The organism is Lysinibacillus sp. G4S2 (genome assembly GCF_030348505.1).
GTDB lineage: Bacteria > Bacillota > Bacilli > Bacillales_A > Planococcaceae > Lysinibacillus.
Window position 1 is genome coordinate 3,344,704 of record NZ_JAUCFJ010000002.1, and the last position, 115,343, is coordinate 3,460,046.

Here is a 115,343-nt window from a genome sequence, read left to right on the forward strand (position 1 = left end):
TTGACCTTCAAAAACTGCTCAACCATTTTCTCAGCCCCAATGATATTGACACTGTTCTTCAACAGGTATTGCGCTTGGAAGTTCAAAATAGTCTTTGCCAACTGAATAACAATCTTTCTTGGTTCAATGACCTGACCATTATACTTAAATGAATCACGCTGTAGTATCTTGTGTTGACCATCTAAATACTTTTTCTTACTAAACACATCTTGTAAACGCTCTTGGTTGTCATAAGAATTTACTTCCTCTAAAAACCAAGTGGGATTGCCTTTGTGCTTAACCTGTAAATATCTATCTAAATTCATATTGTCATTCCTTTCTTACTTTGAGTCTTGAATCATCATGATTGTTATTTCTTGCAACAATAACTCTTTCTCTTTCAACTCTCTATTGAGTTCTTTGATTTCAAGCTCTAAGATTTTCTTTTTTGTAGCAAATTCTGTATTGGATTGCTCCACATTATTTAATTGTTCCTCTTGCGTTGCTAAAACTCTTTTTCTATAAGATTCAAACATTTACATTGCTCCATTCTTTCGGTTTATACATACCATTTATTTGTTTTCATTCCTTGAATCGCTAATGCTGTTGAAATAACGCTATCGTCATGATGCAAGTCACTATTCCCTCGCTTGTTCCCTAAGCGACCATTTGTTTCAATAAACATTTGCATCTGTTGTAAGGTAGTCTTACACTCGATATTCACAAGCCCTAGCTCAAACTGCTCTTTCATATCGCTTATCATAATCGCCTTTGTTTTCTCAGAAGTGATAAAGCCTATTTGCAACTTCTTCTTTCCTCGTTCATCAAAAGTTTTCATCTTAAACATATTGAGATAGCCACGCTCTTTGCGTAAGCGTTCAATGACAGGTAAACCATATGAGTTGCGTTCCACTGTTAAAAAGGCATAGTTATAAAAAATACCCAAGTCATAAATGACTTGAGCAAATTCATACACTGCTATTTTATTATGGTAGAAGCTCATTATTTGTTGCCCTTCTGAATCAAAGACTGTGATTGTAGAATAGTCATTCCCTGAGCCACTGGCTGTATCGACACCGAAGTAATATTTTTTCGAACGCTCAGGCAATTCGAAAAGGTCTAAGCCCTTACCGATGTATTTTCGAACGCTCTCAGGTACTTCTGACAGCACTTCATTTTTAGATAATGGCTCAATCGCATAAGAAAGCCTAGTTAATACCTTATTTTGATCGAATACACTTTTCCCTGTAGAAATAAAGGATTCTAATGGATTTGAGGGGTACTCTTGCATAAACTGCTGTTCATTCTCCATGTCTTGAATCTTCCACCTGCGCCACATAAGTTGCCTTAAAGTTGCACCTGCATTATGTAGAACTTCTTCATCTTCTTCTAAATCATCAGAAGCAAGTCGCTTGCCACCATTGGTTGCTTTATACCAACGTTCAGCTTCATCATAGTCATGAGCGAATTGTTTTTTATATAGCTTGTGGTAAAAAGGAACGAAGTAAGAAACATACTTCGACTTACCTTTGAGGGCTTGCATATAGAGGCGGTAGAAGTGGTTACTTGTACCATTGGAGGTTGTTTCAATCGTTAATTGGCTTTCAGCTCCTTTTGCTAGGGACTGTTCAACTGACAGCAATTGTGTTTCCTGTGAAGCATAGAAAGCAAACTCAGATAGATGAACATAAGTATATGTAGAACCACGCCCAATATCTTTGTTCCCTGCTGTGACACTTGAAATCCTCGAACCATTAGCAAACAATAGCTCACTCCTGTTATCCCTGCGTACCTTCGGAAACACATGAGGGAATTTGTCTCTTGGAACAGTATCATTCATCTGCTTCAACTTTTCAAATAATGCTTTCGCTGAGTCTCCCTTGTAGGACACAATCAATATATTTTCATTAGGCTTAGTTAATGCTCGCCACAATGCTCTAGCAAGCACAAATGTTGAAATACCTGCTTGCCTTGCTTTACCAATCACCACAAAGCGATTATTTAGCATTAGATTTTCAATCTCTTGCTGTGCTTCATTTATTTCAAACTTAATGACCTGATTCTCGTTGTCTGTAATAAAAATAAAATTCTTGGCGAATAACGGAAATTCACTAAGAACTTTTTCAAGTTTTGTTGATTTAGTTGTCATAGATTACAACTCCAAATCATCATAGGTATTAATTTCTTCTTGAGGGAGCGTTACCTTAGCTTCTTTATTAAATGCTCTAATCTGCTTTTGAAGGTCTAATAAAAGTTTAATAGCCTTTTCATCACCTTCAATGGCTTTCCCTGCTGTGACTTGATAAATTTGTTCCAAGTCATTTGCCATGCGTGATTCAAGATACAAATTAGTCAACATCAGATACTCAGAAGATTTTTCCCACTTCCTCATATGGTTCAATGTTTTAACATCTAATTTTTGACACAACGCTTCTTCTGTGAGTTCTTCTGTGCGATTGACATATAAGTCAAACTTCCATTTGAAGTATTCCCTTTTTTTATAAGGAACTGCTTCAAGCGCCTTGTAAATATCCATCATTTTAGCTCCTGTCTGCTCCATTGAGCATTTAGTTGTTCAAGATATACTCTTTGTACTTTTTTACTTTGTTTGCTTCCATTGCCACTTTATTATTCTCATAGCGTGATAGCAAAGCAATTGAACAACCAATATGTTTAGCAATATCAGAAAGCTTAATTCGCTTTTGTCTACGCATTAAAAATAGCTCTATTTGTGTCATATTCTTACTTCCTTTCCTCTAGTAATAAATTTGCATGAAATAATTTGAAAAAGGCACTCCCATTATCGAGAGTGCCAAAAGGGATTATTAACCCTGTGTTAAAACTGCAACTGCTTTCTTTGAACCAACCTTTAATGTTGCTTCTGCAACCACTTGACCCTTCACTGAATCACCTGTTTTTGCAAGTGGCTCAAAGTGTGGCTCACGCAAGTATGCTAAATCAACATAAGCATCATTGAAAAACACCACTTTATCCGCTGGCACATGTTTAGACAAAACAAATTTAACTGAACCATAGTTAGTATTGATTTCATCTACTAATAAGCCAAATGATGTTGTCACATGGTTGTATGAATAGTTGTCCTTATAGATAGCGTCAATCTTCTCTTTAATATCAGCGTTCACAAAGGCATATACTTGACCTTCTGCTAAGTCCTGATTCCAAAGGTTACGCATAACTTGTTTAATTGCATTTTCATCAATTTGAGCTGTTACCGCATTAGTAGCGTCAGCCATTTCAATTAGACCTGATAATTGACGCTTGAAAGGTGCTTTTGAACCATCTGCTTTAAGACCATTGATGAATTTCTTTTCCATATTTACTTTAAGTTCTAACAGGCGGTCTGCAACCTCTGCTGAGAACTGAGTTGATTGCATTGCTTCTGCTGTTCCACTCACTTGAACACCCTTTTTAAAAATCTCAAGGATATTACTTAATTCTGCCCTAGCAGATTCATAAAATACCGTTGTGTCTGCTCCTTCTACCGCTGAAATATCTTCATCATTTGAAAGTGATTTTTCTCTCCACGTGTAGACTGTGCTTAATGCCTTTTCGATATTTCCTTTAGACATTAATAATGATGTAAATGGTGTAGCTTGAACCCCAATTACTGCAATTTCATTAGCTAATGAAATGCGTTCTAATTCTGTAAATGACTGTGATTTAAACATTAATAAATTCCTACTTCCTGTTAGTTTGTTTTACTTAAATAATTTTGCGAACTTACTAGCAATCATGCCTTTAGCATCACCATTTTGCTTGTGAGCTGTATAATCATCTTGCTTAGCAACTTCTTTGGGCTTAAAGCCCATATCAATTTTTATTTCATTGAGTAGTTGCGTTATTACATCTAATCTTTCATCTGCCGTTTTCGCATATCCGTATTTTTCCATATACTCTTTAGCAAAACTAATTCCATGCTTTTCTAACATTATTTGTAGCCTTTGATTTTCTAACTCAAACTTTTCTTGCTCTAAACGCTCAATTTCTTTTTGTAGCTCTTGCTTTTCTTGTTCCAATGGATTTTCTTGTTGCTCTTGGACAGTTGCTTCAACTTCCTCAACAACCTTAATAGACTCCATTTCAACTGATTCTTCTTTTTGTAAGTTTTCCATTAAATGATTCTCCTTCTGATATGATATTTTTCGTATTTCTACGAACTAAAAAAGCCAATAAGCAATTGCTCACGGCTTAATTTTCCATCAACCTATGTAAGACCTGAGAACGCTCTGTGCGGTGTTCTGATTGAGCCACTCATAAATCATCAAGTGAATCATCAAGATGGGTCACAGGTGCTACTCAAGCTTTTTGGGTGGTGTCCTGAGCGCCCACATCCAATAGAAAGAATGAACTTACTCAGTTAATTATTTGAATAAAACCTAATAAAAAAAGGACTACAATTAAGTAGCCCATTCTCGTATCGTCTAATCAATAGCAAAACAATTACGCTCAATAAAAGTACGCTTAGACAATATATAAATGGAATTACACTCAGGTATTAGTAAAACCTGAGCATAAACATAATTTTAATTTTGGTAAGAGTGATGCTTCGCACTACCCCTACACTACAACATTATATACACCAAAAGTGTTACTCATTTTTTTGAACAAAATATCAATCCTTGTAATCTTGATACTTTACTTGTATTCTTGCTAGTGAGTTTTTAAAATTGCTTTCTTTGATTCCCATTTGATTAGCAAAGTAACGTTTTTTAATACCAATAATATTTCCATCTTCATCAAATATGAAGTTATCACTTTCCCCTTTATCAAACTCTTGTTGAACCAATTCCAAAAGTTTTTTCGCAAACTTCCTTTGGTGCTGATTCAAGTTTAAAAAATCAATTTTCAGCACTTTTGGAGGGATAAACTGTTTAGGTTTCATCTTTAAAGCATCGACAGGAACATAGTAACTCTTTCCATTTCTATTAAATTTCCTAGTGCCGTTTTCACGATTTAGCTCTCTCTGTATACGTTTAGCTAAAGCTGTGTCAATGTATTTTACAATTTCCCTTTCACTTTTCGTCAGGTCTACTTTTGGTAAAATATCATTTAGAACTCTAGTAATAGCATTATTCGCTTGTTCAAATAGTCTTTTTCTTTCTGCTTTTATTGCTGGCAGGACTGAATGAACCACTTTCAAACATTCTTCTAAAATCTCACTATGCCGAGGAAAAATATCTATAGTCACTTTATCAAATTCATATACATCATACGCTTTTCCAATTGCATTTAATTCTGAGTGAATAGTTTCAACCACTCTCATATTTTCATAATCGTTAATATCATAGTTATTCAATTTTGATAGATGCAAAGTATACGCATATTTGGCATAGACTTCCTTTAGTGAACGGACACGGACAGCAATATAATCAATCGGCTTGTTCAATATCGGCTTTCTGATTATTTTAAAATACTTATACGTAAGATAACCGTCATTGAAATCGTATTTTTCAACACGCTCATATGATTTTTCGTATTGTATATTTTCACTGAGCCTGATTACTGATTTAGCAAAATCTCTTTTCCCTTCATTGTGTTGTTTAATGTATGTAGCTAGTTTCACTTAAAAATTCCTTCTTCCTATATTTTAATATCACCAACTCTCTGTAGTTGATTTAACTCTCTACTATCAATTATATATTCCTCCACTACTTTTGACAGGGTTTTTCAGAAAGATTATTAAATTTTTATCATTTATTAAAAATAGGCTTATTTTTCACGTAAAAAAACACCTGCTTAGCTCAACAGGTGCTTCAATCATTTATTCAGCTCTCTTGTGACTCACACTCGCCTTCCAACACGGCTCTCAGAATCAATTCTAACACCTCTAGCAGTCTCGTTACGAGGTTTCAAAACCCGTTCCACCTTTACTCATAGGGATGTGACATTTTCAATGTAAATTTACTTCATAGGATTACTTTTCATTATTTAAAGACCTATCTAACTTCATTTCAGCGTCCTTAATATCTACTTTCCCATCAAAATTCCAATCGTTAGGGTCATAATAATCACGCTCACCGAAGTACCCATAGATAAGACTTATTACCATTAAAACAACACCAATGATTAACCATGTACCACACCCACATCCTAATTTTTGGGGTGAATCGTTATTATTTTCCACTACTTTTTCTTCCATTCGTTTTTCTTTGCTCCGTTCTCTCGTTGAATATTCTCTGTTGTTCTGCCCTGATTTCATCTTTAACACTCATAAATTAACCTCCGAATCAACCATACTAGCACTATGGTCTACCGAACTATTTTACTATATTAGTATATAAACTTCAAACTTATGTAATTGTTTCATTAATATTCCTCATTAAAGACCCCGCATTTTTTATACAATACCAATATTGTATAATTTCCCAATATAAAAAAGCACACCAACTTAATGATGTGCTACCGCAATCTCATCAAATTTGCTTTATAAGCTTATACATTCATCTCGCACTGATATTTGGAAATATGTTACACTAGACAAAACAACTGATTATTCAGTTATTCGACTAACACCGCAGTTTAGTTCAACGGAGGGATGGCTATTAAAAGTTTATTTAAATATTGGATATGTTGGATTTTTGGTGTGCTTATAGCTGTATTTATTAAAAGTTTATGGGAAAACAGAGAGGTAGATTGGGGAAATTTCGTTACTTTGAGTATAGGTGGTCTAGTTGGTCTAGCTATTGGATTAGGAATAAAAAAGCTTAAAAACTGCTGAAAGTGAAAGCCGTAAATGATTTTGTTATCTTATTAAAATAACGGAGGGCTTTAGTTTAATAAGAATAGGACTTGTGTTTATGATTGATTCTCAAATGCAAGTCCTTTTGTTATGCTTTTACAATTGCTCCTGTAGCAACAATCTTACATCATGTATCCTGTATCAATGATTCCTCTGCTTCTCTTCCAACTGTCACAGGCTCGTTAAATGGCTCTAGGAGGTTACAAAGAGAAAGTAGTGTAATGATTCAACAATTGATTACGCACATCTAGGGGTAGCATCAATTTGGGAACGTTTTTTTATTTTAAATTGGATAGTTGTTCGTCTGAACTTTGGTTATTATATCTTGAGTTTTTTAACTTAATAACGAATAGAATTATGACTAAAATTGTCAGAAATAGACCTAGATAGAGTAGCCCTGTTCCTAAGGGATAGTTTATTGCATATTCTTTTTGAAATTCCAATAGCTCCTTATTACTTATAGAATTAATATCTTGTAAAGGGATAAGGATTGTTTGTAATATATATCCACTCACTATTAAACAAAATGATAAAAAACTTATGCTAAAAAGTGTTATCTTATTGAACAAAAATCGCATAATGTCACCTCTATTTTTCACTATTTCTTACATAGACGTTTTAACTCAATAAAGGTTGTTCGATACACAACCAACCAAATTTGTTGTGGCAAGCTCAGTGTTAGGTAGGAATTGTAAGCCACCTACTCTATCCAAACTTCTACACGATTCATGTGCTGTACTCGTAGCTTTGGGTTTGTGATTCAGCATTTCATAAAGAAAAAGTACACCATCGTAAAGTGATGTACTAAGTCATTTAGAACGGGAGTTGGGCTTCAATTTGTGCTTCATCTAAAGCTTCAACATGTATACCTATAGATTGTTTTTCATCTTCCGTTAGCAAGTCTAAATGAAAATGAACTTTACCAAAGCCATTCGAATAACTTTTATAGTATTCAATACACCATTCAGGTAGTATTACTCCAAAGGATTCAATAACTTTAGCAAGAATAAAACTTCTATAACGCTCAAAGAAGCTGTCACTGCGCTCTTTAGGGTTAATATAATGTTGCTTTACACGTTTCAATAGAATCTCAGCGTATACTTGCTTCGCATCTTCTTTGGACACCTTTACATATTTATTATCTAATATCCGTATCACATTTTTCTTATAAACAAGAAGTTCGCAATTCTTCTCCATATACTTCAAAAATGCTCTTTCGTCCTCTTTGAGAAAGCGATTTTCTTTTACTCGGATTTTTTGAAACGCATTTAACGTAAATGAAGTTTCATTTTGATAATTGAAAACCTCAATTTCAGATTCTATAACTGCTTTCATCATAAGATAGCTACTTTCATCTACTTCATTATTCCCTGTTTTGTCCACAACAAAGTAACGATATGAAAGAATAATTCTATTTGATAGCTCCAATTGCTTCAAAGCACTTGTAAAAACATTACGATTAGTATCACGAAGGTAGCTTCGAACATATTCTGTAAGAGTATGCGCATATACTGTGCCTTGCTCTCCAAAGATATTCTCTTGAATTATTTTTAGGATATGCTTATGTTTAAGTGCATTGGGGTTTATTACCTCACACTCTTTGATAAGACCTGTAGTAGTAATTTCAACTGTATCATCACATATCCAATAGTCAGGCTCTAATTTAAGAATGGTCTTTAAAATAAGTTCATCGAGAATCCATCTATTTTCTTCTCTAGAAGCCCCATTAAACTTTCTTTTGTCCAAACGTTCAGCTCTCTCAGTACGCTTTTCGCCTAAGTAAAATCTGCGTTTATTTCCTTTCAATACTTCTCCATCTTCATCAAGTTTTAATTTGCAACTCACATGAATTGTCAGTAGGTCTTTTATCAAAGCTTCTAGAACACTTGAATTATCAATTCTACCTCTGCGCTCATAGCTTTGTAACCTTTTCTCTGCTCCTTCAATACCTTCGTCAATACAGTATTGAATAGCTTCTAGTGTTGTTAATTCCAATTTAAATTGCTCCTTTTAGCTAATAGTCTTTTTGCGAGATGTTCAACTACTAATAGTCTCTCTTTTTATATTAGTAATTGATTTGCTCGCTATTTAACTAGGCACAAGAGATTCATTAGAACAACAGAATTTCATATTCTTTTTGCTGTAAGTGCCTAAACTATCGCTATGGAGAATTTAAAATTTAACAATCAATATGGAATAATCTTTTAGCCTCTGTCTTAAACGATTCCTCTGAAAATTTCATTAAAATCAAGTTTGCTAAATCAATATCAGATAATAATTCAAGTTCTTCTTCATTTTTCCCTCAAATGCTCAAAAAAGTTATTGGGACAATTCTTTTTTAAAAACGCACTAATTCAGCCACAGTAATTGGCTCAGGCTCATTATAGAGCTTCCTTAATTTCTCAACTTCTTCAACATCATAAAACACGAACAAAAACTAGTATAACCTATACTAATTTTCCCATCAGTAACAATAAACACGAACTTAAACCCGTTATATCGGTCTAAAATTCGTGTATTTGAATCATAAGCTATTTTTCTAAGTTTGTAAACTATTTTTCCACATTTCTTTTTTAAGAAAATAAAATTTCAAATTTACTATATTAAAGATACTCCCAAAATTCCTTCGCACAACCTCTTCTATTGGTATTAGCATTTTTATTTGCACCAAGTATCTATTTTGAGTTGACAACTGTTTACGCTCTTCTTATCATGAAGCCCAAGTTGAGGACAACGGCTCGGTGAAAAAGTGCCTGCCTTGTTCTCAAAAAATCTAAATAGACTTTAAGGAACAAGACAGACACCATTCATACATTTTTTCATGAATCCGTCATTTGAGGAATCCGTATCGTATGCCCTGTTTAAGCGTGAACTCTCGTTCGGTATATCTACTATCTACTTCTGCCCCCAATAGGTCTCACAAACTGTACAATCGCCTTTTGCTATGCCACTAATCCTTATCCTACTACATGAGGAACTCAGAAACTTTTGTGATGTGTGATATACCCTGTGTAGCCATAGCCACTCAGACCTTCCACTCCTGACCGATTATGTGCGTCAACCACATTCACACCCAAAGCAAAACAAGGAACGCTTATAGAGGATGCTAGACGTTTGTGTGCGTTGGGAACGTCATAACCTGTCAAGTTTAGATTGAGAACGTGTTACTAGGTTTCCACGTTCGACTACCTTAAAGAAGGCACATTTAAATAAGCCTAGACGTTGAAATTTTTTCGAAAAGGCTGTAGAATAGCATTACATTGGTGTGTATGCTATCGTTTTTACGGTAGTCATATTCAGTTAGAAGCCGATAGTGTTACAGCACTGACGGCTTTTTTCTATGCAATCATTTAATATCGCAACCTCTCACATCGTCACTAGGACAACATGAGAACGCTCTAAGCCTAATGCCTGTTTATACTCGCTTAGTCGAGTTATCTATATCAGTTTTTTGTCCTGTTCTTCATCTACATCAATTTTGACTGCTTCCACAATCCCAAAGCTTTCCACATCATTTAAGCTTAATATCTGACCATCTTTAGTGGTAATTACCATATTTGCAACATTCCCCTGTGCTGTTGCAAACTCGTTGAACCCTTCAAAAGTTTGTGGTGCTGAAAAAATAATTTTGTAGTCTATCATTTTCCTATACTCCATTTGGTTTCATCTTCTTTTCCAACCCTAAATGTCTAAATTATTTAGTGGACTGTGCCGTTGATATTTTTTACCTATCTCTTTATCAGTAAAGTCTAAGTAGGCTTTCATTGTCGTTTCCACACTTGAATGACCTAAAATCCTACTCAACGTTGCAAAATCTCCATTTCCTTCAATGAGATAATATTTTGCAAAGTTATTTCGTAGTAGATGTGGATGAATAGATAAACCAACACTTAGACCCTTCCTTCTCACTGTGGATTCAAAATTATTTACATCTAACCTTGTTCCTCTGCTTGTGGGAAATAAGTATGGTGAATCTGAATATCTGTCTCGATGTTGCATCCAACGTCTTAAATCGACTGCCATTTTTTGTCCAAAAAATACATAACGTTCATGTCCATTCTTTGTGTTTTTGACAAGAATAGATTTCGTTTTGAAATCAATATCATCAGGCATTAAGGAACAACACTCAGTAGCCCTAAGCCCTGTATCCAAAATTAATCTTAATTGAATCCATGTCCTGTACTCATGGAATTTTGTAAGATTGTAAGCCCCTAGCATTAATTTAATTTCCTCAGGGGAAAGCAGTTTTTTCTGCTTACGCTTTGGCTTAACCTGTTCTACTGTTTCCATTGGATTTACCGTTATTTCTCGTTCAGTTTTCAAAAAGTTATAGAATACTTTCATATTCCTTGTATAATTGGCTATTGTTGTATCTGACATAGGCTTTTGATAGTCTTCCCTACGTTCAGGATAGTTATTGTTTAAAACCTTGTCAGAAGAAGAAACAGTGTACTTTCCACGCTCTCTCAAGTATTTGATGTATTGTCGAACATGAGATGATTTCACTTTCCCTGCATCCTCAATTTTGAACTCTTGCACCATGTAATTTCTGAATAGCGTTAATGTCTGTTCATAACTTTTCATGGTTTTTGGTGAAAGATGTTTAGCGTCACAATGCAACATAAAGGAATCCAACTGTAAATCAAACTCTGTGACAGACCTACCTTTTTTACGCAAAAAAAACACACCTCCATCATTTGAATTTTTGTAAACTCAATAAATGAATGTGCGTTAACATTTACCCGCCTATATTTAGTTATTTAAAGGTTCAAAAAGTGATTCATTGGTAAATAAATCTATAAATATATCAACTATAAGTCCTGTAATCCCTTGTGGCTCTAACGTTTAACTAGCCATCATGTCGATGCGAATCTTGTCCGCAATCATGGCGATAAATTCACTATTTGTCGGCTTCGACTTTAAATGATGTACTGTATAACCAAACATCGACGAAATCGATTCATAATTGCCACGATTCCATGCGACCTCAATGGCATGACGAATCGCGCGTTCAACTCGTGATGGAGTTGTATTGAATTTTTTAGCGATTTCTGGATATAAAATTTTCGTCACAGAGCCTAATAACTCGATATCTTCGAAGACCATCTGAATAGCCTCTCTTAGATAAGAGTATCCTTTAATATGTGCAGGAACGCCGATTTCCTTAATAATGGCTGTGATCGTACTATCTAATTGATGTTGATTTAATTTTTGAGGTGCTGCCGGTTGTAAAACACTTGTCTTTTTAGGCAGTGTTGCCTTCTGTCCTGCGCAGTTTAAAATCTTTTGAACCAATTGATCAAATTCAAATGGCTTAAGCATAAAATAGGACGCACCTAAATCTACTGCCTGTTTCATGACGTCTTCTTGACCAAAAGCAGTTAACATTATCACTTGAATGGATGACATTTGCTCATTTTGATACATCGACTCTAAAACAGCTAACCCATCAAGATGCGGCATAATTATATCTAGAAGTAAAATATCTGGCGTAAATTCCTCCAGCATTTGTAAACAAACTTTCCCATTTGAAGCAGTTGCAATTATTTCAATTTCAGGATGCCCTTGAAAATACTGCTCCATCGTTTTTAATAGCTCACGATTATCATCAGCAATCGCTACTTTTACCTTTGTCATTTCAATTCCTCCTTCTGAACTATGCTTTGAATCCCCAAAGCGTTACACTACCCCTTATGCGTTTTTTAGCACACTGTGGAATTTTCGACATTTTTGTTTCAAAAACCTTTTCTATTTCCAAAAATGAGTATGTAGTCCGATACTTTCTTTTTTTATCGACAATTTATGATAAATTACCAGCAGATTATCAAAATGCTTATACTAATTATTTTAGTGAAAAAATTGAGATATAACTACAGTTTTCTTAAAGAATCGCTAATCCCTTCATAAATAAACGAAATACTTGGAGAAAGAGCAAGATAATCTATTTTCTCACCACCTTCAGAGATGGGCTTCTGCTGAGGCTGACGCTCCAAAAACCGTTTGAGGATAAATAGCACTTCCATGAAAGAATGGAGCCACCATAAGGTAGCTCCATTCTTTCATGATGATGATTTTTTTAACATTTCCGCTACTGTTATGGCTGCTCCTTTTTTAGGCTCCTCCACAAACATATGTGTAACTGCACCTACAAAACGACCGTCTTGAATGATAGGACTGCCACTCATTCCCTGCAAAATACCACCTGTTTTTTTAATGAGCTTTTCGTCAGATACTATGAATTCAAGGCGTTCATTTTCGACCTTTGTAATTTCAATCGAAAAAGTTTCCACCTTGCTGCCCTCTATCGCAGTGTAGATTTCAGCTTTTCCTGTTTTTATATCCTTTTCATGCATAATTTCAATTGCTTTAGGTAATCTTTGTTGATAACCCTCTTCCCAACGACCGAAAATTCCATAAACTGTATTTTTATCTATACTCCCTAATCGTTCCTGATGTTTTTCAATGGAGGATATTTTATAGCCCGGTTGGCCAGGTATGCTTTTACGAATTTGTTGAATCGAAGCTAGAAAAATGGAGCCAGCATGGAAAACAGGGGCTTCTTGTAAGGTAGAATCAACGATTTGATGGCCTAATGCACCGTAATTTTTTGTCTCTGGATCAATGTATGTCAATGTTCCTACTCCATCTGTTTCATCTTTTAAAAATGAAATAACATGTTCAGCTTCTTGCTCCTGTAACTCCAGCGTTATTTCTTTTCCTTCACTTTTTATCGTCCATTTCTGTTGTTCCTGCTTAGCAATAGCTTTTTTGGCATCCGCAAGCGTTTTTACAGAAATATCATTTATTTTTTCAATAACAGCGCCTCCTTTCATCCATTGATTGGAAGCTAATAGCACATCATGCGCTACGAAAACATGTGATAACTGAAGTTGAATTCCTATTGCTTCGCCCATCGGAATAAGCTTTTTTGCGGCAAAAGCCTTTACGGGCATAAACAATAAAACGATGAGCATAGGCAAAATGACAAATTGACGCCAACGACGATACATACGACACCTCCTTTTTATTTTTGTCTTTTTACTATGTGTTGTTGTGGCATTCTTATAAGCGGTAAATATTTGTGCAAAAAGAAAAAAACCAAAAACAACGGAGCTGTTTCTGGTTTTCATCGCTATCTCATTTGTTTTTTTCGTTCATTCGCCATTTTTAAGAGCTCTGTAGCATGCTGCAATGTTAAATCTGTAATTTCTGCTCCTGACATCATGCGACTCACTTCTTCAATACGAGCATTTGTATCAATTTCCAGCAATGACGTAAATGTTCGATCATGCTCGACTTCTTTTTTAATAAAATAATGATGATCGGCCATTGCAGCCACTTGTGGTAAATGCGAAATACACAAAACTTGAGAGTTAATGGATATAGCTGCAATTTTTTCTGCGATTGCTTGCGCTACACGACCGCTTACACCTGTATCCACCTCATCAAAAATAATAGATGTTATGCCATTAGAGGAAGAGAAAATTGTCTTTAGTGCAAGCATCATACGCGATAATTCTCCACCAGAGGCAATTTTCGGTAAAGATTTTGGTGGCTCCCCTACATTCGTAGAAATATAGAAAATTACTTGGTCTTTACCATTCGCATCAAAATAAGGCAATTCATCAAAATTAACAATAAATTTTGCTTTTTCCATATGTAATTCACGTAGTTCAGCCATAATAGCCTCACTTAAATTATGTGCAGCAGCTTTTCGTACAGTCGAAAGTTCTGCAGCAAGCTCATTTAGTACAGCTTCCATTTTCAGTACTTTTTGCTCTTTTACTTGCAAAATTTCATCGCGATTTAAGAGCTCATTTAGCTCTGTTTTAATTTTATCGTAATACGCTAATATCTCTTCGATTGTTGAGCCATATTTGCGCTTCAAATTTTGTAATAAGGCTAAACGTTGCTCCACCTCATTTAAACGAGCAGGATCAAATTCTAATTCGTCTAACACATTTTTGATCTGGTAAGCTGCATCCTGTAACGCATAAAATGCAGTGGTGACAGATTCTGAAGCCTCTTTAAATTGCTCGTCAACGGTCGCAGCATCCTCTAAGGCACCCATTGCATTGCCAATCCAGTCAAGGCCTTTTGATTCACCTTGAATAGCTTCATATGCTGCACTGGAACGTTCGAAAATCTTATTAAAATTCATAAGACGGCGACGTTCATCAAGAAGCTCATCTTCCTCGCCAAGCTTTAATTTGGCATCTTCTAGCTCTTTCATTTGGAATTGGTACAAATCAATACGCTGCGCCATTAACTGTTCATCAATCGAAATCGAAGCTAATTCTTTTTTAAGCGAACGATATTCATCATACTGGGAACTGTACAAATCTTGAATTGATGTAAGTTGTTCCTCAGCAAAGTGGTCAAGCAGATGGATATGCTGTTTCTCATCCATAAGTTCTTGATTTTCATGCTGTCCATGAATATCAATGAGGCTTGCCCCAATATCACGAAGTACAGACAATGGCACAAGTTTACCGTTTACTCGACAAATACTTTTTCCAGAATCATTTAAATCACGACGTAAAATAATGGTATCTTCTTCAATTTCAATGCCTGCCTCTTCAAGTTTCTTATGAACAGGATGCCCAGAACTTGAAATTTGAAATAAACCACCTAATTCAGCCTTTTTAGCTCCATGACGAATAAATTCAGAATTCCCTCGGCCGCCAGCAAGTAAATGCACTGCATCAATAATAATTGATTTTCCTGCACCTGTTTCACCTGTTAAAACAGTTAAACCACCTGAAAAGCTAACTGTCAAATCCTCAATGATGGCAAAGTTTCGAATACTAAGCTCTCTTAACACAAAATGTCACCTCTGTATCAAATTACATTGCTATTTTATAGCATTTCTAATAAGCGATTTTTTGTATTTTCACGCTCATTTTCGTCTCGACAAATAATTAAAATTGTATCGTCTCCAGAAATAGTTCCTAATATTTCAGGCCAATCTAAATGGTCAAGCAGTGATGCAATAGCATTGGCATTACCAGGAAGAGCCTTCATTACTAAAAAGTGAGATGCACCATCAATGCTGACAAAAGCATCAGCCAACGCACGATGTAATTTTTGTACAGGATTGAAACGTTGATCTGCCGGTAAACTATATTTATAGCGTCCATCTTGTAATGGCACTTTCACAAGATGAAGTTCTTTTATATCTCGCGATACTGTTGCTTGTGTCACATTATAGCCTGCATCTTTTAAAAAATCGACTAAATCATCTTGTGTTTCAATTTCATGATTGGCAATAATATCCCGAATTCGTATATGTCTTTGTCCTTTATTCATGTTGGTCACCTCTTATAAATAGTTAGTTATTTGTATATTTACACTACCATTTTAAACAGAAAAGCACAAGAAAAAACACGGCTCTGTAGACGAGCACGTGTTATTTTAGTGCACTATGCGCTTCTTCAACGAGTGCATTAAAAGCTGTATATGCAGGAATTTCTTCATGATCAAGAGGATTCACTAAATGGAATAAAAATTCAATATTCCCCTCGCCTCCTGTAATTGGAGAAAACGAAGCATCCTTCACGACAAAGCCAACCCCTGTCGCCATTGCAGCTGTCTTTTCTAAAACTTCTAAATGTACTTTTTTATCGCGAACAATGCCTTTTTTACCGACATTCTCTTTCCCAGCTTCAAACTGAGGCTTCACTAGTGCCATTACATTGCCACCTGGCATTAACAGTGTTTTTAAGACAGGTAAAATAAGCGATAATGAAATAAAGCTGACATCAATTGTTGCAAAGTCTGGTAAGCCCTCTGTTAAATCTGCCGCTACTGTATAACGGAAATTTGTTTTTTCCATGACAGTTACACGATCATCAGAGCGAATTTTCCAAGCTAGTTGGTTGGAGCCAACATCTAATGCATAGCAATGTCTTGCGCCATGCTGTAAGGCGCAGTCTGTAAAACCGCCTGTAGAGGAGCCGATATCAAGCATCAGCTTCCCTTCTACAGACATATCAAAAATTTGTAGTGCTTTTTCTAGCTTTAAGCCACCACGACTAACATATTTTATATCAGAGCCTTTTACTTGCAGTGGTGCATCTATTGCTATTTTCTCCCCCGCCTTATCGATGCGAGTTTCATTAGAAAATACAAGCCCTGCCATAATAGAGCGCTTTGCTTTTTCACGCGTTTCACATAGCCCACGCTCTACAAGTAAAATGTCTACACGTTCTTTTGGATGTTTTGTCATTATTTATTCAAACCTACTTGCTGTTTTTGTTGAAGTAACACATGCATACGTGCCACTGTATCCTCAGCCGTCATATGAATTTCAGCGAGTAGCTGATCTACATTTCCATGCTCGATAAATTGATCTGGGATACCCATACGATCAATCAGTGCACTTAAATAGCCATGATCATGCGCAAACTCTAATACCCCGCTACCAAAGCCACCTTGAAGAACTGCCTCTTCAATCGTCAATATTGGTTTACGGCTTGATAATATACGGTGAAGCATATCCTCATCCATTGGTTTAATGAAACGAGCATTGACTACTTCTATCTCTACGCCTTGCTGTGCTAGAGTGTTAGCTGCTTCCATTGCCATTGGAATCGTTGTACCAAAAGTTAAAATCGTTGCATCCTTACCTTCACGTAACACTTCCCAGCTACCAATCGGTAAAGTTTTTAGCTCAGCATCTAATGGAACGCCTAACCCATTACCTCGTGGATAACGCAACGCAATTGGACCGCCATCATATTCAATAGCTGTTTTTACCATATGCTGACCTTCATTTTCATCCTTTGGCATCATAATTGTCATATTTGGCATATGACGAAGGAAAGCAATATCAAATACACCTTGATGTGTTTCTCCGTCTGCGCCAACTAAGCCGGCACGGTCAATCCCAATAAAAACATTCAGATTTGGACGCGCGATATCATGTAGTACTTGGTCATAAGCACGTTGTAGGAACGTTGAATAAATGGCTAAAAATGGCTTCATTTTTTGTGTTGCTAGACCTGCCGCCATCGTTGCTGCATGTTGTTCAGCAATCCCTACATCAAAGAAACGTTCTGGGAAATCCTTTTGAATTCCTTGTAATTTCGAGCCCACTGGCATTGCAGGAGTTATTGTGACTACTCGTTTATCCTCATGGGCCATTTTGCGGACAGTCTCAGCAATCAAACTACTCCATGCTGGACCTTTCACCTCTGACTTTACAAAGGCACCGTTTTCAATTTTATAAGGGCCAGTCCCATGCCAATTACCAATTGTATCATCTTCAGCAGGTTTGTAACCTTTGCCTTTTTTCGTAATAACATGAACGAGCACTGGTCCTTTTACTTTTTTAGCTTGTAATAATGAAGCCTCAAGAGCATCGAAATCATGTCCGTCAATCGGTCCTAGATATTTAAAGCCTAGCTCCTCAAAGAACACACCTGATACTACTAAATATTTTAAGCTGTCTTTTAAGCGCTCAGCAGTTGAAGCAAGCTTACCGCCTAGCAAAGGAATCTTATTAATAAGGGATTCCAGTTCTTCTTTTGCTTTTGAATATTCCTTGGCTGTACGAAGACGTCCTAGTACACTGTGTAACGCTCCGACGTTTGGAGCGATTGACATTTCATTATCATTTAAAATGACAATCATATTTGTTTTGGCATGGCCAATATGATTTAATGCCTCAAGTGCCATACCGCCAGTTAACGCCCCATCTCCAATAATTGGTATCACGAAATTCTTTTCATTTTTAATATCACGTGCTGCAGCCATACCCATGGCTCCTGACAAAGATGTCGAGCTATGACCTGTTTCCCACTCATCATGTTCACTCTCCACAAGCTTTGGAAAACCACAAAGCCCATTAAACTGACGTAATGTGTCAAATTGACTCGCACGACCTGTCAAAATTTTATGCACGTAAGCTTGGTGGCCAACATCCCATAAAAACTTATCTTTAGGACTGTCAAACATTTTATGAAGCATAATCGTTAGCTCCACAACACCTAGGTTCGGCCCGATATGACCACCTGTGACAGAACATTGTTCGATTAAGAAGGTACGAATGTCTTGTGCAAGTTGCTCAAGCCCCTTCTTATCTAAGTTTTTTAAAAAGGCTGGACTAGATATTTTATTTAAATCCACCTTTCTCACACACCTTTTCAATAAATTATTCACCGTAATTGTGTTTCCACCATTATAACAGTGTTATCAATATGCTAAAAGTACGAACACTTTACTGTTTGCACATCGGCAAACGCCCTCACCTATTCTAGCATATTCTTTACCTTTAACGCCTTGATTTTCTCTTAGTTTCTACGATGAACAATATAGGTAGCAAACTCACGTAATAAGCTGACATCTACTGGCAATTTCTCTAGTGCGTTAATGGCATGCTGATAATGCTCAGCAAGCTTTTCTTTTGCCCCATCTAAAGATAACAGGGCTGGGTATGTACTTTTATCACTTGCTACATCCTTACCTGCCGTTTTACCTAGTTCTTCTGTAGTTCCCTCAATATCTAAAATATCGTCTTGAATTTGGAAGGCAAGACCGATATGATGCGCATATTCCGTTAAAATTGTGCGCTCTTCTTGATTTACATCAGCTAATACAGCTCCAGCTTCAATACTAAATCTTAATAAAGCGCCCGTTTTATTGACATGGACATGCTCAAGCTCAGGCAAGTTTAGCTGACGCTTTTCACCTTCCATATCGAGTACTTGACCACCAACCATACCTTCTGCACCGGCTGCTTCGCTTAAAAGGTTGACAAGCTCAATACGTTTCTCAGCTGACAGATCCATGCGTGCTAAAATGCCAAACGCAAGTGTATTCAATGCATCACCTGCAAGTGTCGCTAATGCTTCGCCATATACTTTATGATTTGTCGGCTTACCTCTACGGAAATCATCATTATCCATGCTTGGTAGATCATCATGGATTAACGAATACGTATGAATCATTTCAATGACTGATCCTACCGTTAACCCTTCCTTCAAATTTTGCTTATATGGCTCAAGTACGGCCAATACGAAAAGAGGACGAATACGTTTTCCTCCAGCTTTTAATGAATACAGCATCGACTCTTTTAAATCAGCTGGTGCATCAATTTTTTCAACAAGTGCAAACATTTCAGCTTCAACTTGTGGTATGTTGCTTTCAATAAAATGTTTTAATTGCTCGTTCATTTCTTAGTTCTCTCCCTTTAGTGGATCAAATGCTGTCGTCTCACCTGTCTCTTGGACAATAGAAATTAACTGCTCCTCAGCATGCTGTAGCTTGCTATGGCAAAATTGTGATAGCTCCATTCCTTTTTTATATAAATCAATCGCATTTTCCAATGGCACATCACCTTGCTCTAACTGGCGGACAATTTCCTCAAGTGCCGTCATGGCTTCTGCGAATGTTTGTTGTTTCTCTGCCACAATTATTCCCCCTCATTATTTGGCAAAATCTTTACCACATCAGCAATAACCTTTCCATCATGGAAGGAAAGTGTTAATTGATCATCCGGCTTTACATCAGCGGATGATTTTAACATTTGATGATCTTTATAAGCTACCGTAAAGCCCCTTGTTAAAATGGCAAGTGGATTCAATGCTTCTAAAGTTCTGACAGTTGCTTCAAATTGTTGTTTTTGTTTCGTCACATAATGTGTTGAAGCACGTGTTAATTGTTGGATGCGTGTTTCTAGCTCCCGTTGATAGAAAGTTAGTGCCTTTTTCGGTGAATGTTGCTCCACCGCACTATGTAATTGTTGGAGCTTTGCGGTTTTCTTCATCAAATCGACCTGCATCGCTTTTTGTAATCCCGACTCAAGCTGTGCTAGCTTTTCCGTAAATGGACGATATAGACGTTCTGGCATCGACAACGGATAAGACTGTTGGAGTTTATTTAGACGCTGCCGTTCTGATATAAGTTGCGCCCTAACTATTTGATGGAGCTGCGATTTTTGTGTCAGTACACGCTGAAATAAATCCTGTTGATCAGGTACAGCCATTTCAGCTGCTGCCGTTGGTGTCGGCGCGCGTAAATCAGCTACATAGTCCGCTATAGTCGTATCGGTTTCATGCCCCACTGCACTAATAATGGGGATGCGACTTCCAAAAATCGCTCGTGCGACCATTTCCTCGTTAAAAGCCCATAAATCTTCTATCGATCCACCGCCTCGTCCAACGATCAGAACATCACAATTAGCATCAATATTTGCTCGTTCAATATTGTGAACGATATTTGGCGCAGCTTGTGCTCCCTGTACAAGTGTTGGATAAATGAATACTTCAGCTAGTGGATATCGACGCTTTAACGTTGTACAAATATCTCGAATGGCTGCTCCTGTTGTTGATGTTAACACGCCAATTTTTTCAGGAAACCTAGGAATCGGTTGTTTCCATTCTGGTTTAAAAAGCCCTTCTTTTTGTAACTGCTCTTTCAGCTGGTTAAAGGCAACGAACAAGCTACCAATTCCATCTGGTTGCATTTCCTGTACATATAACTGATATGTACCATAGCCTTCGTAAACGTTTACATCTCCACGGATAAAAACTTGCATACCTTCCTTCGGTTCAAACGCTAATTTCGTAGCTGCCGTTTTAAACATTGTAGCCGCAATTCGCGCTCCATCATCCTTTAAAGTAAAGTAGATATGCCCTGATTGATGAATCTTGACATTCGAAAGTTCTCCCTTTACGTAGACTTCACGTAAATGCGGATCAGCATCAAATTTTCGTTTAATATATTTCGTTAATGCTTTTACAGTTAAATAAGAAGCAGATGACATTTTTACGGCTCCTTTACTAAAATCAAGTTTTTCACAAAACTACAACTATCATAACATTTTTTATTGCGCCTGACGTGCCAAAATGCAGTTTCGCTAGAAAAAACGACTGTCTTTCATCCTATTGAAAACATTACTATAACATATCTATTGAATCGTGACCCGATTAAAACTTCTTTCAGTGGATATGACTGCTTATGGAAATGTGTTAAATTTACAAATTTTAGTGTTTTGTTGAAATATAGAAAGAATTTAAGGTGTCCTATTAAATAAAGTATGGTTCTTTGACAAAATGAGGGGTTGATTTCCGTTACGACTGGATGCAGCTGAAAGTACCTCCGAAATGATGGATTGACTTCAGGGCGATTGATTGTTCTGTCAAAGTGACGGATTGAAACGACAGAACGACGGATTGTTCTGCATGAGCGACGGATTGGACCTCCAAAATGACGGATTGACTTCAGAGCGATGGATTGTTCTGTCAAAGTGACGGATTGAAACGACAGGACGACGGATTGTTCTGCCTGAGCGACGGATTGTACCGCCGAAATGACGGATTGACTTCAGGACGACGGATAGATCTATCAAAGTGACGGATTGAATCGACAGAACGACGGATGGATCTGCCTGAACGACGGATTGTACCTCCGAAATGACGGATTGACTTCAGGGCGACGGATTCATCTTTCAAAGTGACGGATAGGACCGACAGATCGACGGATTGTTCTGCCTGAACGACGGAATTGTACCTCCAAAATGACGGATTGACGTCAGGGCGACGGATTCATCTTTCAAAGTGACGGATAGGACCGACAGATCGACGGATTGTTCTGCCTGGGCGACGGATTGAACCGTGATCTACCTGAGCAATGGATAAACGTCGAAGCGATCGAAAGAGCAGCAATATGTATTTTCTGTGTGAAAGTGAATGCAACACAATAGAATATCTAAAACGAACAGATATTATTTAGTGGAAATTATGCAAAAAAACCATCTCAATAAAAATTGAGATGGCTTTTAGCAAACTAAAGAGTCTTTCAAATTATAGCTTAACTTTACTCGCAAGCTTTTTTTCTGCTGCTTGAACTGTGTTGAATAGTAACATTGTAATTGTCATTGGTCCCACTCCGCCTGGTACAGGTGTAATATGAGACGCAATTCCATCAACCTCACTAAAGTTTACGTCACCGCAAAGCTTGTTGTTTTCGTCGCGATTCATGCCGACATCTATAACAACTGCGCCTTCTTTAACATGCTCTTTCGTAATTAATTTTGCACGTCCAACGGCTGCAATTAATATATCTGCTTGTTTTGTGAATGATGGTAAATCAGGTGTTTTTGAATGCGTATATGTAACAGTTGCATCCTTTTGTAGTAAAAGTTGTCCCATTGGTTTCCCAACGATATGACTACGTCCCACGATAACCGCATGCTTTCCAGCGATGTCAATTCCTGAATACTCAAGAAGCTTCATTACGCCAAATGGTGTACACGGTAAAAAAGTTTCTTGGCCAAGCATCATTTTCCCAACACTTACTGGTGAGAAGCCATCTACGTCTTTTTCAACGGCGATAGTGGCAATAACAGTATCCTCATTAATATGTTTTGGGAGTGGTAATTGTACTAAAATACCATGAATATCTTCACGATTATTTAATAATTCAATTTGTGTTAATAATTCTTCCTGTGTAGTTTCTTCTGGTAGTTTAATTAGCTCTGAAAACATACCAATTGCTTCACAAGATTTTTGCTTATTTCTCACATATGTAGCTGAGGCTTGGTTGTCTCCTACTAAAACAACCGCTAAGCCCGGTGTTAAGCCCTGCTCTTTTAAGCGAGTTACTCGCTCTGCTACGGAATTACGAATTTCTTGACCAATTTCTTTACCATTAATAATTGCACTTGACATAAACCTTAGTTACTCCTTCCAATTCAACACATTTTATTGTTCTGTAAATTTAGAAAGTACGCCATTAACAAATTTTGACGAACCATCGTCTCCAAATGTTTTGCATAACTCGATTGCTTCATTAAGTACTACTCTTTTTGGTGTTTCTGGCATGTATAAAAGCTCGTATACAGCTAGACGTAAAACCGTTCTTTCAATTTTGGGTAAACGGGCAAGTGACCACTTTTCAAGATGCTGCTCTAAAGTAGCATCGATTTCCTCCAAATGTTCAGCTGTTCCAGTAACAATCTTTTCGTAGAAGACATTTGTCGGTTGACCTTTAATATGCCCCATTGCTTCTTCGATTGTTAGATCGGTATTGTCTAGCTGAAACAAAACTTGCAACGCTTTTTCGCGTGCTTCATGTCGTTTCATGTAAAGCTCTCCTTCTTAAGTGGCATTAAGGTTTATAATAGCATAAATTCGTACGAGAAACACGAATTCAAGCAAGTTTTCAATAATCTGAAACCTTTTTCAAGCAACTTTCTGCTTATTTTAACACCCAACAATCAACTTTATTAGTTTTAATGTTGAAAATGATCATCCACCAATATTTTTTAAATACCAAAAATGTTATAATGAAGGAAAATCCGCCAGAGGATTTAGGCCAACAAAGTTTTTTGTGCGAATGCGTAGTGCAAATGTAGCGATAGCAACAACAACACGATATTGGTGTCACTTAGGCGTTTCCACAGGATGTGAAGTTCTTAGCCTGCGTTCCTTTTTTCAGCGCATGTTAAGATACTCACTGAAAAGTAACTTAAACCCGCATTCATCTTACCACCTATTGAGGTAGGAGAATTCTATAGCTGACGCTTCACTTTCGCTACAAAAACTATTTGCTGAAATAAATTTAATATTATCTTCTGAGGTGTTCATCATGCATTATGAAGTTAAATGTACAAGCTGTAAAAAAGCATTTAAGTTATCTGAAGGCGTGGGGCAATACAAGCAATTGAAAGAGCGTAAATCCCGCTTATTTTATTGCGAGGATTGTAAACATAAAATTCGCTTTGATGCCATACGAAATTTCTTTAGCAATTACTAGTGGAGGCAATTCATGAAAGAACATTATTATACAATTGGTGAGGTCGCCAAGCTATCTAACTTGTCCGTACAGACATTGCGCTACTATGATCAAATTGATTTATTTAAGCCAGCCTATATAGATACCTTTACAAATTATCGTTATTATCAAGATAATCAGATTTTCTACTTAGATATTATTAAATCTCTCAAGTATATTGGTATTTCCCTTGAAGATATTAATAAAGCACTTGAATTAACTTCAGAGGAATTGCTAGTTTTTTTAGAACAACAGGAGCAACGTATAGAGGAAAAAATTTCACGTTTAAACGAAGTAAAATATACGTTGCTAAAAACAAAAAAACAAATACAAGAACAGATTGATATCCCTCTTTTTGGAGAGGTTTATGTTCAAGTTGAAGAAGATATGTCGATTTTAAAAGTGACTACTACTGAACTTACACCTATTTCTAACGCGAATACTTACTATGCTACACTTATAAAAATCATTGAAAACGAAGGAAGTGTCTTAAATAGTCGTTACGGTTGTATTTATCCATTAGCTCCATATTCGAATGTTAATGAAATTATTTATGATGCTATCTTTACACCGCTATTAACTGAGCGTACATTTTCTCAGCTTTCTCCAAATGTTAAGCAAACGATTAAACCAGCAGGCAAATATGTATGTATTGCCTTTATCTATGATCCTGATACATATTTTTCATTTTATGAAAAACTAAGAAAATACGTAGAGGCACAACAAGAAACCTTTGAATCAAAAGTATATGAACTCTACATGCCAGCGACATTAACTTCTGAGCATGAAAAGAAATTTATTGTTGAATTAAAAGTTAGACAAAAAACACTTTAATTTAACCGTGCTCTCGCATAAAATTAAATGTATAACCGTTCATCAATACTTCCACACTTATAAAAACGAAAAAAATTAAAACAAATCTTTTGACCCTATAGTTACTATAGGGTTTATTGTATTACGTGGAAATATTCTAGTAGATTTAGATCTCATGTATCGTGAAAGTTTGAAGGAGAAATGTATGAATAAGAAACAAAATTTAACCTTAGCTATTTTATTATCTAATCTATTCATTGCTTTTTTAGGTATTGGATTAGTGATTCCTGTGTTACCAACTATTATGAATGAGCTAAATATTTCAGGCTCTGTTGTTGGTTATATGGTTGCGGCTTTTGCCATTACTCAACTTATCGTATCTCCAATAGCAGGTAAGCTCGTAGATAAAATCGGCCGCAAAATTATGATTGTTGCTGGTCTTTTTATTTTTGGCCTATCAGAATTGTTATTTGGATTTGGTAACTCAGTTGAAATACTATTTATTTCACGCATGCTAGGTGGTGTGAGTGCTGCCTTTATCATGCCAGCAGTAACTGCATATATTGCTGATATTACTACTTTGTCACAACGTCCAAAAGCGCTAGGCTATATGAGTGCAGCGATTAGTACTGGTTTTATTATCGGACCTGGAATCGGTGGATTTTTAGCAGAATTCGGAACACGCATACCATTTTACTCTGCTGGTATACTTGGATTTTTTGCAGCTATCTTTTCAATTGTATTGTTAAAAGAACCTACACGTGCTTCAGATGATGAAGAGTCTGCACCATCCATGTTAGGCAGTATGAAGCGTATTTTTAGCCCGTTATACCTTATTCCATTCGTGCTTATTTTCGTACTGTCATTTGGTTTAGCTGCATTTGAATCGTTATTTAGTCTATTTGTAGATCATAAATTTGCCTTTACGCCTTCAGATATCGCGATTATTATTACCGGAAGTGGGATTGTCGGGGCACTTGCTCAGCTATTGCTATTCGATGGGCTTATTAAGAAAATGGGCGAGATTAACCTTATCCGTTATTCTCTCGTCCTATCTGCTGTTTTAACCTTTGCTATGACATTTGTTAGCCATTATTTCGCGATTTTATTTGTCACATTCTTTATTTTCGTCGGCTTCGATTTAATACGTCCAGCCGTTACCTCTTATTTATCAAAAATCGCTGGTAATGAACAAGGATTCGTTGGTGGCATGAACTCCATGTTTACCAGTCTTGGTAATATATTTGGACCTATTTTAGGTGGGATATTGTTCGATATTAATTTGAACTATCCATACTATTTTGCGACAATTGTTTTAACACTTGGCGTTATCCTTGCTTTGTTCTGGAGAAAGCCAAAGCATATTGAACTATAAAAAAGTAGCGATACACATCACTGCTGATAAATTTCCGTAAAAAAAGAGGAGTTGCTTGCTATGGTGAATCTATATCACCCTAGCGGCAACCCCTCTTTTTTATTCTTGTACTGCTACCTCATCTTTTTCAAAGTGAATACCTGTAATGTGTACATTCACTTCAGCTGTTTCAAGTGCTGTCATATTAAAAATCGCTTGGCGAATTTGAGTTTGTACTTCCTTCGCCACTTTTGGGATAGCAAAGCCATATTTCACAGAGCAAAATACATCAATGGCAATCTCACCAGTTTCAGTGACACCTGATTTAATGCCTTTATTGTGTACTTTTTTACCAAAGCGTTCTACTACGCCCGTTGCAATATTACCACGAGTTGCAGCAATCCCTTCCACTTCGTTCACTGCGATTCCAGCAACAACTTCAATTACTTCTGCTGCTACTTCAATTTTCCCAAGTTCTTCTTTTCCAGAAGGTGTTGGTTGTACGAAAGATTGTCCTACTTTCTCTGCCATACAAATATCATCCTTTCCCTTACACATCACAAACAAATGCTGTACTTACGCTTATTATACTATAAAAAGGAAAGTTTGGCTCCGTAAAGCCGCTTTAATTTGCTTTAGTAAGGTTTATGTCGATAAATTCAAGAAGTTGGGCGATAAATTTACAAAGTTTAGTGATAAAACTAAAATTTTATTCGATAAATTTACAAAGTTTATCGATAAACTTAAAAAGCGAAGAAAAATTGTAGATAAAATTAGATTATTACCATAACGTGTGGTTGATTTCCGTTCCGGCAGGGTGCTTTCCTTGGGGCGTCCAGTTTCCACTCCAATCAACTTATACACATGGCATACGTTTTAATAAATGTCATCCACAAGTTAGTTAAAAATGTAAATAGTTTCTTTACAGTAGCCTAAATGTTCAATTTGGGAAGTAACTATTATTTTAGTACACTAAAATAATAAAAATAAGCTATAAAGAAAAATCTCTTCACAGCTTATTTTTATATTAATTATTTATTATTGTTCACTAGTTTGTGTGGATGGCTTTAATAACAACCAAACAATTACTAAAGTTGCTAGTGCTAATATAAAAGTACCCATATAAATGAAATGTACACTTGAAGCTAATGCTTCTTGAGATTCGGTTACTACGTTTGCTGTAGTTCCCTCATGTCCGCCAGAAGATACAAGATCAAGGTTTTTAATACCACGTGCATGAATCATCATGTTGAAAATAGCCCCGAAAACTGCAGCTCCTAATGTTTGACTAAACGTATTGATAAATGTGTTTAAGCCAATTGCTGTCCCACGCGTATGATTTGAAACAGCTGCTTGAATTGTTACCATGTAGATAGGTGTAATAAGCCCCATTCCAAAGCCGATTAATCCAACTGCAACATAAATTAGGAATGCTGGTGAATCTATTGACAATGTAAATAATAAAAAGGCCGCAACTGAAAGAATGCTAGCTCCAATTAGAATAATTTGTTTCGTATTTATTCTATCAACTAATTTACCAGAAAAAATAGTACCAAATGTCCACATAACAGGAAGTGGCATTAAAATGAGTCCAGCATCTGTCGCATTTTTCCCTAATACACCTTGGCTCCAGATTGGAAGATACATTGTAATACTAATAAGCATTGCACCAGAAATAAGAGTTAGTATATTTATAATAGATAATGTACGGTTAGAAAAAAGTGCTAGCGGAATTAATGGTTCCGGTGATTTTTTCTCAATGAATAAGAAAATAATGAATGAAACAGCTGCAAAGATGAAGAGGCCTATAATTGTAATGTCCCCCCAGTTGTGCTTACTGCTACCTGTTAATAATGCGTATAATAGAGCGATTGTACTTAATGAGAATACTGTTGCACCAAGATAGTCGATATGATGCTTAGCAGGCTTAATAGATTCTTTATAATAAATGACGATCATTAAGCAAGCAATAATTCCAAATGGAACGTTTAAAAAGAAGATGTAGCGCCAAGAAAGAGAATCCACTAAAAATCCGCCAACTAATGGTCCAATAACACCAGATATACCCCAAACAGCACTAATCCAGCCCTGTGCTTTTGCACGGTCTTTCACTTCGCTATATAAGTCACCAATGATTGTCATTGTTATTGGCATAATAGCGCCAGCACCTAGACCTTGAAGGGCACGAAAGACGATGAGCTGTTCCATCGATGTAACGAAACCACAAAGTGCAGAGCCTACTAAAAATATTGTAGCTCCGATAAGTAAAACCTTTTTACGACCGAATAAATCAGCCAGTTTCCCGTATATCGGCGTCGAAACAGCTGTGGCAAGCATATAAATTGCATATACCCAACTAACAAGTTCGACACCTGACAAATCACTCGTTATACGGGGGATTGCTGTACTAATAATTGTTCCTTCTACAGCAGAAAGAAATGTCATTAACATTAATGATAAAATAACTTTTTTTCTCATATTTTTCCCTTCACTTCAATCTTGTAAAAAAACCAAGAACTATTTTTTTATTATATATCAACTAATAACTATGTATCTTCTAAAACGTCAAATTGAATATCTCTACATTGAAATGGACATCAATTATCGTCAGATCCCATTCCCCCCTCATAACATCACAAAAAGCGATCACTCTAATTGAACAATCACCCTCGTTAATAAAACAAGAAAAGTTATTTATTACCTTCTTGATAATTGCTCATTCTATCATTCACAAGACAATCATCAATTTTAACACAAATATACATAAAAAAACCACCTCAAAGAGAATCTAAAGAGGTGATTGATGTGCAGAGATAAAAAAGTTGTAAATTGAGAAAGTAGCAAAAAGGCGTTATAGCTAATCGCATTAAAAAGAGATTTTTATTTTTATTTTAAAGGCCCAACTTCTCTGCAAATGAATATAGAGAAGTTGGGTTTTTACGTTACATCATTTAGTTATATGAATAGGGCCATCTTAGATTTTCAATAATTAATACAGATCATTTTCCAGACCTAAGCGGAATACGAAGCTCCTCGTTTGGCTTGTCGATTAAATACTTTTCAATGTAAATATCTAGCTCTTTCTTATTGAAATTTTCATACACATCCATTGCTTTATTACTTCCATCTTCAAGTATACCCATCAAGTCAGGTCTCCCAAAGATAGGTCCATTATCGCCGTCCAGATAATAGGTTTGATTGACTCCAGCAAACGCCGAGTCTGAGCTCAAGGATTCCACATAGAGGTTATTGTCCTTCAAATAATAAGTCCATGTGATTGGATACCCCGCAATGCTAGACGTTAAGCTTTGAGGTTTTACTGATATGTCAGTCAAACGGATTGGATTGTCGTCTCCCCTAATCCCATCAACACGGTGCTTCGCGACGAAGGCTACAGGCTGATTAGCCAGAGAAGCCACATCCAGCCCTTTTACTTCAAAGCGCAGCTCTAGTTTGTTAGGGCTACTACCAAAATACTCATGTCCAGTTAGTAGAGTTCCACCTACGTCCAGTTGATACTCCTTAAAAGGAATGGTTTTGTACTCATCTTGAGTAAGAAGCAAACGAACTTGGGTTGGTGTAACCTTCATTTCATGGATTTTCGTGTTAGGAACATTACCCATAGGGATGTCTAGCACTTGCTTATATGACCCATTTTCCATCTGTTTTTTGGAAAGATTTATATTTGTGCTCCAAGTACTTTCTTTTGTTTCTAGTATATGCTCATAAGAGATCTGGAATTTAGTTCCTTCTTTACGTAAGGTTTCAGACTTGAATAGTTGATCGACGTTTGATTTTCCGTCACGGAATGAAAAAGAAGTACCTTGCACTTGTTTAACAGATTCACCCACATCATTGATTGCCTCGAATTCTACACATTTGTACGGCATTTCATTATCCGTAAGCGTAACGTCTGATTTTAGGAGAACTTTACCTTCAGCTTGTTCAAAAGACTGTAAGGTCACGCTACCCACACCATCCTTTTGAATTGGGAACACTTGCGTAGTAGAGTCATTAGGATTGTAGCTGATAGACTGCTTCTTATTGCCGATGAATTGGATATTCTCCATTATAAACTCAACATCGGTCGTCTGCCCTTCGGCAACCCAGTCCGTCTCAAAAAATCCTTGGAATTCACCAAGCTCCTCATTCCACTCGTTCTTATAATTCCCTTCAATAAAGTTACCCTTCGAATCTTTTAGTCCGATAAGTTTAAAATCTATATCCTTTATATCCTTTACATCTTGAGATGTTTCAGGTTTCAAACTATACAGCAATACGGTTCTGTTCTCGTCTATAAACGCCGTATGAACAGTTAACGTAACACCTTCCTTTGTAACGGATTGCTCAATCTTTTGACCTAAGCCCTGCTCTAATGCAGACTGAATACCTTCCCTATGAGAAAGCATGCTGGACCAATCATAATTCAGAGCTGCATAAACGGGTGTAGCCAACAAAGCTACAGATAGCCCTGCCACCAATGCAAAGCGCTTTCGTTTCCGAGAACGGAGCACAACTGGTTCACCTCCAGCAACCTTTAGCTCGTCCTGCTGTATACTGCTCCACATCTGATCAAAGTCAGGGTAATCGACATTGTTTGATTCCTTCATTTGCTTTTTAACCTTGTTTTCAATGCGTTCCAAATTGGTTCTCTCCCTTCAACCATAAGTTGTTTTTGTGTTCAAGTTTTTTGCGCATGATTTTCAATGCCTTATGGAGTCTCGACTTCACAGTACCCACAGGAATCTGGAGGGTTTCAGCGATCTCTGCCATGGATAGCTCACCGATATAGCGGAGGGTAACAACTGCCATCAATTTGTCTGGTAGTTGATTCAGTAGTTCCTCCCATTCCTCCTGTGCTGTTTTTTCTACTACAATCGTGTCTACGGATTTAATTGAAAATGTGGCCTGCTCATGAAGCCATTGAACCTGACCCTGTTTATCTCTCTGAGTCTGATTCCGTTTTAACAAGTTTAAGCAATGGTTCATTGCGATTCGCATGATCCAGGCACGCGTATGCTCAACGCTTTGCCAATCCTGACGAAAAACGGTGATAAATACGTCATGGCAGAGATCTTCCGCATCTTGTGCGTTTCGCAGCATGTAATAACATGTGCGGTATACATCCTTGTTATAAGAATCGAATAATTCACGTTCTGTCAATCCAAGGCACTCCTTTCTTTGCTTTATACTTTATAAACAAACGACTATTGGAAAAGGTTCATCTTTTTAGTAAAATTATTCTTAAATTATATTTAATTCCTTTTTACAACTTTATTATTCTCTACTAAGATATCTAGCTCAATAGAAGAGAGAGCGTTTATCCTAAAGAACCCCCCTTTGTGCGTTCCGCAATCATGAAATAACATGTATGGTATGCATTTTTGTTATAAGAATCGAATAATTCACGCCTATCAATCCAAGGCACTCCTTTCTATGCGTTATACTTTATAAACAAGTGACCATTGGAAAAGGTTCATCTTTTTTTATATACTTTATTATTCAATACTAAGATAGCTACAATAGAAGAGAAAGCTTTTATCCTAAAGAAACCCCGCATTTTGACACAATGTCAAAGCACGGGGTTCAAATTTTATCTATATTTAATTTTAAAATGAAATAATTAGCTGACATGCTAAGCCCATAATTAAATATTTTTAGCTATGGATGTAATAAGTCATTGATAACCTTATAATAAAAGCGGACGGCGAAATAGAAGTCCCTTATAGAGCTTCTAAACCATCTGCTTTTGTTGGGAAGTACCTCCTTATCATTAGAAAGTTGGAGAAAGGGTAGTTCCCTTCCTAAGTCTCCAACTTCTACACTTCTCCTTTTTTACGTGCTGCCATTTCATCTTTCATTTCTTCTTTTAATCCTTCAATTGACTTTTGACGTCGCTTATTTTTTTCTTTAATCATTTCACTTTGCATAGGGTCTGCAAATTCCAAACTAATTTCCGCTTCATGAAGTTTTTCTTCAGTGTTCTTAACGATATCACGAATTCGTTCTACGTTATTGGACCGATCATCTGGTTTCGAATGTCTTGAATTAGCCATGGTAACCTCCTAAAATTTCGACGTTAAAATTAGTTTGTATTTTTTTTATGTTTATATGTACACTAATTTTTACTAAAAAAAGTGCTTTTGCGCCCTTTTAGGCACGACAAACACTGGAGAAAGGCTTACAGTGTGCTTGCCACATGAAGAAACTCTAGAAGCAATCAGCCGCTGAAGCGAATACCTAAACATCATGAAAATTATAACTTTCTTATCTAAAAAGCCCCTAAGGAAATTGTTCCAGTCCCAACTTTGTAAGTTTTGCGAATGTTCGCGATTGAAACACCTTCTTGATTATCCTTAATGATAGCGTTTCGTCTCACTTCTACTTCTGATTGCTGATTAATTTTAGACAAATATAAGTCCTTAATCTCATTTTATATTCCCCTTACATATACTAGATACTTGACTTATCGTCTCGTAAAAATCTCCTAGTTTAACTGCTTGTAATTGAGATTTAACCTTTCATTTATGCTCTTCGAACGATTGTCGGATAAATACTGGAAATCCACTATCCAGCTATTTCACAATCAATTCATTGGCTCACTCTACTTAATAAAAGCAAGGTTAATATTTACTTTACTTTTGTATCATATTCACTATTCACTGTCACAGATGCTCCATTTTATGACGAAAAAGTTATTACACAGTATAATTATTCGCTGTTAGAGCCATCAGGATTACCCTGCCGATCCTTATTCGTGTCATCACAACCATAAAAAATAGTCCCCTTATCAAGCGTGTTGATTAGGAAAAAAATAGGTTTATTATTGAGTGGTAAAAGGATTTTTTTGTTACCACTTCGCCAATATATTTCCATTTTAACTGATTGTAGCGTAGGGCTACTCGACTCCCGCGGGAAAGCGAGACAGACGAGACCCTGCACGGAGCAGAGCGGAGGAAGCGGCTCGACGCTCGCCCGCAGGAAGCCTTGCTCTGCGCGAAAGCGAAGCGTCAGCGGCAAAGCGAGTAGCCCGTAGCGGAAATCAGCCTCTTTGAATGTATAAAAATGGTTAATCAACACGCCTACCCCCTTATCAAATAAATAAGAGGGCTTAATATAATTCATAATCTATCACTTATTTCCAACTGGCTTTAACAAATTCACCGGAAGCCAAAAATATTGTTCGCCATTTCCTTCTAAGCCTTTGTCCACATATAGATAACCATTAACCTCAACACCTAGCGATGTAAAAGTGCTTCCTTTTGCATGCATTGTTAAAGGTTTAGCTCCATTTAATGTCGAAGAGCTTGTTTTTCGATAAAAGCCCAAAAAGTTTCGATAAAATGAGATTTTGTTTCGATAAAAGCTCAAATAGTTTCGATAAAGAGCGATTTTGTTTCGATAAATCTTCAAAGTATTCTTATAAAACGAACGAAAGTAGCTTTGCGATTCTGTTTTGGGGCTCAACACTAAATGCAACAAGAAAAACCCTTTCATCGATCAATAATAAACCTATTTTTTCCTAATCAACACGCCTGATATACTAGTAATCTAATATTCTACCCACGAATGTTAAAAAACCAACAAAAGTAAAGTTGTTTTCCAAAATGTAATTTCACCCATCACGGAGTGGTCTTTTATTATGATTTTTTATCTTCTAACATCGTTTTAATTACTGCACCCACAACACCTAGTGCTACTGTATTTTCTTTAAACTTTTTTCCTCTATTCCCGTTCAGCCTCACTCGCTCTAAGCGTCAATCCACTTTCGATACGCAATATTCGTGCCTCTCTGCCGCTAATACGGCCCCGGGGTCGCTTTATCCAAAAAACTTTCATCTACTATATACTGCACACTAAAACGATAGATTTCGGGACAACTTTTAGGTTTATTCTTCCTTCATTAAATTTCGTTCATCATTAATTCCATTTCGGACACTGCGAAAATAACATTCTGCATCGTTAAGGGGTATCCCATGAATACGTACAAAGCGCCTTGACCTTCACTGTAATACGCGTCAGTTTTTCGCCCTGTCCGCTCGAGTATCTTCCGTTGAATATTTATGATGCTCGCTGCGATATTCATTCCATTCAGTCCTCCTTACGATTACGCTTGTTTTAGTGTTGAAGAGCTTTTGATAATAATTACACCAACTTATGATTTAAAACCGTTTTTAGCCACGGCTATAAAGGCGAAATGAACGTGTTAAATTTGCGTACTTCTCGATAAACGATCGCGTATCCTCCTGGAACGAATAGACTGTGTAAGTGATTGCATCTCCGTTGGTAACCTTCGTCACATTTGTGTCATACATCGATTGTTCTTCGAATAGTTGCTCGAAACGTTGCGCCTTTTCTTCCGCTCGTTGCATTTGCGATATTGCAATTTCTTCACTACGTTTTGCATCGATTGCGCGTTGTTCTGCTTGTTCTGCGCGTGTCTCTTCAGCGGTCACCTGTTGCTCTAGTACGCTGACTATTTTTACGCAAAAAAAGACCCCCTAACGATTCAGTTTCGTTAAAGGGTCTAAAAATCGGATATCCCGTTTAGTTTTATTCCTAATTCTATTCTGCCAACTATTCCGCTGACAAATATCGCACAACTATTTCGCAAGCTTCTCGACCATTAGCCGAGACGGTTAAACCGTTGATACGGCTTACTTACTTGTCCCTAAAACATCATTCTCTTCTAGGAACTTCGTATTGAATTGTGCTGATTTGAAAACGTCATTGTTCATCAATGCTTCGTGGAATGGAATTGTCGTATTGATACCAGGACCAGATACTTCGAATTCGCTAAGCGCACGATTCATTTTCGCAATCGCTTCTTCACGTGTATTGGCATGAACAATTAGTTTTGCAACCATTGAATCATAGTATGGAGGGATTGTATAGCCTGCATAAACAGCAGAGTCAATACGTACACCGTAGCCACCTGGAGTTACATAAGTATCTACAGTACCAGCTGATGGCATGAAGTTTTTATAAGCATTTTCTGCGTTGATACGGCATTCAATTGCCCATCCATTTAATTTAATATCATCTTGAGTGAAAGGAAGTTTTTCACCAGATGCAATTTTTAATTGTTGTTGTACAAGATCTACACCAGAAATCATTTCAGTTACTGGGTGTTCTACTTGGATACGAGTATTCATTTCCATGAAGTAGAATTTATCTTCTTGATAGTCATAAATAAACTCGATTGTTCCAGCACCTTCATAGTTACAAGCTTCTGCAGCTTTAACCGCAGCTGCCCCCATCTCAGCACGACGCTCAGAAGATAGAGCTGGAGATGGAGCTTCCTCTACTAATTTCTGCATACGACGTTGAACTGTACAGTCACGTTCACCTAAATGTACAACGTTATCATAACCATCCGCTAATACTTGGATTTCACAGTGACGGAAGTACTCGATGAATTTTTCTAAATATACGCCAGGGTTACCGAATGCTGCAGCAGCCTCTTTTTGCGTAATTTCAATGCCTTTTACAAGGTCTTCTTCTGTACGAGCTACACGGATACCTTTACCGCCACCACCAGCAGTTGCTTTGATGATCACTGGGTAACCAATTTTAGCAGCCCATTCTTTACCTGTTTCGATATCCGGAACGATACCAGTACCTGGAACAAGAGGAACACCCGCTGCTTCCATAGTAGTACGTGCAACGTCTTTAATACCCATAATTTTAATAGAATCAGATGAAGGTCCAATGAACTTTATGCCTGCATTTTCACAAGCTTCAGCGAAGTCAGCGTTTTCAGATACAAAGCCGTAACCAGGATGGATACCGTCTGCACCAGTTTTTTCTGCTACGCTAAGTAAAGCCGGGAAGCTAAGATATGAATCTTTTGATAGCTTTGGCCCGATACAATATGCTTCGTCTGCTAATTTCACATGTAATGCGTCTGCGTCTGCTTCAGAGAATACGGCAACAGATTGAATGCCTAACTCTTTACAAGCACGAATAATACGCACAGCGATTTCGCCGCGGTTTGCAATTAATACTTTTTTCATGATTTGCACTCCTTACTCAGCTTTTACAAGGAATAATGGTTGACCGTATTCTACTAATTCACCGTCTTTAACAAGTAATTCAACGATTTCCCCTTGAACTTCTGCTTCAATTTCGTTGAATAGTTTCATAGCTTCTACGATACATACAATTGTTTCATTACCAACTTTGTCCCCCACTTTAACGTAAGCTGGTGAATCTGGGTTTGGAGATTGATAAAAAGTACCAACCATCGGCGACACAATTTTATGTAACGAAGGGTCGTTATTTGCTGGTGCTGCAGATGTAGCTGGTGCTTCTTCAACTTTTGCTGGAGCAACAGGAGCTGCTGGTGCAGATTGTTGTACAACAGGTGCTACTACTTCCTTTTTAGGTGCTACAGTTTCAGTAACAACAACACCATTCTTTTTCAACTTAACTTTTGCGCCATCTACTTCATAAACGAACTCGTCAATTGAAGAAGAATCTACCAATTTAATGATTTCACGAATTTCTTGAATTTTGAACATTTCTAACTCTCCTTATGAAATAAAATCTACTACAAACACTATTTTATATTTATTTGAAACAATTTGAAATAGTTTAATGAAAATTAAGTAAATATGAACAAAATAAAAGGCTTTCTTTTACTAAACGAAAGCCTTTTCATTACGCTGATATATAACAATGTTATTAAATAAACAGAATCTTCATCTTTTTCTTTCTCTTTTTAATAGTTATTATTTGCACTGAATTTTACTTGAACGTCATTTGCGCCTTCCATCTCTGTTCTTACCAAATAAATGATTTCATTTGCTTGAGATTTTGATAGCTCCTCCGCCATAACAGTTACGGATACCTTATCGCCATCTGCTTTCACAAATGCATCTGAGTAGCCTAAAGATTTAATAAGCATTTCTAGCATTGCTTCTGCGGATTCTTGTTTAATAAGACCGTCCATCTCATTATATGCCTCATTTTTTTCTTCTGCTGAGTAATCTTGTGAACCGATTTTCTGCTCTAATTGTGAACGAAGCTGGCTTCTTTCATCACTAACTTGCATGCGCATTTCTTCAAATAAATGACTTGGAGAAGATACTTCCTTCGTCTCTCCTTCTTTCGTTGCTTCTTGATCAGTCACACCCGTTACTGCAGTTTGCTGTAATGCATCATCTGTGAAAATAGTTAGTCCATTAAACTGTTTAGCTGGATCAACCAAATAATACACTGAAATAACCGCTACTAGACTTAATAATGTCATAAACCAAACTGTTCTTCTACGTACGCGCATTTACTTTTCCTCCTTATTTTCCATTGGAACGATAATAATTCGATGAATCGGCAATTGCATTACTTGACTAACGACAGCACGAATTTCATTTTTCACAAAGATATCTGATGCTCCTTCTGAAACTATCAACATCCCTGTTACCTCTTTCGTGCCTTGTTCAGTCCCACGAAAATATTGGCTGAATAGCTTATTTTCATCCTTCTCATCAGTCATCTCTCCGTAATAAAAATATACTTTAACCTCCCCAACACCTTGCATAGCCTTAAGTGTCTTCTCAAGTTTTTCTTCATTGGTCATCGGTGAAACTCGATCATTCGTTGTATTCGTTTGATACATTGGTAAAATGATGAAAATTCCCATGGAGGCGGCAATAAGCACTAAGATTATAAATGACGTTGTTTTTTTTTGTTTCTTTTCCACATCACTTGTACATTGCCTCCTTTCATCTTCTCTTTTTCAAGTGTATGTACGCTTGTTTCCTCCTATGAATTGATAAATGGAATCTTTAATAGCAATTGTAAAAATAGTAATGTAATGACAAGCTTTGTGAGTGAAATTATTTCTTTATCTTCTGTTAGAAACACAAATATCTGACAAATAAAGAGCATTGCCAATAAAAGAATCAATTTATCTCCCCCCGGCCATAACTTGTACAAAAACGATGAGGAAAAAACAAGTAAACATAAATGAAAAAGCAATTAGAAACGATACAGCACATAATGTAAATAGAGATTTACTAACATGATCTAGTAGTCTACAAATATCATCAAAGGCCACTGGCTCTAAAATTGCAGCTAACAATTTCAAAGAATACGCACTGACAACAAGCTGAACTGTTGGTATGAATGCCACTGTAATTACCGCTATAAACGCAGAAATACTACCAATAGAGGAAGTAAATTGCGTCATATGCTGGAACATCGAAAAACTATCCACGATAAAGGAACCAACAACCGGAATATTTTCCTCTATTAATTTCTTCACAGGCTCTGAAACAGCTGCGCTGACACTAAATGCCGCAACACCACTCGCCGACATTAAAATAATGTAACAAATAACAGATGAAGAGACGATACTCATAATGGTAAAACGAATTAATTCGGCAATTCTCGTAAACGAAATTTCTTTGACAATAACACTGCAAACATCAAAAACAATGGCAAAAAGCACTCCTGGAATAAGCCACTTACTACTAATAATCGTTAAGACTTGTACAAAGAAAAGTAAAAAAGGCTGCCAAGAAGCAATTGCTGTAATACTGCTTGATAAAAGAAAGCTTGAAGTAAGAATGGGATAAAATGCAGTGAATATGTGGGCAAGTCCCTGTGCTATTTCGTCAATTAATGTAAATGAATTCACAACGACAGGTCCTATTGTTGCGATCACAATAAGAAAAAAAAGTATTCTTGTCCCTTTTTCAAAGTCTGGTAACATCAGATTGACAATCAAAAAAATGATGACGTAGCCACATAAAATAAGTGTCATCTTCAGCAATAGAAAAAATGGATCAATTAAAAACGAAAGTATTTGCTCTAGCAATGTCTTCGCCCCTTAGTTTAGCCGTTGTAAAATGGCCGACACCTCCTGTAAAACAGCCAAAAATTCTTTAAACCAATACACTAAAATGACAATCTTGACCCCATCATAGACAATATTCCCGAGTACTTTATAGTTTTGTTCTACAAGTAACATAGACACCCATTGCCCTATATAAAAAAGGCTAGCACTTACCACAATGGCTTTCGCATAAGGCAAAAAAGCTAGCGTCTCAAGTAATTGCTTGATGAATGGCAATAGGAGTGTCGAGAAGAACATACCAAACAGCAAAAACGAAAACATCACACTAATTAGCGCATGGAGTGGCTGTATGACTTCTTTTATAAGCATTAATAAAAGCAGCATGACAACAGCTACGATGACAATTTCCATTTACACTACCCGGAAGAGGTCAACCATTGAAAGAATGTAAGGATTTCGCTGAAAAATAGACGCAAAAATCGCAGTAATTCCGCTGTCATATATAAATAGGCAATGAAAAAAAGGAAAAAGGAAAATTCTTTTTTTCCTGTTTGATCAAAGAAAACATGAAGAAGCGCAACTACTAGTCCCACTCCAGCGACCCTTAATACGTCTTGTAATTCCATTCATACGCCCCCTCGTGTACAGCAATATATGTCGCTAGCCAAAAAAAAAGACCTCCATACATATGTATAGAGATCTAAGATATTTATGAATTAAAGTAATTTTTCCACAATGCTTTTCACAGAGCCTGTTTGTTTCACTAAATAGCTATTTTCGCCCATCCACATTGATAAATATTCGGCATTTCCTTGTTTTGCACTTTCTTTACGAATATTTGTCGTTAAATCATTTTGCAATGGATATGGTGCTACAACAGCATCCTTCATACGTTCCGTAAAAGCATTCTCTAAGCCTCTTGCTGGTTTACCCGAAAACGCATGAGTAATGGTCGTCTGCTGTGCTTTTGATTGAAGCACGGCATTTTTATAGAGTGGAGTAATTTCACACTCATCAGCCACTAATAAAGCTGTACCAATTTGAACTGCCTGTGCACCCATTGCTAGTGCTTTTTCGACAGCTTCTTTTGTTACAATACCTCCAGCCGCAATAATTGGAATAGAAATTTGTCCTACTACTTGCTGCAGTAAATCGTGCAAATGGATTAATTGCATTGGTTCAGTGAAGGAACCACGATGACCACCAGCCTCACCACCCTGAATCACAACAGCATGCATGCCCGCTTGTTCTACACGTTTCGCTTCCTCTAATGTAGTAGCTGTGCCGATAACATAAACGTCATTGTCCTTTAAGCGATGAATGACATCTGCTGAAGGAATACCAAATGTAAAGGAACAAATAGCTACATTTTCATCAAGAACAGCTTGTACTTGTCCTTCAAATACTTCTTTGGACATAACACTTTGCACAGGTGAAAGTCCTAGTTCGTCGTAAAACGGTTGTAAAGCCATTCGAGCCTTCTGAAGAACGTCGATATCAATACGTGGCTCTTCCTGTACAAATAAGTTAACTGCAAACGGTTTGTTCGTTAGCTGTTTAACTTGCTGAATAAAGCTTTTCGTTTGCTCTCCATCTAAATAGCCCGCTCCAATCGAGCCTAAAATACCTGCCTCTGCGCAGGCAGCAACAAATTTTGGCGATGTTACACCAGCCATTGGCGCTTGAATCATTGGGGTTGGTATTTCAAAAGTTTTTTGTAGCATAGCATTCACTCCTTACTTTTATTGTAAACGTTTCTTCCATATATGACCATAAGATATATGATAAAATCTTCTCTTCATGACTTTGTATCTATCACTCTGGAAGTTCTATCCGTCTGTCCGACGATTCCATCCGTCGCTTTGCCTTCCATCCATCTGCTCGACGTTTCTATCCGTCGCTTTCGCTTTTCTTTCCGTCTAGTCGACGTTTCTATCCGTCGCTTTGCCTTCCATCCGTCTGCCCGACGTTTCTATCCGTCGCTTTCGCTTTTCTTTCCGTCTGGTCGACATTTCTATCCGTCGCTTTCGCTTTTCTATCCGTCTGCTCGACAATTCTATCCGTCGCTTTGCCTTCCATTCGTCTGCCCGACGTTTCTATCCATCACTTCGGCTCTTCTATCCGTCGCTTTGGCTCTTCTTTCCGTCTACCCGACGTTTCCATCCGTCGCTTTGGCTTCTTTCCGTCTGCTCGACGGTTCTATCCGTCGCTTTGGCTTTTCTATCCGTCTGCCCGACGTTTCTATCCGTCGCTTTGACTCTTCTATCCGTCTACTCGACGGTTCTATCCATCGCTTCCGCTCTTCTATCTGTCTGTTGGTCATTAACCTTTATATGTATAAAAAAACCTACCCTTTTGTTAGAAAAGAGTAGGCTCATTGTTTTTATTCATTACGCACGAGAAACGTAAGAAGCTTCTTCTGTATTGATGATTAATTTGTCACCTTGGTTTACGAAGAATGGCACTTGTACAATTAGACCTGTTTCAAGAGTTGCAGGTTTTGTACCACCAGAAGCTGTATCACCTTTAATACCAGGCTCTGTTTCTGTTACTTCTAGCGTAACAGTGTTTGGTAATTCAATACCTAGCATTTCACTTTGGTATGATTGGATATGAACTTCCATGTTTTCTTTTAAGAATTTTAATTCATATTCAATTGCAGCTGAAGCAAGTTCAGTTTGCTCATATGATTCTAAATCCATGAAAACATGCTCGTCACCTTGTGCATAAAGGTATTGCATTTTACGGTTATCGATTTGTGCTTTTTCAACTTTCTCACCTGCACGGAAAGTTTTTTCATTTACTGAACCGTTACGTAAGTTACGCAATTTAGAACGTACGAATGCAGCACCTTTACCTGGTTTAACGTGTTGGAAATCTAACACGCGATATAATTGGCCATCAACAATAATTGTTAGACCTGTACGGAAATCGTTTACTGAAATCATTTGTGTTCCTCCAAAGTTTATAAAATAATGAGTTCTTTTGACGAATGCGTTAGTAGTTCATTACCTGTCTCTGTGATTAAAATATCGTCCTCGATACGTACTCCACCGATTCCTGGTAAATAAACTCCTGGTTCAATCGTTACGGCCATACCTGGCTCTAGTACCGTTTCTGAACGCATCGATAAGCCAGGACCTTCATGTACTTCAAGACCAATTCCGTGTCCTAATGAATGACCAAATGCCTCGCCATAGCCTTTTTCTTTTAAGTAGTCACGTGCAATCGCATCTGCTTGAATCCCTGTTAATCCAGGACCAACTTTTTCAAGTGCTAGAAGCTGGGAAGCAAGTACTGCGTTGTAAATATCCACTAATTTTTCAGAAGGTTCGCCAACTGCCACAGTACGTGTAATATCCGAGATATAGCCATTGTAAAGTGCTCCAAAGTCTAATGTGACAAAGTCGCCTGTTTCAATCACTTTATTCGTAGCAACACCATGTGGTAGCGCTGAGCGAAGACCAGACGCAACAATTGTATCAAATGAGGACTGGGTTGCTCCTTGTTTACGCATGAAAAATTCTAATTCATTCGAAACTTCAAGCTCTGTTTTACCTGGCTTGATGAAGTCTAAAATATGTGTAAATGCGTGATCAGCAATTTCACACGCAACCTTAATAATATTAATCTCTTGTTGCGTCTTAATCAAGCGAATTTTTTCAATTAGCCCAGAAATCGGTACTAAATCAGCTTGAATTTTATTTTTATATAGCTCATATGTGCCATAGCTAACAGTATCTCTCTCAAAACCCAATAATTTGATACCCATGTTATTTACTTGCGTTGCAATTTCTTCAATGATTGTTGCCTCGTGCTTTACAATTCGGAAGTCCTGTACTTGCGCAGCAGCTTGCTCTGTATATCGAAAATCCGTAATAAACACAGCATCATTTTGAGACACGATCGCAACGCCCGCTGTCCCTGTAAAACCAGTCATATAGCGACGATTGTATCCGTTCGTAATTAAAATGCCATCAATGTTTTGTTCTTGAAGTGCCTTACGTAGCTTTTGCAATTTCAACATAATCAATTCTCCCTCTCAATAAATGTGCGTAGTGCCAGTTCATAGCCTTTCGTACCTAGTCCACAGATTTGACCAAGGCATGCCGGAGCGAGATAGGAATGATGACGGAAAGCCTCACGTTTATGGATATTTGAAATATGTACTTCTATAACCGGCACTGAAATTCCTGCAATTGCGTCATGTAACGCTATGCTTGTATGGGTATATGCACCGGGATTAAAGATAATACCATCATATTTTTCGTCTTCTGCTTCATGCACCCAATCAACAAGTACTCCTTCATGATTAGATTGACGAAACTCGACAGTGGCACCTAAAGACGCCGCAAGATTCTGAACATTTTTTTTCACATCTTCTAACGTCTCAGAACCGTAAATATGTGGCTCTCGTTTACCTAGTCGATTTAAGTTAGGTCCATTCAAACATAATAACTTCACGCATATTCGCCTCTTTCTATGTACTTGCCATTTATTTTATCATACAAGGCGCATACAGCAACTAATTTCCTTTTTGTGCTGTATGCTCTCTGTAATGAAAATTCGCCGTTTCAAGCAAGAAACGTAATAGACAAATAACAATGACAATGAAAGGAATCGATAGTTTTTTAAAAGAAGAAGATTGTAAAGGCAAATCAAGAACAATCCATTCTAATGTGATGGACAAAAAAAGACCGAGCAAAAAAGAAGATAGCACAGCTGGGATAATATAGACATATCTCAACGTAATATATAATAAAAATCCAATAAGAAATAAGACGAAGATGAGAAAACTCCATTGAAATAGTTTTGAGCTACCTTCGAATAAATCCCACTTTTTATAAAAACCAATTGGATTCCATTTAATAAGATGAAAATATTGAAGACCCTTTAAACATAATGCTAAAACAAGTGCATTGACGAGTGATGTTATACTAGCTATTTTCAAGCAAAATCCTCCTATCACGAGTTAATTTTCTGACGTTAATCATTTCCTAAATTGTACGATTAGTGTAGCCATATAGAAATTTTACTATGCGTAACTCTAGAGGTTTTTCACTAAATTTAGTACAATGGTACAGTTGAAATAAATAAAGAGAGTGGTGTTAGCCTTGAGCAATTCACCTGTTTACGGGGGACAAGCACAATTAGAGGGTGTAATGTTCGGAGGAAAGGAACATACGATTACAGCCATTCGCCGTAACGATGATTCCATTGATTATTATCATTATAAAAAGGTTCAAAAGCCTATCTTACAAAAGCTAAAAAAAATCCCATTGATTCGAGGCGTTGTCGCACTGATTGAATCAGCTGGTTTAGGCTCTCGTCATATGCAATTTTCAGGAGATCGTTACGACATTACACCTGGAGAGGAAGAGGAGAATACAACAGAAGGTTCGAAACTTCAAATGATGTTAGGAGTTGCAGTTGTAGGTATTCTTTCCTTTTTATTTGGTAAATTTGCCTTTACATTAATTCCAGTATTTATTGCGGATTTTTTCTCTAGTTGGATAGAGAGTAAGACCGGTCAAATTTTACTTGAGAGTGGTATTAAGCTACTTTTATTACTAACCTATTTATATTTTATATCTTTAACACCTATTATTAAACGAGTATTCCAATATCATGGTGCAGAACATAAGGTTATAAATTGCTATGAGGCAGGAATGGAAATAACCGTGAAAAATGTACAAGCACAATCACGCTTACACTATCGATGCGGTAGTAGTTTTATGCTGTTCACTGTCTTTGTCGGCATGTTTTTATATTTCTTCGTGCCAACTGATCCACTATGGTTACGTCTTTTGGACCGTATTTTATTAATCCCAGTTGTTCTTGGTGTATCTTTTGAAGTACTTCAAGCGACAAATGCGTGTCGTAATATCCCTGTGTTACGATTCCTTGGCTATCCAGGTTTATGGCTACAATTACTGACAACACGTGAACCGAAAGATGACCAAGTGGAAGTAGCCATCGCATCTTTCAATATGCTGCTCCAAGTTGAGCAACAACCAGAAATCGCAGCTACTTTGAATCATGATTAACAATTATGCCGCGACCAAAATCGAAAAGAAGTAAAGGGACAAGTCCAACTGATGTATCATCTGTTTGGACCTGTCCCTTTTTAAGTTTAGAAAGAGGATTTTTTAATGGGTGTACAAATATTATTTGCTGTTTCATCACATTTATTCCTCTTTCTTGTGAATATATTTATGATGCCATGCCACATTAAATATGGATATGGCTAATTTCAATACTGGCCTCGCATCTTTCGTTGAAATAAAAAGGTGGCAATAACAAAAATAACAGTCGTATAACCTAAAACGATAGAGAGTGGTATGAAAACATCAGAATAAGCTCCACTTAGTGCTGCACGCGCTGCATGAACAGCATGGACAAACGGCAAAAATTGTGCAATAGATTGAAAAGTACCACCTACCATGTCAGGCTCAAACCACGTACCGCTAAACCATGTTGACAAGTTAACAAATATCGCAAAGATGCCCCCTACCTGCTTATCTGTAAAAATTGTTCCAAATAATAAACCTACCCCTATATACAATAAAGAAATTATAATAAGTACGCCTACCATTATTAGGACAGATATATTGAATGACAAACCTAAAAATAGAGCGGTAAACAAACAAAAAATAATTTGTAATAATGCAATTGGTAGCAACGGTAGGACATAACCTACAATATAATTACCCGCTGACATAGGAGAAGCAAAAATTCGCATTAAAAAGGATGTGCTTTTATCCTTACCTAGTAACATTCCAGAAAAAAGAGTAAGAAACGAAAAACTAAAAACAATAACACCGGGTGTTAGATTACTAATTTCAAATAATGCAAACGGCATATTTTTTTGCATGACTGAAAATAAGCCCATCATTAGAATTGGTAAGCCCATGCCAAAAATTAGTGTTAGTGGATCACGTATTATTTCCTTATGATTTCTTGTCGCAAATACACTTGCCTTCAAAGTGACTCCTCCTCTGTAAGCTCTAAAAACACTTCTTCTAAAGACTGTTTTTTTGTTTCATGCATTAATTGCTGGATTGTACCAAGAGCACGTAATTTCCCTCGATGCATTATAGCTACACGATCTGCAAGCATCTCTACCTCTTCTAAATAGTGAGTTGTTAAAACAATCGTTACCTCACTTTTTAACTGGCTCAGTATTTTCCATAAATCACGACGTGCACGTACATCCATTCCTAATGTTGGTTCATCTAGAAAAAGTATTTTAGGATTAGACATCATAGCCATCGCAACACTTAATCGACGCATATAACCGCCTGATAACGTTTTTGCTTTATTAGACTGTCGAGGAGTCAAGCCAAACAAAATCATCTGTGCATTCGCTCGTTCTTTTGCCTCTGTTTTTGAGCAACCATAAATCTGACCCATAAATAGCAAATTTTCTAATACGGTTAAATTAGGTGCAACAGCCGTTTCCTGCGGAGAAATATTTATTTTCTTTTTAGCAGCGACCTGGTGATGAACAATACTTTCCCCATCCAAAATGGCATCTCCATCTGTTGGTGTTAAAAGTCCACAAAGCATTTTAATCGTGGTCGTCTTGCCAGCTGCATTTTGACCGAGAAGTGCAAAAAACTCCCCCTTTTTTATACTTAAAGATAACTGATCCACTACCACAATTTCCTTATAACGCTTCGTTAAGCCCTTTATTTCAATTGTCATGAAAGTCACCTCTCTCTATTAGCATGGCATTAATCTGCTCAATATCGCGCTTTGAAAGCTTATATTGCAATAACCATGTCACGACATACGTTCCAAAGAAACTTGCGAGTACAGAAATAATATTGGTCATCGTTTTCGGCATCCATAAAATCATGACAATTGGTATCCATATAATGGCCGTTACAAAAAAGTGCACAATATATTGCTTCAACATACCCCATCTAGCAATTTCAAAAAATAGTGCAGCTAAGGCAAATGTGAGCCCGATCAAACCAGTCAACAACACTTGAGTCATAATTGCGATTGATTCACCTGTAAATAACGCTCGAAATTCAGGGACTACCCAAACGTAGCTTTCTTGTGCTATCCCAAGCGAGATAAAAAATTGCACAACTTGTCCAAGTATCGCACCAATGATAAATCCACCTAAAATCCGAATTAATAAGTCTTTTCGCACATCTTTCACCTCATATCCCTAATTGCTTCTTAATTTTTGCTACATAACGCCTTGACGCGTATGTTTTAATCCCACCTTTAAGCTCAACACCGATTGTCCCTGTTCTGCTAATATCCATATGTTTAATCATGTTGCGATTAACAATTTCGGCATTTGAAATACGTACAAACATCTGTGTATTTAGCTTTTCTTCAAGCTCATACAAGCGAAGTCGTACCGTGTAAATACCAACCACCGTTTGAACGAAAACCTTCTTTTGTTCCGTATAAATGCGCACAATGTCCCCACAGTTAATAAACTCGACACCTCTATCTGAGAAAACCGATAATGTATTGAGATCAGAGGAAACGATACTCTGCATGAGATACTCTATTTCATCGGTCATCTTATCTGTGTGAATAATCACTTTTGGCTCTTTGCATGTCGGGTCAATCGACAATTCTACCTTCATATCATCACAGTCCTTTCATTCGACTTCACTATAAAATTTTCAACTAATTATGTAAATGGATTTTGGACGACTGGTCGTTTACATGGGATAAGTGGTTTGGAAATTAAAAAAGTGCCTATCCGTCTTTATGACGAGATAGACACATTTTCATTATTTTATAGGCCACATTTTAACTGCGCAGCACAGTTTGTACATGTATTACAGCCACCAATTTCTTCAACAGTTCCTTTACGGCATACTGGGCAAGTATTACCTACATCTGAACCTATTACTGTTGTCGATTCTAAAGCTTGAATCGTATCTACTAACACAACAGGACGTTTTGTTGGCTCTTCTACTAATTCTTCTTCAAATGATAGTTGATCCATATCATTTTCTTCAGCTTTCAATGTAAGTACTTGTGAATCACGGCTACCATCTACATAAACCGTACCACCTTTAGCGCCACCGTTATATAAGCGCTCGTACACTTTTTCAACTTGTTGTACTGTATAACCTTTTGGTGCATTTACAGTTTTTGAAATGGATGAATCGATCCATTTTTGGATGATACATTGTACATCCGCGTGTGCCTCTGGTTTTAACTCCATCGCTGTAACGAACCATTCAGGAAGGTCATTTTCATTTACTTCCGGATGACGTTCTAAAAATTCTTGAACGATTTCTGCTTTTACTTCAATGAATTTACCTAATCGACCAGAACGGTAATATGTGAATGAGAAATATGGCTCAAGACCAGTTGCTACGCCGACCATCGTACCTGTAGAACCAGTTGGAGCTACTGTCAGTAAATGCGAGTTACGGATACCTGTTGCTAAAATTTGCTCCTTAATGTGAGCAGGCATTTTTTGCATAAAGCCTGTTTCAGTAAATGCTTTACGTAAACGTGCAGTCTCTTCCTCTGTTGCTCCCACTAGGAACGGGAAGCTGCCACGCTCTTTTCCAAGCTCTGTTGAAGCCTCATACGCAGTCTCAGCAATCGTTTTAAAGATTTCATCAACTAACTCATTACCTGCTTCAGAACCATATTCTTTCTCACAATAAATAAGTAAATCTGCTAGACCCATTACGCCTAAGCCAACACGACGCTCACCAAGAGCTTGTACACGGTTTTCTTCTAAGAAGTATGGTGTAGCATCAATAACATTATCTTGCATACGAACACCAACACGAACTGTTTCACGTAGTGCTTCGTAATCAACTGTTTGATTTTCTTTATTTGCAAACTGTGCTAAATTCACAGCTGCTAAGTTACACACAGAATATGGTGCAAGTGGTTGTTCCCCACATGGATTTGTCGCTACAACACTTTGACCATAAGCTTTTGCGTTTGTCATGTCATTAGCGTTGTCGATGAAGAAAATACCTGGCTCTGCAGAGTACGTTGCACAAACGTTGATTAAATTCCATAATTCCTTCGCTTTAATCGTGCGGTATGTGCGTACTTTATAGCCCATTTTCTCCCATTCGCGCACATCGCCAACTTTATGCCACTCACTGTTGTAAATAGTCATTTCTTCTTTTGTATATTCTTCAACAGCTGGGAAACGAAGCTCGAATTCAGCGTCATTTTCAACTGCTTCCATAAATTCTTTTGTTAATGTTACAGAAATATTGGCACCAGTTAAAAACTCTGGATTGTGAACAGTGTAAGTACCACCATCACGTAGTTTGTTTTCCGCTTCACGAATAATTGCCGTATCAAAACCGCCTAAGCCTTCGATACTTTTATAGTTAACAATACCTTGATACATAGCTTCCTCTTGAGATGAAAGAGGCTTAAAGTTTAACTTTTCTTTTGCTAGACGAATAATTGATTCATCTGTTGTATTTTCGATTAGGTATCGCAAAATACGTGGATTTTGCATTTTCGAAATAATAAATTCCACGATATCAGGATGCCAATCTGCCAGCATAATCATTTGTGCCCCACGCTTTTTGTTACAAAAAAAGTATTTTGAAATACTTTTCCGATGTGGTCATTTCTGCCACATTCTTATGCTTTCACATAAGATCAGACTATATCATCAAAGAAGGATTTGATTTTTTCATATTTTCTATTGAGTCGTATGGAACCATGTTCGTATAACTTACTAACAATCTTTAACACATCATCTTTTCGATTAATGCATAAGTCAACGCATCCTTGTTTTGGGTAAACTTTATGGACTGTTAAAGCTAGTTGTTGATTATGCAAAAATCGAAGCAAAGATAAAAGCATTTGGCGATTACCCGTAAAACCTATTCTCCCACGCTTGGAGAAATGACCATCTGCATCAAAAAAACCTCTTAAATAGGTCCATTGCAAATCCTCATTTTTAAAATCAATCCAACTTTCAAAGCCTGTTTTTCGAGGTTTAATTCCCAACCTCATTAAATCATTGCACATTTCTGTTGAATTAATGATTAAAGAGTATTTGTTTTGTTCATTTGGTGCACCGCGTGGACGGAATTTAATCGCTTCTTGCATAGACAATTCTTTTGCGATATCTTCAAGCAATTGCCGGTCCTGCTCAGCAAGTGATAAAACAAGACGTTTCGATTTACCACGGTCATATATAGTACCATCACCTGTAATATAACCTACTAAATACGCCTTATTTGCTGAATCGATATTTTTAAAGTAGTTTTCATCATAATGATACTTCTTATTTTTCAGCTTTCCCGCTTGACCAGGCTCTCTCGCTTTAAAAAGCTCTAGCTCTTTATTCCATCTAAAGATTGTTCCTCTACCTATGTTAAGTGTTTTTGCAATATCAACTTGGCTCATTCCATTTTCATGCAACTCAATAATTCTTTTAATCAATCGTTCTTTGTCTCGCGCCTCGTAAGGACGTCTCTGTACATTACGATTTACTTCTTCCATGCTCCCACCTCCGATGTGGTCCAAAGTTTAGGAAGGTTCAATAGTCGTTGAACGTTCAACTACGTTTCCATAGATGCTTCGCTGCTGATTGCCCAATCTTTTCTTTTTTCAAGCATTCACGCCTAACTTCACAGTTTACGTTGTAGCAAGAAAAGCTCTAAGGGTGTTCCAGCAATTCACGAGATTTTAATCCCGCCGTTTTCGGTTAACGGGATCCACCTTGTTCGACAAGATGAGTCAGCTTCGCAATATCATCTAACCATGATACAGAACCAGATGATTTACCATTCACTCCACGTGCTAAAGTGTTACGTGGACGCAATGTTGAACCATTTGTCCCTACACCACCACCGCGGCTCATAATTTCCATTACTTGCTTACGGTGATCACTTATTCCTTCACGTGAATCTGCTACAAATGGCATTACGTAACAGTTGAAGAAAGTTACATCTGTTTCAGAACCAGCTCCGTAAATAACTCGTCCAGCTGGAATGAATTTCAATGATACTAGCTGCTCATAAAACTTCTCAAACCATTCTTGGCGTTTCTCTGGTGTTTTTTCAACAGCAGCAAGCCCTGTTGCATTTCGTTTTGCAATTTGTTCATAAAAAATTTCAAGAGGCTTTTCTAGCACGTCAATCGAACGCGTAATCACACCCGTTTCTTGCTCTTTCGGATCATCCAAAACACTACGATAATCTTCCTCAATCAAAATATCTGCTGTTTTTGTAGACATGTCAAGCTTTTGGATTGTCCCTAAACCACGCGCAGGGAATTTTGGATCTGCCTTCACTGTTAATACGACGAAATCACCGGCTTTTAACGTTTTCTTCTCCGTATCCTTAAACGAGTAGCGATCGATCATCACCAGTCTTGATACACCTTTATGCGTAATATGCATATCAGGTGTTACAGGATGAACCTGTGAAAATTGTTCAATATCTTTGTTTAACTGTTCAAATTTGTTTACTTCGGGTTGATGATTTGTGAGTACCATCGTTTTGCCTCCCTTTTTTCTGCATTACATAATAAATACACAATATCATGTGTCGCGAAACACTACATATTGTGTAATACTTTCTAAAAAAGATACTATATATAGTTTTTTAATTCAACTCTTGCAATTTCGAATAGAATCCGTAATGCTCGTCCTCACAAGGTTTGAACGATAAAAAAAATATTTTTCTTATACCATTTTTTATTTTTTGAAGTTCCAATCATCACATGCATATTTTTTCTCTTCAAGTGCATGCACATATTCTAATTGCTCCTCAGAAAGTGTAAATGGTTTTAAATCAATTTGCAACGATTTTGCAAAACCATCTCTAAAAGCAGTCACACATTGTTCAATAGTCACTGGTTCTTTAACAAGATTATTGATAGCAACCGCTTTCTCTGGCATCTTTCTACGCATACGTGCCTTCGCCTCTTCACTTGAAAAATTGAAGACAGATAATAATTTTTCTTGATCTAAATCAAGTAAAATAGCTCCGTGCTGTAAAATAACACCTTTTTGACGAGTTTGTGCACTACCCGCTACTTTTTTACCTTCTACGACAAGTTCATACCAGCTTGGCGCATCAAAGCAAACTGCACTTTTAGGTTTCTTTAAGTCCGCTCTTTGTTCTTCTGTATTAGGCACACTAAAATAAGCATCCATACCTAAATTATGAAAACCTTGCAATATCCCTTCACTTAACACTCTATACGCCTCTGTCACTGATTCAGGCATATCTGGATAGCTTTCTGAAACAATGACACTATATGTCAATTCATGTTCATGTAAAACGGCTCTACCACCTGTTGGACGACGCACAAAGCCTAGCCCTTGTTCTCGCACCGCTTCTAGATTGATGTCTCTTTTTGCTTGTTGAAAATAGCCAATCGAAAGAGTTGCTGGCTCCCACTCATAAAAACGAATAACCGGTGGAATTAAACCTTCACTGTGCCAATCAAGTAATGCTTCATCTAATGCCATATTAAAAGAAGGACTACATTTCCCTGAATTTAGAAAATACCAAGTTGTCATATATTCATCTCCTACAAATAATCAATTATGCATCGGGTCCGGATTCAGCTTTGTGCTTGCACAAAGAACTCCTTTCCGAATTCGTGATATCCACCAGAGGCTTTAACTTGTTTTAGCGGATTTTGGACACCCGCTGAAATAAGTTAAATATAACTTTTGTGAAAGTGTACAAATATCAAAATTTTAACACTTTACGTTTAGTTTTATCCTTTAATGAAGTAATCATCCACTCCAAAAATGTAGTGGAATGATTTTGTGACCTTTCACTAATAACATCCAATAGATTAATTCTAGCCACAATCTAATTAATTTTATCAAACTCATTGGACTATCGCTAGCGCATCTTTTATAATAATAAAGAAGATAGAAAGGGGTAAGAAAATTTTGGACATACTTATCACACTCGGTATAATGTTAGTAGTCGTAATTGCATATATCGGCATTAATTCTATGCGACTCAAAAAAGCCGTAACTAACCTAACACAAGAACAATTTATTGAAGGCTATCGTAAAGCACAACTTATCGACGTACGTGAGCAAAAAGAATTTGAAGCTGGTCACATTCTTGGTGCACGTAATGTTCCTTCAACTGCACTACGTCAACGTTACAAAGAAATTCGCCCAGATTTACCAGTATATTTATACTGTCAAAATACAGGCCGTAGCTCACGAGCTGCTTTATATCTTAAAAAGCGTGGCTACAACCAAATTTACCAACTTCAAGGCGGCTTCCGTACTTGGACAGGTAAAATAAAGTCCAAAAAACAATAATGAAACAAAATAGATAAGACATTAGCGACTTATATAAATAAATTCACTCTTTGAAACTAAGTAAATTTATATATATTTACCTATATCGCTTTGTTTTACACAAAAAAGAACCATCTCAAATGACTATGAGATGGTTTCTTTTTTCGCAAAAAATTCTGAGTTTCTACTATATTATATTTATTGTGCAACGTCTAACAAGTTTTTTCATGCTAAATCGTGCATTGGACAAAATAAGGAAAAGCCACGCGAGGCAATATTCTGCTCGTTTTCATTGGGGATTCTTTAGTCTATGAAGCGGCTGGACAAAGTGAGGAAAACATTCAGCCAGAACGAAAATCAACCTTACGTCATGGTGACAGCCTCACTTTATACTAAATATTAAACATAATCCACAGATTACTTTGAGGATTTATCGAAACAAAATCGCTCTTTATCGAAACTATTTGAACTTTTATCGAAACAAAATCTCATTTTATCGAAACTTTTTGGGCTTTTATCGAAAAACAAGCTCTTTCTATCAAAGAAATCAACCACACGTTATGGTGAAGGGCCCATATTAACATATGTCTAAAAATACTATTTTTCGTTAACTATTTAGCTAGACAAACCTTAATCTTCTTTTTTTCAGAAAATAGCTAAAATTTAACCTTGAATAATTATGTAAGCACTGATAGGATGTATAATATCTTAAAATAATGTCATCAAGACAATACAATACAAGCTATGAATGCTATGGATCACACTATAGCAGGAGCAGTTCTGGAGAGAACGCATTTTGCGTCGCCGAAGGGTTCACTATCTCAGGCAAAAGGACAGAGGAGTAATATCAACTTTCATCATGAAAGCTATACCACATGAATGTTTATTTTTTCACATCCAACATTCGCAATTGGTATTTGTTATTCTGACGTTTACGAGACTAGTGTCAATACTAGTCTCTTTTTATTTTCCAGTCATAATTTTTATGCATCTTTGAGGAGGATTAACGTGGAACAACATCAATTAAAACGTGAATTAAAAAATCGTCATGTGCAGCTCATTGCTATTGGCGGAACAATCGGTACCGGTTTATTTTTAGGTTCAGGTAAAGCGATTGCTTTAGCAGGACCTTCCATCATCTTAGCCTATTTAATCGTCGGAACTGCCCTATTTTTTGTGATGCGCGCATTAGGTGAACTATTATTATCGAATGCAGGCTATACATCATTTACTGATTTTGCATCAGAATACATAGGTCCTTGGGCAGGTTACGTCACTGGCTGGACATACTGGTTCTGCTGGATCATGACCGCTATGGCAGATATTATTGCTGTCGGTGTTTATGCACAATATTGGTTTGATATACCTCAATGGGTACCGGCAATCGGTTGTTTAGTACTGTTATTAATATTGAATTTATTAACTGTAAAACTATTTGGTGAGCTAGAATTTTGGTTTGCCCTTATAAAGGTCATCACAATTGTTGCGCTGATCGTTATTGGACTAATCATGTTATTTACAGGCTTTCAAACAAGTTCTGGCACAGTTTCAGTTGAAAATCTTTGGGCACATGGCGGAATTTTCCCGAATGGTCTATACGGCTTCCTAATGGCCTTCCAAATGGTTGTTTTCGCATTTGTTGGTGTCGAATTAGTAGGTGTTTCTGCTGCAGAAACGACAGATCCTCAAAAAAATATTCCTTCTGCCATTAATAAAATTCCATTACGTATTTTATTATTTTACGTAGGAGCATTATTTGTTATTTTATGCATTAATCCTTGGTATGAAATGTCTGCCTCAAGCAGTCCATTTGTACAAGTGTTTACGCTAGCTGGCATCCCAATTGCTGCAGGTATCATTAATTTTGTCGTTCTCACATCTGCTGCTTCAGCGGGTAATAGTGGTTTATTCTCTACAAGCCGAATGCTTTATAATCTCGGAAACAATAAGCAAGCTTCGCCATCATTTGCCAAGCTCAATAAAAACAGTGTACCAAGTAACGCACTTGTTATTTCAGCAATAGTTGTATCAGCAGGAGCATTACTAAGTAAACTAATGCCTGAAACCGCCTTTAGTGTTGTTACAACGATAAGTGCTATTTGCTTTATTTGGGTGTGGAGTATTATATTAATCTCTCATATTATTTATAAACGTAGAAATCGTACGCTTCATGAAGCATCGATTTTCAAAGCACCTTTTACTCCGTTCGTGAACTATTTAGTACTTGCCTTTTTCGTATTTCTATTAGTAGTGATGTTCATTTCAGAGGAAACACGCACGGCATTACTGTTAACACCAATTTGGTTTATCATACTAATGATAATTTATAAAATGAAAAGAAAGAAACCAATACGTTAAGATGAATTTCGCCTTGGCGCAATTGTAGCTACCGCTTTGCATTCGCAACAAAAAACATTTGCTGCATGAAGATGAATTGTCCTGGATAGTGTCACTTGAAAGAAAGTGAAGCTATTCAGGGCTTTTTATTCCCAATTAACGATATAATAAATATATTGATTTTAAATCAGGAGGGAGTTTTATTAAAAATAAAATTGCTATTTCTATTTCCCTATTGTTGACGGCTATCTTGATTGTATTATTAATGTTGGTTAATAATATCAACAACAATAATACAGACATTAGATTAGTAGAAGGATTTGTCTTAACAAAACAAGATAATAAAGGGTTACAAATTTTAATTAGCGAAAATTCACCAGAAAAACAGGAGAATATAGACGCTGATACGATAAATGAATTAGCCACTAAAGATGACACGATGATGTGGGTTCCGGTGGACAAATCTATCTACAATCAAATTCATTTAGGAGATAAACTAATTATTGAATATGATGGGTTTTTATTTGAATCATTGCCATCTATTATAGGGAATGTAATTTCTTTAAAAATTGTAACTGAAAATAAAAAGAAACAATAAAAAAGCTACCTGTTCAAGCATCAGGTAGCTATCTTTATTGTGAAAAGTGAATAGACAAAATATTTAGCCATACTTTATATGTGTTAATCTTGCGGTAAATCTAGATCCTTTATTCTTTCAATTTCTTCTCTCGATAAGCCTACTAAATCCATTATTTCTTCAACCGTTTCATGTCGTTTCAGCAATTTTTTCACTAACTCTATTTGCTCTTGTTTACGCCCTTGCTCTATCCCTTGCTCTAGTCCTTCTTTTATTCCCTCTGTTTTTCCTTGTTCTCTTCCCTTATTGATTCCATCAATGTAGCGGGCTTCTTCATCTAGGATATACTTTAAGCGAGACTGATAAGCAAGAATTGTTTCAGGGGATTGACTAATTTCTTCCCATGTATCAAATGCTGCGCGTAAGTTTTCATCCTCCATCGCTAACTCCTCCAATTCACGATATATCTCTGCATATACTTTCTTATTACGACCATCGACCATACCAAGTAATAACAACCATCGAATTAATAGGTCCTCAAGAGCATTCAACTTTCCTTCATACCAAAGCGAAATAAACTTGTTTATCTCTATAAAGTGAATTTCCATCACATCTTCTTCTGGCATTAGTCTTGATAATGTTGTGTCTTCATATAGATGAAAAGTATTGTGATAATTTTTGTTGTCTTTAAACATTGTGAAATTGCAAATATTGATCGTGATTGTTGGGCGTAACTCACTATAGCCCATCCCTCGAACTAGCTGTGACTCATACATTTTTGCCCAATAATATAGCGTTCTCTTTGTCATATCATGCTGATTAGATAGTTGAATTTCCACATTGATGAAGTCACCATTTTGTGTTTTCACAAGAATATCTAGTCGGGATTGTTTATCGTCCTGATATTCACCGCCCAATTCATGTTTAAGGAATGTTACTTCTTTAATAGTGTCTCGTCCTGTAAGTTTAAGTACCGCATTCAAAAAAACAACTGTAATTTTTTTATTCTTTTCATTTCCGAACATTTGCTTGAAGGCAAAATCAACCTTCAAGTCAAAAAGCTTTTCTAACGGAATTCTTCGTATCGCTTTTCGATTCATCAGGCATCACCTCTTTTTTATTACTATCATTATAGCATGGGCTTACTATTAGACCACTATAAAACATCAACAACGAATTATGTTATTCACAAAATCTTAAATAGGAATAAATAGCTCAATGTATGGATGACTGTAATAATTCCAGGCTTTAGCCAACGTTTCTTAGAACAATTTTGATGGTAATATTCAAATACTTGAGCAACTAATTGACTTAACTCCTGCAATTTTCGATCCTGAAAGAACACATTTCGAAGCTCTTCTGAAATCGTAGTTGACCTTTTATTTATTTTTTTATGCAACGCTAGTGAATATCCTTAACAACAAAAAAGATGACTTCGGACAAACTGAAGTCATCTATATTTTACTTGTTTAAAAAATAGTCATATTCCACTCGGTAGCGATATGCTTTAGTAAATTCACTCCCGCTACACTGTTCCCGATGGTATCAATGGCTGGTCCATAAATGCCAATACCGCAGCCAGCAGGAAATGGTGAATCTAAGCCTGCATGACTTGGTACAGCCACCAAAATCGCACCAGAAACACCACTTTTAGCGGGTAACCCGATAAATGCAGCAAATTTACCTGAAGCATTATACATACCGCAAGTAACCATTAATGCCTTCGCTAATTTTGCCACTTGTTTTGGAAAGAGTTGTGTTTTTAATAGAGGATGATAGCCATCATTGGCGATGACTAAACCAATCATCGCTAAATCCGAAACATTGACTTCAATAGCACATTGTTTCAAATAAACCTCCAATGCCTCCTCTACAGGACAATCTAAAAAGCCAGAATCCATTAAATAGTACGCTAATGATCGATTACGATTAGCTGTTTGCCATTCAGATTGAAAAACCTCTTCATTTACCCTTATTTTTTTACCAACGATTTGTTCTAAAAAATTTAGGATTTTTGAAACCTTCTCTTGTGGTGAATTTCCGTCAAGCATAGAGGATACTGTAATCGCTCCTGCATTAATCATTGGATTAAAAGGTTTTCCAGGCTGATGACTTTCAAGACGAATGATTGAGTTGAAGGTATCCCCTGTCGGTTCAACATCTACTCGCTCTAAAACATAGGGTAATCCCCGTTCCATACACGCTAAAATAAATGTAACAACTTTTGAAACACTTTGCAGAGTAAACAGTTCAGCTGTCTCTCCTGCTTTGATTTCGTCACTATCAGGTCCGATTATCGAAATAGCTAATTGATTTGGATCTTTTTCTGATAAAGCAGGAATATAGCTTGCACATTTTCCCTCTTTCGCATACGGACGAAACTGTTTCACCCATTCTGCTACCATGTGATTATTATTATGATTGATTTGTTCTTTCGGCATTTTGTGATCTCCTTTCAAAAAACGGCACCTTACGCCATAGTTACTCATTAAGTGCACTTTACTAAGAAAAAGACTTAATAGTATGTAAAAACAGAGCCTCCATAGTGTACCCTATGAAGACTCTATTTGGAATAACATTTTAAAGTTTTGGAGGCATAGTACCTTCTGGAATGAGCGAAACATATGTCTCTCCATCCAGACGATCCTTCCATTCTTTTTTAGCTTCTTCAATAAGTACCGGATTATCAATTAAATCAACAGCAGTACAAGCCATTATTTTTGCAGCCTGTAGCATCCCTTTATGAGCTATTGGCATGACACCCTGTGATACAACCTGCCAAGTATGAAGTGGTGTACCTAATGCCATACACACAGTTGTACATTGGACAGTCGGGACATTCCAACTTACATCTCCAACATCAGTTGATCCACCCATTACAAATTCAGGTAGGATATTAGGGATGTGATTAGCGATAACTTTATCTTTTAACTGCATAACATCTTCTCTAGCTAAACCAACTAACGACGACGCTTGGACTTCCGGCGTAAATGTATTATAAATAGCCTGTGCATGATGCTCATCTTCTATTGTATAAGCTGGCATACCGATTTCAAGTATTTGTTTTTGCATCGTATCGTAAAGCGTTTTATTTGGAATAAGATTTGACGCTGCTCCCTCAAAATCGATTTCTAAAGATGTTCCAGTCATCAACGTTGCGCCTTTAGCAATATTTTCAACACGTTGATAAATCTCTTGGACTTGATGTTTTTTTGGCGCTCTTACTAAGTAAGTCACCTCTGCATAAGGCTGTACAACATTTGGAGACGTTCCTCCTGCATTTGTAATCGCATAATGCACGCGCGCCTCTGGAATGATATGTTCACGTAAATAGTTTACCCCAACATTCATAAGTTCAACTGCATCTAATGCACTTCTGCCTAGATGTGGTGCCGCTGCAGCATGTGCACTTTTCCCCATGAATTTAAAAGTAGCTGCATAGTTTGCTAGAGAGCTACAAGTCATAACAGTTGTAAAAGTACCTGGATGCCAAGATATCGCAATATCTACATCACCGAATATACCAGCCTTCGCCATATAAGCTTTCCCTGAACCATTCTCCTCTGCTGGACAGCCGTAGAAACGAATCGTAGCTGATTGATTATTTTGTTCTAAATAATCTTTCACCGCAACCGCAGCAGTAAGCGCTCCTGTCCCCAATAAGTTATGCCCACAACCATGACCACTGCCTTCGTACTCTAGAGGCTCATAATGAGTAGCCCCACCTTTTTGACTCAAGCCTGGGAGTGCATCATACTCACCAAGAAAAGCAATAACTGGTTTTCCTGAACCATATGTTCCAACTAGTGCTGTATCAAGTCCCGAAATTCCAATTTCTGTTAAAAAACCTTCTTTTTCTAAAGCTGCCTTCATATACTGAACAGATTTTTTCTCTTGAAAATGTAGTTCTGGCACTGCCCAAATTGCATCACTTAATGCAATGCTTACATCTCTTTTAGCTTCAATTAATGAAGAAATTTTTTCATAAAAATTCATTTTTATACCTCCACTTACTCTAATGTTGAATTCAACAACGTTCCTTTTTGATCATTTAACGTTAATAGTGCAATAATACAAATAACCGCAAATCCAATTAACATCCAAAAAGCTGCATCAAAGGATCCATTAAACGCATCTACCATAAAGCCAATTGCCATCGGTGTTACAAATCCTGCTAATTGACCACCTGTATTAGCAATCCCCATTGCTGAACCCGTAATAGAAGATGGTAATTTCTTCAACACAATAGCAGGTAACATTGTAATGACAAATGCAATAAATAAAGTAACAACCGTTTGGTACCCGATAAACATTGTTACGGATTCCGCTGTAAACATTAAATACAATAAAATACCGATAACTCCACATGAAATCGAACCTAAAATTTTGTCCATTCCTCGTGGTAACTTATCAATGATATAACCACTACCATAGACACCAATAATAGTAGTGATGGCCGGAATTGTTTGTGCCCAACCAATCGACATTAAATCGAGTCCACGATTTTTTTGAAGATACGTTGGGATCCATGAAACTAATCCCCAGTTCACAGCATAGATACAGAAATAAGCAATCATTAAATTCCACATAAGTGGTGTTTTAAATAGTTCCTTAAAGTTAACTTTAGTAGAGCCGTTTTCTTTACTATTTTCCACAACTTCATCTTGCGGAAGTTTAATATATTTCCAATATAAAAATGCAATAATAGCACCGATTGCACCAATGATAATAAACATCGTGCGCCAGCCAATCGTTCCTAACAAATAAGCTGCAAGTAACGGTACGATTAATGACACAATACCTCCAGAGGAAAGCATGATTGACATTGCTCGCCCTCTTTCTTCCCTCGGGAAAATCGTCGCTATAATTTTAGAGCTAGATGGTTGGAACCCACCTTCTCCAATACCAAATAAAAATCGAATGACAATCATCGCAACTAAAGACCAAGCTAGAGCTGTTAAACCTGTGAAAATTGACCACATAATTACCGAAAAAAGTAAGATTTTTTTAGCACCATATTTATCAGCAAGCCATCCACCAGGTATTTGCATAATCGCATAGCCTAAAAAGAAAGCGCTTAAAATAATACCTGTAGAAGATGCATCTAATTGCAAATCACCTGTAATCGCTACAACCGCATAGTTCATAATGTATCGATCTAAATTACCTAACGACCAACCTAAAAATAATAATGCCAAGATTAAATTTCTGGATTTTCTTGTTACTCCATTCGATGTCATGAACACCCCTCCTATGTTTCTGGACTATAGTTACGTTGCTATGATATTAAAAGACAAAAATATATCTTGCAATTCAGATAACTACTTCTGTTATTCTTGCCTTTTAAGGCTCTTCACCAAAACGTGTAGTTGATTTCCGTTCGGACTGGGCGCTTTTCTGGGGGCGTCGAGCCTTCACTACAATCAACTTATATACAAAGCAAATGTCATCGACAACTTTTTGATGAGCCCATTTCAAGCAACTCTTATTACTGTTAATCCATCTCTCCCTATCTATTAAAATAAACCCCTTTTATATAACGACATTTTCGCTATATATTCGTATAATAATCAAGTTATTATGAAATGACAACATTTTTTTGAAAATTTATAATAGAAAATCGAATAAGAATAGTGTCCGAATTAACGATTAGAAACTTGGGAACCGTTGATTTATCTACATTTTTTGAATGTTCATTGAAGAAATAAAAAAGCTTAAAATTTTCTGTAACTTTTCACTTTCACAATCCATCCACAAAACAAAAAATGTCCCAAAAACCAGTAATTGGTTCGGGACATTTCTATACACTACATTAAGAGCTGATACATTTTAATCGGTCTACCACGTGTGTGCTGTAATTCTTCTCCACAAATTTCCGCTAAACCCACACTACATAAATCAGCCACGATGCGCTGGGCATTTCGTTCACTCATTTGAAGCTGTGACGCTAAATCCTTTGTCGTAAAATGCTTCCAACGCATTTTTTGGACTAGCGCCTGGATTCTTGTGTAGGTTTTAATGCTAACACTACCTTTTTTTAGTTTTTCAAGAATAGTAGGATCCTCAGCTCTATAGGAATATGACAGCTCCTCGTTATTACCGACAGATTCAATAATTGTGCCATCATCTTGAATCATGACAATATCAATCGATTCATGCTCTTTCGTTTGACGTAAAGCTCTATGCGCATTTAATTCGGCGTTAAATACCGTTTGCGCAAAACCTATTCCTGCTGTGACCTTTGCCTCCATTTCAATGGACAGCTGATACATTTTTTCCTTAATGAATTGAATCTCCCCTTCGATGGCTCCTCTCGTACTGAAAACTGTATATCTCCCATTGCCTTCCTCAATTAAAGAACCATCAACCTGTTCACATAATTGCAGTAAATTTTCCTTCATGCGTAATTCTAAATATTGAATACGATATCCTTGCTTCATTCTTTCCTTTAATGAATCAAATTCTTTTATTTCGAGCATAACAGCACCAATTTGCGTTTCTTTATAATAGGACGTTTTAATTTTTTCGGTAAATAGCTGCACGGTGTGGTAAATTTCCGTTTTTGTCGGCGATACCCAATAGGAGGGAACCCCCATTTTTTTCAGCTCTTCATCGACTGACGGATAACATGTAATTGCGAAGTCTATTTTCCCTTCTTGCCACAGCTCATAATGGAAATCAAATAATTCTTTCGGATCAATGGCCACATCAAATTCCTTCAAATACATTTTCCTCACATTTTTCTCGATTTCCACCAATCCTTCTGACGCCATTTGTGCAGGTGATGAGATAAAATCAATACTTACATTTTCGATAAATTTTTGCATTTTATAGGATTGCTCAAGAAACCCTCTATAAATAGCTGCCTCAGAAAAGAAAATATACGTTAATTTTTCCCGAGATACGCTCGTTTGTGTGGCAACTTTAAAAGGTATGTATCCAGAAAATAGCCAAAAATCAACATCTTGATCATGAGCTTCTACAATATTTTTTGTTTCTGTAGCGATAGAATAAATATACGGAATAAATTCCATATCCTGCTCGATTTCATTTGCTAACTCGATAATTTTTTCTACGGATTTTATTGGGCCAACAACACCTATTTTATACATCTTACGTTCCTACCTTCTATGTCAAGCTACACTATTTATGACAAAAAATTCTTAATTATTCTACAGATTAACTGTAATTAGTATAGCGGAAAAATGAATATTTAGACAAATAAAAGCGATAAGTTTAGTTCGAACGCTACAAAAAAACCCCGAATAAAATCGTTATTCGGGGCTACAGCAAATTAAAATATTATGGATGCATTTGTTTATAAAGAAGTTCGAGCTTTTTAGAAAGTTTGCCATAAGCAGTTTGCCATGTCTTATAGGCAGCTGCCTTTTTATCTTCTGAAGCCGCTTCGTAAGTTTTATAAAGCTCATATACTTCCGTAACTTTTTTCAAATCACTTTCCGCCTGTGTTAGCTTCGAGTAATTTTTCACTACTTTTTTCTCAGTAGAACTAAGCTTGTCATACGAAATGCGAATTTTCGTTACTTCAGTTTCTAAATTGGCAATATATTCTCCATTTTGCTCAAGCCCATTTATCATTTCCACTAAATTTAAAGCAGATTCGTGTGCAGATTGTTGTTTCGCTTCTGCTTCAATAATTTTTTTCCGAACATTTTCATTTATTAAACTCGTCTGCTTTGACGTCAATTTTGAAAATGCTTTAATAACAGTCGCCGGATTTTTTTCGAATGACTTGTCATATTGCTTCATGAATGACTCTACTTTTTTCACATCAGAGACAGCCGTTGTTAAGATAGAAGCATTTGTAACTCGTTTTTTATCACTAGAACTCAACTTATTATATTGAGTTGAAAGCTCTTTAATTTTATCTATAGATACGGTATACAAATCGTTGTTTACAATTCCAGCAATTTCATTATCTAGTTTTGATACGTCTGGAACATTTCCATCTAATAGTTTCAGTAATTTTTCATACTCAGGTTTAGCTAAATGTTGTTGGTTTGCAGGTAACTTTGCATAAGCTGTTTGCACGGTTTGAATTTTCTTGACCTGCTTCGTAACATCCCTTTCTTCTTTAGCATCCTGTACTTTTTTAAGGAACGATTTGGTACCAGAAATATCTTTGCTTGCTGCTGTTAGTAAGTCATAATTCGTCACATACTTTCGAGCTGCAGATGATAACTTTTTATAAGTCGCTGTAGCACTCTCTACTTCTTTTTCTAATTGTTCCAGTGTAAAGTTGGTGATGTTAGCAAAAGAATCGATTTGTTTTTTTAGAGCTTCAGCTTTCGCTTTATCATCTGGCACCTTCCCATCGCTACCAACAGTCACATCTGGTGAATTATTCAAAAATTCTTTTGCATTATAGACAAGTGATTGCTGTAAACTTGTTAGCTTATTATAGGCTTTAAGTGTACTGCTATAGCTTGATTTTAACTTACTCTCTGAGACTCCTGATGTTTTCTTAAGGTTTAGATAGGCATCTATATCCTTAATAACTTTTTCAGCCGTTTTAAGATCTTTTTGCAATGTTACAATACGATCATAATCTATAATTTGGGCAGCTGAAGTTTTCGTTAAGTTTTTATAATCACTGATTATTTTATTTACATTATCTACAATTTCTTTCCAAGTCTCTTTTGTTGGATTAATTGGATACTGCTTGCTTCCTAAATATGATTGAATTAATGCGTTTAATTTCACAATTTGAATTTGCTCTGCATTTTCTGCATTCTGCAACTTCTCCTTATACATATTTGGAACTAATAGCATTTGCTTGTAAGTTAACTTTTCATAAGTAGAGCGAATCGATTTTGCAGCAGTCACTTGCTTGCCTGGTGTATCATTTGGCAACAATTTATCAAATGATTTTAAAAACTGCTCAATTTTCTTAATATCTTGCTTCGCTTCTTGTAAAATTGTTTGGTTTTGTACGATTGCTTTATAATCTTTTGACAGCTTCGACATTCGAGTTTCAATTTTGTTCACTTCCGCTTGTAAAGATTCTAAGCTAGAAGGGACATATTTGATATAAGAATTTTCGTAGGATAATAATGCCATAATTTGTTTATTAATCTCTCTTACTTCTGTAAGCTCATTAATATTTGACGGGTTATGCAATGCTACTTTAATCGCATTGTATAATTCATCATTGACATCTAAACTGCGCTGTAAATAGTCAAGCTTATTATAATCCGCTTCAAGATTTTTCAAAAACTGAGGTAAATCTTTTTCACTAACGCCTTTATCTTTTAACTTATCCAACTTTCCATTTAATGCATTTATTGCTGCAATATCTGCAAGTGCTCGCTTCAAGACATCATAATTAGTAACATTCGCCTTTGCAGCACTCGATAGAGATTGGTATTTTTTATCTAAGTCTTTCGCAAGTGCCTGAAATTCTCCAAAGGTTGTCAAATTATATTTGTTGCCATCCTTCAGTAAATTATTAATATTCTTCGTTAATGTCTCTGTAGGTTCTTTAGATACTGTAAGAACTTTTGAAGGAGGCGATTCTAGTGTCCGTGTACCTACTTTCGCAGTTACTTTCACCATAATATCTTTCGGTTCCTTGTCTAAGGCATCAGTAGGAATTGTATATGTTGCTCCCGTTGCCCCATTAATAATTGAAAAGACTTCTCCTACTTTATAAAACCATTGATAGCTATATGTAATTTGGTTACTTTGTAATTTCACACCATTTACATCGATCACATCTGCTACCACTTTAACAGTATCACCTGGTGTCACATAGTTAGTTGATGAGTAGCCTTCAAAAATTGGTTCACCAATACTTAAATTCAATGGCTTTATCGTACATTTATTACTTTCATAGGTTTTATTTGAAGTTATCGCTTTTACAATTATAGTTTTATTTTCTGCCTCAACAGGTACTTTTAAAGATATACCTGTAGCGCTAGGAATGAGTTTTTCCGAACCATCCGCTTCAATATAGTACCATTGATAACTGTTTACATATGTATTAGGCGGCAAATTTTTTACATCCGCTGTAATTACGTCATTGACCTTCGCATCTGCGCTTATTTTTATCGTTAATCCTTCTTCTGCCCCTACTACTGCTGGTGCAACAATGACTGCAGGTATTGCTGCAACTGAAAAAAGAAATTTTTTATTCAAGTCGATTGTCCTCCTTTATACCTTCTAAACATTTATATCGGTATGAATCTCAAAATTTCCCTCTATTTTGGAAATCTATCCAAAAAAGGAGATAGTGCTCACATCCTCGAATGCAAATAATATTTTTTTGACATCTGGAACTTCAACTTTTTTGATATGTTGCTTTAAACACATAAACTATTAAGCGCATTTAACGAATAAAACCAAAGAGGCATCTCAATGAAAGATTTGAGATACCTCTTTTCATGTATTTTAACACGCGTGTTGATTATCTAATTTCTTCCAATAAAAATTATACAAAAAGAGAGATTCTCATGTAAAATGTTAGTTACTACACAAACAATTACGAAATGAGGAATCTCTCTTGAACAAGAATAACACGATTTTTACACTCATTCAAACCTTTCTTTCAGAGGAAGAATGGCAATCAATCTTAAGCGAATTCGGTTATGTAGAAACAGCACGAAAATGTACAGTTCCCACGCTCATTTCGTATTTAATTGGTGCTGCCACGAACGAGTGGAAAAGTTTACGCCACGCAGCGGATGTGGGTCCAAGTAACGGTCTTGTTTCGGTGAATCATTCATCGCTTTCTAAACATTTAAAGGCACTTGATTATGGCATCATCAAACGAATTTTTGAAGTGATTGTCGGGAAGCTCAACCGTGCAGCTCGTCGTAAATTGAAATTGCCGAAAAGATTATTAGCCGTTGATTCAACTACCATTACAGTAGGCAAAACAAGATTACCTTGGGCTGTCTATCACGGCGAACGTTCAGGAATCAAATTACATGTTAGTTTTACTAATGAAACTGCGATGCCCTTAAAAGTCGTAGAAACAACCGGTTTAAAACATGATGGTCCCATTGGCGAATTCCTTGAAGATAAAAGGTTTATCCTCGTTTGTGACCGTGCCTACTTTTCTATTGATAAAGTCGATCGCTACCTGAAAGAATATCAACATTTTGTGTTACGTTTAAAAGACAATGTGCAATTAAATCGCAAAAAATCGCTCCAAGGTAGTCGTACCAACGATTCCAATGTGACAGCTGATTTTACTTGTACGCTTGGGACGCCACAAAAACAAACGAAAAAACGCCATCGTGTCGTTCAATTCATAGATCATGAAGATAAAGAAATACGTGTCGTGACAAGTTTAATGGATATCACCGCTGAAGAAATTGCCAACATGTATAAGTCACGTTGGGCGATTGAAAATTTTTTCCGTTGGATTAAACAAAACTTGAACGTACCTGTTCTATTCGGAACAACAAAAAATGCTGTATTCAATCAGCTATTCGTAGCCCTTATTGCCTATGTTTGTTTGAAATTTCTTCATACACAAGGGAATAAGAAAAATAATATCAAACCCTTATCATTCGTAGGTTTTACACGGATGTTTCTTTGTGCTGCCCTGCCAATAGAATGGCGAATCAGGGTGAAAGAAATCCTGGTGTTTCATTGGAACATAAATCATTCAACTACTGTATAATTTTGGTTAATCAACACGTGTGGTATTTTAATTTAAATTTTATGGGTATCTAAATACTGATGCCATACTTTATCTTCCTCATCTGACATCTCCCCAATAATTGTGGAAAAGTCAATCGTTCGACGAAAAAGGTCTTTTAATAAATGAAACTGTTCGAATGATCCTGTAAATATTTTAAGCGAAGAAGAATTGGCAATAACCTCAAGATTGCCAATCGTCGCCCCATTTAATTCTATACTGCTTAAATTTTTTAGTGCGCCAATTGCTCCCCCATCCTCTAATACTGTATCATGTAAAATGATTTCTCGCAGTGAATAACTGGATGTAAAACAATCTATATTTTTCAAATAACAATTTTCAAATTTCATCACTTGTAAATTCTTTAGGTGACTTAACTGTAATAAATCCTCTTCTTCAATATTTCGCAACTGGTGAATATACAATTGTTTTAAGGTAGTAATTTGAGATATTTGTTTTAACTGTTCTTTACTCACTATTGAAATTGATAAGGATTCAAGCGCTTGGCATTGTGGAAGGATTGAAAAATCTTTAACATCCGTTTGTGCCATTTCTAATTTTTTTAATCGCGGAATATTTACTAACGGTGTTATATCGAAAACTTTTGTATGATTAATATTTAATTCTTGCAAATACTCGAGGTTCGCTAATGGCGTTAAATCACTTAGCGGATTCTTAATTAAATAGAGTTTTTTTAAAGATAGCATGTTATTTAAAGGTTTTAAATCAGTCAGTTGATTGTTTGTTAAGATTAATTCTTTAACTTCTGTACAAAATCGTAACGGTTTAATATTCGTGAGTTTATTCCCAATTAAATAGAGTTTCTTTTTTTTCATAAAATTCTCAGGATCAGAAAACTCTTCTTGAACTATTTCTTTCCATAGAGAGTCCAAATCTTGCATCCATTTGGTTGCATCCTTGTTTGAGATTTGAGAAGATACTGGATTTAGAACGGGCAATTCAATGGCGTTTAGTACATCTAAAAAATGCGTGCTATTTTCATAATTCCAGTAGATATAATCCTCTTCTTGTTCAATTTGATAATTCCCCTGTAAAATCGTTTCAGAAATAAATAGTAGGAAATCTGATAATTGATTTGCTATAACATACTTTATTTCCTCATCTCGCCCAAAATTAATGACTTGTCCTATTCGCCCTTTATGATCTGGATCGACATCAATGCCGATATTATTGCCACCAAAATCTTTACTAATAGGTATCCAATAACGATTAATAGACCTCTCTTTTATATATCCAGTTGGGACAGAATAAGAAGCACCTTCCAATGCATGTTCTTCTTCTAACTGTTCCCATACTTGCAATTCCTGCAAAACATCATTTAATGGTAAAAACGGCAATCCAAAAAACAAACCTGGTCCGTCTTCCTTCTCTCCGTTATGCATTAGATAAAGCTCCCTCAATTCATCAGGAAATTTAATAGCCATCTCATTTTCTACCTTCTGTATCTCTTCCTCAGAAGCTGCTGGATTTAAAAAAGGTGAAAATAGTTCGTCTAATTGAACCTTTAATTTCTTCATTATCAACTGAATCATCTTCGTATCCCATCTCCTTATTCAAATATCAGAATCATTTTCTTCACACCCGCTGAAAGAAGTTAAACAGATTTCTATAAATTTAAAAAGACCCTTTGCATCAGTTGTTCGGTCTCCCCAATCATGCCAAAAATACAACACCTGACCCACTACTCCTTCTTCGGTTGGATCTGTATCAAGACAAAGATAATCGCCTCCACCATTTTCAGCAATCGGAATCCAGTTTCGATTCCAAAGCATTGGTTTAACATCCACACCATACTCTATATCTGGGAACAAATCATCTGGGTCAAATTCCTCCTGTAGAAACTTCCAATTTTCAATTATTTCCGAAATAGGAGAAAGTGTTAAATTTCTAACAATAGGCTCTACCCCTAAAGTCCAATTTTGCCCATTATAAATGCTATAAAAACTTTTCATCTCCTAGGTAGAATAAGATTTAAAGTTTTTTCGATTAGTTGGAATTCTTCAGCTGTAGCACCTGGTTGAAGATTCAATACTTCTTCACCATTTACGCCTAGCTTTGAATGATTTTTAATGATACGATCCCACAAATCTTTAGCTTGAGTATTCATTTGTAACCTCCACTCTAAATTTTTCCACAAAGAAATTTATCCTACTTAAAGATACCGCCATATTCACACATTATCTTTATGCAATTTCCTTGCCTGATGAGTTGCTAAATCCGCATATCTTGTAGGTATTGGTAAACGGCTATCTTTTTCAATAAAATGCATCGTTATGTTTGTAGCTGTTTCTATATCAATCTTGTTTCCACATGAAACAAATATAGGTTTAACATCCTTTCTGCTTCTTAGAGCACGACCATATACTGCCCCATCAATGACAATATCCGTAAACGCTCCTGCTTTATTTTCCGGCATGATAAAATCCGTATTTTCAATTTTATAATACGTTTTCGCTACGCCAATTGTCGGTTTTTCTAAGTAGAAAGAAGCATGGGTAGCAACTCCCATATTGCGCTTATGTAAATAACCATTTCCATCGAACATATAAAGGCTTGGATTTGTTTTCAACTTTTTTACAGCTTCTAAAATAAGAGGCAATTCACGAAAAGCTAAAAACCCAGAAATATAAGGAGTTGTAATTTCATCCATGTAATCAACTTGTTCCACTAACTTTTTTGAACAAAAGTCAAAAACCTGAATGCAACAAACTCCATATTCTTTATTATTTTCAGCCCAATAGGCAATATCCACTCCTGCAACAAGCTTAATTTGCTCATCAGAAAAATTGTTTTGTAGAGAAATACGCTTTCTTAATTCATTTTGTTGCGTTGTATAGTTTAGGATCATTTCTTCTATTTCCATGAAGTTGATCATCTCCCTTCTATACAACTATACACAAATAATGGTATTTGTCATAAAAATAGCAAAGCAAAACCTCCTAATCCATACTAGTACTGTGAAATCTGCACAATACGAAAAGGTTAGGAGGTGTAAATAATTATCTATTATCCGCTACTATGAATTGGTCTTCTATTATAGGTGTCATAGCCAAAGCAATGGGTATGATTTCCTTCATCTACTCTAATTCGAATGGACATGCCTTCTCCTACATTGGTGTTAATAGAAAACTGACCATTAAAGGCCTGGACCCGCTCTTGCATACCTCTGATCCCCATTGAATCAGCTAGAATGATATCATCCATCTTACATCCTACACCATCATCAGAATAATTGATTTCAAAACCATCTTCTTTTTCTACTAGATGAATTTCAACAGTATTGGCAAATGAGTGCTTCAAGGCATTGTTTAGCAGCTCTTGGAAAAGTCGATAAATCATCAAGTTTAAACGCTCATCCTCCAAGTAAAGACGATCGATTGTGTAAATTAAAACGAAATCGGCACGCTTATGTATTTTTTGAATAAGCTTCTCAAGCGCAGCATTTAATCCCAATGTATCTAATAAGGGTGGCTTCAAATTTTCACAGTAGCCTCTTAAGTCATTCACTGATGTAATCATATGATCATGTATTTTAGTAAGGTTCGATTGAATATCCGCCTTTTTCTTTGCATGTATAAATACATCCATTTCTCTAGCAATATGGAGCTGCTCTTGTAAAATCGTATCATGAAGTTCTTGAGCTAATTGATATTTTTCTTCCTCAAATCGTAGCCAAAGTAGCTTACTAAGCCACGGCAGCTGACTTTTATCAGCTTCCTTCATATGCTTTAACTGTTCGAGAAGCTCCTCCACCATTTTTGTATTTTCTATAAAATTATTTAAATATAAAAGTAATAATTCAAGCCATAACAATTCCTCATCCTTTAGATAAATGGATTTATTATGGTCTACAACTAGTATTCTTTTATAATTAACATCTTGGTGGATAAAGGCAATATAAAAATGATCCGTTTTCTTTATATCTCCCAAGCGAAGTTTCTCTAATAGTACTTCGTCAATTTGATTTGGTGTATATTCTTTTGATTTGCTCGTTGAAATAACTTGATGTGTTTGCAAATCATAGGTTAATACGTAAACATTATCAATCTCAAGATGTACAGCAATTTCCTTAACAAATTTCTCAAGTAAGTCCTCAATTTTTACGACCCTTCCGATACTATCAACTGTCGTATACAATCGATGAATATAATCTCCTTTTGTTGAAAAAAGAATTTTTCGCTTTTGATAATCTACTTTCTCTTTTATGTAAAAAAGTGCTATTAACGACAAAAATACAAAAAAGAATATTTCCGTCATTTTTGAAATAGATAAATCAGTAATCGAATAAAGACCCATTAATAGCCAGATCGTAAAAGCAAATGAAAAATTAAAATAATGGCGTAAACGCGTAATAAAATATTCCATATCAAAGATACGTTCAGTGAGCTGTGTAAATATAAAGCTATAAGGGATTAGCATTAAGAATAAGGAGCATACTTCGGCAGATAGTAAATAATGATTAAATAAGATTACTGGTAGTGCATATAAAAAAAGGAAAGGTAAAAACGGAATAAAAACACTAATCAATAAAATTTTTAGTTGTGGCGTTTTATGTTTAAGATACCCTCTTGTCATAATACATAGTAGGATTGTTAAAAGCATTAAAAACATCCCCAGAATAATGTATGAATGGATAAAGTAAGTAGATGGATAAATTACACTTAAAACGCTAATTAATATAGTAAATAAAGGAATTATATAAAGTGCTTTTACATTTTCAAAAAAGGCCCATTTTATATTTAAAAATTTAAAATATTCCTTCAAGAAATGAATTAATAGTACTAAGCACAGTAGCATAGTACTACGATTCACAACAATACCAACATAATCAAGTCTACTCGAAGCCCCACTACTAACATACGCTAAAGAAACAGTTAGAATAAATAGAATTAGTAAATTAATTAGGATGTTATTTTTTTGCTTATAATTTAAATACACTGTAATAAATAAACTAAGTAAATAATAACAAAAGGGAACTGCCAAAACATAATAAAATTGTTGTGGTATGTCTAAATGCTTTATTTTTACTTCAATAAGTTTTCCATCTGGCTTCATTACTAACAATTCATTTGCTGCTCTAATTACAGAATCATATTTTAGCTTAGTATCATATTCTATCCGAGTACCATCAACCTCTAAAATTGTATCTCCAGACATTACATGATTATCATCTGCCCATTTTTTGAAATATGGTTCAATTACAAACCATTGTCCATCTTTTTCCTGAACTTTAATATTTAAAGAAGGCGAGCTATAAGTTACATAGAACAGATATATACCGATTACTAAGTAGACACTTATAGCTAGCCACAACCATTTAATTTTTTTAAACCTTAGTACCAAATTAAACCTTCTGAACTGTATTCTTCATCAAAAGAATCCAGAATTGCCTTTTGTTCAATTTCTGTAACACCAAGTATAGAAGCTTTTTTTTCTTTTAACAAAGTTACTAACGACGGATTTTGCTCTAAATATTGAATCATGTTCATCATTACAAATCTCCTCATTTCATTAGTTATTTTCTTACATTTATTGCAGTCACATATTTTTTCACAAACTTGTTTTACAATTATTTTACAAGGTATTAATATCCAAATATGTAACTACAACTCCATTATACTATCTTATTACATATATTCAACAATATTTTCTACAAATTACTAAAAAACAATAGATAATGTAGTATTTTTGCTTAATATACATTTCCCCTCTTCAAATTATCAGATAATTATTACAAATATCTATATCCAAACGTGGTGACGGAAACTACGGAGTCATCGCCGGAAAGAAAAGCGACAACGAGGGATAGAAGTCCCAAGGTGACGGATAGAAATTGCGGCGACGGAAACCATGGAGTCATCGACTGATAGAAGTCTTGGAACGACGGAAAGAAAGGCGAACACGATGGATAGAAGTCCCAAGGTGTATACATTCATTATTACAATATAAAAGTAAGCGCCAAACAGCGCCCACCTGTTACTCAGGGCGCTATTTGACGCTTACGATCGAAGCATATTTACACGCGAAGGCAATAAGAAATCGTATTGCCACTGCCTTCGCGATACGATTTCTATTACATGCTGTAAAGATAATAATAAAGTTTAGAAAAATCCTTTGCGATTAGAGAATCTCGCTCTATAAAAAATTGCATTGTGCCAGAGTCTGCTATCATGGCATATGTCTTTTTAGCATCGCCCTCCATATCTAATTGAAACAGCAGCTCAGCATTGCCATTATTCTCATCAAAACTATTTTTATCCATAAATGCATAGCCACCTATTTTCGTGCCGCTACCATCTGTTTGATCAAAATACTTTGAATATGCAGGGCTCTCCATTGGTAAGTCATATTGAACGGAGCGAGGATCTGTGTACGGTACTAATTCTTCTCGTAATGTTGCCTTAAATGCATAAGGACCACCAAAGATAATTGGTTCGCATAGCTCATACTCCATTTCCTCATCAGAAAAAGGCTCTATATCATGAGATGGCTCAAAGTCCGCATAATACCGACAATAATAACCATCCTCGTAAACACCATAATCCTCATCTGCCAACACAAAAAACTGTAGAAGCCCTTGCTGCGGATAATCTTCCAGCGAAGGTAACTGAGAAAAATTAAGCTGTGCCAAAAACATATAAGGTATGCCACTACTATGTACAGGAAAACTGTCACCTAACTTACAATAAGGTCTTCCACCTAATTTACTATCCGTATAAGTAACTGACTCCTCTACTGCTTGTAAAGCAATCACCTGCTTTAATGAATGCTTCATTATGTATCAATCCTTTCTCGTTGCTCTTAATGATTTCTCTTATTATACATACTCTATATGAGCAAAAAATCTTCAAATAATTCCCATCAAGTAAAATAAAGAAAGTAGCACCTCTTTTGGTTACGATTATTAATTCTTTAGAAGGTGTGTAGTATTTGGTGCTTCCATAAAAAACTTATTCCTACTCACTCTTTTGATTGGAATAAGCTTATTTAATATAACAATCTTTTACTCTTTTATAGTTAAAGGAACTACTGTTAATGCTTGTCCAATTTCCCCCATTGATTCAATTAGCTTTATAGCCTGAATGTATGGATAGTCCTTTACAAGTTCACAAGGAAGATTTTTTGAACACTTTAATAAATCCGAAGCAGATATCTTTATGTGCAGAACGTTTTTTATTTTGACTAAATCTTTTAATCCCCCATTCGGTGAAGCTGTTAACAGAATATTACAAGTATCAATAGGGTCACCTAACTCCTCGTCCTCTGTCTCACTAACACAGCCACTATCAATCCAACGTGTAAAATCTGCGGCGATGATAGTTGCATTTTGTGGATTCATATCTCCGGAACCCACCGAGAAAACCTTACTCTCTTCTGCATTGAGTGCCATTAAAAAGACAGTACCGCCTCCGTCATCACCGATAGCAAGATAACCTTTGGCATATTCATTTACTTCCCACGTCTCGTTTCTTTCTATTATTTCTTCAGTCCCGTAAATCAACACACCACTGGCACTAGAAAGGCCATTAGTGTATTTAAGGAATATTCTATATTCAGCGGGTAGATTAAAGTTTATCATGTCTTCAATGGCAAGTATTTCTTTTTCGCTTGCTGCTGCATATTTATTTAAGTCCTTACTATTAGTTAAATCAAACATTTTTCACCATCCTGTGTAAATACAAAAAGAACACCCAAAAAGTTAATCTATTGATATATATTTAGCATCAATCGAATCCACTAGCCAAACATTATCGTTTCCATAGTAAAATTTAACACCCTGGTCGTAGGCTTCCTTTGCTTTAATCCTCAATATTCGAGGTTCATGATCTCTTCTTTTTCCAACGAGCATAGCGGTCTCCAAATCGACTGATAAATGTACATATTGTCGTGTTTGCGGAAGTAGTCCCTCTATCATTATTTTCCCCAGAAATCTCTTAGCCGTACCATGGTACAATACATTTGGTGGTATTCTTTCTTCTTTTGCTATCTTATGGATACCATTTGAATGTCCATATAACGCTCTAATTTTATTACCCTGTATTTCATGCCGCTTCTTCTCTGCCATATTGACCATTTCAATAAAATCATTAACCTCTAACTTGCTCCACTTCGGAGTGGCTAAAAAAGCGGCTCTTAATTGTTCAAGAGAAACCCAGCCATCATCATCTATTTCTAACTCATATTGCCACGGAGCGTGTCGAAGTGCATACGAAACTTCCTTGCTTAATTCTTCATAAGACATTATTTTTTCTCTCCTCAGTCGTTCAAAGATTTTTCAATAATAGAGCTATTCCTTTGTAACCAATGTCTTGCCTCTTTGCCCACTAGAATTATTGGCTGTTCATGTGTACCAACACTGATGCTTTTTATAAAGAAAAATTAATGCTATCGTATCTGTTGCTAATATATCGAGTAAATTTTCAACATCTTTTAGATTCATATTTATATATATATATTCCTTTTTATGGTAGATGCTATTGAACATTTTATAAAAAACCTCGAAAAGCTTTTTACTAATCAAGGTAATTTAGATCTGTTAAATCTTGTTTCGCTAAATCAAGAGCAACAGATAATTTAATTTGATTTGACTTACTAAGCCCTTGTGAATACTGATGTAATGTTATAGTCTCAACTATCGCTTCTGCTTTACAATTATTCCGATCTAATTCAATCTCTGCTATGATGTTATCATTTATTAAAACCTTATAAATGTCCTCACCTTGTTCAGGTATCCAATGAAGAATATATGCAGTTCATTTCTGGGTATGCATGTTGTATCATTTCAAGAAGCCTTCTATTTTCATCTTTTTTCTTTTTTCAAAAGTGACTGATTAGATTTAATAAGACGTTCTCTTATTTCTTGTTCAGTTTTACTTCCAATAAGTTTTCTATTTTGCACTCTTATTGCTCCAATCATAAATCACAAAATTTCTATACTGAATGAAAGAAAGTAATTCTCCAACTCTAATTACCACTCAAGTCTATAAATTTATTTAAGGGGCAATATTCGACAGTCCCTATCAAACCACCGATGCTCTGCTAAAGTTAAATGGATCCATGTCCTCTTCTTCTAACAAATCCTCAAATTTCTCCGCCCCATATTTTGCAAAATCATATTCAGACTCTGAAATGAAAAATGCTAATAGTAATTTTCCGTCGTTTTCGTTAGAATCTGTACAGGCAATACTATATTCTTCCGGAAAAGCATTCAACTCAGTAAAATAGATAGCACTTTTATTATATTTTGTACAAAAGCTGCATCAATGTTCTCTACTCCACTTATCGCTAAGCCTCTCCCAATATGCATTTGATTATGAACACAGTAAAATACCGTATTTCCAAGAATGTAACCTGAACTATTAAATGCTCCATCAACTACCATGGAAATCTCAAGATAATTGCCCATTATTTCTGTATATTTACTCAAGCCAAGTGTAGTATAAACCAAGCATTCTTCAAAGACATTTTCATACTTCAAAATTTGGATACAAGGCATTTCTTCACTAGATTTATACACCTCTCGATCGATTGGCTCTCCTAAAAATTTAGTGTAATGATCAAAGTAAAGTTCGCCATAGTTAAGCATCCAATCTCTTCTCTTCAATCTACTATATAAGGCATTCAGTAAATACAAATTATTGTCATTTTTAAATTTCAACTAAGGACAACACTTCAAAATCAGCACAGTAAAATTTAATAATGCCGTTTTCATAATCTTCTACTAAATATTTATTACTTGATTCAAAACCATTATTACTTAAATTATTAATGGTAAAACCCATTAATTGGTTGTAACTGTTTCCAAATCCTATTAAATCAAGGACAGAAACATCATTAAATTTCATCTTCAACATATACTTTTTTCTATCCAATTCTACTAAAAAATCTACTTCTAAATAGGAAACCTCATCATAATATGAATTGTATCCTATAAAATAATGGAAACTAGTAATATAAGTAACATTCGTTGAATTAAAATTGGGAATCTTTTTTGGAATTTCTGTTTCTTCATACCACTCTTTTGTCATTTGTATTATTACTCCTTTGACCATTGTTTATGATTAAAGATACCCTCTATCTTCAATAGCAGCACTTTCATCTGCAATAAAGACCGTATTCCCGATTAGGCCAAGTTGTAAATAACCTGGTGGATACTTTACATCTACAATCCAAGCATAGCAGTCAATATCCATAACATAGTTCTCCAATTCAATTGTAGAATACTGATCGTTTAGAAAATTCTTTGAAACGATAAAACCACCATATCCATCATTGTTTATTTTCTTATTCATACTCTTTAATTTTTAATAGCACATTGCAAATTCGAACTGCTAATTTTTTTTGTTCATCTTTAGATAATTGTTCATCACTAACGTCTTTTATACAGAACGATTGCAACTCATATTTAACATCTTGAAAACCTTTCACTCCTGTTAATCCCTGATTCAATAAGTATTCAGCGAGTGTAGTATAAACAATGAATTTTTCACTTTTTGTATTCCTACAATCTCTATCAAATCGTTGCAATACAGCGGGCACCAACGAATCTACATTTTTATTTTCTAACACAAGATTGTTTAAAAATTTTTGGACTTCTTCTATTAATTCATCATAATACCAACAAACACTTGAATAATAATCTAGCGGCATTTTTTTCAGCTCTTGTAAAACACGTTTTTGTCTAGAAAACAATTCATTAAATTGTTCTAGCGTTAATTTATTTTCTTGTTTAATTACTGTAAAATCCAATTCCGTTAGTGCTTGTTCAATATAATTCTTAAAAGTAAAAAGAACTTTTAGATGAGTAATTATTATTTCTGAAAATATTACAAAAACCATTGCTTTATCTGTTTCACTTTCTTTCGGCAACATATCATATTCATAAAAAGCTCTTGCTATCGCCTCTTTCCTACTCATTTTTTCTTCCTCAACTAATTCACCATAAACTTCATATATATAATATTTGTATTCTTCATAACTAAACACCAAATCTAACTCCTCCTACCACTTTACAAAGTCAGGTAACAATTAGATTATAACTTCCAAATAAGTTTTTTTCAGTTAATAAATGATAAATAGTCTGTTTCTCCGTAATCTTTTACTCCTTTCAACTTATTAATACAAAAAAGCACTTGATGCCTACAATCAAGTACTTAAAACTCCAACAATATTTCATTAGTTTATGTTCTTTTCTATTACATCACCTATTTTAATTGATTTCTTCCGGTATTTTAAATAAGCAAAGAGTATCTAATGCTTCAAAAATGTTGTCGCCGAATTTATATAATGAGCTTGCATTTTTACCAAATACCTTACCCGATTGAGAGATAAACATAATTAAATAACCACGATATGCTTCACCCACTACAATAAGAGGCTCATTTATCCGCTCCTCAAATTCCTCAAAGTCTTCTTTTTCATAATAATCCCCTACTGTTTCTTCAGGGCTAAAATGAAATATTTCTATACTTCCGTCAGGGTGTTTAAATTTATATGTCATCCCACCAAAAACGGTTAATACATCAATCACCGAATCATACACTTGATATCCCATCGCTTCCAAAAACATTACGGTTTTAGTTACGTCAATCTTATTATTTGGATTCCAGCCTACCTGTAATAGTATATCTCTCGTTTTTACCGATAAATTCTCCATAAGTACTCTTTACCAATTCCCTCTCTCAAAATCATCATTATCTATTTCTTTAACAAATACCGATATCCACAATGCGGTATGCTCAATTGGATCAGTTTCAATATATATACCATTTGAACTAACATAGACTTCTTCAAAATCATCATATTCAAAACTCGGCTCTACTTGGAGCACTTCATCAATATGCATACCAATATGTATCTTGTTAAATAATAACCCTTTTTAATCTTTCAATGCCGTTATCTTAAAGAGCTTCCCATTCATCAAATTGAACCACAGGTCTACAGAATCTTTAATTTCATATCTAATAAAAAACGTTGTAACCAACCTTGACTTCTCATCCATATTAGCAATTAAATCGTAGAACTGGCTTATATGACTATAAAGCTTAATCCCTCCAAGTCCTACCCAAGGAACAATAGGTAAATTGTTATCAATCACTCCACTCACTCCCTTTACAGAAACTAGGATAAATTCTCTCTGTTTTGCTTTACTCTGAACAAATATCCAGAATATAAAAAACAAAGCATACTCCATGTTGTTTATTATGGTTGGGTATCAAGACCATCCAGTATTGGAATAATACCACTCGCACCCTCATTTATAAACATTAATTATAAATATTTACACATCCGTTCGGAAAAATCCTATTTCATATGGAAATAAATATTCATCCCCTTTTCTATCTACCACATTTGTACTAGTCTCTATTTTTTAAATCTCTTTTTCATTCTTATAACAGCTAGTGTCTTGTATATCAATATTCCTTCCTGGATACCAACCAGACTGTTTTTATATTTTAATTGTTTCTTCAGAAAATGGTTTCATAATAGTTTCCTCTTAAAATCATTAATAAAATCTGTCCGACATTAGAAGCTGGGGTAAAGCACAACAAAAGATTACCTCAACATTCTGCAGGTTAACTCCCAAGCCTGATGCTCCCAACTTTATCCTTTATTCTCTTCCAGACCTGCTTTGTCATAGCTTTCTTCTTCCACAAGACTCCTTCTAACTCATGTTATAAGTCGGAATAAGCCTCTTCCAAAAATGATATCTCGAATAATAAGTGAATCTTTAAAATACTCCACCAAGATGTTCTCCTTATTATTTCCAGGTATTTATCGCCACTAATAAGTACTCGATTCTTCTAGTAGAATTTTTGATAATTTTGTTCCATCAAACTTATTCCCCCATCCTTAATCCTCTTTAATAGAAAATTTTTCAAAAGGTTTAATGTCCGGCAAAGGGAAATTGTTTACAATCATAGTATAAATAAGTATCTCTAATGAATTTAGACTCTCTTCACCGTACCCACTTATACTACTATAAGCATGACTTTGTCCAAGCTCATGAATGTCTGTTAATAATGTATCAATAGATTCATCAATTTTTTGATATAAATTATACAAATAATAAAATTCATTTTCAGTTAATCGTTCAAAATCGTCTTCATCATATTCTTTAGATTCCAATAGACCATCTGGAATTAATTCGGCTGTTGCTGAATTACAATCATCTAAATTATTAGAACTTGTGAATTCCCAGAGGTAATTTACAACTGGTTTCCAGTCACTAAGATCATAGTTTAAGGTTATTAGTGCATTTTCAAAACAACTTATGCCATATGCAACTCTACCTCTAAATGAAATTTCTTTAAATTTTCCTATGTCCTTGAATTTTCCCTTTTTCTTTATTCTCTCTCTTTGTATGTCAAGTACATCTGTAATTCCGAACTCTTCAAACCTTTCTAATAAATATACATGTCCGTATTGTAAAGCTAACATTCTTTCTTCTGTATAAATAGGTATTAATGTATAAAAATTAATGATTCTATTTTCCGAATCTATAAAACTTCTCATTTCTTTAGATGTACTGATTAAAATACACGATAATGCTGTATTGAAAGCGAATGGAGTTGGAGGTTCCCCATTTGGCAGCATGACTCCTTCTTCTAACCATCCATCATATTGATGTGGAATGTGAGCAACCATTCTCAACCACTTCAAAGGCCAGTAATAATCTTGGTTCGTCATTTCATTTCTACTTATTGGCCAATTTGCAGGCAACTTTAAGACTAATTCAGCGTACTTACTTCCCTTACATTCTTCTGAAACATCCATTGCACAATCACTCATTCCTGTAGTTACAAGCGTGATAAAATCATTTTCTTGCGACGGCAGGATAACTTGAATATCGATTGCCACCCTACTGCCAGGTATGATTTCACTGATTGTATTATTGATAGGACCAAACTGTTTTGTTATAAAATCTAAAATATCTGTGGTTTCATTTTGCATACTAGCTTCATCCCTTTCTTTTCTACTGGGTTCATGGCTAATATTATCCCTATATAATATCTAACGGCATTGAGATGCTGTCCTTTTTGTATCACTTGTAAAACTCTTCCACTGAAATTACTTCCATAGAGATACAATAAAACTCAATAAATTCGAATCCATCATTTTCACCATATCCACTATCATCATGTACATGATAACGCTGGCTGCTTACCAAACCTTGCTCCTTCATATCATGAATAATTAAGTCCCTCGACAATGGAAAAGTTGTTGCTTTTCTTATCGTTAAATCATCAACATTATAATATCTAATCTTTATTTTGAATGGTTCCTTTGTTTGTAAAAGGGTAACATGAAATGTAAGATCCATTGTTCCAACATAATTATCTTCAAAATCATTTCCAACATTATATTCAATATTTACTATTCTCTCGTAAAACCATGTACCATCTAGTGTCCGTTTAATCAGTTCTTTGTTCTTTAAATGCATAATGTTCTAACCACCTTTTTATCTACAAGAATATCCTGTTCTATATACCAGAAACCTAATGGGACTCATACTAGGTATAAATATTGTTAGGTTCCTTTATCCTAATCAAACAGGAACACTAATGTAAATTCCGAACAAACTAAGTAGTAATATTAGTATTGTTATCTAGAGCTATAATTGTAATCTCCTCACAAAAAAATGTATTCATATTCATGCAATGATTAAATATTTTCTTGATATTTAAATGTATTGTTTTGCTACCTCACTTTTAGGTTTTAAGTTTAATATTTGTTCAGCTAATGTTTTAGCTTCTTGATCACTAAGTAATTTATCAGGTATGTCATTAAAAAATAATAAATATTCTTTAAGTTCTACTTCATCTTCATCAAATTCTACTGCCTTTTTTGCGTGATAAAATGCCGCTTGATAAGCCCCATTTAAATGACATAATGGGTGAGATAGTATAATTGAAGCAATATAGTGAAGAAAAGCTGTTTCCTTCCTTTTTAACAGGTCTAAAACAAAAGAATAATATATGATGTTTTCTGATTTATAACACAATTCCAAAATACTGCATTCGAAATCATCTTTAGCCATACCATCCACAAAGGCTATGGCTTCTGTAAATTTTAACGAAAAAATTAAGTTTTCTAGTCTAGTTTTCATTTTAGATTTACCTCGCTTACTGTTATATCAGAGAAGTATCAACCCAATTTAGAAAAATAGTTTTTAATTTCATTCCCTAGATAAATTTTTGCTTCACCATTTATAATGATGTTTGTATTCTTAAAATCTACACTTTCTATCCCAACCGCTTCATCAAATCTTAATTTTTCAAATGAACAATCAATAAACTTCACATTATGAAATATCGATGAGTGAAAACTAGAAATATCAAAATTTACATCTTTAAATATTACATTTGAAAAACTCGCATTAATAAAAGAACAATTACGTATCTCTGAGTCAACGTCGTTTCAGAAAAATTACACTCATAAAAACTAGTTCTAAAAGCATTAATACCTGCAATATTTGATTTCTTAAATATTGCATAATCAGAGTTCCCTTTAATATAAATATTATTCTCAAAAGTACTACCGCATAAAGAAGCTTCACTTAAGTAAACTTTCGAAAAATCACATCCCTTAAAATTCATTTCTAAAATGCTACTATTGTTTAATCATTATCTGTAAATATTCCGAATCATCACCAAAACGTGTGGTTGATTTCCATTCCGGCTGAGCGCTTTCCTAGGGGCGTCTAGCCTTCACTTTAATCAATTTATATACAAAGGCTAGTGTCATCCACAACTTTTAGAATTAAATATAGTCTATTACATTTAATATAGTGTCTCTTAGTGCCTTATACCGTAAGTCATCATGAGTTAATGCTTGTTCGTAAATTTCCAAAAATAAAATTTTTAATTCTGATCTTTCATGTTGTGTCAAATCATCATCAATTTTTTCAAGTAATTGAAAAAAACTACCTAGCATAATACAAATGTCAGATTCAATATTTTCATTTTCGTCAATTAGATATTCATTGTCAGGTAGTATGTGATTACTAGCCTTGTATATCACAATTCCTATCATCTCGTTATTCTGTAAAACAATTGAAAAGTCTACGGTCACCTTTACTTCAATGGAAGGCTCTGTTCTGATCCATTTTTCAGAATAGGACAGTAAAATATCCCCTTCAACATAGTACTCGGTAAAATCTGATAATTTACAATCAAAATTCCCTTCCTCACTTATTTTAATATTGCCACATTTCACCTCCTTGAATACTATAGACATTTTATCTCTTTTTACTTTTATTGGCTCTTTCAATTTTATAACTGCACTTATAAAATCCAAACTGTCTTTATCAAATAATATAGTATCTACATCAGACCATAACCAATTAAAACTACCATAACTTGTATTTTTCAGCATTTCTATTTCGTAATAATTTTTCCCTTTACCAATCCATAGACTAGACAAGTACCATCTTATTTTTATATTGCTTATTATCTGTCTTTCATTAATCATTATTCCCATGCCTATTTGTGTAATAGCTGCTCTGCAGATAGCATAGTACACTTAAACTTTTCAACGTCTCCGCTTTCACCTTTACACATTTCCTCCCTTTATACCTTTAAATTAAAATCTTTAAATTATCCTTGCGTTGTCTGTTTGTCTTTTCCCAATCTAAAACAGATATATCTCAACCTACATTTTCCAAGTATACATAAAGAAAGGTTAATTTTTCCACGAAAATATTTTACAAAAATTATAATATCTAAGTTTTCCTTATAAAATCTTGATAATTATAAGTTAAAGTTTCATTTACAAAGGTTTTTTCAGCAGTGAACTACTTGTTGAAGAAACTAAATAATAATCAAAAGGATGAATGTATATGAAACAAAAGCTTTCACCCATTTCTGCCAAAGAGAGGATTGAATCACTCGATGTATTAAGGGGGTTCGCATTATTCGGAATCATACTAGCAAATATTATTTGGTTCCTTTATCCTGTCTACATGCAGGAGGATCCAAGTTTTAAAAATGAATGGACTTCTTTTTGGAATCAAGCTGGTTACACAGTCAAATCTCTTCTTTCTATGTTTGTCGATGGAAAATTTGTCATGCTCTTTTCCATGTTGTTCGGTTTTGGAATGGTCATCATGCAGGAAAGAGCAGCAGCAAAGCAATTAAACTTCTGGGGAATTTATTCTAGACGCCTAATTGCGTTATTTATTTTCGGTTGTATCCATGCATACTTCATTTGGTTCGGAGATATTTTAACGGACTACGCAATTTTAGGATTATTGCTCCTTCTTATGCATAAGTTAAAGCCTAATGCTATGTTAATCATTAGCTTAACTTTATATAGTCTACTTTTTGGACTTTTAACGTTTGGAGCTTTATCTTCCGATTCTACTATGACAATACCAATGTCAGAGGAAAGTCGTCAGCTCATGCAAGTTACGATAGATGCCCATCAAAATGGCAATATTCAACAATTAATGGATGCTAATTTTATGGAAAGAACTTTTTATACAATGCGTAATGGGCTATATGTTCTTTTTCTAGGTAATCCTATATTTTATTTATTTTCAAATCTTCCGTTTTTACTGATGTTCTTATTCGGGGCAGCTATCGCGAAGAAAAAATGGCTTCATCGTTTTGAAGAATACCGAAAAGGTTTTTTCATTACTTGGCTAATGACATTAATAATTGGTGGAACATTGAGCTGGATACTACCTTTCCTTTTAGAAAATTCATCTGCTGCTCAAACAATACAATATATTAGCTCACCGCTCCTAACTATCTTTTATGCTATTAGCTTGATCTTCATCTATCACACGGTTAAAGGGAAGAAAGTTTTACAGTGGTTAGCGTTCCCTGGAAGAATGGCATTCACAAACTATATCGGGCAATCTATCATTTGTACATTTTTATTTGGGCCGTTTGCATTTGGTGTATACGGAAAACTACACTTAACGACAGCCATCATCATCGCCATTGTCATTTTTGTGCTACAAATGATTATTAGTAAACTGTGGTTATCCAAATTCCGCTTCGGACCATTGGAATATGCTTGGAGATCTTTTACTTATTTAGGCATTAAGAAGGAATCAAAAAATGCTTAGGTTGCAATTTGGTGAAATTTCTCTTTGATTCATATAAAATTCTCGATAAAACGAACTAAAGGGCTGCCAGTTGACAGCCCCTTTACGTTTTTTTTCTAAGTTGTATCCTATTGATTTTCCAGCTTTTTATACCATCTATCCTTCTACGCCTTATCTGAATACAAAAGGAAATATACCCTAAAAAATTATAAGATGCTTGAAATACTTTTTCCATCAAACGCATTTCCCCATCCATTATTCTCTTCTATCGAGAATCTCTCAAAAGGATTGATATCAGGTAAGGGTACATTGCTTTTCACCATATGGTTGATTAGTATCTCTAGTTCATCTAAACTATTTTGTCCATATTCCACTATTCTACTGTATGCATGACTTATACCAATATCATAAATCGACGTCATTACAAAATCTATTTTTTTATCAATATTTTGGTATAATCGATGGAGGTATTTGAAGTTTTTTTCATCTAAATATTCAAAGTGATGCTCTTCATATGATTTAAATTCCAGTAAATTTTCTGGGATTATTTCAGCTACAATGCCGCCCCAATCATCTAGATACTTTATACTCGTAAATTCCCACAAATATTCTAAAACGATTCTCCACTCATTAACATTATAATTTAAAGCTATTAATGTATTCTCAAAACAGCTAATTCCGTATGAAACTCTACCATTCAATGATATTTTTTTAAAATAATTTATGTTCATCGCAAGACACCATCCTTTATTTACCACTCAAAATATCGCTAACTTTCTTTTAAATATATATGAATTTTCACAGACAGGCTTTGAAGTTCTGAAGCTTTTTAACAATATCACTTTGTTTTATCTAGATACAAAATTTCAGATAGTTTACTACCTTCAAAGGTATTTCCCCATCCATTATCCTCTTTAAGTATTAATAAGTACTCAACTTTCGCACCCTGAAAGATCGAAACATTGCTTGAAATAACTAGGCAGAGCTGCTAACCATTTGTTCATTTGACTTTTAAAAATGTCCATGTTTAAAACAACTTTAGCTTCTGCTAAAGTTTGAAAAATATCAATCAGTGATTGGAGAGCTGTGAGATAATCCATGTCTATAACATCTTCACACAGCACATAAAATAAATTACCAAATGTCTTTGAATCAGCTTCTTTTCGCCTTTGCCAGGCTATCAAAACATAACGCGTAAAAATAATCGTTGTATGGCTAATCAATAAATCAGATGAACGCCCTTGAAACTATTTTTCTAACTGTAGCAGTGATTTATTGCATTTAAAAAACACTTCAATATCCCAACTCATGCCGTAAATGCGAATGATTTCTTCATTGTCGAGCGTCGTATCTGTACTCAAAATAGCGAGCCATTCACTACGTTTATTGCGATTACGGATAAAGAGAATTTTCTCTGGAATCCCGTTATCTAATGATAAAAAACCTTCCACTATGTGAAAGGTAAATTTTCTAGTATAAAAACAACCCTAAGCTACTGCTTGCATTTCCTTTAAAAGTTACCCATTTACACCAATCATGAGCGGTCAAAAAGCTTGACTGTGTTCCTAACTGTAGGTCCCTTTACAGGGGTTTTGTGTAAGAACAATTTTCTTAAAAGCTATAGAAAAATATCGCAGCAACTGTTAATCCCGGATTATTTGTAGCAATCGTTCTCTAATTTCTTGCCAATTTTTATTTAAGTCTACTGTTAAAACTTTTATCAAATATCCATTCATCTCAAATACTTGATTAATCTCCTTCGATGTTTGGGGATATAACAAAATTCCTGTCATTTGATTACACTTTTTCACATTTGAAAGGTAACCAAATAATTGATAAATATTTTCTGGATTTATTTAAAAGTAAAGCTATCTAATCTATTTTATATCCTAAAACTCTTACTATGTCTTTCCATTTCAATCTGATCTCATCTTCTAAAAATACGCTACTACCTATTTTTCTATGTATTCTTTCCTTACTTGGAAATAAACCATTCTTATGCAAACCCACCGCTGCCTTTCGAACATCCTACAAAATTCTTTCTATTATCATTGTTAAATATTCTTTATATCGTGTACTTACTTTTTACATAAATCTGGTGCATATCTTCTTACAGTCCTTAAGGCTAATTTATTTCCTTTTGTTAATTGTGTAAAACTGATAGGAATCTCACCAGTAAGACATTTTTTTAAAAACTAAAGGTAATACTGGCTGAAGGAAATAAGTACACAAAGATTACGACATATATATTGTTCATTTCATAATTTGAAATACAAGTTTGACTTCTATTCATTTGAGTAACAAATCTTCTTGTGACATGTACAATATTCAATACTTAGTTATGTCGCAAACACAGGAGCATTTAAGAAGGTATGTTCTTTCTACTATTTGTCCTGAATGTGTACTCCCTTTAGCATATAAATAATTTTGGCTCTCTTGGGATCTAGATGTTTCAATTATAAAGATATTGGTTGAGGATGATTATTTTCCGCATGTAATGCATGAATAATCTCTTTATTGATTAATTTCAGATTTTCAGGAGTTTTCATAATTTCAAACGCTACATCTCGGTATTCATTAGATGTAACATACGTGTTTGGCAATTCATTCATTGTATGTGCTACTACGGCAAGTTCACAGATTTCACATTTACAAAATGTTTGATATTCCGGTCCTTGTAGTAGAAAACGCACTAAACCACGCACAATTTCTTCTGTAACATTTACTAAAATAGGATTTGACATATTCAAACCTTCACCTCATTTTATATTTTATTGTTGTACTATTCCTGAAACGATAATAGTGTTAACAAAGCCTTGCTCAAGAATATCTAGCCAACTGGCTTCTTCTAAGTAAAATTATATAGAATTACACGAAAATCATCCTATTAAATTTTACCTACTACTAGGTACATTTTGTTAGGTATGACCTCTTAATTATCTATGTAATTACCTAAATAGAAGCGTTCCAAATGGTCCTATTTACACTTTTTAACAGTTGTTATAAAAATGTTTCATTAATTAAATTCTGTATCCCCATAATTGGAAAGTTATTTATTAAACTAGCCATCGAACCTACTAATATCTAAGGGATTAACATAGTAAATGAATTACGAATCGCAATTAAACAGGTGAACAGTAGGAGCACAGCGAAACAATAAAATATGACAAGGATTAGATACGTGAAAATGCCAATCTTCATCAGAAAAAATTTGAACATAAAACGCCCCGCAATAGTTAGATTTTGTGGTCTAACTTTTACAGGGCGTTTCATTTGGAGGATGGTTGTAATGTCACTTATTCATATATATATTTACCTATATTATCAATATCCCGCTCTGTTACAAAAGGCTGGATTTGTTTGACCGGATGTGATTTTATTCTAAGCGGTATAGTAGAAATAATAAAATCTATATCATAATCTACTTCCAACTCTTTTTCTTCTGCTAAGTTAGTCGAAATAAGAGGTGGAAATTCTATTTTATTTCCAAATTGATTCTTTAATTTCGCTGAAATATATTTTTTCCAGCCTCTTCCTTCTCCTGCAATGATAAGAGTTTTTTTGGGTCTAAATTCATTAGAAATTCGAGAAGCTTCTATGTACATTACTATATTAATAATTTCTTCATCTGGTACATGATTAGTTATTTTATGCTTTCGTACCCAATCTATATATACGTCCTTAACTTTCAGAAAAGTTTTAAAGTGTTGTTTTTTCATAGAAGATGTAGTGTTTTTTTTATTACCTGGAATATAAGAAAGCAAATTTAAAATATGTACTTTCTTACTAAAGTATAGAATAATTGAATAGATAAATTCCTCATCTTTAATGAAATAATTACCAAATTTATTATCTAACATAGATATAAAATCTCTTGTGATATTATACACAGGTAAACTACTTTCATAAAATAAGCTTACTTCATTTTTTCTTTCTTTATCTGGATACTTATATATATAATCCAAACATTTAAAAACAATCGTTATAGTAATTTTTTCTGCGTCAGAAAATGCTATATTATGATCTCTTTCCACCTGATCTAAATGTAAAGATATTTCATTGTACTGCGGTGTATCCCAATTATGATTTGAAAATTCATTAATCCATTGTAATTCATGTCCTTGTTGCTTCCTTAATAGTAAAATAGCTAAAAAATATGCAAATTTACGTCTAGAACTTATATATAAAACAATATCCATCGAATTTTCTACTCTCTCTATAAAATCAAAAATATTATCTTTGGCAAATGAAAATGGCCAATCTGTACTCATGAAAGCTTTTGAATATAATTTAGTAAACATATGGATTACTCTCCAGTTATCTCCTACTATCTTAATCGGTTTCCTTTCAAGTTTTAAACCAAAATGAGCTAAGTCTCTTTCAACTTTTTTTAAAGCTTTAGAGACAACATATGGTTGAACAAACAGTTCTTCAGCTATATTCACTACCGTTGTTTCATTGTTCTCTATTAACTTATTTAAAATCTGAAATGTTAAAGATTTTCTAAAAAATAACGTAATCACTTCATTTACTGATGCATGGATAGGCATTATTAATTGAACACCATAACCTTTTTTTATTTCAATACTCCAATTTTCAGGTATTACACCTTTTATATAATTCAAATCTTTTCTAATAGTTTTATCTGTAGCTTCTATGGCATTCGATATCTCTTCGAATGTATACCACCTATTTTCATTTGAAAGAAATTGTATTACTTTGATTTTTCGTTGTAAATCTGATTGCATCTTAACTTCAAATCCATTATCCTCCACAAAAAAATTACGCATTATTTTCATCCTTTATAACTTAATTTTCCCTAACCTATTAATTGTTAAAATGATGTTATTATCAGGGATCATCACCATAAGCGTGTGATTTATTTCCATTCCGACTGTGCGCTTTCACTCTGATTTCACGAAGTCGTCATGCTTTTTAACAAATGTCATCCACAACTTTTGGTGAAGAGCTATTATCAAACTAAATTTCCTTTTTATTCAAAACCATTTTTAAAAATTTCTATATTATAAAAATACAGCATTTATTATACCTTAATACGTATTTTGCAGGGGTTCTTTTATCCCACATATTTTTAAAGTGTATATAATTCAAAAAAACCATCAACCAATTTAAAGCGATGACAAAAGTATTAGACGAAAGAGAAATCATTTTGTTTCATGACATAGCTTTGACATAAACCATATAATTTCCAAATAATAAACCATAAACTTTCTAACCCTATATCCACAAGGCTTTAAGTCATTTTATAGATTAAACTAAACGAGTGCCTGCTCATCAGTCAGCTACAGATCCTAACCTGTATTGGCTAGCTCTACAAGGGAAACCGCCTTGCAGACCTAGCCAACACAGGTTAAATGGACTACGCCGACCGACGAACAGAAGACAAAGGAACTTCTGAGGTGTTTTTGAAAAAAATTGTTAAACTTGGAATTGCAATTTAGGAAAATAAATCAAGCATAAAATTTCCTGAAATAAAATAAAGCATAGAGTTTCCAAAAGGAAATTTTATGCTTTACGTCACACCTTGATACATCTATACTTTGAGCTACTTTATGAGATGCGTGTCTTGAAACGGAAGGTATGAAAAGAGCTGAAATACCAGTGTTTTCAAGGGTTTTTTACCATCTTTTTTAAATACTGACCCTCAGTTTGACCCAACATGAGGAAAAAGCCTCTTTTTTTGAGTGATAACAGGTTATATTTTTAACTCTTTTATCCCTGCTTTTAATATGTCTGCATCTATTTTTAATGTTTTCCAGCTGTCTTTAGCTGATTTCAAGTTAGGTAGTAAAAATTTAAATTTATTTTGTTCCGCTTTATCAGATGCATTCTCGATATGTCTCAGTACCCCCGAATATTGAGAGTCTAAGTCATTCCATTGCGTAGACATAAAAGTAAGAGCATTAATAGAATCATCGAGTGCATTGTACATCTCACTAATATTACTATGTGCAACTCCAACTACACGATTTAATGTTATTTTATAATCAACTGTCTGTTTTAATTGTGCTAAAAACGGTTCTAATTGACCTAATTGATCTCTTGCTACCCCCAGCATTATACCCCCAGCAATCCATGTAGGAATAGAAGGCACAGATACTGTTATTATTCCATCAGACTCTAATTTCTTATAATAGTTTACTGATTCTAAAACTTCATTTAGGCGCTTTTGATCATCCTCAACTGCAACCCCTTGGTTTTTTAAAATCGACTGTAAAAGCTCTTTGTTACTTCCAAATGCTCTAACATCTGGTCCAATATCATTTCTTAATTTAGTTAATTCTTCTATTAATTGTTGTGCATACTTTTGATTTAGTTGAATCTCTTCTCGTAAATCTGTAATCCCTTCTATTAACGTCTCTCCATCTCCTGTATTTATTGCATCTACAATTATGTCATAATAATTTTCAAACTTTGTATCGTATTCAATAATACCTGTCAATGTATCAATAAGCTGTTTTTTTACTTTTGTATCCCATGTGAGAGCGTGTGCTCTTGCATCCTTTTGGTCTTGTACAATTTTACCTGGTAAATCCGTATATCCATTAATATTAATTCCTTCAAAGTTTACATCCGGATTCTTAATTAACATATAAGAATAAGCATTCATAGATTTTGCAAAAAGTCCCGCCTTTTGCAAGGTTTCTTTCATCTTCACTTCGTTTCCTGAAAGAGACGTATCACTATTGCTTGTTTGCTCAATTTTACTTGTCTCTGCAAATGCTGCTACTGGAGAGATTACAGAGGTTGTTGTTAAAGTTAAAAATGTCGATACAGCGAGTACTTTGTAAAGAGATTGTTTATTCATTTTATATTCCTCCCTATATGTATTTTTTTCTAATTATTATCTTCTTGTTTAAAAGCAATGTCTTTTGCAATAAATTCCGCATCTTTATGAATATCATTCCAACTTTGTTTAGCCGCTTTTAAATCATCAGGTATTAAAGAGAGCTTATGATCTTGTATTTGATCGATATTATCATATAAGTCTTTATAATTTGCCCCCATTGTATTCCATTGTTGTTGAATATTCGTTAGAGACATTATTGCTTGATCCACTGTTTGGTATAGGTATGTCAAAGTGTCTTTTGCGTTAGTAAGTGAAATAACTGCTTGATTAGCAAAATCGGCTTTCATAGTTAATTCCCCGATTTTATTCGAAATTTCGTTGTAGGAATTCATATGATTAGATGCCGTAACACCAGCTGCTGTTCCTAAACCAATACCAGCTGCACCGAGAGCTGTAAGGCCACCTACAACAGCTGGCGTTGCTGTTCCGCCAGTCACAACAATTACTACCGCTCCTGCAATAGTTCCTATAACTAAAATAGCTGCTCCCAATCCACCACCAATTGACCATGCTAATACATTGTCAAAATGTGCTTTTTGAGTGGAACGTAGATTCTCAATTTCAGTTTGGAGTTGTGGAACCAATGCTTGTTTTCCGGCCATTATTGCCGTTAATCCACCCTTCCCATCTGGACCACCAATATTATTTTTAAAATCTATAGTATTTGTATATAGCTTTGTTTTGAAGGCTTCCAACATCTTAATTACTTCTGTAACTTCTTTTGAATTTGTATCAATCGTACGAATTAAATCACCAATACCCTCTTTTAGCCCTTCCTTATCTTTCTTTTGTACAGTATCTATTAATGTGTCGTAATAATTATTAAATTGTTCATCATAATTTACAATGTTACGTGCTGTCTTTTGAATTTTTGGCTTCGCTGTATCTAACCAATAATTCGCATTGATTCGAGACAGTTCCTGATTAAGGTGAATATTTTTGATTAATTCTCCCCCATCAGAACCTAAATCAATATTGGATAGATTTACATTCGGCTGTTTAATCATTGTTTTTGCGTACAAATCCATTACAAGAATATGAGACCCTGTTTCAGCTAACGCTTTCTTCAGTCCTTCAGGCCCTAATGCATAATAATTTCCTATTTTTTGTTCTTGAACGACCTGCTCTTGCGCAAATACCTGAATAGCGCTACTGTTTGTTGCGGTTATAACCGTTGACAAAGTGACCACGGTTAACACTTTAAATGGTAATTTCTTCATATTATCTCCTCCCAAGCATCGACAGATTTTCAAATTTCACTTTTATTAATTTCACGAGTATTAAAATTTATCAGTTTGTTCCTCTAGTTGACTTATTACATTTTTCAATCGTCTTAATGTATCTTTTTGAGATAGATTGTTAGTAGTATCAGCATCAGTACTTAATTTTGTAATACTACTTTTTATTAAACTCAAATCTTCTTTATAACGTTTCAATAGGTCAAGTTCTACATCCACTTGGCTAGCAAATGTATGCAAATCATGTTGCATAATAAGAATCATTGATTTTTGTAAATCTGCTATCGTTAGTTTCGTTGTTAAATCATATAATTTTTGATTTTGTTGCTCTAAATCATCTAAATATGCTCGTTGTTCTGCCTTTAGTTTATTAACTTCAGCAAAGGTACTATATGTTTTTTTGATTTCTTCCGGGTCAATTGCTTTTATAAGGTCATACTCTTTCGCTTTTGTAGCTGCTGCTGCAGCAATTTCACCTTTATTATTTTTCTCAATTGCTTCACGAGCTTCTTTTTTAACAGCTTCAATTTCTAAAGCAGATTTACCCTTTTCTTTTGCTTCTTTCTCTGCTTTTTTCTCTGCTTCTAAAATAGCGTTGTTAATTTCTTTTCCTTTGTTATACGTTGCCGCTGCTATTTGAGCAGCTGGATCAATGATATCTTTTGAAAGACTATAGATCTCTTGGAATATCTTAAGTCCTTGTTCATTTAAAGCTCCTGGTAGAAATGCTATTTCTTGCAAATTATTTTGAATCGATTTTTTAGTATCTAGTACTTCACCTTTTAGCTTGTCTATTTTCCCTGTTCCTTCTAAACTAAGTACTCCCAGAGCTTTTGCCACATCAGTATCTAGATCTTTAAGTTTTTTATCAAGCTGTAATTGAAGATCTGTTAATTCATTAATTTGATATTGAACATTTTCTTGATTTGTCGTAACCATTTCTTGAAGGACTTCCAGTCTATCCAAGAAACCTTCTTTATCTTCCTTGTTATCTACATATTCTTTTAATGTTGGATAATAGCTATGAAATTTAGTGACAAATCCATTACTTTTAGAATTAATTAGAATTAACTTTGGATAAAGTTCCGACGACCATTCTTTCATATCTTGTTTTATTAAGAATTGTTCTGTATTTAAAGCTGGTACTTCATCTAGCTGTACATTAGGTTTCATTAAAGATTGGTCGATATACATTTGGATTAATTTAGATTGTGCACCTAATTTTCTTAAAGATGAAGAAAGAGTCATGTTCTCTTCTTGAATTTCTGCTTGAGCAATAGGCGTTGCAAAAGTATGTACTGGAATAACTCCCGTAGCAACAATGGATGTTATCACTAATCCTGTAATTAATTTCTTTTTCATTCTATTTACCTCCCTATTTGATATTTTTCACAATAATTCATACGTTCTATTTTACATTTTGAGCACCCCTAACTTACTTAATCAGGAAAGATTCTTTCTATTTCCTATGATGTAAATCTTAGTCATAGACACAGTTTTTAGCAAATAACAGCGAAAATAACCTAAATTATGTTTAGAATATGTTATTTCCCGTTATTTTGATTCTGAAAATAGATTAATAATAGCAATATTGATATGAAGATGTCACAATAAAGCGAAATTCAGTTGTCAGACGACTAAATATTGACATAATTTTGTTAATAATGGGGGAATTAAGTGAATTGGAGTAATTCTTTAAAGGTTTGACATATTGATCCCAATGGGACTTTTTTGTTAATAGATATTAACTGTGAGATGGTACCTACTTAATTTTCATTACTGAGGGGTATCCTTGACTTGTAGTTACAAGGCACTTTTGAGATTTTCCATGTTTCTAGATTGAATCGTAAAGAACCAATTGCTTATTTAAGATGGGCAATTGGTTCTTAGATTAGATTATTGATTTGTTTAGTAGGAACTTATTAGCCCCGATTTGAAAAGGGTTAGATTAAGATTAGACTTTCATCCAGCGCGCATTTCTTCCTTTTGAAATAAGTTTAATTTCACCTAATAATTGTAAATTAGTTAAAGTTTTACTAATTGTACTTTCTGCTATATCTGGATAAATGCTTCGAATGCATTCTTTTGTAAAAGGTTGTTTTTGATTATGAATGAAATTTTGAATTCGCTCTACCTTTGTATATTTACATATAGAACCCAATACTCTGCAATGTAGAACTTTATAAACCTCTAAAATAATCATTAAGAACTCTTGTAACCAGAAGCTAATATTATGCCCATTACAGTACCAATTAAGCGATGATTTAAATATGGCTTCATAGTATTCTGATTCTCTTTTCTTTATATATTCATCTAAACAAACATATTTTACAAATGTATATCCGCTTTTTACTAATAGTAATTGCATTAACATAAGTGTTAATCTACCATTACCTTGACTAAAAGGGATTATGCAATAAAAATTCAATATAAAACGAGCTATTAATATAAGTGTAGGTAACTCTTTTTTACTGTTTAATAAATTGTACTGGTTGCATAATTGTTCTACAGCCTGTGGAATATTTTCAGGCGGAAGAGGGCGATAACAAATCGTGTGCATCCCTTTTTCCGGAATTCCTAGGATAGAAAATGGCTTTTGCCGCCATTTTGCACTGTCAGAGGTATTATAATGAATTAATTGAAAATGTAATTCTTGTATAGTATCTGGACTTATAGAAAAAGTACAAGATTTTTTATGTACAAGAGCCAAAGTTTCATAAAAACAAAATATCGCATCTTCCGAAATTGATTGGGGTATCATATCATCTAAAATAAGTTCCTTTAATCGCTTATTTGAAACTTTTATATCCTCATAAACTGAAATATAGTTTTTTATGTATTGTAGGGGTATAGCTTTTTCAAGACTAGTGAATATATCAGGTTTTTGCTCTTGATAAGCGGTCAACATACCTTTATATTCACTAATTTCACTGACTATGTTTATTAGTTGTTGATCAATATTTATGTACTGGTCTTCGAAAAAATTTCTCATTTTGTTCCTCCTGTTACTAGCTCTTAATGCTCTATTACAATAATAAATTTTCTATTTTTTTCGATTTCCTAATGTTATTCGAGTATTACTATTCAAATAACCTCCTGTTTAATAGAGCTTTTACTTTCTAAAGAATGAGGATTAATTATTATTCGAATTTTTGTATAAAGTTAGACTTTGAACTTGCGTATTCCAGAAAAATGGATTTATTGTAAATATAGACGTTAGACATTATTAAGTATCGGAATATTATCCTTTAAATGTACTGATTTCTTATTATTTTCTTTGATATTTTTTTATGTATTTTTCTTACAGTTGTAATACGTTTACTAAATGAACATTTACGAAATCATAAACTATGTTATTTTTGTTTTTGTTAATATTGCTTAATTTATTGAATTTGATAACCACTATGGAGCTTTAAATACTTATATCATTCAACCTTTCTATCAAAAATCCTATTCATTGAATAAATTCTTCAAAATCATCACCAACATTTTTTGTTATTGATTTAACCAATACATTTAACACAATTTAACTCTCAAATGTTAAATAATTTAAACGTATGAATGATTTTTCTTAAATATCCGATAAAGTCTACTACATTTCTTGTTAATTCATTAATTTTAACCCAATTAGTGAATTTCATTTATAAAAGAATAGAATAAGCTGAATGACCTTTTATATCCATAGTTTTTGACTTTCTTACTCGAATAGAGCACTCATTATATTTACATCTTCAATCCATAAATTAACGGCTTCTCCAATTCTTAATCCACCTTCATATAATAATCTTAATATGAGTTGATCTCCCCTTGGAAACTCAATAGCAGAATACCGCCTCTTAACAAAACAAGTTCTTGCTTATACAATAAAAAGTAAATTAATTTACGGCTTTTTCAAAAGCAACAATCCTTACGAATATAACCTCTTTTACTTGGTCCTTTAGTTTTCTTCTTATCACAGCTGTGGAAGGCTTTTGGTCCAAAAGCAGTCCTAAATCGAAAGAAAATCAAATATAGTTAATTGACCTGTTGCTCAATATATTCAAAATGAGTTATCTTTTCTTGCTATATCCGGCAAGCACTTAAAACCAGCCAGTCTTGCACACCGTATCCGCTTTATGAAATCATTTTTTCGTTGGTCTCATGAAGAAGGATACCTGAGTAAGAATCCAACTTCCAAAATTAAAGAACCGAAAGTAGGAAAGCGGATACCCAAGTATTTAACCGAACGGGAGATTAAACACCTCCGTGAATCCTGTCATTCCGCAATGGAAAAAGCGATTTTCGAATTCATGTTTTCTACTGGTTGCCGAATTGGAGAAATAGTTGCGTTAGAAAAGAACCATATTAATTGGTCCAATCAATCCGCAATAGTTAGAGGAAAAGGTGATAAGGAAAGGGAGGTTTATTTTAATACGCGTTGTGACATATGGCTTAAACGTTATATTGAAAGCCGTACTGACAATAATCCTGCCATCTTTGTGACAGTAAGACAGCCACATAAAATGAGTGTTGCCCAGATGCGATACATCATCAAGCGGATATCAAATCGTGCTGAAATCAATAAAGAAATTCATCCACACCAACTTAGACACAGCTATCCAACTCATTTGTTGAACAATGGAGCTCCCATAGAAGTCATACAAAGTCTTATGGGGACGAGAAAAGCGAAACAACTAGGATCTACGCTCAATTAAGCGGGAGGCTAAGGAAAAAGTATTATCAGAAGTACTTTTAAATGTAAAAGGAGCAATGTCTTAAAAGACTTTGCTCCACTTGACTAAAGCACCCGATCGTATTATAAGGTCAGCAAGAGAAATCTGGTTGACTATTTTTTATTCAATTTATAGATTGATAGTAGCCGGGGTAGAACGGAAGCTTTCCCTTCCTATTCTATTAGATTAACATTTATTTAAATCTTTTTTTAAATAGTAATGTTTATAATCTCTACCGACGTTATCTAAACTCCCAAACACTTTATATCCATTTTTTTCGTAAAAACCTAACGCTTGAAAACTTAACGTATCTACCTTTATGAAATCACATTCTTTTTCTAAAGCTATCTTTTCAAGCTCTTTTAATAATCTCGTTCCAGTTCCCGATTTTCGTATATCTTCATCTATTATAAAGGTGTGAATTTCTAACCAATTCCAACATACTTCAGCGAGTATACCGCCACGTACAATGCTGTTTTCGTCTTTAATAAATAAATTGATTTCTTCATATCGACCTCTTAAATCTACTGGAAAATGCTTTAAATTAAACTTATAAAGCTCATCATTAATTTTCTGTTTATCTCCTTTATTTATTTCTTTCGTAATATACAAACTCATTATTCATTTCTCCTTTTTTATTATTCTTTTTATAGGTGTTGATTTGATTATAAGTGGATTACTTTACTTGAAAAAACCTCATAGTTGTTTCATAAAAGAAAATAAGCCAATGCGGTAAAAAACCACATTGGCTTATTTCAAAAGTTCGTTCTGTTTCTTTTTTCTGTTAGTATAATTCTTTGTATACTCTTAGATGACAAATAATACTTTCCACCCAACGTAGCCATATCCAACCCCGATAGATAATCGTTATAAATATTAGAATTTCTCAAATCCAATTCTTTTCTTGTAGAAGTACTGGACCCCCAACTTTTTTTATTATCTTCTCTTCGAGGGATATAAATATATTCACCATCAACATATTTCTGTATTAACTCCACCAACTCAGCTGGTAGTATATGCTTTGCTTTTTTATAGCTCATTTTTGCACTCCTAAATTTTAATATTTCTTTTAGGAAGAGCAAAGGCTATTTTCAATTATTTTATTGTGCAATAGCCTTTGCTATGCAAAAATAGTATTCCTTCTCATACACTCAATCCTCCTGGCAATTTTAGATTATTTATTTCAGCACAACTCCGTTTTACATTTAATACATATTATACCATATTCATTTTCGATTCATAAGAATCCAAATCCCATAATCCGTTTCAAATATTTGTTGTTTCAAAATAAACTTCAACACATTATTGTTCATACAGATAGGTAAGCCTTTGAAATTATCGCCAGCTTTTCCCCCTGTCCACACCGTACGTGCGACTTTCACCGCATACGGCGTTCCAACTAATCCAATTCACTTAATCATCAACACTTCTGATATCAAAATACCTTCTATGTCTCAATTCTTCCGTTTCAATAAGTCGGTGCCTCCCCTGGAAGGTAAACCTCTTTTAGTCTCACGAGAACCTTATTAACCAATAAAGATTTGCCAAGCATGATTAAGTAATTCTTCATTAGTCTAGTGGCTATCCCTCCTCGTTCATTACACGCTTCAACGGTACTGTGCCACCACTTTCACTGATATAAAGTAAAGTTATATAACCGCTAATCTTACGATTATTTTCCTTCGCAACGCTTCAAAAAGAGTAAACCCTCCACGTTATCAGCTTACAATGTTGAATTATATCTATTATGGAATGAACTTAGGTGCTTCCTGTAAGCCTGTTAGCATTCATTCGCCTGTAACGTATCAATGGATTTTCATATTAGCTAGTCTTACTCACCCACATCTAACCTCACAATTTGGTGACATACACATTTCTATGTATCGTAGTATAGACCCGTACATTCAGAAGTTTGTCAGCTTAACCTTTTCTTTTAGGTTCATTCGCATTCTCCCCATATTCATTCAACTCAAGCATCATGATTTACACCACCACCGCGGGTAGGCTTTCGTCAGCCGAACTGTTACGGTAAATTCTCACGCTTTTTCTCCGAGCTTATAACACTTTCATTCTTACTAAACAAGTGCTATTCGACTAAGAGAGAACCCTTCCGAGCGTTACCTCTTCGTTTGATTCTTCGATATAACCCTTCAATTCCGAAAGGAACTGCCTAGCTTTACCAGAGTAATGTGACCATTCTCCATTTGAGCTAGGAACATTTCGCACAACTAACCTGCTTCGTTAGTTGAATAGCAACAGTTTTTGAGAAAACAGCCTTTCAAATTGAATAAATTCGTTTAAAAAACTGACTTCTGTTCCTATAAACCATTCACAATCTAGGTATTCATATTGCCTAAAATAACGTACTGCTGCTTTCGCGATTGCCGGATCGTATCGGGTTATATATTAGAATAACTGATTATGCTTAAGTAAAATGCATCGGAATTATCGGTGCATTTCATGTGCTAGCTTCCTCACAACATACACCTCTCTCTTTACATCATACTCATGTCTACCTATTATCACATGGAATTGCAGCTCTTTACATCCTTTTACGGGCATTGACGTTTCTTACAGATGCAAATAACCAGGAAATACTTGGAATAAAATTCGAAAATTGAATGATTTACTTATAAGAATTGCATATAGACAAGTTCAACAGGACTATAACACCATTCTATCTATACACCAAACCCATGAGAAAAAAGGAGGATTATTTTGAAGAAAATTTTAGAGAAGAAAAAAACTTTAAATTGCCGTGAACCTGAATTATTCATAGCTATTTAAAGTTTGTGGATTTTCATGAGTTTTTTTATAGTAGTCTCGTTTTTTTGTGAATCTATGCTTCAGGAAAGAAGAAATAGAAAGCAAATGGAAAGAAATTCGTTTTTTGGGCAGACTCCTTCCTTGGTGCGATGTCGATTTTTTAAAAAAGGTTATTTGATTTCTAATTGTTGCACCCGGGTCAGTACGTCACAAAAGAAGTGTGCATACACGAAGCTAGAAGACAATTTAAAGTACATTGAGCGTCCAGATTTCACTAGTTTACTTGCCACTTTAATGAGGCGCGTGCGAATTGTTTGGATTTGAATACCCTTGTAGCGCTTTGGGAAACTAGTGTACGGAGCCAGTTTGTAAAATTATAGGTAAGCAGACTTAACATCATGCGTGCTTCGTTAACAATGAAATCATGACTTTTCATCTGATCGAAACCAAAACCGTTCTTCGCTTCTTTAATGAAATTTTCCATCGTACCTCGTTGTTGATAAGATTCAACAATGGCTTGTGGTGAGAAAGTTTCACTCAAATTCGTCACAAAAAAAGCATGAGAAAAGAACAGTTCACCAGCTGGGCGAATCGATTGAATAACGATTCTTCGTGGTGCGGGCCAAGAAGACGCTTGATAAATGGATTCATCGATATAGCGCTCGGTCACGGATACATCACGAATTTCATGTGTAGGGTGCAGTTCTTCAGCGAGCGCCTTTAGTTTAGCATTGGCCTTTTTCTGTGGCCGTACAGCTGGTAAAGATTTTATAGAAATGGCTAACCTCAAGCCAATAAAATTATTTAATCCACTTTCAGGTGAAAGTACAAACGATAGCAACGAGGAAGACACTCTTAGTGAATGTTCAACAGAAAGCGAGAACCATTCATCAAACGCGGATTATAAGAATAAGTGGAATCCGATTGCGAAACAATTACATAATGCTATCAATCTCATTATCGTTTGTTGGGATATCCCAATCTACGGAACGTTAGGGAATCAGCTAGGCGGCATTTTATCGTAGGCTAAAGGAAATGGAAAAAGATAATGGATAACAATTTTAATACATTTAATTATTTTGCAACCGATTTACTTCCTCATTCGACTTTATTGTGTAACGGAGAGGAGAACCAAAATGGATCTAGCAAAATTAGTGAAAAAAGCAAAAAAAGGTGATGATGAAGCATTTGAACAACTGATTGGTTCTGTTCGACAAAAGCTGTACCGAACAGCCTATGCATATGTTAGAAATGAACAAGATGCTCTTGATGTCTATCAGGAAACAATTTATACAGCCTATATTTCCATAAAGACATTAAAAAAGCCTGAAAGTTTTTCGAGTTGGATTACAAAAATTCTAGTATTTAAATCCATTGATTTTATTCGTAAAGAGTCCCGCCATTTTACTACAGATAATGAGGAAATCTTTACTGAATTAATCGCTTCTGAAAATGTTGATTTTATCATGCATTCGATGGATTTATCAGAAGCCTTTAATTTCTTAAATCCTACTGTTAAGACCATTATTTTGTTGAGGTATTATCACGATCTGTCCATTAAGGAAATTGCCACCATCATGAATTATCCGGAGGGAACCGTGAAATCACACTTAAATCGAGCGAAAAAAGAGCTAAGACCCATTTTAAAGGAGGGCTATCTTTATGAATAAAGACAAATTCAATCGATCTATCGACAACATTAATGTACCTGTTGAAAAGCTAATGGCAAGGGAGAAGACGGCTATCTTTCAAGCTAAGAAAAAAAGAAAAGTAGGAAGAACCACAAAACAGTCAATCTTGGTTGCATGTGGGTTATGTCTAACTTTGCTTGGTTCTGGATTTGTTTCAACAGGCATGGCGGAAGCCTTATCAAATATCCCCCTAATTGGTCCAATTTATAAAGATTTTAGAGACATTGCCTCAGAGAAAATTGAACACGATCAACTTACGACAGTAATTGATAAACAAGATAGTAAAAACGGCTTAACAATGACTGTAAAAGAAGCAGCTTATGATGGAAACCGGTTAATCGTAACGGTAGTTTACACAGGTCAAAAAGAACTTTCGATGAAAGAAGAAAAGGCCGGCTTTAGCTATATAACAATTAATGGACAACAAGAAATTAAACCAGCGATTGGTTCAACAGGTCAGGACGACTTAAACTCGAAAACAATAATTGAACATCATCAATTTACCTTCTCTAAATTTAATGAATTTGGCGATAACATTGAGATTGAGGTCCATGGAGAAAACTTATTTGGCTATGAGGGCAAGTTGAAGGTGGCTTTCCCACTTAAAAAAATAAAAGGCGATGTGTTTGAGTTTTATCCAAAGGTTACAACTAAAACGGTAGATGAAGTTTATAAGTTAACAGCGGATAAAGTAACCTTTTCACCGCTATCAACCAGAATAGACCTAACGATTGATTACCCTGCTGAAATGGATAAAAACGATACTTGGCCATGGTTTGATTTCTCTGTAGTCGATGATAATGGTCAGGTATATGATAAACTGAAACTACAATCAGGCATGGCAGTTGGGAACTATGGTCATCATATGGTACTGACACTGCCTCCAATGGATACGATACCAAAATCATTTACACTCAAGCCAAGTCGACAAAATAGTGAAGGATTTAGTGAAGAAATAAAGGAATTAGAATTAGTCGTTCCTTTAAATAAAAGTAAATAATGACCTCGTTTGCTTCGTTTACTCATATCGCGGAAGTACCTTAAGCTAACGAACACGCGATAGTTGAATAACGAGTTTTATTAAAAGCCGTCATGAAAGCCGGATTCCATAGCTATTGGAATCCGGCTTTTTCACATTAAATTTACTTAACGTTGTAAATCCGCATTTTCCTGACGGTACCCCTCCACTGACTTGCATAGGCCTCCTTTCCAATGAAAAATAACCCAAATCACGAATACATAAATCTCCTGGTCGTAAAGTATCTAAGCACTCCATACCAAATGTTTTGTCATTATTTTTTTCCTGGTCCAACTTGAAAGTTAAGAAATTCTTCACTGTGCAAATCATATTCTAATTGAATTTTGATTCCAGCTGTTTGGGCACATCCTCCAGAGCCTGGATATACATTCTCTAAAGTATTTGGCACTTGAAATACGGTGGCATCTAGGATACGAATTCGTTGAAAATAAGAGAAGAGGTGGTTAGAAATTTGCGTTTGTTCACATACTTTTTGTTGTAGCAGTAAAGAAAAAATATGTTGTAAAAACAAAACTGCTTTTGTATTTAAGCGTTTATTTAAGCCTCAGGGCTGATTAAAGGGCCTGTCGCTGCATGAAGCCTACTACATAATCGAACAAGGGGATCACTTGCCACCCGTTGACTCACCCAAATACAAATAGTAGCTAAGTCTGAGCCAGAAAACTTGCGTTTTCGTTTTACAAACCCTATTTCTCTTGCAAGTTCTTCTAAAAATACAGGTGTAACATATCGTTGTAATTCTTCCACAAATGGTTGTAGTTCATCTTGAATTGAGAGATTCATAAAAAACGCCATCCTTTCTAATCTAGCTTGTTTAGAAAGGATAACGTTTTTTTGTATTTAAGGGTATTAAAATTTCTTAAGTTGAAGGGCATGTATAGTGACCCCTCTGAGCTGGATAGCAATGTGGCGACACTCTTTTATTATATTTTTGCAAGACTTTTGTAATACTTATGAAAGGATTTCGAAAGATATATAAACTAATATAAACTTATCAACAAGTAGAATTCACTTTATTTTATAGAATAATAGTAAATTCGATTGTTATAAATACAAATTTTATAATCTCAAAAAAGGAGCTAGTAATATGCTAAAAAACAACAAGAAGACTAAACAAATTTTATCACTTGCTATGATTGGAGTTATTGGTACTTCATTTGCATTCGCATCCCCAATTTCAGCGAGTGCAGCAAGTACACCTCAAGTTAACCCTATCGCAGCAGGACAAGAAAACCCTTATATAGAAAATTGGGATGAGCCCTTCAAAAAGATGTTTAGCATGCTTCAAAATAATGTTGAACAGTATAAGAATTATAAAAATCCACAGTTTGTTCTTAATAAGGTAGTTAAAACGTCTGTAGAAGAAGATGGTTCTCCTATTACTAATGCAAAAACTTTATTCGTAGGGAAGACAGTTTTCAGGAATAATACGGATCGTGATCAAACTTTCACTACAAATGAATTCTCAAAGACAATTGAACATTCTGTTTCTAGTTCCACTACACATGGATTTAACTTAGGAGTAACTGCTAGTGCATCGTTTGGTATTCCTGTTATTGGAGAGACAAGTGTTGAAATATCTACTGAATATAATTTCTCAAATACAAATGAAACTACAAAGACTGAAAGTTATACTTATACCGCTAGCCCACAAAATATCGTAGTTCCTGCACATTCAGCTGTAGAGGTTTCTGTAATTTTAAATACCGTTAAAATAGATGGAAATGTAGACCTTACCTCTACTATAACAGGAACAGTTAATTATGAAGATGGTTCTCGAAAGCGCAATAATAATCTTCAGAATTTATGGTATGACGCTTTTAGATATAGCAATACCAAGACTAGTGCTTTTAATGTAAGCCCTGTCTATGAGTATTCAGATGGTTTGTCTGATAAAGTTACTTTAAAAGGAAAAGGTAAATACTCAGCTGAATATGGAACACAGTTCTCTGTATCTGTAAAACCTATTGTAGAGCAACCTAGAGCACTTGCTGTTCAATCTGACGGTACGGTTGCTGAAAATGGCAAATCTACTGACGAAGATTACACTACTACTAACGAAGGTTACACTTATACAGTTGAACCAGAAGTTAAAAAAGGACAATAAAAATAGAAAAAAGCTCTCTCATAATAAAAAAGTGAAAGTTTCTTCGATTTTATCGAAGAAACTTTCACTTTTTATGTATAAGGGGTCACTATGATACCTCATAGCCGTCAAGCTAAAATTTTAAAGTATCCCCTAAACGGAAATTTTGTGCTAGCTTGTAACAAAAAGCTCATTTTTTCGGTTTGGGGTAATTCTGATTCTTAAGTTGATGGGGATGGGATCCTACCAGCAAAACGCGGAAAACATACGCTAAGGAATCATCGGCTTGGATTTTATTGAACAAGAGGACGGAGTGAGTCTAAGCTTGCTATTTTTTTCATATCAAAGGTGTTTTCACAGAAAATTAATATGTTCCCATCCCAATGGCGAAATATGTTTTAGTAAATCTTCTTGCAAATTCCCTTTTTCCTTCAACAGTTTTGTTGCTTCGGTAAGATATACGGTATTCCATACATTAATGGCATTAATTATGATGTTTAAGGCGCTAGCACGTTGTAGTTGATCTTGCAGTCCTTGTTCCCGTAATTCTCCTCGTTTTCCAAAGAATAAGGCTCTTGCCAATCCATTCATGGCTTCACCTTTACATATAAGAAAATATTTGATACTCTCCTTTGAGATTGCTCCGGCTACTCTCTCAAGTAAGACAAATCGAGTAGGAGGGAGTGATTAACTCCCGACCTCTCCAACCACCGTACGTACGGATCCGTATACGGCGGTTCAATTAAGATGAATAACGCAAGATTTCATAACGAGCTTGCAGACTTTTGAGCCCTTGGTTACTCCAATAAGAGTTATCAAGGGTTCTGTGTAATATTGGACTTTTCGAGATACGCCAGTAACTCTTGCGAGTATTGCCCCATTCGTAAGCCTTCCAGTCTGGAACTCCTAAACGAATGAGGTTGCACACTTTCGTACGAGGCTTTTTCCAATTCTTCCATAAACACATGCGAAGTCTTCTTCTAATCCATCCATCCAGTGATTCAAATATTGATTTCGTATCCGCTAATGCAAAGTAGCCACACCACCCAATTAAATATTGATTCAATTGTTGAATTCGGTACTCCATTGGAAATGGCTTCTTTCTAGCTGTTAATTCCCGAATTTTGTTCTTCATTCGCTTTATGCTCTCTTTCGCAATTCGAACTTGTGGTTCTTTGCGGGAGGTAAAGCTAAATCCTAGGAATTTACGTTGCCAAGGACGAGCCACTGCGGATTTCTTCTCATTTATTTTCAATCGTAGCGTCTTCTCAATAAAGGTTTTGATACTTGCCATCACTCGTTCTCCTGCTCGTTTTGTTTTCACATAAATATTGCAGTCATCGGCGTAACGGACAAATTTATGACCACGTTTCTCTAATTCTTTGTCTAATTCATCCAGCACAATATTTGAGAGAAGTGGACTCAGTGGGCCCCCTTGGGGTGTTCCTTCATCTGTATCATAAACGACACCATTTATCATGACACCCGATTGTAAGTATCTACGAATCAGCTTGAGTAGAGGTTTATCAGAAATTTTCTTCGCTAATGTACTCATTAGACGGTCATGGTTTACTTTGTCGAAGAATTTCTCTAAGTCCATATCTACTACCCAGCGGTATCCTTCTTTTATATGACCTTTGGCTTCTCGGATTGCATCGTGAGCACTTCGTTTTGGTCGAAATCCGTAACTATGATTCGAGAAGTTCGGGTCATATAGGTTGGATAGCACTTGGGCAATCGCCTGTTGAATGAGTCGGTCTGTCACGGTTGGGATTCCTAATAGTCGCACACCGCCGTCAGGTTTCGGGATTTCGATTCTGCGAACTGGTTGTGGTTGGTAGGTTCCCTCAAGAATTTGCTTCTTAATCGTTAGCCAGTTTTCGACTACATGCTGTCGTAGGAATTTTACGGGCATTTTGTCTACTCCATGACTCCCTTTGTTTCGTTCCACCCGTTTGAGTGCGAGAAGCAGATTCTCCCGTGATAATATTTGATTCATTAGCATCTCGTTCGACTCCTCCGTGAATAGCTTGTCTTCTTATAACAGTTTCTACTGCACCCGCTCAATGTCCCTCATGGGATTCACCATTACCTCCATTAAGTCGGTCCTTCTGGATTTTCTGTGTTTACCATAGAAAACTGCATGCCAAGGGCTATTCTCTCCGAATTGTTCGGTCCTTCCCATTCATTCTAGAAGTGAATGGTACTATGACCTCTGCTGACTTCTGATGGTTCAGCTACCTATCGCTAAGTAGGTTACAAAGTGTACTTTGCGTTTCCATCAGACCTCCCCGGGTAAGCGCATGCACTTTCACACCATCTATCCGCCTCATTTACTCGATATGACCTTCGACAGAAAGGACTTTGTGTTGTTATGCACACTCATCCAATCATACCTAGCCTTATATGAGATTCGTGTTCCTCGGACCGGTGTTTTGCCTCCAGCTTCCTTCAGATTCCGCGTCGCCACGGACACCTTACTCTTGGCTAACCTCTACTTCTGTCTTCGGGGTTCGGGACTTGCACCCTATAGTTCATACGCATGCCGGGCGCACATATAAATAACCGGTTCCTTAACGTACAGGGAACCGGTTAAAATGTTTCTAAATATTCAAAGTTGAGTAATTCTTGGACTAATTTTTTAGTCAAATATAAAAATTGTACTCATTTTATTCCTCACAAATACGTTTACGAATCATGACAGATAAAAGTGTTGCAACAACTAAACCAATCGTTACGAAAGATGTACGGTTAATTGCATCGAGCAATGCTTGTTTTTGCAATAGTGTTTGATTCATCGTACCTTTTAGCTAAGTTATTCGTGTTTTTTCATATGTTGTCATCACTGTTACAAATACAGCTGTGCCTATTGCTCCTGCTACTTGTTGTACGGTGCTATTAATTGCAGTACCGGAAGGATTTAAACGCATTGGGTCCTTTTGCTGGTCACTTAGGTAAAGTACCTTCTTTGATGTTAAATGCAACACCATTATTATCTTTGCCCTTAGGTGAAAGAGTAACTAAGTTGCCGTAAATGTCTTTTGCAGTAAATACTCCAACGGAATAGATTTCATCAAGCCATTGTTGCTCGAATTTAGATTTTCCGATATTAAATAAGTAACTCATCTTTTTTCCATCGATAAAAGTAACCTCTACTTCAGTAAATCCTGTTTCTGATAAACTCTCATCAAATGGGTCATAGTCTTGCTCTATAACATCATCAGCTTCTTTATCAAGATCTTCTTCTATTTCATAATGATTAAGTTCATTTATTGTTGATACAGATTGGACAGGAAACGCGGGATTATAATTGTGTTCATCGTTTCCATATTTCATATGTGTTATTTGGGTTACCTCTTCAACACTTGGAGACGGGAATCCTTCTCCTTCAGTTGAGAGGTTAAGCCTTTCTTTTGTATAGTTTTCATGCTCTTCCAGGATTAAAGGACCTTTAATGACAGGTGTATTCAAAGAAGGACCATTTTCTATCGTTAAGGGCAAATCGTGATTAGCTTCATTCATTGGTATAATTGAAGTTGTTGCATTATTTAATATTTGTTCACGACGCGACAATATCTCGGTCGAACCCTGCTCCTCTAATCTTTCTAGCGCTCTTTTAGGTCCTGAGATTTCGACTTCTGTTAATTGATCAAGACTGGCATTTTTTCCCTGAAAAAATGATTTTATTTTCATAACTAACACCCTCCATTTTAAAATTTTATGATATTCAAATCATTCTGACGGACTATTTGATAATCTAATTGATTAGAGTGTAATAACTTTATAAGTGGTGTATTGAGTTTTGCAATGTCGTTGCTAATTGAATTAATTATTTCTACATGTTGTGACCATTCCTTCTCCTAGTAAAGGTTTTCAGCAAAAACTTCGATATTTGAAGAAACGTTGTTCATGGCCATTACTTGTTCTGGGTACAAATTTTCATATTTTAATAGATCTTCTTGATAGTTATTAATATTTTTTTGATATTTTGTGAGTTGGTTATTAGTAGTCCTACGTAATTTCATCCCTTTGATAATAAATCCTCATAAGCTGGTCTAATATCAGGATGTCTTTTTGCTCATCCGTTATATTAGTATTATTATTGCCTATGTTTGTTTGAAATTTCTTCACACACGAGGAATTAATAAAAATAACACAAAACCCCTATCATTCGCAGGTTTCACACGCCTGTTTCTTTGTGCTACCCTGCCACTAGAATGGCGAATCTGGGTGAAAGAAATCCTGATATTTCATCGGGACATAAATCATTCACCGACTGTATAATTTTGGTTAATCAACACGTGTGAAAAATTATCATGCAAATGATCTGTATCTCAAAGATGAATTGATGTGCAGATCGTTTGTATGAGCAAGCTTTAACAAAAAAGAATCCCTAAAATAAGGGATTCTTTTTCTATATCTATTTCTTTTCTGATATGACGGGAAGAGTAAACCAAAATTCACATCCTTGTTTTCCATCTGGACGGTCCCGAACACCAATTTCTCCTTTATGCATTTCCACTAGTGATTTTGCAATAGCGAGTCCAAGTCCAGATCCCCCAGATTGTGAACTTCTTGATGGATCTGTTCTGAAAAAGCGTTCAAATATACGAAGTTGTTCATCGTAGGAAATCCCATTCCCCTCATCACGCAAAGTGAATATAATTTGCTGTTTCTGTTTATTTCCCTCTACAATTAACTCAATTATACCACATGTAGGAGAATGACGAATCGCATTATGTAACAAATTATTGATTACTCGGGCTATTTTACATGGCATAACCCAAAGTTTTGGTAATGTATCTGAAACACGTAATTGCAAATCAATCTCTTTGTCTTTCAATAGGATAGCATGTGAATCTATTACTTTTAATAGAATACTATCTATATGTATTAAACTTGGATTAAATGCTTCTTGTCCAAGTTCTAACTTAGACAGTTCAAATAAATCATTAATTAGTCCATTTAATCGTTGTATTTCGTTTAGAATTGTCGTTAGATACTGTTTTTTCATATCAGCATCTGCAATTAAGCCATCCTGTAACGCTTCTATCATCAATTGTATGCTAGCAAGAGGCGTTCGTAAATCATGTGAAATATTCGCAATCAGTTCAGTACGTTCTTTTTCTCCTTTTTCTAACTTAGTAAAGCTTTCTTCTAATTTTTTTGCCATTTCTTGAAAAGCTGTGGCTAATTCTTTAAACTCTTCCGGTTCTTTCCCTATAATGTATATCGTTTCAAAATGTCTATCACTAAATTGTTTGGTTAATGCAATTAAATTTTGGATAGATCTCATAATGGGACGTGTCATTAACCAGTAAATAATCGTTGAAATAATGAGTGCTACCACCACGATTCCTATAAATAACCGTGTCTGTTCTGGTCTAAGTAACATTTTTCTTTCGCTATACCAGATAGAGATTAACATAATACCCGTACTTAATAAATTCATCAACAACAATTGATAACGTAACTTCATATTTCATTTCCTCCATCTGGCTCAAAGCGATAACCTATACCCCAAACTGTATGAATCCAACGATTCTTTGTTGTATGTTTATCTAATTTCTCTCGTAGGCGACTTACTAAAACTGTTACTGTATTTGTGCACCCTACATAATCAAAATCCCAAATTTGTTCCAGAAGTTGGGATCTTGAAAATACTTGTCTTGGATGTTTTGCCATTATATGAAGTACCTCAAATTCTTTCACTGTTAACTCAATTTCATGCCCACAAACAAATACACGTCTTTTTGTTGAGTGAATCTCTAAATCTTGGAATCTTACTATCTCTGATACTGGTTCTTGCATTTGTATTGTTGCTTGATTGCCTCTTCGTAATACAATTTGTACCCTTAATACTAATTCACGAGGCGAAAATGGTTTTGTTACATAATCATCCGCGCCTATTGTTAATCCCAAAATTCGATCTCTTTCTTCTCCCCTTGCAGTCAAAATAATAATAGGAACATTAGAGTGTTGGCGAATTTCCTCACATAGTTCCCATCCATCTTTTTTCGGCATCATCAAATCTAAAACAATGAGATCTGGTTGATATTGCTGAAATAAATTCCAACCTTCTTCTCCGTTTTCAGCGGTGTATACTTCATATCCTTCTCTTTCTAAGTACCGTTTGCATATTTCACGGATATTATCTTCATCTTCTATAATTGCAATTCTTGTTGTCATACATAAAACCTCCTCTGTTCCTTTATAAAAAATAAAAGAAATCTTTTTTGATTTACTTATAATATTGTAAAATGTTTTTTGCTAATTGCTAATTTTTATTTTACGGCGAATTGTAATTATCAGATTAGACACACTACCCCAGATTTGTCCTTTAGCTGACGAGCAACTGTTACAACCATCTCTCCAGTAAATGCATCAATATAAGGATTCGTTATTAAAATTTCTCCCTTTAAAGCCGTATCCTTTTTATACCAATCTCTTTCTAAAACATTGTAATCCGTAATATTCGATTTAGGTTCTAGAAATATTTTCCCCTCATTTGTTCCAAGATAAATGCTTGAAACATTTGGATTCATCTTCATATAATGATGAAAATCGGTTAATATTACGGCTCCCTTCTGTTAATACATAGAAGAATCTATTTCCTCGCTATAAACATTAATGTCGTTTATTTTTTCACTAATGGTTTTATCAATAGTTGAATTTAACATAGTTACACTTTCATTTGCACTAAATAATATTTCTTCTTTTATCGAATTTTTTGCCGAAAGATACGAAAAACTCCCAACAGTAATAACTGGAACTAGCAAGATAAGAGCAAATAATGTGTAAAGCTTGCCCTTAAAGCTTCCAAATAATTTCTTCTTACAACAGTTCTCCTTTTGCCTCCATTAGTTCTTAAGATGTTTATTATTGTATAATTTTGTGTTTTATTTTAATGGCACTATAGTCAATGATCTAGACTCAAAAAGAATGCCGCTTCCCTCTACTGCTCACAACCTACCCTTCTTTTATCGATGAAATTTCACCCTAGGCTTTTATCGGACGAAATACATAAATTCAAACTCCTTTTTTCATTTTTTGGATTTAACTAACATAAATATTTCCATTTAGAACTTTTTCATCATTCAACCAAACACGGAATCTCACTTTCTTTCGCACAGAAAACAATTGAGATGAATATTGTTTTACACGTACTTTGAAAATCTATGTAAATGAAGATTGTACTGATTGTTTATTCCGTTCCTTCTGTACAAAAGCTAATGAAGAAAATAACAGGAAATTAATGATCAATGACAAGTGGGAAGAACAAAAAGAATATAAGCTTTCAGAAAAAAAAAACAGGTGCTATCTATCGACAACGACTAATCGATGCAGTACCAGTTTTTGGATTTATGAAAGCTAATTTGCGTTTCACTCGATTTTCTGTCCGTGGAAAATCAAAACGAAATGGGCTTTGCATTGATGGCAGTATAAACTTATTCGGTCTTTTCACATAGTCATAGAATGTAGGATTGCCCCCTGTAAGACCTATAAGGGCCTATTTGCGTATACATTCCCATACTAGGATCCTAATATTGAAATATTCTTTACACCACACTCATCATTTTAAAGCCTCTCAACATACAAATTTCGTATAATCATACTCTTTTTTAGAGTGGACTTTTATTCATAAATCTTACCCACATATAACATCATCGATAAAAAATTCCAATCAATATTTTGGCCTTAAGAAAATATCCGTGTAGTTTAAAAAATAATCTACATAATGGTGAAACATCGTTCTAGCAGAATAGTCTAACTCTACACTTAAGACCGAAGAAAGAACATTAGAGAAACATTCTTTTTTATTCCATAAATTCCCTATAGATAAAGGGTTTCGATAATAGGCACTTAAAGTATCCTGTCAGATTTCGCTCATACGTTCTTTGGTCGCCTTCGACTTCCAATAGGCTTGACTTATGTACTCACGCGCTTGCCTTTTCGCTTTGGGACGAAAACGCATATGGCACCAGCCCATCTTATTCGAGTATTAAGATAAAGTTTTGGAGGAGAAAAAGGATATGTTTTAGAAGTTTTACTACCTTTATTATACTTATTCGAATATTCCTCTTGGGTAAATATTCGGAATGTAAATCTATCAGGTCTATCCTTTTAATCTATCTTCCTTAAACCATCCAATGAGCCTTTGAGTGCTTTAACAATTTCTTGTTGCATTTGTCTAATTTCTCTTATTTTAGCTCCAGATCCCCATTTTCCGGAAGAACGGAACTTTAAAGAAAGTTCATCACTTACAATAAAAGCGTCAATGTCAAAGTCCGTTGGATCAAACGGAAGATTTCCTTTATGAGGACCTTTCCTACTAGTAGCCAAAGAACCTCTATATCCGACTTTAGCATTAGGGTCTATCTTATTCACTATTCATTCTAATCTTGCAAATAATCCGATTACGGTGCTGTTATGAGTTGTTATACCGCTGATGCTAATTATTTTGTGTTCGATCCGCACGATTTGAACTAATGTCTCCAAGTTTAACTGGTATGATATCCAAAATAAAACCACCTTT

111 protein-coding genes, 9 pseudogenes and 1 riboswitch (1 of these 121 running past the window's edge) are annotated in these 115,343 nt (G+C 35.2%); of the genes and pseudogenes, 16 read left to right on the forward strand and 104 right to left on the reverse strand.

Features of this window, described 5'->3' with window-relative positions; all coding sequences use genetic code 11:
- From QUF91_RS17205 to QUF91_RS17245, 9 genes are all read right to left on the reverse strand, one after another.
- Positions 1-305 carry the beginning of a phage portal protein gene (locus QUF91_RS17205; RefSeq protein WP_289418724.1) on the reverse strand. It extends 1,039 nt beyond the left edge of the window, so only the first 305 of its 1,344 coding nucleotides appear in the window; it begins with the start codon at positions 303-305; its stop codon lies off the left edge, out of view.
- A gap of 15 nt (positions 306-320) precedes the next feature.
- Positions 321-515, reverse strand: a complete 195-nt coding sequence (locus tag QUF91_RS17210; RefSeq protein WP_289418726.1) for a hypothetical protein — start codon at positions 513-515, stop codon at positions 321-323.
- A gap of 23 nt (positions 516-538) precedes the next feature.
- The gene (locus tag QUF91_RS17215; protein ID WP_289418727.1) at positions 539-2,128 is read right to left on the reverse strand and encodes a terminase large subunit domain-containing protein; all 1,590 of its coding nucleotides are present in this window, start codon (positions 2,126-2,128) and stop codon (positions 539-541) included.
- Positions 2,129-2,131: 3 nt separating this feature from the next.
- A complete protein-coding gene (locus QUF91_RS17220; protein ID WP_289418728.1) occupies positions 2,132-2,515 on the reverse strand; it encodes a hypothetical protein in 384 nt (127 codons plus the stop codon).
- Between the two features lie 31 nt (positions 2,516-2,546).
- On the reverse strand, positions 2,547-2,717 hold the full coding sequence (locus QUF91_RS17225; protein WP_289418730.1) for a helix-turn-helix domain-containing protein: 171 nt from the start codon (positions 2,715-2,717) through the stop codon (positions 2,547-2,549).
- Positions 2,718-2,804: 87 nt separating this feature from the next.
- Positions 2,805-3,668, reverse strand: a complete 864-nt coding sequence (locus QUF91_RS17230; RefSeq protein WP_289418731.1) for an SU10 major capsid protein — start codon at positions 3,666-3,668, stop codon at positions 2,805-2,807.
- 30 nt (positions 3,669-3,698) lie between these two features.
- Complete coding sequence (locus tag QUF91_RS17235) at positions 3,699-4,112, reverse strand: hypothetical protein (RefSeq protein WP_289418732.1); 414 nt, start codon at positions 4,110-4,112, stop codon at positions 3,699-3,701.
- Positions 4,113-4,612: 500 nt separating this feature from the next.
- On the reverse strand, positions 4,613-5,563 hold the full coding sequence (locus tag QUF91_RS17240; protein WP_289418733.1) for a hypothetical protein: 951 nt from the start codon (positions 5,561-5,563) through the stop codon (positions 4,613-4,615).
- Positions 5,564-5,914: 351 nt separating this feature from the next.
- A complete protein-coding gene (locus QUF91_RS17245) occupies positions 5,915-6,199 on the reverse strand; it encodes a hypothetical protein (RefSeq protein WP_289418735.1) in 285 nt (94 codons plus the stop codon).
- Positions 6,200-6,535: 336 nt separating this feature from the next.
- Here QUF91_RS17245 and QUF91_RS17250 point away from each other — a divergent pair, with 336 nt between their 5' ends.
- Positions 6,536-6,718 (forward strand): hypothetical protein, encoded by a 183-nt coding sequence (locus tag QUF91_RS17250; RefSeq protein ID WP_223553466.1) that lies wholly within the window; start codon positions 6,536-6,538, stop codon positions 6,716-6,718.
- A gap of 834 nt (positions 6,719-7,552) precedes the next feature.
- Here the strand turns inward: QUF91_RS17250 and QUF91_RS17255 are convergent.
- From QUF91_RS17255 to nusB, 16 genes are all read right to left on the reverse strand, one after another.
- Positions 7,553-8,734 carry a hypothetical protein gene (locus tag QUF91_RS17255; protein WP_289418740.1) on the reverse strand — a complete coding sequence of 394 codons (1,182 nt, stop codon included), beginning with the start codon at positions 8,732-8,734 and terminating at the stop codon, positions 7,553-7,555.
- 1,443 nt (positions 8,735-10,177) lie between these two features.
- The gene (locus tag QUF91_RS17260; protein WP_289418742.1) at positions 10,178-10,381 is read right to left on the reverse strand and encodes a hypothetical protein; all 204 of its coding nucleotides are present in this window, start codon (positions 10,379-10,381) and stop codon (positions 10,178-10,180) included.
- 39 nt (positions 10,382-10,420) lie between these two features.
- Positions 10,421-11,362, reverse strand: a complete 942-nt coding sequence (locus QUF91_RS17265) for a tyrosine-type recombinase/integrase (protein WP_289420094.1) — start codon at positions 11,360-11,362, stop codon at positions 10,421-10,423.
- A gap of 222 nt (positions 11,363-11,584) precedes the next feature.
- Positions 11,585-12,376: a sporulation transcription factor Spo0A gene (gene spo0A, locus QUF91_RS17270; RefSeq protein WP_289418744.1), complete on the reverse strand. Its 792-nt coding sequence runs from the start codon at positions 12,374-12,376 to the stop codon at positions 11,585-11,587.
- Positions 12,377-12,609: 233 nt separating this feature from the next.
- Positions 12,610-12,762, reverse strand: a complete 153-nt coding sequence (locus tag QUF91_RS17275; RefSeq protein ID WP_289418746.1) for a hypothetical protein — start codon at positions 12,760-12,762, stop codon at positions 12,610-12,612.
- Positions 12,763-12,798: 36 nt separating this feature from the next.
- Positions 12,799-13,749, reverse strand: coding sequence for a SpoIVB peptidase S55 domain-containing protein (locus tag QUF91_RS17280; protein WP_285399524.1), 951 nt, complete (start codon positions 13,747-13,749; stop codon positions 12,799-12,801).
- Between the two features lie 122 nt (positions 13,750-13,871).
- Complete coding sequence (gene recN, locus QUF91_RS17285) at positions 13,872-15,563, reverse strand: DNA repair protein RecN (RefSeq protein ID WP_289418748.1); 1,692 nt, start codon at positions 15,561-15,563, stop codon at positions 13,872-13,874.
- 35 nt (positions 15,564-15,598) lie between these two features.
- Positions 15,599-16,048 (reverse strand): transcriptional regulator AhrC/ArgR, encoded by a 450-nt coding sequence (gene ahrC / locus QUF91_RS17290; protein ID WP_285399526.1) that lies wholly within the window; start codon positions 16,046-16,048, stop codon positions 15,599-15,601.
- Between the two features lie 100 nt (positions 16,049-16,148).
- Positions 16,149-16,967: a TlyA family RNA methyltransferase gene (locus QUF91_RS17295; RefSeq protein ID WP_285399527.1), complete on the reverse strand. Its 819-nt coding sequence runs from the start codon at positions 16,965-16,967 to the stop codon at positions 16,149-16,151.
- A complete protein-coding gene (gene dxs / locus QUF91_RS17300; protein WP_289418752.1) occupies positions 16,967-18,868 on the reverse strand; it encodes a 1-deoxy-D-xylulose-5-phosphate synthase in 1,902 nt (633 codons plus the stop codon). The genes QUF91_RS17295 and dxs overlap by 1 nt, the downstream gene beginning before the upstream one ends.
- A gap of 164 nt (positions 18,869-19,032) precedes the next feature.
- Positions 19,033-19,914 (reverse strand): polyprenyl synthetase family protein, encoded by an 882-nt coding sequence (locus QUF91_RS17305; protein WP_289418753.1) that lies wholly within the window; start codon positions 19,912-19,914, stop codon positions 19,033-19,035.
- Positions 19,915-19,917: 3 nt separating this feature from the next.
- Positions 19,918-20,151, reverse strand: coding sequence for an exodeoxyribonuclease VII small subunit (gene xseB, locus QUF91_RS17310; RefSeq protein WP_289418755.1), 234 nt, complete (start codon positions 20,149-20,151; stop codon positions 19,918-19,920).
- A 2-nt stretch (positions 20,152-20,153) separates the two neighbouring features.
- A complete protein-coding gene (xseA, locus tag QUF91_RS17315; RefSeq protein ID WP_285399537.1) occupies positions 20,154-21,506 on the reverse strand; it encodes an exodeoxyribonuclease VII large subunit in 1,353 nt (450 codons plus the stop codon).
- Positions 21,507-21,881: 375 nt separating this feature from the next.
- Entirely contained in the window at positions 21,882-22,091 is a 210-nt protein-coding gene (locus QUF91_RS17320) for a hypothetical protein (RefSeq protein ID WP_289418757.1), read from the reverse strand.
- Between the two features lie 454 nt (positions 22,092-22,545).
- Positions 22,546-23,412: a bifunctional methylenetetrahydrofolate dehydrogenase/methenyltetrahydrofolate cyclohydrolase FolD gene (gene folD / locus QUF91_RS17325; protein ID WP_285397131.1), complete on the reverse strand. Its 867-nt coding sequence runs from the start codon at positions 23,410-23,412 to the stop codon at positions 22,546-22,548.
- A gap of 33 nt (positions 23,413-23,445) precedes the next feature.
- Positions 23,446-23,826: a transcription antitermination factor NusB gene (gene nusB / locus QUF91_RS17330; RefSeq protein WP_285397132.1), complete on the reverse strand. Its 381-nt coding sequence runs from the start codon at positions 23,824-23,826 to the stop codon at positions 23,446-23,448.
- A 505-nt stretch (positions 23,827-24,331) separates the two neighbouring features.
- Here nusB and QUF91_RS17335 point away from each other — a divergent pair.
- The 3 genes from QUF91_RS17335 to QUF91_RS17345 all read left to right on the forward strand — a co-directional run bounded on the left by QUF91_RS17335 (position 24,332) and on the right by QUF91_RS17345 (position 26,705).
- Positions 24,332-24,499 (forward strand): DUF2197 domain-containing protein, encoded by a 168-nt coding sequence (locus QUF91_RS17335; RefSeq protein ID WP_289418761.1) that lies wholly within the window; start codon positions 24,332-24,334, stop codon positions 24,497-24,499.
- A 12-nt stretch (positions 24,500-24,511) separates the two neighbouring features.
- Positions 24,512-25,351: a MerR family transcriptional regulator gene (locus QUF91_RS17340; protein ID WP_289418762.1), complete on the forward strand. Its 840-nt coding sequence runs from the start codon at positions 24,512-24,514 to the stop codon at positions 25,349-25,351.
- 184 nt (positions 25,352-25,535) lie between these two features.
- Positions 25,536-26,705, forward strand: a complete 1,170-nt coding sequence (locus QUF91_RS17345; RefSeq protein ID WP_289418764.1) for an MFS transporter — start codon at positions 25,536-25,538, stop codon at positions 26,703-26,705.
- Positions 26,706-26,804: 99 nt separating this feature from the next.
- On the opposite strand, the gene QUF91_RS17350 is transcribed toward QUF91_RS17345, so the two are convergent.
- From QUF91_RS17350 to QUF91_RS17435, 18 genes are all read right to left on the reverse strand, one after another.
- Positions 26,805-27,215: an Asp23/Gls24 family envelope stress response protein gene (locus QUF91_RS17350; protein WP_285397136.1), complete on the reverse strand. Its 411-nt coding sequence runs from the start codon at positions 27,213-27,215 to the stop codon at positions 26,805-26,807.
- Between the two features lie 507 nt (positions 27,216-27,722).
- A complete protein-coding gene (locus QUF91_RS17355; protein ID WP_285397137.1) occupies positions 27,723-29,162 on the reverse strand; it encodes an MDR family MFS transporter in 1,440 nt (479 codons plus the stop codon).
- A gap of 521 nt (positions 29,163-29,683) precedes the next feature.
- Positions 29,684-31,327, reverse strand: a complete 1,644-nt coding sequence (locus QUF91_RS17360) for a DUF4179 domain-containing protein (protein ID WP_289418765.1) — start codon at positions 31,325-31,327, stop codon at positions 29,684-29,686.
- Positions 31,314-31,847: an RNA polymerase sigma factor gene (locus QUF91_RS17365; RefSeq protein ID WP_285397139.1), complete on the reverse strand. Its 534-nt coding sequence runs from the start codon at positions 31,845-31,847 to the stop codon at positions 31,314-31,316. Before QUF91_RS17365 ends, QUF91_RS17360 begins: the two co-directional genes overlap by 14 nt.
- Positions 31,848-32,503: 656 nt before the next feature.
- The gene (tlp, locus tag QUF91_RS17370; protein ID WP_053595505.1) at positions 32,504-32,740 is read right to left on the reverse strand and encodes a small acid-soluble spore protein Tlp; all 237 of its coding nucleotides are present in this window, start codon (positions 32,738-32,740) and stop codon (positions 32,504-32,506) included.
- A 215-nt stretch (positions 32,741-32,955) separates the two neighbouring features.
- The gene (locus tag QUF91_RS17375; protein ID WP_285397140.1) at positions 32,956-33,096 is read right to left on the reverse strand and encodes a hypothetical protein; all 141 of its coding nucleotides are present in this window, start codon (positions 33,094-33,096) and stop codon (positions 32,956-32,958) included.
- Positions 33,097-33,395: 299 nt separating this feature from the next.
- On the reverse strand, positions 33,396-33,761 hold the full coding sequence (locus tag QUF91_RS17380; RefSeq protein WP_285397141.1) for a hypothetical protein: 366 nt from the start codon (positions 33,759-33,761) through the stop codon (positions 33,396-33,398).
- An 826-nt stretch (positions 33,762-34,587) separates the two neighbouring features.
- A complete protein-coding gene (locus tag QUF91_RS17385) occupies positions 34,588-34,770 on the reverse strand; it encodes a hypothetical protein (RefSeq protein ID WP_285397143.1) in 183 nt (60 codons plus the stop codon).
- Positions 34,771-34,858: 88 nt separating this feature from the next.
- Positions 34,859-35,140 carry a hypothetical protein gene (locus tag QUF91_RS17390; RefSeq protein ID WP_289418769.1) on the reverse strand — a complete coding sequence of 94 codons (282 nt, stop codon included), beginning with the start codon at positions 35,138-35,140 and terminating at the stop codon, positions 34,859-34,861.
- Positions 35,141-35,341: 201 nt separating this feature from the next.
- Positions 35,342-36,700, reverse strand: a complete 1,359-nt coding sequence (gene accC, locus QUF91_RS17395; RefSeq protein WP_289418771.1) for an acetyl-CoA carboxylase biotin carboxylase subunit — start codon at positions 36,698-36,700, stop codon at positions 35,342-35,344.
- A 12-nt stretch (positions 36,701-36,712) separates the two neighbouring features.
- Entirely contained in the window at positions 36,713-37,207 is a 495-nt protein-coding gene (gene accB / locus QUF91_RS17400; protein ID WP_285397146.1) for an acetyl-CoA carboxylase biotin carboxyl carrier protein, read from the reverse strand.
- A 200-nt stretch (positions 37,208-37,407) separates the two neighbouring features.
- The gene (locus QUF91_RS17405; protein ID WP_285400497.1) at positions 37,408-37,968 is read right to left on the reverse strand and encodes a SpoIIIAH-like family protein; all 561 of its coding nucleotides are present in this window, start codon (positions 37,966-37,968) and stop codon (positions 37,408-37,410) included.
- Positions 37,969-38,388 (reverse strand): hypothetical protein, encoded by a 420-nt coding sequence (locus QUF91_RS17410; RefSeq protein WP_285400498.1) that lies wholly within the window; start codon positions 38,386-38,388, stop codon positions 37,969-37,971.
- Between the two features lie 62 nt (positions 38,389-38,450).
- Positions 38,451-38,594, reverse strand: coding sequence for a hypothetical protein (locus QUF91_RS17415; protein ID WP_285400499.1), 144 nt, complete (start codon positions 38,592-38,594; stop codon positions 38,451-38,453).
- 1 nt (position 38,595) lies between these two features.
- Positions 38,596-39,507 (reverse strand): stage III sporulation protein AE, encoded by a 912-nt coding sequence (locus QUF91_RS17420; RefSeq protein ID WP_285400500.1) that lies wholly within the window; start codon positions 39,505-39,507, stop codon positions 38,596-38,598.
- 12 nt (positions 39,508-39,519) lie between these two features.
- Positions 39,520-39,897: a hypothetical protein gene (locus tag QUF91_RS17425; RefSeq protein ID WP_285400501.1), complete on the reverse strand. Its 378-nt coding sequence runs from the start codon at positions 39,895-39,897 to the stop codon at positions 39,520-39,522.
- A 5-nt stretch (positions 39,898-39,902) separates the two neighbouring features.
- The gene (locus tag QUF91_RS17430; RefSeq protein WP_285400502.1) at positions 39,903-40,112 is read right to left on the reverse strand and encodes a stage III sporulation protein AC; all 210 of its coding nucleotides are present in this window, start codon (positions 40,110-40,112) and stop codon (positions 39,903-39,905) included.
- Positions 40,113-40,202: 90 nt separating this feature from the next.
- The gene (locus tag QUF91_RS17435) at positions 40,203-41,210 is read right to left on the reverse strand and encodes an NAD(P)H-dependent flavin oxidoreductase (RefSeq protein WP_285400504.1); all 1,008 of its coding nucleotides are present in this window, start codon (positions 41,208-41,210) and stop codon (positions 40,203-40,205) included.
- Positions 41,211-41,267: 57 nt separating this feature from the next.
- Between QUF91_RS17435 and QUF91_RS17440 the strand changes: the two genes are divergently transcribed.
- Positions 41,268-41,858, forward strand: a complete 591-nt coding sequence (locus QUF91_RS17440) for a hypothetical protein (RefSeq protein ID WP_289418775.1) — start codon at positions 41,268-41,270, stop codon at positions 41,856-41,858.
- A gap of 18 nt (positions 41,859-41,876) precedes the next feature.
- Here QUF91_RS17440 and efp read toward each other — a convergent pair whose 3' ends face one another.
- The 4 genes from efp to QUF91_RS17460 all read right to left on the reverse strand — a co-directional run bounded on the left by efp (position 41,877) and on the right by QUF91_RS17460 (position 44,437).
- Positions 41,877-42,434, reverse strand: a complete 558-nt coding sequence (efp, locus tag QUF91_RS17445; RefSeq protein WP_285400507.1) for an elongation factor P — start codon at positions 42,432-42,434, stop codon at positions 41,877-41,879.
- Positions 42,435-42,451: 17 nt separating this feature from the next.
- Positions 42,452-43,513, reverse strand: a complete 1,062-nt coding sequence (locus tag QUF91_RS17450; RefSeq protein WP_285400508.1) for a M24 family metallopeptidase — start codon at positions 43,511-43,513, stop codon at positions 42,452-42,454.
- A 2-nt stretch (positions 43,514-43,515) separates the two neighbouring features.
- The gene (aroQ, locus tag QUF91_RS17455) at positions 43,516-43,950 is read right to left on the reverse strand and encodes a type II 3-dehydroquinate dehydratase (protein ID WP_289418777.1); all 435 of its coding nucleotides are present in this window, start codon (positions 43,948-43,950) and stop codon (positions 43,516-43,518) included.
- Between the two features lie 61 nt (positions 43,951-44,011).
- The gene (locus tag QUF91_RS17460) at positions 44,012-44,437 is read right to left on the reverse strand and encodes a hypothetical protein (protein ID WP_289418779.1); all 426 of its coding nucleotides are present in this window, start codon (positions 44,435-44,437) and stop codon (positions 44,012-44,014) included.
- 163 nt (positions 44,438-44,600) lie between these two features.
- Between QUF91_RS17460 and QUF91_RS17465 the strand changes: the two genes are divergently transcribed.
- Positions 44,601-45,533 (forward strand): DUF1385 domain-containing protein, encoded by a 933-nt coding sequence (locus tag QUF91_RS17465; RefSeq protein ID WP_285400518.1) that lies wholly within the window; start codon positions 44,601-44,603, stop codon positions 45,531-45,533.
- Positions 45,534-45,739: 206 nt separating this feature from the next.
- Here the strand turns inward: QUF91_RS17465 and QUF91_RS17470 are convergent, their stop codons facing one another.
- The 8 genes and pseudogenes from QUF91_RS17470 to QUF91_RS17505 form a co-directional block, all read right to left on the reverse strand.
- Positions 45,740-46,471 carry an ABC transporter permease gene (locus tag QUF91_RS17470; RefSeq protein WP_289418780.1) on the reverse strand — a complete coding sequence of 244 codons (732 nt, stop codon included), beginning with the start codon at positions 46,469-46,471 and terminating at the stop codon, positions 45,740-45,742.
- Entirely contained in the window at positions 46,468-47,193 is a 726-nt protein-coding gene (locus tag QUF91_RS17475) for an ABC transporter ATP-binding protein (protein ID WP_285400521.1), read from the reverse strand. Before QUF91_RS17475 ends, QUF91_RS17470 begins: the two co-directional genes overlap by 4 nt.
- Positions 47,183-47,650, reverse strand: coding sequence for a DUF3021 domain-containing protein (locus QUF91_RS17480; RefSeq protein ID WP_289418782.1), 468 nt, complete (start codon positions 47,648-47,650; stop codon positions 47,183-47,185). Before QUF91_RS17480 ends, QUF91_RS17475 begins: the two co-directional genes overlap by 11 nt.
- Before the next feature lie 10 nt (positions 47,651-47,660).
- On the reverse strand, positions 47,661-48,101 hold the full coding sequence (locus QUF91_RS17485) for a LytTR family DNA-binding domain-containing protein (RefSeq protein WP_285400524.1): 441 nt from the start codon (positions 48,099-48,101) through the stop codon (positions 47,661-47,663).
- 155 nt (positions 48,102-48,256) lie between these two features.
- A pseudogene (locus QUF91_RS17490) lies at positions 48,257-50,038 on the reverse strand (vitamin B12-dependent ribonucleotide reductase); the annotation flags it as partial.
- A gap of 77 nt (positions 50,039-50,115) precedes the next feature.
- A complete protein-coding gene (locus tag QUF91_RS17495) occupies positions 50,116-50,967 on the reverse strand; it encodes an LAGLIDADG family homing endonuclease (RefSeq protein ID WP_285400525.1) in 852 nt (283 codons plus the stop codon).
- Positions 50,968-51,175: 208 nt separating this feature from the next.
- Positions 51,176-51,964 (reverse strand): annotated as a pseudogene (locus tag QUF91_RS17500) (ribonucleotide reductase N-terminal alpha domain-containing protein); the annotation flags it as partial.
- A gap of 201 nt (positions 51,965-52,165) precedes the next feature.
- Positions 52,166-52,996 (reverse strand): lipoate--protein ligase family protein, encoded by an 831-nt coding sequence (locus tag QUF91_RS17505; protein WP_349662110.1) that lies wholly within the window; start codon positions 52,994-52,996, stop codon positions 52,166-52,168.
- Between the two features lie 384 nt (positions 52,997-53,380).
- On the opposite strand from QUF91_RS17505, the gene QUF91_RS17510 reads away from it, so the two are divergent.
- From QUF91_RS17510 to QUF91_RS17520, 3 genes are all read left to right on the forward strand, one after another.
- Entirely contained in the window at positions 53,381-53,767 is a 387-nt protein-coding gene (locus tag QUF91_RS17510; RefSeq protein ID WP_289418785.1) for a rhodanese-like domain-containing protein, read from the forward strand.
- A 749-nt stretch (positions 53,768-54,516) separates the two neighbouring features.
- Positions 54,517-54,593, forward strand: a riboswitch (glycine riboswitch).
- Between the two features lie 161 nt (positions 54,594-54,754).
- On the forward strand, positions 54,755-56,104 hold the full coding sequence (locus QUF91_RS17515) for an amino acid permease (RefSeq protein WP_289418787.1): 1,350 nt from the start codon (positions 54,755-54,757) through the stop codon (positions 56,102-56,104).
- Between the two features lie 229 nt (positions 56,105-56,333).
- Positions 56,334-56,681 (forward strand): DUF3221 domain-containing protein, encoded by a 348-nt coding sequence (locus QUF91_RS17520; RefSeq protein ID WP_289418788.1) that lies wholly within the window; start codon positions 56,334-56,336, stop codon positions 56,679-56,681.
- 83 nt (positions 56,682-56,764) lie between these two features.
- Here QUF91_RS17520 and QUF91_RS17525 read toward each other — a convergent pair whose 3' ends face one another.
- The 7 genes from QUF91_RS17525 to QUF91_RS17555 all read right to left on the reverse strand — a co-directional run bounded on the left by QUF91_RS17525 (position 56,765) and on the right by QUF91_RS17555 (position 66,818).
- Positions 56,765-57,760, reverse strand: a complete 996-nt coding sequence (locus tag QUF91_RS17525) for an Rpn family recombination-promoting nuclease/putative transposase (RefSeq protein WP_289418790.1) — start codon at positions 57,758-57,760, stop codon at positions 56,765-56,767.
- 369 nt (positions 57,761-58,129) lie between these two features.
- Positions 58,130-59,101 carry a glutaminase gene (locus QUF91_RS17530; RefSeq protein ID WP_289418792.1) on the reverse strand — a complete coding sequence of 324 codons (972 nt, stop codon included), beginning with the start codon at positions 59,099-59,101 and terminating at the stop codon, positions 58,130-58,132.
- A 139-nt stretch (positions 59,102-59,240) separates the two neighbouring features.
- Entirely contained in the window at positions 59,241-60,656 is a 1,416-nt protein-coding gene (locus tag QUF91_RS17535) for a M20 family metallopeptidase (protein WP_289418794.1), read from the reverse strand.
- Between the two features lie 14 nt (positions 60,657-60,670).
- Complete coding sequence (locus QUF91_RS17540) at positions 60,671-61,900, reverse strand: MFS transporter (RefSeq protein WP_289418796.1); 1,230 nt, start codon at positions 61,898-61,900, stop codon at positions 60,671-60,673.
- 103 nt (positions 61,901-62,003) lie between these two features.
- Positions 62,004-62,138: a hypothetical protein gene (locus QUF91_RS17545; RefSeq protein WP_285394470.1), complete on the reverse strand. Its 135-nt coding sequence runs from the start codon at positions 62,136-62,138 to the stop codon at positions 62,004-62,006.
- 329 nt (positions 62,139-62,467) lie between these two features.
- Positions 62,468-63,772, reverse strand: coding sequence for a hypothetical protein (locus QUF91_RS17550; protein WP_289418798.1), 1,305 nt, complete (start codon positions 63,770-63,772; stop codon positions 62,468-62,470).
- Between the two features lie 190 nt (positions 63,773-63,962).
- The gene (locus tag QUF91_RS17555) at positions 63,963-66,818 is read right to left on the reverse strand and encodes a hypothetical protein (protein ID WP_285394468.1); all 2,856 of its coding nucleotides are present in this window, start codon (positions 66,816-66,818) and stop codon (positions 63,963-63,965) included.
- Between the two features lie 364 nt (positions 66,819-67,182).
- Between QUF91_RS17555 and QUF91_RS17560 the strand changes: the two genes are divergently transcribed.
- Complete coding sequence (locus QUF91_RS17560) at positions 67,183-68,310, forward strand: IS4 family transposase (protein ID WP_289417678.1); 1,128 nt, start codon at positions 67,183-67,185, stop codon at positions 68,308-68,310.
- Between the two features lie 32 nt (positions 68,311-68,342).
- Here QUF91_RS17560 and QUF91_RS17565 read toward each other — a convergent pair whose 3' ends face one another.
- From QUF91_RS17565 to QUF91_RS17665, 22 genes and pseudogenes are all read right to left on the reverse strand, one after another.
- The gene (locus QUF91_RS17565; protein ID WP_285394467.1) at positions 68,343-69,866 is read right to left on the reverse strand and encodes an SMI1/KNR4 family protein; all 1,524 of its coding nucleotides are present in this window, start codon (positions 69,864-69,866) and stop codon (positions 68,343-68,345) included.
- 36 nt (positions 69,867-69,902) lie between these two features.
- A pseudogene (locus QUF91_RS17570) lies at positions 69,903-70,456 on the reverse strand (SMI1/KNR4 family protein).
- Between the two features lie 63 nt (positions 70,457-70,519).
- Positions 70,520-71,212 (reverse strand): endonuclease V, encoded by a 693-nt coding sequence (locus QUF91_RS17580; RefSeq protein WP_289418803.1) that lies wholly within the window; start codon positions 71,210-71,212, stop codon positions 70,520-70,522.
- 143 nt (positions 71,213-71,355) lie between these two features.
- On the reverse strand, positions 71,356-73,692 hold the full coding sequence (locus QUF91_RS17585) for a sensor histidine kinase (protein ID WP_289418804.1): 2,337 nt from the start codon (positions 73,690-73,692) through the stop codon (positions 71,356-71,358).
- Positions 73,683-73,841 (reverse strand): competence pheromone ComX, encoded by a 159-nt coding sequence (comX, locus tag QUF91_RS17590; RefSeq protein WP_285398243.1) that lies wholly within the window; start codon positions 73,839-73,841, stop codon positions 73,683-73,685. The genes QUF91_RS17585 and comX overlap by 10 nt, the downstream gene beginning before the upstream one ends.
- A 282-nt stretch (positions 73,842-74,123) precedes the next feature.
- On the reverse strand, positions 74,124-74,270 hold the full coding sequence (locus tag QUF91_RS17595) for a hypothetical protein (RefSeq protein ID WP_289418806.1): 147 nt from the start codon (positions 74,268-74,270) through the stop codon (positions 74,124-74,126).
- A gap of 152 nt (positions 74,271-74,422) precedes the next feature.
- Entirely contained in the window at positions 74,423-75,124 is a 702-nt protein-coding gene (locus QUF91_RS17600; protein ID WP_289418808.1) for a YwqG family protein, read from the reverse strand.
- A 228-nt stretch (positions 75,125-75,352) separates the two neighbouring features.
- Complete coding sequence (locus QUF91_RS17605; RefSeq protein ID WP_289418810.1) at positions 75,353-76,006, reverse strand: SMI1/KNR4 family protein; 654 nt, start codon at positions 76,004-76,006, stop codon at positions 75,353-75,355.
- Positions 76,007-76,048: 42 nt separating this feature from the next.
- Positions 76,049-76,591, reverse strand: coding sequence for an RNA 2'-phosphotransferase (locus QUF91_RS17610; protein WP_289418813.1), 543 nt, complete (start codon positions 76,589-76,591; stop codon positions 76,049-76,051).
- A 966-nt stretch (positions 76,592-77,557) separates the two neighbouring features.
- Positions 77,558-77,935, reverse strand: coding sequence for a hypothetical protein (locus QUF91_RS17615; RefSeq protein WP_289418815.1), 378 nt, complete (start codon positions 77,933-77,935; stop codon positions 77,558-77,560).
- A 61-nt stretch (positions 77,936-77,996) separates the two neighbouring features.
- The gene (locus QUF91_RS17620; protein ID WP_289418816.1) at positions 77,997-78,377 is read right to left on the reverse strand and encodes a hypothetical protein; all 381 of its coding nucleotides are present in this window, start codon (positions 78,375-78,377) and stop codon (positions 77,997-77,999) included.
- 33 nt (positions 78,378-78,410) lie between these two features.
- Positions 78,411-78,641, reverse strand: a complete 231-nt coding sequence (locus tag QUF91_RS17625) for a hypothetical protein (protein ID WP_289418817.1) — start codon at positions 78,639-78,641, stop codon at positions 78,411-78,413.
- A complete protein-coding gene (locus QUF91_RS17630; protein WP_289418818.1) occupies positions 78,634-79,335 on the reverse strand; it encodes an Imm3 family immunity protein in 702 nt (233 codons plus the stop codon). The genes QUF91_RS17625 and QUF91_RS17630 overlap by 8 nt, the downstream gene beginning before the upstream one ends.
- Before the next feature lie 223 nt (positions 79,336-79,558).
- On the reverse strand, positions 79,559-80,005 hold the full coding sequence (locus tag QUF91_RS17635) for an SUKH-3 domain-containing protein (protein ID WP_289418820.1): 447 nt from the start codon (positions 80,003-80,005) through the stop codon (positions 79,559-79,561).
- Between the two features lie 9 nt (positions 80,006-80,014).
- Complete coding sequence (locus tag QUF91_RS17640) at positions 80,015-80,194, reverse strand: hypothetical protein (protein ID WP_289418822.1); 180 nt, start codon at positions 80,192-80,194, stop codon at positions 80,015-80,017.
- A 33-nt stretch (positions 80,195-80,227) separates the two neighbouring features.
- Positions 80,228-80,446 carry a hypothetical protein gene (locus QUF91_RS17645; RefSeq protein WP_289418824.1) on the reverse strand — a complete coding sequence of 73 codons (219 nt, stop codon included), beginning with the start codon at positions 80,444-80,446 and terminating at the stop codon, positions 80,228-80,230.
- A gap of 755 nt (positions 80,447-81,201) precedes the next feature.
- Positions 81,202-82,302 carry a suppressor of fused domain protein gene (locus QUF91_RS17650; RefSeq protein ID WP_289418826.1) on the reverse strand — a complete coding sequence of 367 codons (1,101 nt, stop codon included), beginning with the start codon at positions 82,300-82,302 and terminating at the stop codon, positions 81,202-81,204.
- A 91-nt stretch (positions 82,303-82,393) separates the two neighbouring features.
- Entirely contained in the window at positions 82,394-82,792 is a 399-nt protein-coding gene (locus QUF91_RS17655; RefSeq protein WP_289418828.1) for a hypothetical protein, read from the reverse strand.
- A gap of 240 nt (positions 82,793-83,032) precedes the next feature.
- Positions 83,033-83,458: a hypothetical protein gene (locus QUF91_RS17660; RefSeq protein WP_285399417.1), complete on the reverse strand. Its 426-nt coding sequence runs from the start codon at positions 83,456-83,458 to the stop codon at positions 83,033-83,035.
- 38 nt (positions 83,459-83,496) lie between these two features.
- Positions 83,497-83,751: a pentapeptide repeat-containing protein gene (locus QUF91_RS28155; RefSeq protein WP_285399422.1), complete on the reverse strand. Its 255-nt coding sequence runs from the start codon at positions 83,749-83,751 to the stop codon at positions 83,497-83,499.
- Positions 83,709-83,957 carry a pentapeptide repeat-containing protein gene (locus QUF91_RS28160; protein ID WP_350224369.1) on the reverse strand — a complete coding sequence of 83 codons (249 nt, stop codon included), beginning with the start codon at positions 83,955-83,957 and terminating at the stop codon, positions 83,709-83,711. The genes QUF91_RS28155 and QUF91_RS28160 overlap by 43 nt, the downstream gene beginning before the upstream one ends.
- Before the next feature lie 154 nt (positions 83,958-84,111).
- Positions 84,112-84,822 carry a hypothetical protein gene (locus QUF91_RS17665; protein ID WP_289418831.1) on the reverse strand — a complete coding sequence of 237 codons (711 nt, stop codon included), beginning with the start codon at positions 84,820-84,822 and terminating at the stop codon, positions 84,112-84,114.
- A gap of 367 nt (positions 84,823-85,189) precedes the next feature.
- On the opposite strand from QUF91_RS17665, the gene QUF91_RS17670 reads away from it, so the two are divergent.
- Entirely contained in the window at positions 85,190-86,425 is a 1,236-nt protein-coding gene (locus tag QUF91_RS17670) for a DUF418 domain-containing protein (RefSeq protein WP_289418832.1), read from the forward strand.
- A 185-nt stretch (positions 86,426-86,610) separates the two neighbouring features.
- On the opposite strand, the gene QUF91_RS17675 is transcribed toward QUF91_RS17670, so the two are convergent.
- The 8 genes and pseudogenes from QUF91_RS17675 to QUF91_RS17710 all read right to left on the reverse strand — a co-directional run bounded on the left by QUF91_RS17675 (position 86,611) and on the right by QUF91_RS17710 (position 97,505).
- A complete protein-coding gene (locus QUF91_RS17675; RefSeq protein ID WP_285398796.1) occupies positions 86,611-87,135 on the reverse strand; it encodes a hypothetical protein in 525 nt (174 codons plus the stop codon).
- Positions 87,136-87,336: 201 nt separating this feature from the next.
- Positions 87,337-87,840, reverse strand: a pseudogene (locus QUF91_RS28325) (IS4 family transposase); the annotation flags it as partial.
- A gap of 1,020 nt (positions 87,841-88,860) precedes the next feature.
- Complete coding sequence (locus QUF91_RS17685) at positions 88,861-89,148, reverse strand: late competence development ComFB family protein (protein ID WP_285400284.1); 288 nt, start codon at positions 89,146-89,148, stop codon at positions 88,861-88,863.
- Positions 89,149-89,700: 552 nt separating this feature from the next.
- Positions 89,701-91,194, reverse strand: a complete 1,494-nt coding sequence (locus QUF91_RS17690) for a BglG family transcription antiterminator (protein ID WP_289418837.1) — start codon at positions 91,192-91,194, stop codon at positions 89,701-89,703.
- Between the two features lie 926 nt (positions 91,195-92,120).
- Positions 92,121-93,233, reverse strand: coding sequence for a hemolysin BL binding component B (gene hblA / locus QUF91_RS17695; protein WP_285399179.1), 1,113 nt, complete (start codon positions 93,231-93,233; stop codon positions 92,121-92,123).
- 29 nt (positions 93,234-93,262) lie between these two features.
- A complete protein-coding gene (gene hblD, locus QUF91_RS17700; protein ID WP_285399180.1) occupies positions 93,263-94,495 on the reverse strand; it encodes a hemolysin BL lytic component L1 in 1,233 nt (410 codons plus the stop codon).
- Positions 94,496-94,555: 60 nt separating this feature from the next.
- Complete coding sequence (gene hblC / locus QUF91_RS17705; RefSeq protein ID WP_289418839.1) at positions 94,556-95,875, reverse strand: hemolysin BL lytic component L2; 1,320 nt, start codon at positions 95,873-95,875, stop codon at positions 94,556-94,558.
- A gap of 592 nt (positions 95,876-96,467) precedes the next feature.
- A complete protein-coding gene (locus tag QUF91_RS17710) occupies positions 96,468-97,505 on the reverse strand; it encodes a Fic family protein (protein WP_289418841.1) in 1,038 nt (345 codons plus the stop codon).
- Positions 97,506-98,550: 1,045 nt separating this feature from the next.
- Here QUF91_RS17710 and QUF91_RS17715 point away from each other — a divergent pair.
- Positions 98,551-99,248, forward strand: a pseudogene (locus QUF91_RS17715) (tyrosine-type recombinase/integrase).
- A 163-nt stretch (positions 99,249-99,411) separates the two neighbouring features.
- On the opposite strand, the gene QUF91_RS17720 reads toward QUF91_RS17715, so the two are convergent.
- From QUF91_RS17720 to QUF91_RS17730, 3 genes and pseudogenes are all read right to left on the reverse strand, one after another.
- Positions 99,412-99,843 carry a GNAT family N-acetyltransferase gene (locus tag QUF91_RS17720; RefSeq protein WP_285399183.1) on the reverse strand — a complete coding sequence of 144 codons (432 nt, stop codon included), beginning with the start codon at positions 99,841-99,843 and terminating at the stop codon, positions 99,412-99,414.
- 137 nt (positions 99,844-99,980) lie between these two features.
- A complete protein-coding gene (locus QUF91_RS17725; RefSeq protein ID WP_285399185.1) occupies positions 99,981-100,265 on the reverse strand; it encodes a CD3324 family protein in 285 nt (94 codons plus the stop codon).
- A 1,896-nt stretch (positions 100,266-102,161) separates the two neighbouring features.
- A pseudogene (locus QUF91_RS17730) lies at positions 102,162-102,730 on the reverse strand (transposase); the annotation flags it as partial.
- Between the two features lie 397 nt (positions 102,731-103,127).
- Between QUF91_RS17730 and QUF91_RS17735 the strand changes: the two are divergent.
- Positions 103,128-103,661, forward strand: coding sequence for a sigma-70 family RNA polymerase sigma factor (locus QUF91_RS17735; protein WP_285399190.1), 534 nt, complete (start codon positions 103,128-103,130; stop codon positions 103,659-103,661).
- On the forward strand, positions 103,654-104,682 hold the full coding sequence (locus tag QUF91_RS17740; protein ID WP_285399192.1) for a DUF4179 domain-containing protein: 1,029 nt from the start codon (positions 103,654-103,656) through the stop codon (positions 104,680-104,682). Before QUF91_RS17735 ends, QUF91_RS17740 begins: the two co-directional genes overlap by 8 nt.
- A 207-nt stretch (positions 104,683-104,889) precedes the next feature.
- Here QUF91_RS17740 and QUF91_RS17745 read toward each other — a convergent pair.
- Positions 104,890-105,504 (reverse strand): annotated as a pseudogene (locus QUF91_RS17745) (IS4 family transposase); the annotation flags it as partial.
- A 304-nt stretch (positions 105,505-105,808) separates the two neighbouring features.
- Between QUF91_RS17745 and QUF91_RS17750 the strand changes: the two are divergent.
- Entirely contained in the window at positions 105,809-106,828 is a 1,020-nt protein-coding gene (locus tag QUF91_RS17750; protein ID WP_285399193.1) for an ETX/MTX2 family pore-forming toxin, read from the forward strand.
- A 272-nt stretch (positions 106,829-107,100) separates the two neighbouring features.
- Here QUF91_RS17750 and QUF91_RS17755 read toward each other — a convergent pair.
- From QUF91_RS17755 to QUF91_RS17785, 7 genes and pseudogenes are all read right to left on the reverse strand, one after another.
- A pseudogene (locus QUF91_RS17755) lies at positions 107,101-107,410 on the reverse strand (Tn3 family transposase); the annotation flags it as partial.
- Positions 107,411-107,549: 139 nt separating this feature from the next.
- Entirely contained in the window at positions 107,550-108,812 is a 1,263-nt protein-coding gene (ltrA, locus tag QUF91_RS17760; protein ID WP_289416808.1) for a group II intron reverse transcriptase/maturase, read from the reverse strand.
- A gap of 664 nt (positions 108,813-109,476) precedes the next feature.
- The gene (locus QUF91_RS17765) at positions 109,477-109,605 is read right to left on the reverse strand and encodes a hypothetical protein (RefSeq protein ID WP_285399194.1); all 129 of its coding nucleotides are present in this window, start codon (positions 109,603-109,605) and stop codon (positions 109,477-109,479) included.
- Between the two features lie 148 nt (positions 109,606-109,753).
- Complete coding sequence (locus QUF91_RS17770; protein ID WP_285399196.1) at positions 109,754-110,500, reverse strand: hypothetical protein; 747 nt, start codon at positions 110,498-110,500, stop codon at positions 109,754-109,756.
- A 727-nt stretch (positions 110,501-111,227) separates the two neighbouring features.
- On the reverse strand, positions 111,228-112,286 hold the full coding sequence (locus tag QUF91_RS17775; RefSeq protein WP_285399197.1) for a sensor histidine kinase: 1,059 nt from the start codon (positions 112,284-112,286) through the stop codon (positions 111,228-111,230).
- Positions 112,283-112,996 carry a response regulator transcription factor gene (locus tag QUF91_RS17780; protein WP_285399199.1) on the reverse strand — a complete coding sequence of 238 codons (714 nt, stop codon included), beginning with the start codon at positions 112,994-112,996 and terminating at the stop codon, positions 112,283-112,285. Before QUF91_RS17780 ends, QUF91_RS17775 begins: the two co-directional genes overlap by 4 nt.
- Before the next feature lie 119 nt (positions 112,997-113,115).
- Positions 113,116-113,358, reverse strand: a complete 243-nt coding sequence (locus QUF91_RS17785) for a PDC sensor domain-containing protein (protein WP_289418847.1) — start codon at positions 113,356-113,358, stop codon at positions 113,116-113,118.
- Positions 113,359-113,951: 593 nt separating this feature from the next.
- On the opposite strand from QUF91_RS17785, the pseudogene QUF91_RS17790 reads away from it, so the two are divergent.
- A pseudogene (locus tag QUF91_RS17790) lies at positions 113,952-114,253 on the forward strand (transposase); the annotation flags it as partial.
- Positions 114,254-114,931: 678 nt separating this feature from the next.
- Here the strand turns inward: QUF91_RS17790 and QUF91_RS17795 are convergent.
- A complete protein-coding gene (locus QUF91_RS17795; RefSeq protein WP_289418849.1) occupies positions 114,932-115,195 on the reverse strand; it encodes a hypothetical protein in 264 nt (87 codons plus the stop codon).
- Positions 115,196-115,343: the final 148 nt, after the last annotated feature.

Excerpts from the sequence above, each read along its gene's own strand:
- QUF91_RS17210 (WP_289418726.1), bottom strand. The coding sequence starts at position 515 with ATGTTTGAATCTTATAGAAAAAGAGTTTTAGCAACGCAAGAGGAACAA.
- QUF91_RS17215 (WP_289418727.1), bottom strand. The coding sequence starts at position 2,128 with ATGACAACTAAATCAACAAAACTTGAAAAAGTTCTTAGTGAATTTCCG.
- QUF91_RS17220 (WP_289418728.1), bottom strand. The coding sequence starts at position 2,515 with ATGGATATTTACAAGGCGCTTGAAGCAGTTCCTTATAAAAAAAGGGAA.
- QUF91_RS17225 (WP_289418730.1), bottom strand. The coding sequence starts at position 2,717 with ATGACACAAATAGAGCTATTTTTAATGCGTAGACAAAAGCGAATTAAG.
- QUF91_RS17230 (WP_289418731.1), bottom strand. The coding sequence starts at position 3,668 with ATGTTTAAATCACAGTCATTTACAGAATTAGAACGCATTTCATTAGCT.
- QUF91_RS17235 (WP_289418732.1), bottom strand. The coding sequence starts at position 4,112 with ATGGAAAACTTACAAAAAGAAGAATCAGTTGAAATGGAGTCTATTAAG.
- QUF91_RS17245 (WP_289418735.1), bottom strand. The coding sequence starts at position 6,199 with ATGAAATCAGGGCAGAACAACAGAGAATATTCAACGAGAGAACGGAGC.
- QUF91_RS17250 (WP_223553466.1), top strand. The coding sequence starts at position 6,536 with ATGGCTATTAAAAGTTTATTTAAATATTGGATATGTTGGATTTTTGGT.
- QUF91_RS17260 (WP_289418742.1), bottom strand. The coding sequence starts at position 10,381 with ATGATAGACTACAAAATTATTTTTTCAGCACCACAAACTTTTGAAGGG.
- QUF91_RS17265 (WP_289420094.1), bottom strand. The coding sequence starts at position 11,362 with ATGTTGCATTGTGACGCTAAACATCTTTCACCAAAAACCATGAAAAGT.
- spo0A (WP_289418744.1), bottom strand. The coding sequence starts at position 12,376 with ATGACAAAGGTAAAAGTAGCGATTGCTGATGATAATCGTGAGCTATTA.
- QUF91_RS17275 (WP_289418746.1), bottom strand. The coding sequence starts at position 12,762 with ATGGAAGTGCTATTTATCCTCAAACGGTTTTTGGAGCGTCAGCCTCAG.
- QUF91_RS17280 (WP_285399524.1), bottom strand. The coding sequence starts at position 13,749 with ATGTATCGTCGTTGGCGTCAATTTGTCATTTTGCCTATGCTCATCGTT.
- ahrC (WP_285399526.1), bottom strand. The coding sequence starts at position 16,048 with ATGAATAAAGGACAAAGACATATACGAATTCGGGATATTATTGCCAAT.
- QUF91_RS17295 (WP_285399527.1), bottom strand. The coding sequence starts at position 16,967 with ATGACAAAACATCCAAAAGAACGTGTAGACATTTTACTTGTAGAGCGT.
- QUF91_RS17305 (WP_289418753.1), bottom strand. The coding sequence starts at position 19,914 with ATGAACGAGCAATTAAAACATTTTATTGAAAGCAACATACCACAAGTT.
- xseA (WP_285399537.1), bottom strand. The coding sequence starts at position 21,506 with ATGTCATCTGCTTCTTATTTAACTGTAAAAGCATTAACGAAATATATT.
- folD (WP_285397131.1), bottom strand. The coding sequence starts at position 23,412 with ATGTCAAGTGCAATTATTAATGGTAAAGAAATTGGTCAAGAAATTCGT.
- nusB (WP_285397132.1), bottom strand. The coding sequence starts at position 23,826 with ATGAAACGACATGAAGCACGCGAAAAAGCGTTGCAAGTTTTGTTTCAG.
- QUF91_RS17335 (WP_289418761.1), top strand. The coding sequence starts at position 24,332 with ATGCATTATGAAGTTAAATGTACAAGCTGTAAAAAAGCATTTAAGTTA.
- QUF91_RS17340 (WP_289418762.1), top strand. The coding sequence starts at position 24,512 with ATGAAAGAACATTATTATACAATTGGTGAGGTCGCCAAGCTATCTAAC.
- QUF91_RS17345 (WP_289418764.1), top strand. The coding sequence starts at position 25,536 with ATGAATAAGAAACAAAATTTAACCTTAGCTATTTTATTATCTAATCTA.
- QUF91_RS17350 (WP_285397136.1), bottom strand. The coding sequence starts at position 27,215 with ATGGCAGAGAAAGTAGGACAATCTTTCGTACAACCAACACCTTCTGGA.
- QUF91_RS17355 (WP_285397137.1), bottom strand. The coding sequence starts at position 29,162 with ATGAGAAAAAAAGTTATTTTATCATTAATGTTAATGACATTTCTTTCT.
- tlp (WP_053595505.1), bottom strand. The coding sequence starts at position 32,740 with ATGGCTAATTCAAGACATTCGAAACCAGATGATCGGTCCAATAACGTA.
- QUF91_RS17385 (WP_285397143.1), bottom strand. The coding sequence starts at position 34,770 with ATGAATATCGCAGCGAGCATCATAAATATTCAACGGAAGATACTCGAG.
- accC (WP_289418771.1), bottom strand. The coding sequence starts at position 36,700 with ATGAAAAAAGTATTAATTGCAAACCGCGGCGAAATCGCTGTGCGTATT.
- accB (WP_285397146.1), bottom strand. The coding sequence starts at position 37,207 with ATGTTCAAAATTCAAGAAATTCGTGAAATCATTAAATTGGTAGATTCT.
- QUF91_RS17405 (WP_285400497.1), bottom strand. The coding sequence starts at position 37,968 with ATGCGCGTACGTAGAAGAACAGTTTGGTTTATGACATTATTAAGTCTA.
- QUF91_RS17425 (WP_285400501.1), bottom strand. The coding sequence starts at position 39,897 with ATGGAAATTGTCATCGTAGCTGTTGTCATGCTGCTTTTATTAATGCTT.
- QUF91_RS17430 (WP_285400502.1), bottom strand. The coding sequence starts at position 40,112 with ATGGAATTACAAGACGTATTAAGGGTCGCTGGAGTGGGACTAGTAGTT.
- QUF91_RS17435 (WP_285400504.1), bottom strand. The coding sequence starts at position 41,210 with ATGCTACAAAAAACTTTTGAAATACCAACCCCAATGATTCAAGCGCCA.
- QUF91_RS17440 (WP_289418775.1), top strand. The coding sequence starts at position 41,268 with ATGATAAAATCTTCTCTTCATGACTTTGTATCTATCACTCTGGAAGTT.
- efp (WP_285400507.1), bottom strand. The coding sequence starts at position 42,434 with ATGATTTCAGTAAACGATTTCCGTACAGGTCTAACAATTATTGTTGAT.
- QUF91_RS17450 (WP_285400508.1), bottom strand. The coding sequence starts at position 43,513 with ATGTTGAAATTGCAAAAGCTACGTAAGGCACTTCAAGAACAAAACATT.
- QUF91_RS17475 (WP_285400521.1), bottom strand. The coding sequence starts at position 47,193 with ATGACAATTGAAATAAAGGGCTTAACGAAGCGTTATAAGGAAATTGTG.
- QUF91_RS17485 (WP_285400524.1), bottom strand. The coding sequence starts at position 48,101 with ATGAAGGTAGAATTGTCGATTGACCCGACATGCAAAGAGCCAAAAGTG.
- QUF91_RS17495 (WP_285400525.1), bottom strand. The coding sequence starts at position 50,967 with ATGGAAGAAGTAAATCGTAATGTACAGAGACGTCCTTACGAGGCGCGA.
- QUF91_RS17505 (WP_349662110.1), bottom strand. The coding sequence starts at position 52,996 with ATGACAACTTGGTATTTTCTAAATTCAGGGAAATGTAGTCCTTCTTTT.
- QUF91_RS17525 (WP_289418790.1), bottom strand. The coding sequence starts at position 57,760 with ATGAATCGAAAAGCGATACGAAGAATTCCGTTAGAAAAGCTTTTTGAC.
- QUF91_RS17530 (WP_289418792.1), bottom strand. The coding sequence starts at position 59,101 with ATGCCGAAAGAACAAATCAATCATAATAATAATCACATGGTAGCAGAA.
- QUF91_RS17535 (WP_289418794.1), bottom strand. The coding sequence starts at position 60,656 with ATGAATTTTTATGAAAAAATTTCTTCATTAATTGAAGCTAAAAGAGAT.
- QUF91_RS17540 (WP_289418796.1), bottom strand. The coding sequence starts at position 61,900 with ATGACATCGAATGGAGTAACAAGAAAATCCAGAAATTTAATCTTGGCA.
- QUF91_RS17550 (WP_289418798.1), bottom strand. The coding sequence starts at position 63,772 with ATGTATAAAATAGGTGTTGTTGGCCCAATAAAATCCGTAGAAAAAATT.
- QUF91_RS17565 (WP_285394467.1), bottom strand. The coding sequence starts at position 69,866 with ATGAAGAAATTAAAGGTTCAATTAGACGAACTATTTTCACCTTTTTTA.
- QUF91_RS17580 (WP_289418803.1), bottom strand. The coding sequence starts at position 71,212 with ATGGAAATAGAAGAAATGATCCTAAACTATACAACGCAACAAAATGAA.
- comX (WP_285398243.1), bottom strand. The coding sequence starts at position 73,841 with ATGATGAACATGATTCAATATTTAGAGCAAAATCCGTCGTTAGTAACT.
- QUF91_RS17600 (WP_289418808.1), bottom strand. The coding sequence starts at position 75,124 with ATGAAGCATTCATTAAAGCAGGTGATTGCTTTACAAGCAGTAGAGGAG.
- QUF91_RS17605 (WP_289418810.1), bottom strand. The coding sequence starts at position 76,006 with ATGTTTGATTTAACTAATAGTAAGGACTTAAATAAATATGCAGCAGCA.
- QUF91_RS17610 (WP_289418813.1), bottom strand. The coding sequence starts at position 76,591 with ATGTCTTATGAAGAATTAAGCAAGGAAGTTTCGTATGCACTTCGACAC.
- QUF91_RS17615 (WP_289418815.1), bottom strand. The coding sequence starts at position 77,935 with ATGCTTAACTATGGCGAACTTTACTTTGATCATTACACTAAATTTTTA.
- QUF91_RS17620 (WP_289418816.1), bottom strand. The coding sequence starts at position 78,377 with ATGACAAAAGAGTGGTATGAAGAAACAGAAATTCCAAAAAAGATTCCC.
- QUF91_RS17625 (WP_289418817.1), bottom strand. The coding sequence starts at position 78,641 with ATGAATAAGAAAATAAACAATGATGGATATGGTGGTTTTATCGTTTCA.
- QUF91_RS17635 (WP_289418820.1), bottom strand. The coding sequence starts at position 80,005 with ATGGAGAATTTATCGGTAAAAACGAGAGATATACTATTACAGGTAGGC.
- QUF91_RS17640 (WP_289418822.1), bottom strand. The coding sequence starts at position 80,194 with ATGCATATTGATGAAGTGCTCCAAGTAGAGCCGAGTTTTGAATATGAT.
- QUF91_RS17650 (WP_289418826.1), bottom strand. The coding sequence starts at position 82,302 with ATGCAAAATGAAACCACAGATATTTTAGATTTTATAACAAAACAGTTT.
- QUF91_RS17655 (WP_289418828.1), bottom strand. The coding sequence starts at position 82,792 with ATGCATTTAAAGAACAAAGAACTGATTAAACGGACACTAGATGGTACA.
- QUF91_RS17660 (WP_285399417.1), bottom strand. The coding sequence starts at position 83,458 with ATGAAAACTAGACTAGAAAACTTAATTTTTTCGTTAAAATTTACAGAA.
- QUF91_RS17665 (WP_289418831.1), bottom strand. The coding sequence starts at position 84,822 with ATGATTAATGAAAGACAGATAATAAGCAATATAAAAATAAGATGGTAC.
- QUF91_RS17670 (WP_289418832.1), top strand. The coding sequence starts at position 85,190 with ATGAAACAAAAGCTTTCACCCATTTCTGCCAAAGAGAGGATTGAATCA.
- QUF91_RS17675 (WP_285398796.1), bottom strand. The coding sequence starts at position 87,135 with ATGAACATAAATTATTTTAAAAAAATATCATTGAATGGTAGAGTTTCA.
- QUF91_RS17685 (WP_285400284.1), bottom strand. The coding sequence starts at position 89,148 with ATGTCAAATCCTATTTTAGTAAATGTTACAGAAGAAATTGTGCGTGGT.
- QUF91_RS17690 (WP_289418837.1), bottom strand. The coding sequence starts at position 91,194 with ATGCGTAATTTTTTTGTGGAGGATAATGGATTTGAAGTTAAGATGCAA.
- hblA (WP_285399179.1), bottom strand. The coding sequence starts at position 93,233 with ATGAATAAACAATCTCTTTACAAAGTACTCGCTGTATCGACATTTTTA.
- hblD (WP_285399180.1), bottom strand. The coding sequence starts at position 94,495 with ATGAAGAAATTACCATTTAAAGTGTTAACCGTGGTCACTTTGTCAACG.
- hblC (WP_289418839.1), bottom strand. The coding sequence starts at position 95,875 with ATGAAAAAGAAATTAATTACAGGATTAGTGATAACATCCATTGTTGCT.
- QUF91_RS17710 (WP_289418841.1), bottom strand. The coding sequence starts at position 97,505 with ATGAGAAATTTTTTCGAAGACCAGTACATAAATATTGATCAACAACTA.
- QUF91_RS17720 (WP_285399183.1), bottom strand. The coding sequence starts at position 99,843 with ATGAGTTTGTATATTACGAAAGAAATAAATAAAGGAGATAAACAGAAA.
- QUF91_RS17725 (WP_285399185.1), bottom strand. The coding sequence starts at position 100,265 with ATGAGCTATAAAAAAGCAAAGCATATACTACCAGCTGAGTTGGTGGAG.
- QUF91_RS17735 (WP_285399190.1), top strand. The coding sequence starts at position 103,128 with ATGGATCTAGCAAAATTAGTGAAAAAAGCAAAAAAAGGTGATGATGAA.
- QUF91_RS17740 (WP_285399192.1), top strand. The coding sequence starts at position 103,654 with ATGAATAAAGACAAATTCAATCGATCTATCGACAACATTAATGTACCT.
- QUF91_RS17750 (WP_285399193.1), top strand. The coding sequence starts at position 105,809 with ATGCTAAAAAACAACAAGAAGACTAAACAAATTTTATCACTTGCTATG.
- ltrA (WP_289416808.1), bottom strand. The coding sequence starts at position 108,812 with ATGCTAATGAATCAAATATTATCACGGGAGAATCTGCTTCTCGCACTC.
- QUF91_RS17765 (WP_285399194.1), bottom strand. The coding sequence starts at position 109,605 with ATGAATCAAACACTATTGCAAAAACAAGCATTGCTCGATGCAATTAAC.
- QUF91_RS17770 (WP_285399196.1), bottom strand. The coding sequence starts at position 110,500 with ATGAAAATAAAATCATTTTTTCAGGGAAAAAATGCCAGTCTTGATCAA.
- QUF91_RS17775 (WP_285399197.1), bottom strand. The coding sequence starts at position 112,286 with ATGAAGTTACGTTATCAATTGTTGTTGATGAATTTATTAAGTACGGGT.
- QUF91_RS17780 (WP_285399199.1), bottom strand. The coding sequence starts at position 112,996 with ATGACAACAAGAATTGCAATTATAGAAGATGAAGATAATATCCGTGAA.
- QUF91_RS17785 (WP_289418847.1), bottom strand. The coding sequence starts at position 113,358 with ATGAAGATGAATCCAAATGTTTCAAGCATTTATCTTGGAACAAATGAG.